Annotated in this window: 79 protein-coding genes and 3 pseudogenes (1 of these 82 running past the window's edge); 37 read left to right on the top strand and 45 right to left on the bottom strand. The window is 67.5% G+C overall.

The genetic code is table 11. The features are described from left to right. Positions 1-60: 60 nt before the first annotated feature. Together AC3IFE_RS07455 and AC3IFE_RS07450 are read right to left on the bottom strand one after the other, a co-directional pair. On the bottom strand, positions 61-264 hold the full coding sequence (locus AC3IFE_RS07455) for a cold-shock protein (protein WP_006483056.1): 204 nt from the start codon (positions 262-264) through the stop codon (positions 61-63). Between the two features lie 296 nt (positions 265-560). After that, positions 561-879 (bottom strand): annotated as a pseudogene (locus AC3IFE_RS07450) (PIN domain-containing protein); the annotation flags it as partial. 185 nt (positions 880-1,064) lie between these two features. On the opposite strand from AC3IFE_RS07450, the gene AC3IFE_RS07445 reads away from it, so the two are divergent. After that, a complete protein-coding gene (locus tag AC3IFE_RS07445) occupies positions 1,065-2,105 on the top strand; it encodes an acyltransferase family protein (protein WP_489190076.1) in 1,041 nt (346 codons plus the stop codon). A gap of 288 nt (positions 2,106-2,393) precedes the next feature. Here AC3IFE_RS07445 and AC3IFE_RS07440 read toward each other — a convergent pair whose 3' ends face one another. Further along, on the bottom strand, positions 2,394-2,810 hold the full coding sequence (locus AC3IFE_RS07440) for a type II toxin-antitoxin system VapC family toxin (RefSeq protein ID WP_179233516.1): 417 nt from the start codon (positions 2,808-2,810) through the stop codon (positions 2,394-2,396). After that, complete coding sequence (locus AC3IFE_RS07435) at positions 2,797-3,033, bottom strand: FitA-like ribbon-helix-helix domain-containing protein (protein WP_069618041.1); 237 nt, start codon at positions 3,031-3,033, stop codon at positions 2,797-2,799. Before AC3IFE_RS07435 ends, AC3IFE_RS07440 begins: the two co-directional genes overlap by 14 nt. Before the next feature lie 510 nt (positions 3,034-3,543). Here AC3IFE_RS07435 and AC3IFE_RS07430 point away from each other — a divergent pair. Next, positions 3,544-4,821 (top strand): acyltransferase family protein, encoded by a 1,278-nt coding sequence (locus AC3IFE_RS07430; protein ID WP_489190075.1) that lies wholly within the window; start codon positions 3,544-3,546, stop codon positions 4,819-4,821. Positions 4,822-4,912: 91 nt separating this feature from the next. Beyond that, positions 4,913-6,301 (top strand): DHA2 family efflux MFS transporter permease subunit, encoded by a 1,389-nt coding sequence (locus AC3IFE_RS07425; RefSeq protein WP_489190074.1) that lies wholly within the window; start codon positions 4,913-4,915, stop codon positions 6,299-6,301. A 9-nt stretch (positions 6,302-6,310) separates the two neighbouring features. Here AC3IFE_RS07425 and AC3IFE_RS07420 read toward each other — a convergent pair whose 3' ends face one another. Next, positions 6,311-6,691, bottom strand: a complete 381-nt coding sequence (locus AC3IFE_RS07420; RefSeq protein ID WP_489190073.1) for a DUF4377 domain-containing protein — start codon at positions 6,689-6,691, stop codon at positions 6,311-6,313. A gap of 295 nt (positions 6,692-6,986) precedes the next feature. Between AC3IFE_RS07420 and AC3IFE_RS07415 the strand changes: the two genes are divergently transcribed. Then, complete coding sequence (locus tag AC3IFE_RS07415; protein WP_489190072.1) at positions 6,987-8,180, top strand: tyrosine-type recombinase/integrase; 1,194 nt, start codon at positions 6,987-6,989, stop codon at positions 8,178-8,180. Between the two features lie 195 nt (positions 8,181-8,375). Here AC3IFE_RS07415 and AC3IFE_RS07410 read toward each other — a convergent pair whose 3' ends face one another. The 7 genes from AC3IFE_RS07410 to AC3IFE_RS07380 all read right to left on the bottom strand — a co-directional run bounded on the left by AC3IFE_RS07410 (position 8,376) and on the right by AC3IFE_RS07380 (position 13,670). Then, on the bottom strand, positions 8,376-8,594 hold the full coding sequence (locus tag AC3IFE_RS07410) for a YXWGXW repeat-containing protein (RefSeq protein WP_089469901.1): 219 nt from the start codon (positions 8,592-8,594) through the stop codon (positions 8,376-8,378). A 56-nt stretch (positions 8,595-8,650) separates the two neighbouring features. Continuing rightward, a complete protein-coding gene (locus AC3IFE_RS07405; RefSeq protein ID WP_489190070.1) occupies positions 8,651-9,808 on the bottom strand; it encodes a DUF1501 domain-containing protein in 1,158 nt (385 codons plus the stop codon). Positions 9,809-9,810: 2 nt separating this feature from the next. After that, on the bottom strand, positions 9,811-11,205 hold the full coding sequence (locus tag AC3IFE_RS07400; protein ID WP_489190069.1) for a DUF1800 domain-containing protein: 1,395 nt from the start codon (positions 11,203-11,205) through the stop codon (positions 9,811-9,813). Between the two features lie 231 nt (positions 11,206-11,436). Next, on the bottom strand, positions 11,437-11,940 hold the full coding sequence (locus AC3IFE_RS07395) for a periplasmic heavy metal sensor (protein ID WP_489190068.1): 504 nt from the start codon (positions 11,938-11,940) through the stop codon (positions 11,437-11,439). Then, on the bottom strand, positions 11,937-12,356 hold the full coding sequence (locus tag AC3IFE_RS07390; RefSeq protein ID WP_489190067.1) for a hypothetical protein: 420 nt from the start codon (positions 12,354-12,356) through the stop codon (positions 11,937-11,939). Before AC3IFE_RS07390 ends, AC3IFE_RS07395 begins: the two co-directional genes overlap by 4 nt. Further along, positions 12,353-13,147 carry an RNA polymerase sigma factor gene (locus tag AC3IFE_RS07385; RefSeq protein WP_489190066.1) on the bottom strand — a complete coding sequence of 265 codons (795 nt, stop codon included), beginning with the start codon at positions 13,145-13,147 and terminating at the stop codon, positions 12,353-12,355. The genes AC3IFE_RS07390 and AC3IFE_RS07385 overlap by 4 nt, the downstream gene beginning before the upstream one ends. A 223-nt stretch (positions 13,148-13,370) precedes the next feature. After that, positions 13,371-13,670, bottom strand: a complete 300-nt coding sequence (locus AC3IFE_RS07380; RefSeq protein ID WP_089469907.1) for a YXWGXW repeat-containing protein — start codon at positions 13,668-13,670, stop codon at positions 13,371-13,373. Between the two features lie 316 nt (positions 13,671-13,986). Here AC3IFE_RS07380 and AC3IFE_RS07375 point away from each other — a divergent pair, with 316 nt between their 5' ends. The 3 genes from AC3IFE_RS07375 to yddG all read left to right on the top strand — a co-directional run bounded on the left by AC3IFE_RS07375 (position 13,987) and on the right by yddG (position 17,189). Continuing rightward, positions 13,987-15,672 carry a purple acid phosphatase family protein gene (locus tag AC3IFE_RS07375; protein WP_489190065.1) on the top strand — a complete coding sequence of 562 codons (1,686 nt, stop codon included), beginning with the start codon at positions 13,987-13,989 and terminating at the stop codon, positions 15,670-15,672. Between the two features lie 106 nt (positions 15,673-15,778). Continuing rightward, complete coding sequence (locus tag AC3IFE_RS07370) at positions 15,779-16,060, top strand: hypothetical protein (protein ID WP_489190064.1); 282 nt, start codon at positions 15,779-15,781, stop codon at positions 16,058-16,060. A 184-nt stretch (positions 16,061-16,244) separates the two neighbouring features. Further along, complete coding sequence (gene yddG / locus AC3IFE_RS07365) at positions 16,245-17,189, top strand: aromatic amino acid DMT transporter YddG (RefSeq protein ID WP_489190063.1); 945 nt, start codon at positions 16,245-16,247, stop codon at positions 17,187-17,189. A gap of 70 nt (positions 17,190-17,259) precedes the next feature. On the opposite strand, the gene AC3IFE_RS07360 is transcribed toward yddG, so the two are convergent. Next, complete coding sequence (locus AC3IFE_RS07360) at positions 17,260-17,892, bottom strand: LysE family translocator (protein WP_489190062.1); 633 nt, start codon at positions 17,890-17,892, stop codon at positions 17,260-17,262. A gap of 118 nt (positions 17,893-18,010) precedes the next feature. Beyond that, the gene (locus tag AC3IFE_RS07355; RefSeq protein ID WP_489190061.1) at positions 18,011-18,907 is read right to left on the bottom strand and encodes a LysR family transcriptional regulator; all 897 of its coding nucleotides are present in this window, start codon (positions 18,905-18,907) and stop codon (positions 18,011-18,013) included. Between the two features lie 466 nt (positions 18,908-19,373). On the opposite strand from AC3IFE_RS07355, the gene AC3IFE_RS07350 reads away from it, so the two are divergent. Together AC3IFE_RS07350 and AC3IFE_RS07345 are read left to right on the top strand one after the other, a co-directional pair. Next, on the top strand, positions 19,374-19,631 hold the full coding sequence (locus AC3IFE_RS07350; protein WP_006478949.1) for a hypothetical protein: 258 nt from the start codon (positions 19,374-19,376) through the stop codon (positions 19,629-19,631). Positions 19,632-19,923: 292 nt separating this feature from the next. After that, complete coding sequence (locus AC3IFE_RS07345; RefSeq protein WP_489190060.1) at positions 19,924-20,226, top strand: DUF4148 domain-containing protein; 303 nt, start codon at positions 19,924-19,926, stop codon at positions 20,224-20,226. Between the two features lie 84 nt (positions 20,227-20,310). On the opposite strand, the gene AC3IFE_RS07340 is transcribed toward AC3IFE_RS07345, so the two are convergent. Both AC3IFE_RS07340 and AC3IFE_RS07335 read right to left on the bottom strand, forming a co-directional pair. Beyond that, a complete protein-coding gene (locus tag AC3IFE_RS07340) occupies positions 20,311-22,083 on the bottom strand; it encodes a diguanylate cyclase domain-containing protein (protein WP_489190059.1) in 1,773 nt (590 codons plus the stop codon). Further along, complete coding sequence (locus AC3IFE_RS07335; protein ID WP_489190058.1) at positions 22,080-23,210, bottom strand: ABC transporter substrate-binding protein; 1,131 nt, start codon at positions 23,208-23,210, stop codon at positions 22,080-22,082. Before AC3IFE_RS07335 ends, AC3IFE_RS07340 begins: the two co-directional genes overlap by 4 nt. Before the next feature lie 148 nt (positions 23,211-23,358). Between AC3IFE_RS07335 and AC3IFE_RS07330 the strand changes: the two are divergent. The 5 genes and pseudogenes from AC3IFE_RS07330 to AC3IFE_RS07310 all read left to right on the top strand — a co-directional run. Continuing rightward, positions 23,359-23,653, top strand: a pseudogene (locus AC3IFE_RS07330) (hypothetical protein); the annotation flags it as partial. A gap of 63 nt (positions 23,654-23,716) precedes the next feature. Next, on the top strand, positions 23,717-25,150 hold the full coding sequence (locus AC3IFE_RS07325) for an aminotransferase-like domain-containing protein (RefSeq protein WP_489190057.1): 1,434 nt from the start codon (positions 23,717-23,719) through the stop codon (positions 25,148-25,150). A gap of 94 nt (positions 25,151-25,244) precedes the next feature. Then, positions 25,245-25,634, top strand: coding sequence for a hypothetical protein (locus AC3IFE_RS07320; protein WP_489190056.1), 390 nt, complete (start codon positions 25,245-25,247; stop codon positions 25,632-25,634). Between the two features lie 195 nt (positions 25,635-25,829). Then, positions 25,830-27,614, top strand: coding sequence for a nitrite/sulfite reductase (locus tag AC3IFE_RS07315; protein WP_489190055.1), 1,785 nt, complete (start codon positions 25,830-25,832; stop codon positions 27,612-27,614). Further along, positions 27,611-28,048 carry a DUF934 domain-containing protein gene (locus AC3IFE_RS07310; RefSeq protein ID WP_089469919.1) on the top strand — a complete coding sequence of 146 codons (438 nt, stop codon included), beginning with the start codon at positions 27,611-27,613 and terminating at the stop codon, positions 28,046-28,048. The genes AC3IFE_RS07315 and AC3IFE_RS07310 overlap by 4 nt, the downstream gene beginning before the upstream one ends. An 82-nt stretch (positions 28,049-28,130) precedes the next feature. Here the strand turns inward: AC3IFE_RS07310 and AC3IFE_RS07305 are convergent, their stop codons facing one another. From AC3IFE_RS07305 to AC3IFE_RS07270, 8 genes are all read right to left on the bottom strand, one after another. Further along, positions 28,131-29,411 (bottom strand): virulence factor family protein, encoded by a 1,281-nt coding sequence (locus tag AC3IFE_RS07305; RefSeq protein WP_489190054.1) that lies wholly within the window; start codon positions 29,409-29,411, stop codon positions 28,131-28,133. Beyond that, positions 29,408-32,002: a bifunctional lysylphosphatidylglycerol flippase/synthetase MprF gene (gene mprF, locus AC3IFE_RS07300; protein ID WP_489190053.1), complete on the bottom strand. Its 2,595-nt coding sequence runs from the start codon at positions 32,000-32,002 to the stop codon at positions 29,408-29,410. Before mprF ends, AC3IFE_RS07305 begins: the two co-directional genes overlap by 4 nt. 450 nt (positions 32,003-32,452) lie before the next feature. Then, positions 32,453-32,887 (bottom strand): hypothetical protein, encoded by a 435-nt coding sequence (locus AC3IFE_RS07295; RefSeq protein ID WP_489190052.1) that lies wholly within the window; start codon positions 32,885-32,887, stop codon positions 32,453-32,455. A gap of 209 nt (positions 32,888-33,096) precedes the next feature. Continuing rightward, positions 33,097-37,284 carry a bifunctional nitrate reductase/sulfite reductase flavoprotein subunit alpha gene (locus AC3IFE_RS07290; RefSeq protein ID WP_489190051.1) on the bottom strand — a complete coding sequence of 1,396 codons (4,188 nt, stop codon included), beginning with the start codon at positions 37,282-37,284 and terminating at the stop codon, positions 33,097-33,099. A 16-nt stretch (positions 37,285-37,300) separates the two neighbouring features. Then, positions 37,301-37,645 carry a nitrite reductase small subunit NirD gene (gene nirD, locus AC3IFE_RS07285; protein ID WP_047903106.1) on the bottom strand — a complete coding sequence of 115 codons (345 nt, stop codon included), beginning with the start codon at positions 37,643-37,645 and terminating at the stop codon, positions 37,301-37,303. Positions 37,646-37,682: 37 nt separating this feature from the next. Then, a complete protein-coding gene (nirB, locus tag AC3IFE_RS07280) occupies positions 37,683-40,256 on the bottom strand; it encodes a nitrite reductase large subunit NirB (protein WP_489190050.1) in 2,574 nt (857 codons plus the stop codon). A gap of 21 nt (positions 40,257-40,277) precedes the next feature. Next, positions 40,278-41,603 carry an MFS transporter gene (locus AC3IFE_RS07275; protein WP_089469926.1) on the bottom strand — a complete coding sequence of 442 codons (1,326 nt, stop codon included), beginning with the start codon at positions 41,601-41,603 and terminating at the stop codon, positions 40,278-40,280. 146 nt (positions 41,604-41,749) lie between these two features. Continuing rightward, a complete protein-coding gene (locus tag AC3IFE_RS07270; protein WP_489190049.1) occupies positions 41,750-42,067 on the bottom strand; it encodes a hypothetical protein in 318 nt (105 codons plus the stop codon). Between the two features lie 195 nt (positions 42,068-42,262). Here AC3IFE_RS07270 and cobA point away from each other — a divergent pair, with 195 nt between their 5' ends. The 8 genes from cobA (at position 42,263) to AC3IFE_RS07230 (ending at position 48,258) form a co-directional block, all read left to right on the top strand. Then, on the top strand, positions 42,263-43,024 hold the full coding sequence (gene cobA, locus AC3IFE_RS07265; protein ID WP_089470581.1) for a uroporphyrinogen-III C-methyltransferase: 762 nt from the start codon (positions 42,263-42,265) through the stop codon (positions 43,022-43,024). A 120-nt stretch (positions 43,025-43,144) separates the two neighbouring features. After that, positions 43,145-43,738 carry an ANTAR domain-containing response regulator gene (locus tag AC3IFE_RS07260; protein WP_089469928.1) on the top strand — a complete coding sequence of 198 codons (594 nt, stop codon included), beginning with the start codon at positions 43,145-43,147 and terminating at the stop codon, positions 43,736-43,738. 5 nt (positions 43,739-43,743) lie between these two features. Then, the gene (locus AC3IFE_RS07255; protein ID WP_089469929.1) at positions 43,744-44,796 is read left to right on the top strand and encodes a CmpA/NrtA family ABC transporter substrate-binding protein; all 1,053 of its coding nucleotides are present in this window, start codon (positions 43,744-43,746) and stop codon (positions 44,794-44,796) included. 141 nt (positions 44,797-44,937) lie between these two features. Then, the gene (locus AC3IFE_RS07250; RefSeq protein WP_089469930.1) at positions 44,938-45,537 is read left to right on the top strand and encodes a uracil-DNA glycosylase family protein; all 600 of its coding nucleotides are present in this window, start codon (positions 44,938-44,940) and stop codon (positions 45,535-45,537) included. A gap of 111 nt (positions 45,538-45,648) precedes the next feature. Beyond that, entirely contained in the window at positions 45,649-45,870 is a 222-nt protein-coding gene (locus AC3IFE_RS07245; RefSeq protein WP_489190048.1) for a hypothetical protein, read from the top strand. Continuing rightward, complete coding sequence (locus AC3IFE_RS07240; protein ID WP_489190047.1) at positions 45,785-46,336, top strand: YkgJ family cysteine cluster protein; 552 nt, start codon at positions 45,785-45,787, stop codon at positions 46,334-46,336. Before AC3IFE_RS07245 ends, AC3IFE_RS07240 begins: the two co-directional genes overlap by 86 nt. Positions 46,337-46,501: 165 nt before the next feature. Next, the gene (locus tag AC3IFE_RS07235; RefSeq protein ID WP_489190046.1) at positions 46,502-47,443 is read left to right on the top strand and encodes a helix-turn-helix transcriptional regulator; all 942 of its coding nucleotides are present in this window, start codon (positions 46,502-46,504) and stop codon (positions 47,441-47,443) included. A 116-nt stretch (positions 47,444-47,559) separates the two neighbouring features. Then, complete coding sequence (locus AC3IFE_RS07230) at positions 47,560-48,258, top strand: fumarylacetoacetate hydrolase family protein (RefSeq protein ID WP_489190045.1); 699 nt, start codon at positions 47,560-47,562, stop codon at positions 48,256-48,258. A gap of 61 nt (positions 48,259-48,319) precedes the next feature. Here AC3IFE_RS07230 and AC3IFE_RS07225 read toward each other — a convergent pair whose 3' ends face one another. The 4 genes from AC3IFE_RS07225 to pdxR form a co-directional block, all read right to left on the bottom strand. Next, positions 48,320-48,859: a DUF4303 domain-containing protein gene (locus AC3IFE_RS07225; protein WP_489190044.1), complete on the bottom strand. Its 540-nt coding sequence runs from the start codon at positions 48,857-48,859 to the stop codon at positions 48,320-48,322. A gap of 126 nt (positions 48,860-48,985) precedes the next feature. Beyond that, on the bottom strand, positions 48,986-50,197 hold the full coding sequence (locus AC3IFE_RS07220; RefSeq protein ID WP_489190043.1) for an MFS transporter: 1,212 nt from the start codon (positions 50,195-50,197) through the stop codon (positions 48,986-48,988). A gap of 228 nt (positions 50,198-50,425) precedes the next feature. Then, entirely contained in the window at positions 50,426-52,015 is a 1,590-nt protein-coding gene (locus tag AC3IFE_RS07215; RefSeq protein ID WP_489190041.1) for a trypsin-like peptidase domain-containing protein, read from the bottom strand. Positions 52,016-52,531: 516 nt separating this feature from the next. Beyond that, positions 52,532-54,010: a MocR-like pyridoxine biosynthesis transcription factor PdxR gene (pdxR, locus tag AC3IFE_RS07210; RefSeq protein WP_489190040.1), complete on the bottom strand. Its 1,479-nt coding sequence runs from the start codon at positions 54,008-54,010 to the stop codon at positions 52,532-52,534. 203 nt (positions 54,011-54,213) lie between these two features. Between pdxR and AC3IFE_RS07205 the strand changes: the two genes are divergently transcribed. Further along, the gene (locus tag AC3IFE_RS07205) at positions 54,214-55,416 is read left to right on the top strand and encodes a GNAT family N-acetyltransferase (protein ID WP_089469935.1); all 1,203 of its coding nucleotides are present in this window, start codon (positions 54,214-54,216) and stop codon (positions 55,414-55,416) included. 24 nt (positions 55,417-55,440) lie between these two features. Here the strand turns inward: AC3IFE_RS07205 and AC3IFE_RS07200 are convergent, their stop codons facing one another. After that, positions 55,441-55,935 (bottom strand): DUF3331 domain-containing protein, encoded by a 495-nt coding sequence (locus AC3IFE_RS07200; RefSeq protein WP_489190039.1) that lies wholly within the window; start codon positions 55,933-55,935, stop codon positions 55,441-55,443. A gap of 379 nt (positions 55,936-56,314) precedes the next feature. Between AC3IFE_RS07200 and AC3IFE_RS07195 the strand changes: the two genes are divergently transcribed. From AC3IFE_RS07195 to AC3IFE_RS07180, 4 genes are all read left to right on the top strand, one after another. Then, the gene (locus AC3IFE_RS07195; RefSeq protein ID WP_489190038.1) at positions 56,315-56,449 is read left to right on the top strand and encodes a hypothetical protein; all 135 of its coding nucleotides are present in this window, start codon (positions 56,315-56,317) and stop codon (positions 56,447-56,449) included. Between the two features lie 347 nt (positions 56,450-56,796). Next, positions 56,797-57,861: a 2,3-butanediol dehydrogenase gene (locus AC3IFE_RS07190; RefSeq protein ID WP_089469938.1), complete on the top strand. Its 1,065-nt coding sequence runs from the start codon at positions 56,797-56,799 to the stop codon at positions 57,859-57,861. Between the two features lie 315 nt (positions 57,862-58,176). After that, on the top strand, positions 58,177-58,833 hold the full coding sequence (locus AC3IFE_RS07185; RefSeq protein WP_489190037.1) for a VC0807 family protein: 657 nt from the start codon (positions 58,177-58,179) through the stop codon (positions 58,831-58,833). An 85-nt stretch (positions 58,834-58,918) separates the two neighbouring features. Next, positions 58,919-59,785 (top strand): CPBP family intramembrane glutamic endopeptidase, encoded by an 867-nt coding sequence (locus AC3IFE_RS07180; protein WP_489190036.1) that lies wholly within the window; start codon positions 58,919-58,921, stop codon positions 59,783-59,785. 36 nt (positions 59,786-59,821) lie between these two features. Here AC3IFE_RS07180 and AC3IFE_RS07175 read toward each other — a convergent pair whose 3' ends face one another. From AC3IFE_RS07175 to AC3IFE_RS07155, 5 genes are all read right to left on the bottom strand, one after another. Continuing rightward, positions 59,822-60,802, bottom strand: coding sequence for an aldo/keto reductase (locus AC3IFE_RS07175; RefSeq protein ID WP_489190035.1), 981 nt, complete (start codon positions 60,800-60,802; stop codon positions 59,822-59,824). A 160-nt stretch (positions 60,803-60,962) separates the two neighbouring features. Next, on the bottom strand, positions 60,963-61,634 hold the full coding sequence (locus AC3IFE_RS07170) for a MarC family protein (protein ID WP_209929300.1): 672 nt from the start codon (positions 61,632-61,634) through the stop codon (positions 60,963-60,965). A gap of 137 nt (positions 61,635-61,771) precedes the next feature. Continuing rightward, entirely contained in the window at positions 61,772-62,572 is an 801-nt protein-coding gene (locus AC3IFE_RS07165) for an enoyl-CoA hydratase-related protein (RefSeq protein WP_489190034.1), read from the bottom strand. 38 nt (positions 62,573-62,610) lie between these two features. Beyond that, positions 62,611-63,933, bottom strand: coding sequence for a phenylacetate--CoA ligase PaaK (gene paaK, locus AC3IFE_RS07160; protein ID WP_489190033.1), 1,323 nt, complete (start codon positions 63,931-63,933; stop codon positions 62,611-62,613). A 59-nt stretch (positions 63,934-63,992) separates the two neighbouring features. Then, on the bottom strand, positions 63,993-65,549 hold the full coding sequence (locus AC3IFE_RS07155) for a 3-hydroxyacyl-CoA dehydrogenase (RefSeq protein ID WP_489190032.1): 1,557 nt from the start codon (positions 65,547-65,549) through the stop codon (positions 63,993-63,995). Between the two features lie 541 nt (positions 65,550-66,090). Here AC3IFE_RS07155 and AC3IFE_RS07150 point away from each other — a divergent pair. Continuing rightward, on the top strand, positions 66,091-67,179 hold the full coding sequence (locus AC3IFE_RS07150) for a calcium:cation antiporter (protein WP_089469943.1): 1,089 nt from the start codon (positions 66,091-66,093) through the stop codon (positions 67,177-67,179). Between the two features lie 93 nt (positions 67,180-67,272). On the opposite strand, the gene AC3IFE_RS07145 is transcribed toward AC3IFE_RS07150, so the two are convergent. Together AC3IFE_RS07145 and AC3IFE_RS07140 are read right to left on the bottom strand one after the other, a co-directional pair. Then, entirely contained in the window at positions 67,273-67,455 is a 183-nt protein-coding gene (locus tag AC3IFE_RS07145) for a LysM peptidoglycan-binding domain-containing protein (RefSeq protein ID WP_489190031.1), read from the bottom strand. 531 nt (positions 67,456-67,986) lie between these two features. After that, complete coding sequence (locus tag AC3IFE_RS07140; RefSeq protein WP_089469944.1) at positions 67,987-68,895, bottom strand: LysR family transcriptional regulator; 909 nt, start codon at positions 68,893-68,895, stop codon at positions 67,987-67,989. 113 nt (positions 68,896-69,008) lie between these two features. Here AC3IFE_RS07140 and AC3IFE_RS07135 point away from each other — a divergent pair, with 113 nt between their 5' ends. Together AC3IFE_RS07135 and AC3IFE_RS07130 are read left to right on the top strand one after the other, a co-directional pair. Continuing rightward, positions 69,009-69,947, top strand: coding sequence for a 2-hydroxyacid dehydrogenase (locus tag AC3IFE_RS07135; protein WP_489190030.1), 939 nt, complete (start codon positions 69,009-69,011; stop codon positions 69,945-69,947). 64 nt (positions 69,948-70,011) lie between these two features. Continuing rightward, entirely contained in the window at positions 70,012-71,376 is a 1,365-nt protein-coding gene (locus AC3IFE_RS07130) for an MFS transporter (RefSeq protein ID WP_489190029.1), read from the top strand. A 27-nt stretch (positions 71,377-71,403) separates the two neighbouring features. Here the strand turns inward: AC3IFE_RS07130 and AC3IFE_RS07125 are convergent, their stop codons facing one another. Continuing rightward, on the bottom strand, positions 71,404-72,372 hold the full coding sequence (locus tag AC3IFE_RS07125; RefSeq protein WP_089469946.1) for a LysR family transcriptional regulator: 969 nt from the start codon (positions 72,370-72,372) through the stop codon (positions 71,404-71,406). Between the two features lie 360 nt (positions 72,373-72,732). Between AC3IFE_RS07125 and AC3IFE_RS07120 the strand changes: the two genes are divergently transcribed. The 4 genes from AC3IFE_RS07120 (at position 72,733) to AC3IFE_RS07105 (ending at position 77,013) form a co-directional block, all read left to right on the top strand. Continuing rightward, positions 72,733-73,905, top strand: coding sequence for an HPP family protein (locus tag AC3IFE_RS07120; RefSeq protein WP_489190028.1), 1,173 nt, complete (start codon positions 72,733-72,735; stop codon positions 73,903-73,905). Positions 73,906-74,028: 123 nt separating this feature from the next. Continuing rightward, positions 74,029-74,442, top strand: a complete 414-nt coding sequence (locus AC3IFE_RS07115; protein WP_089469948.1) for a MarR family winged helix-turn-helix transcriptional regulator — start codon at positions 74,029-74,031, stop codon at positions 74,440-74,442. Positions 74,443-74,456: 14 nt separating this feature from the next. Continuing rightward, positions 74,457-76,244 carry a chloride channel protein gene (locus tag AC3IFE_RS07110; RefSeq protein WP_489190027.1) on the top strand — a complete coding sequence of 596 codons (1,788 nt, stop codon included), beginning with the start codon at positions 74,457-74,459 and terminating at the stop codon, positions 76,242-76,244. Between the two features lie 436 nt (positions 76,245-76,680). Beyond that, entirely contained in the window at positions 76,681-77,013 is a 333-nt protein-coding gene (locus AC3IFE_RS07105; protein ID WP_489190026.1) for a hypothetical protein, read from the top strand. Positions 77,014-77,111: 98 nt separating this feature from the next. On the opposite strand, the gene ppnP is transcribed toward AC3IFE_RS07105, so the two are convergent. Both ppnP and AC3IFE_RS07095 read right to left on the bottom strand, forming a co-directional pair. Then, the gene (gene ppnP, locus AC3IFE_RS07100; protein WP_006478890.1) at positions 77,112-77,432 is read right to left on the bottom strand and encodes a pyrimidine/purine nucleoside phosphorylase; all 321 of its coding nucleotides are present in this window, start codon (positions 77,430-77,432) and stop codon (positions 77,112-77,114) included. A 173-nt stretch (positions 77,433-77,605) separates the two neighbouring features. Continuing rightward, positions 77,606-78,508 (bottom strand): LysR substrate-binding domain-containing protein, encoded by a 903-nt coding sequence (locus tag AC3IFE_RS07095; protein ID WP_489190024.1) that lies wholly within the window; start codon positions 78,506-78,508, stop codon positions 77,606-77,608. 181 nt (positions 78,509-78,689) lie between these two features. Here AC3IFE_RS07095 and AC3IFE_RS07090 point away from each other — a divergent pair, with 181 nt between their 5' ends. Then, positions 78,690-79,874, top strand: a complete 1,185-nt coding sequence (locus AC3IFE_RS07090; protein ID WP_489190023.1) for a M20 aminoacylase family protein — start codon at positions 78,690-78,692, stop codon at positions 79,872-79,874. A gap of 43 nt (positions 79,875-79,917) precedes the next feature. Further along, positions 79,918-81,243, top strand: a complete 1,326-nt coding sequence (locus AC3IFE_RS07085) for an MFS transporter (RefSeq protein ID WP_489190022.1) — start codon at positions 79,918-79,920, stop codon at positions 81,241-81,243. Positions 81,244-81,597: 354 nt separating this feature from the next. On the opposite strand, the gene AC3IFE_RS07080 is transcribed toward AC3IFE_RS07085, so the two are convergent. Next, positions 81,598-82,398, bottom strand: a complete 801-nt coding sequence (locus AC3IFE_RS07080; RefSeq protein WP_489190021.1) for a lysozyme inhibitor LprI family protein — start codon at positions 82,396-82,398, stop codon at positions 81,598-81,600. Positions 82,399-83,225: 827 nt separating this feature from the next. Beyond that, positions 83,226-83,535 (bottom strand): annotated as a pseudogene (locus AC3IFE_RS07075) (porin); the annotation flags it as partial. Between the two features lie 552 nt (positions 83,536-84,087). Here AC3IFE_RS07075 and tssF point away from each other — a divergent pair. Continuing rightward, positions 84,088-85,884: a type VI secretion system baseplate subunit TssF gene (gene tssF, locus AC3IFE_RS07070; protein ID WP_489190020.1), complete on the top strand. Its 1,797-nt coding sequence runs from the start codon at positions 84,088-84,090 to the stop codon at positions 85,882-85,884. 2 nt (positions 85,885-85,886) lie between these two features. On the opposite strand, the gene AC3IFE_RS07065 is transcribed toward tssF, so the two are convergent. The 4 genes from AC3IFE_RS07065 to AC3IFE_RS07050 all read right to left on the bottom strand — a co-directional run. Further along, a complete protein-coding gene (locus AC3IFE_RS07065; RefSeq protein WP_089469956.1) occupies positions 85,887-86,138 on the bottom strand; it encodes a PAAR domain-containing protein in 252 nt (83 codons plus the stop codon). A gap of 174 nt (positions 86,139-86,312) precedes the next feature. Continuing rightward, entirely contained in the window at positions 86,313-87,050 is a 738-nt protein-coding gene (locus AC3IFE_RS07060; RefSeq protein ID WP_489190019.1) for a hypothetical protein, read from the bottom strand. Between the two features lie 194 nt (positions 87,051-87,244). Beyond that, positions 87,245-88,027: a hypothetical protein gene (locus tag AC3IFE_RS07055; protein ID WP_489190018.1), complete on the bottom strand. Its 783-nt coding sequence runs from the start codon at positions 88,025-88,027 to the stop codon at positions 87,245-87,247. Next, on the bottom strand, positions 88,024-88,425 hold the 3' portion of the coding sequence (locus AC3IFE_RS07050) for a glycoside hydrolase family 19 protein (protein ID WP_489190017.1). The gene runs 2,538 nt beyond the window's last position; only the last 402 of its 2,940 coding nucleotides appear in the window; the start codon falls outside the window, past its right edge — the gene reads right to left on this strand; the stop codon is at positions 88,024-88,026. The genes AC3IFE_RS07055 and AC3IFE_RS07050 overlap by 4 nt, the downstream gene beginning before the upstream one ends.

Below are 88,425 nucleotides of genomic sequence, written 5' to 3'. Positions count from 1 at the left end.
CCCCCCGCCCGATACTCCATCCGGCATCGGCCGCCGCTTGGCGGCCGATGCCGATGCGACTTACTGCGGCGTGATGTTCGACGCTTGCAGACCCTTCGGGCCACGCTTCACTTCGAAGCTGACCTTCTGGCCTTCGGCCAGGGTCTTGAAGCCCGTGCCGCGAATTTCCGAGAAATGGGCGAACAGATCGTCGCCGCCGTTGTCCGGGGAAATGAAACCAAAGCCCTTGGTTTCGTTGAACCACTTGACGGTACCGGTATCCACAAATACTTCCTTAATACAAATAATTGAACATGCGCCCGCGACGGGCACAGAAAGAATCAAAGAGGGAGAGACCAACGACTGCCGCACGGTGTACGGCCAATGATGAGCAATCGGACTTCTTGATGACTTCGGTCTCGGACACTACGCGGTAGTGACCGTTTCGTCAAGTTATTTTGATGCAACGCACAAGCGCGGGCCGTCGGGCGCTGGCCAGGATGCCGGCCGATCATGGGGCTACATCGCCTGTCGGGACGAGAAGATGAGCGGTGGAAATAGGGGGCTGATCGTTGATCAGGGGTGGCCGCGATCAGCTTGTGAGTTCGTGCGTCGGATCGGGCACGCTCAAATGTCCGAACATCTGGCTGGGCCCGATATCGACCGGCAGGATGTTCTCCGCATAGCCGGACAGGATCATCGCCATCCAGGCCTCGAATGCCGATGCCTGGCCGTGATCGTCGCGATGACGAATCAGATCGACACCGCGCCGCAGCTCGGCCACCGCGACCACGGACGGATAAAGCGGGCTCGCTTCGGCTTCGGCCTGAAGAATGTCCTCCGCACGCCGAGGTTGGTTCGCTTGCCCTTCCTGATTTCGCTGATGACGCGCGTATCTATCGGATAGGCGGGATGACCCGCCCTACTTTCTTTTATTTCAATTGGTTAGATGCGGTTTTTTTGTAGAAGAATACCCTTGCAAACTGCGTAGCTACATGCCGGTAAATCAAGCGCCCGCCGTATGGCGCTGACGAGAGATGTCCCGTACTTCTGCCAACACCGCGCCGGAGAAATAGGAGTCTTACATGGCACCCAATAACCAGAACGCATTCACCGCTCTGCGCTTGCTCTCAGCCTACGCGGTCATCATCACTCACAGCTACGTCGTGCTTGGCCTTCCCCATGACTGGCTTGAAGCCCACGGCTTCCCGCAGTTCAGCGAGTTCGGAGTAAGCTCGTTCTTCGCGGTCAGCGGGTACCTCGTCTGCAAATCGTTGCAGCGCAATTCGAACCCGTTCGTCTACTTGCGCAACCGAGCTCTGCGAATATTCCCAGGGTTGTTTGTGCTCGTACTGCTTACGATCTTCGTCGTCGGCCCGATCATGACGCATGGGTGGTCTGCCGGCTGGCTAAAATACCTGACGAACCTTTCTCTATATCGACTCGTCCCGACGCTTCATCAATTCTTCGTGACGAATCCGGTTGCTGTCATCAATGGATCTCTCTGGACGTTATCGCTCGAGGTAACGTGTTATCTGATGCTACTTGGCATATCGTGGGTGGGGGCGTTGAATTGGAAGGGGCTATTGTTGATGCTGATCGGCTGTTACGTGGCGCTGATGGGTGATTTGCTCTGGCAAGGGAACTACCTGATCGGCATGAACACCTTCCAGCTTTCTCGCCTTGGCGTGTTTTTCTGGGGAGGAGCGTTTCTCGCGACTGTAACTTTGCCGCGTAGCTGGATCCTATGGGCGGCTTCGGTCTTGCTGGTCCTGCTACCCTTCTATCTGTTCGCGGCCAGTCCAAACTGGAAGATCAGGGCGTATGCCTTCAATCTGCTGCTGCCGTTCGTTGTTATTTTCGCGGCGGAACGCCTGCCTAGGCTAGCCTTCCTGAACCGCTTCGACATTTCGTACGGCGTTTATATCTACGCGTTCCTAGTGCAGCAGATTCTGGTGTGGCACTTCGGAATCGGCATCAGCCCGACCAAGCTATCTCTTTTCACCGCCGCCATCGTAACCCCACTCGCCGCAGCTTCATGGTTCCTCGTAGAAAAGCCGGCACTCGCTCTGAAAAGCGGATTCGCCGGCTTTCGGAGAAAAGGTGTGCAAACGTCTTCCGCATAGCGCGCCACGCATCGACGCGCGTCGCGTCGACGACGACATAACCCCACGCACGGACATCAATCATACCGGCGTGCTCCTGATTCAGTATCCGCTGTTCGTGCAGGATTCTGGCCAGGCCGGGGTGACGGCCTTACATCGTCCGTCGGGACGAGAAGACGAGCTCTGAAAGGCTCTGAGTGTGAAATGTCGCCGCCGGGTTAGGCCGGTCGCGGGAACCAGCGTCGAGGCGCTGGCCTGCGTGCCGACCTTCGCCCGCCCTGGCTTCGCACGACGACTGCCACCACGACGCTAATCGAACGGATTCAGTAACCGCACGCCGGTGCGAGCGAAATCGTCGACGTTGCGCGTGACGACCGTCAGATCGTTGATCAGCGCAGTGGCCGCGATCAGCTTGTCGAGTTCGTGCGTCGGATCGGGCACGCGCAAATGCCCCCACATCTGGCTGGTCTCGATATCGACCGGCAGGATGTTCGACGCATAGCCGGACAGGATCATCGCCATCCAGGCCTCGAGCGCCGACGCCTGGCTGTGATCGCCGCGATGGCGGATCAGGTCGACACCGCGCCGCAACTCGGCCACCGTCACGACGGACAGATAAAGCGGACTCGCTTCGGCTTCGGCCTGCCTGAAGAACGCCCGCACGCCGCGGTTGGTTCGCTTGCCCTTCCTGATTTCGCTGATGACGTTCGTATCAATCAAAAACACGCCTGACCTCGCCTGAATCCTGAACACGTTGGAAATCCGCGTCTTCGCCCACCTCGGGCATGCTCATCAGCACTTGCGCAAACGTCCGCCGCTTCGGCCGGCCGAGCGCTTCGGCCAGAATGGCTCGATGTTCGGCCTCGGCGCTCCTGCCATTGGCCGCCGCCTGCTCGCGCAGGCTTTGAACGATAGTGTCATCCACGTTACGCACCAGAAGATTTGCCATGAGTACCTCCATCCAGATTTGCTATCAATGATAGCGCCATGAAGGTAAATTGCAAGCATTGCTATCACTTTCATGACCGGACGGACCTCGGGGTCGGCGTGCACCAGCAACAGCGGACGGCACGAATCTGCCCTCTTCCGCCGCTGGCCCGACGCGTCGAACTGCTGTGGCCCAAGGTAAGCCGGAGCGGCCCGATGGGGAAGCCGGCCGAATGGCCAATCGCGCGCCAATGACGACGGCGGAGGTCCGGCCCACGAGGAACGAAATTTGCGAGGCGAGCCCAGCGAGTGACAAGCACCATGAATACGGGCGCCGCCTCGATTCGCCCTGAAACATCGTGTTGCACAACGGGCCGCCACATCGCCCGCGCCGCACGTGATCGTTTGATACCATCGGATCACAAGACCGGCGATCGAAAGCCGTGCGAAGCGCGCAGAAGACCTTGCATCGACGCGGACCATCCGACCATCCGTGCCTGACATCCCGATCCAAGACACGAGACGCTCTTCAGTGGACTTTGTTACGCCCTCTCTGAAAACCCTGTTCTCCCCGACACCCGACCAACTCTACTTCCCGGCATGCGTTGCGGCCGTGGCGATCATCGCGTGGCTCGTCGCGCGGCACGTACCGTTCTACCGGTCTGCCGTCGACAAGTCGCTGTCGATGCGCTATCGCAATCTCGACGGTTTCCGCGGCCTGCTGGCCGTCTCCGTGGTCTTCCATCACTTCGCGTGCAATCAGGCGTTGCTGTCGACCGGTGTCTGGGGCGCCGGCACCGATTTCCTGCGCAATCTCGGGACGATTCCCGTCGCGATGTTCTTCATGGTCACCGGCCTGCTGTTCTGGGAACGCGCGTGCCGAGGCGCGCTCGACGTGCGGACCTTCTTCGTCGGACGCGTGCGACGCCTCGCGCCGCTCTATCTGTTTTACGCGGCCGTCATCGTCATCTGCACGCTTTACTGGTTTCCCCGCAACGCCGTCGGCGCACCGGCGCAGTTGCTGGCCGACCTGCTCAAGACCGTTTCGCTCGGCTGGTTCGGCGCGTTCCCGATCAACGGAGCGGAACGGACGCCGTATCTGAGCGGCGTCTGGTGGACCCTCGCCTACGAATGGCGGTTCTACGTCGCCGTCCCGTTTCTCGCATGGTTCGTCGCCACACGTGCGTGGCGCAAGCTGCTCGCGCTCGCGATCGTCGCGGCCTGCGCGGCGTTGTTCGGGCCGCCCGGCGGCATGGCGCTGCTGTTCGCGCTTGGCGCGGTGGCCTACGAGATGTCGCGGCACCCCGCGATCCGCGCGCGGCTCGCCACGAAACAGGCGGCGACCGTCGCGCTGCTGATCCTCGCGATGTCGCCGTCCCCCGCCGAACGCTATTCGATCGAAGGCGCGTTGCCGCTGCTTCCGGTGTTTCTCTGCATCGCCAGCGGAAACACGTTCTACGGGCTGCTCGAAACCCGGCCGCTCGCGCTGCTCGGCACCGCCAGTTTCAGCATCTACATGATCCACATGGTGATCGTGTACATGATCGTTCATGCGTTCAACAAGTTTGTTTTCCCGATCGATTCGGCCGGCGATTCCGGCATCTGGGCGCTCGCGCTCGCATGCGCGCTGGTTGCCGTCTTGTGTTCGCTGCTGACTTACCGCTACGTCGAGCATCCGTTCATCGCCAAGCGCCACGATGCGCGCCCGGCACGCGGCTCTGACGGGCGAACGCGCGCGTGCCGCGTCGAGCAGCGTCCCCTCGGCGATGAACATGCCCTCGATGCGGTCGGCGATACCGCTTCCCGATGACCGGCGGAATCGGTACCATCGAGCGCTTGAAGTCCGGCGGGCGCCGCGCGACCGTGCACCGGCGCCCGCCTCTCGTACCATCGATTTCGCCATGTCCCGGGAACCCACACATTCCGTGCTGCTCTGGATCGTCGCCGCTGCGTTCTTCATGCAGTCGCTCGATACGACGATCGTCAACACCGCGCTGCCGTCCATCGCACAAAGCCTGCATGCGTCGCCGCTCGCGATGCAGCCCGTCGTGGTCGTCTACACGCTGACGATGGCGATGCTCACGCCAGCCTCCGGCTGGCTCGCCGACCGGTTCGGCACGCGCCGCGTATTCTCGGTCGCGATCCTCGTGTTCGTGCTCGCGTCGATCGGCTGCGCGGCGTCGCACACGCTCGGCCAGCTCGTCGTCGCGCGCGCCGTGCAGGGCATCGGCGGCTCGATGCTGCTGCCGATCGGGCGGCTCGCCGTGCTGCGCCGCGTGCCGGGCGAGCAGTACGTCGCGGCGATCGCGTTCGTGTCGATCGCCGGCCAGCTCGGCCCGATCGTCGGGCCGACGCTCGGCGGCTGGCTCACGCAGGCGATTTCGTGGCACTGGGTGTTCATCGTCAACGTGCCGGTCGGCGTGATCGGCTTCATCGCGGTGCAACGCTACCTGCCGCACGACCAAGCGACGCAGCCGCCGCCGTTCGACTTCGTCGGGTGTGCGCTGCTGTCGGCCGCGATGATCGCGCTGTCGCTCGCGATCGATCCGCCGATGTCCGCGCACCGCGCCGCGTGGGCGGCGGGGCTCGCGGGGCTCGGGCTGGCGAGCGCGCTCGCGTACCTGCCCCACGCGCGGCGCCGCACGCAGCCGCTGTTCCGGCTCGGGCTGTTTCGCGAGCCGAACTTGGGCTCGGGGCTGCTCGGCAACCTGCTGTGCCGGATCGGCACGAGTTCGGTGCCGTTCCTGCTGCCGCTGCTGATGCAGGTGCAGCTCGGCTATACGCCGCTGCAATCGGGGCTGATGATGCTGCCGGCCGCGATCGCGGGCGTCGTCGCGAAACGCTGGATCGCGGCGCTCGTGAAGCGCTTCGGCTATGCGGCGTTTCTGGTCGTGAATACGGGGATCGTCGGCTGCGCGATCGCGGGGTTCGCGCTGGTGTCGGCGCGGCCCGCGCCGGTGCTGGAAGGTGTGCTGCTGATCGTGTTCGGCGCGGCGAATTCGATGCAGTTCGCCGCGATGAACGGCGTGACGCTCAAGGGGTTGTCGCATGCCGATGCCGGCAGCGGCAACAGCCTGTTCACGATGATGCAGATGCTGGCGATGGGGCTGGGCGTGTCGATCGGCGGCGGGCTCGTCAACCTGTTCGCCGCCTATCGCGGCTCGATGGCGCACGGGTTCATGCTGTCGTTCGCGTGCATGGGCGCGGTGACGCTGCTGTCGTCGGTCGTGTTCCGGCGGATCGATACGGCCGCGCCGCCGGCCGGTGCGGCGGCGCGCCCGTCCACGTGATCGTGGCCGTCAGTTCACCTGGCGGCGCTCGACGACGCGCTTGAGCACCCGGCGGATCGACGAACCGTCGGCCGGCGGGCGCGCGGCGCGGTATTCGTCGACTTCGAGCGTGTACAGGTAGCCGGGCTGGTAGGCGAACCCTTCGATTCCCGCGTACCACAGGCTCCACGGCTCGCCCGCGCTGCCACGAACCTGCAGGCACTCCATCGGCGCGACGCCCGTGCAGCGCGCGGACCGCGGCGCGACATAGACGGTCTTCGTCACGGGCCTCCCGTCGGCCGGGCGCGCGGCACTCGGCGCGGGTGCCGCGGCGTCGGTCCGGCATCCGGCGACGAGCGTGCTGCCGGCAATGACGGCCGCGCCGAGCCGCGTTCGAATCGTGTGAATCATCGGGTATGCGTCTGCGAGCGTGGAAGGGCCAATTAGACGAACCGCCCGGCGAGAAGGTTCACAAACACCTTACGGACCGCGCTCGACGACCGGCGTTGATCGGATGTCGCGTGCAAGCCGATACGTCACCGTGTTCCGGTTCCGTCGCGCGCTTCGTCACCGGCCAGGCGATCGCCGTCTACGACGGCTTCATCGTATGGCGATCGTGTACCATCGGCGCTTCCGATACGCCTTCGCGTGCTGCGTTCGTCCGCCCGGCCACGCCCGCGCGATGCGCGCAGCGCGTTTCCTTCGCATGACCTCATCCGCTTCGCCCGACACGGCACTCCGGCCGCTGCCGATCGATACGCTGACCGTGCCGGCCGCGCTCGACGGACGCACAGGCACCAATCGCTCGGGCAGCGCGCATCAGCAGATCGCCGCGACCAACGATCTCGACGCCGTGCGCGCGTGGCTCGCGCGCTTTGTCGATACCCCGACCACGTTCCAGAACTACCGCAAGGAAGCCGAGCGCCTGCTGCTGTGGGCGGTGATCGCGTGCGGCAAGCCGCTGTCGTCGCTCACGCACGAGGATCTCGTCGTCTACCGGCAATTCCTGCTCGCCCCCGCGCCGGCCGAGCTATGGTGCGCGAACGGCGGCCGCAAGCATCCGCGCGACGATCCGCGCTGGCGGCCGTTCTACGGGCCGCTGTCGGCAGCCAGCCAGCGGCAGGCGCTGGTGATCCTGAACGTGATGTTCTCGTGGCTCGTGCAGGCCGGCTATCTGGCCGGCAACCCGCTCGCGTTGTCGCGACAGCGGCAACGCCGGCCCGCGCCGCGCGTCACGCGCCATCTCGGGCAGCCGCTGTGGCAATCGGTGAAGGATGCGATCGCCGCGATGCCGCGCGACGATGCCCGCGCATGCTTCCATGCGGATCGCGCGCGGTGGCTCTTCACGCTGCTGTATCTCGGCGGGCTGCGCATCACCGAAGCGGCCGATACGACGATGGGGCAATTCTTCTGCCGGCGCGACGCGACCGGGCGCGAGCGCTGGTGGCTCGACGTGACGGGCAAAGGCGGCCGGCAGCGGCTCGTGCCGGCCACCGACGAAATGATGGCCGAGCTGTCGCGCTACCGGCGTGCGCACGGCCTGCCCGCGCTACCGCGCGACGGCGAAACCACGCCGCTCGTGCTGTCGGTCGGCCAGGCACGCAAGCCGCTCACGCGCGCGGCGCTGCACCGGATCGTGAAGCAGGTGTTCCGGCGCGCGGCCGACCGGCTGCGCGCGAACGGCGAGGCCGGCGAGCAGGCGGCGCGCGTGCTCGAACAGGCGTCCGCGCACTGGCTGCGTCACAGCGCGGGCTCGCACATGGCCGACGGCCGCGTCGACCTGCGGCTCGTGCGCGACAACCTCGGTCATGTGTCGCTCACGACGACGAGCCAGTATCTTCACGCGGACGACGACTGGCGCCATCGCGAGACGGAAGAAAAGCACCGGATCGGATGGTAGGTGCGCCTCGCGGCGGCGCTCATCGAACGAGATCGAGCCCGCCGAGGCCGCCGTTGCCGCGGCACTTCGCACGATCGCTTGTCGCCGGATGCCCGTCGCCGGATGCCCGTCGCCGGGATCCGCAAGCTTAGGCCAACGCGCGTCGCCGTTCAATACGCTTCCCGGCATCCGCACCGCGCGGCACGTCGCGCACGATCAGTACACCGCCACCCAATGCCCCGGCACCCACGCCCAGTGATTGCCGGCCCACCGGTAATGCCCCTTCGCCCAGCGATAGCCGGGCGCGGGCGGCGGCGGCGCCACCTCGACGACGGGCGCGGGCTGCGGCGGCCGCACGGGCTCGACCACGCAAGCGGACATCAGCACGGCACTCGCACTCACCAGCACGGCCAGCGAAACGGATTGGATCTTCATTGTGATTCTCCCTGTTGTGTCATGGGCCGATCGGGCCGAGCGCGGCATGCGCCGCGTCACGCGACCCCGCGAATCAGGCCGTTCATCGGCCGTGTCGCGCCGCTTTCCGCAAACAACGCGGACGCGGTACGGCGCGGATCGAGCCGCAGGCTATCGGCGGCCGCGCCCCCGATCAGCGCGTCGAGCGACGCGGTCGGCTTCAGGTCGCGCCCTTCGTACAGGTCGCCCGGTCGCAGCCCCGGCCAGTCGGCGATCACGCGCCCGCCGGCAACCGCGCCGCCCGCCAGCATCGCGACCGACGCCTGCCCGTGATCGGTGCCGCCCGTGCCGTTCACCGCGGCCGTGCGGCCGAACTCGGTCGCGACCAGCACCGTGGTCTGCTGCCACGCAGGTCCAAGGCCGTCGCGCAGCGCGGCGAGCATCGTGTCGAGCGCCTTCAACTGATTCGCGAGCCGCGCGTTCTGCGCGCTATGGGTGTCCCAGCCGCCCGTCTCGATCATCGCGATCCGCGGGCCGTCGTCGCGCGCGAGAAACGTCGCGGCGAGCTTGCCGACGCCCGCCGGGTCCTGCCGTGCATGCGCGTCGCCGGCGAGGCCGCGCGCTTCCATCGCGGATCGCCATAACGGGCCGAATTGCGCGTCGGCTTCGTAGAGCGACGACACGCGCGTGAGCAGATCGTCCGGCGCGGCCGGCAAGCCGGACGGCGCATACGACGCCGCCTGCACCGTGCCGCGCAGCGCGAGCGGCACGGTCGGCGCGAATGCGATCGCGTTGTCGCGCGTCGCCGGCAGCAGCGCGGCCAGCCGGTTCAGCCAGCCGTCCTTCACCTGGTACGGCGCGCGGCCACCCGTTTCGAGCACGTTCTGGCCGTCGAAATGCGAGCGGTCGCGATACGGCGACGCAATCGCATGGACGAACAGCGCCTGACCGTCGCGGTACAACTGCGCGGTCCGCGCGAGCGATGGATGCAGCGCGAACGTGCCGTCGAGTCGCGTCGCGGCCGCCGTGTCGATCGCGAGCGGGCCGCGCAGCGACACATACGCGGGCTCCGCATACGGAACGACGATGTTCAGGCCATCGGCCGCGCCGCGCTGGATCACGAACACGAAGCGCCGGTCGGTCTCGACGTTCGCGAATACGATCCGCGGCGCGACGAGGATCGCGCCCGCGCCAGCGGCGGCCACGCTGAGGAATTGTCGGCGGGACAGTGCCATGGTCATCTCCGTTGGAAATCGGGCGACACGAGCAGCAGCGCGAGCGACGTCGTCGCGCTTTCGGCGCGCGCAAGCGCGGTCGCGGTCGGCGCGCTCATCGAACCGGCGAGCAGCGTGTTGCCGAGCGTGCGCGGGTCGAGCCGGTCGCCCGTCCGCGCGGCGAGGCGCTGCGCGATCTCGACGCGGCGCACGAGCGCGTCGGGCGCCGCCCAGCTCGCGGCGACGTCGTCGTAGCCGGCCGGCGAGCCCGGCCGCCACACCGGCTGGCCGAGCTGCGCGAGCAGCGGCGCGGCCTTGAGATCACCGGTGTCGCGCCAGCCGAGCCCGCGCAGCGACGATACGGCCCACTCCCACGGTGTTTTGAACTTGCGGTTGACCGGCGACCACGCGTCGGGCGCGTCGACCAGCGCGCGATAGACGGTCGGCAGGTCGCCGCCGCTCGCATCGAATGCGCGGGCGAGCCGGTCGGTCAGCGCGGGCGGCGGCGTATCGGCGACGAAATGACGGGCGAGCTGGAACGCGATGTGTCGGCCCGTCGCCTCCGACCGCGCGAGGTCGTGCAGGACCGCGCGCGCCTGCGCTTCGCCCGGTTGATCGTAGGTGCGGCCGATCACCGTACGCACGCCCGGTTCGTGCAGATTCGGGCGAAACACGAATGCGCCGGGCGCCGCATCGCCCGGTTGCGGCCCGCGGCCGCCGGCGATGCTCCAGCCGGTCAGCGCACGCGCGAATTCCGTCACGTCGGCTTGCGTGTAACCGGTGCGCACGCCGAGCGTATGCAGTTCCATGATTTCGCGGGCGAGATTCTCGTTGAGGCCGCGCCTTGCCGACGGATTGCGTGCCTGCGCGCGCAGCGCGGCCGGACTGTCGGGGCCGACCGAGCGCGCCTGATCGAGGAACAGCTGCATCGCGGGATGCTGCTCGACGGCGACGAGCATGTCCTCGAAACGGCCGAGGACGTGCGGGCGGATCGCATCGCGCTCGAACGCGCCCGCATACGCGGCCACCTGCCCCTTGTCGACCGACACCGCGAAATGGTTTGCCCAGAAATGCACGAGACGCTCGACGAACGGCGCGGGCGTGTTCAGCGCGCTGTTCATGCGCGCGGCGACGGCACTGCGATACGCGTCGTAGCCGTCGCGGCGAATCGACTGCTCGGTCGCGCGCTTCGCGGCCGGGTCGTCGCTCGTCATCGCGTTGCGGGTGCTCGCGAAGCGCGTGGCGAGCGTGATCGCGTCCGGCTCGCTGGCCCAGGCCGCGGGCCGCGCGTCGTAGCGGTCGAACTGGGCGAGCAAGCCGGCCTTCAGGTCGGCTTCGGGTGCTTCGTCGGCCCGCGCGCCGAGACCGAAGCGGTTCAGCGCGATCGCGGCCGGCGTGGCGTCGTTCGGGTGGTCCATGACGGGCTCTCTTGCGGTGCGTACCCACGTTCAACGCAAGCACACCGGGAAATCCGTCGCAGGCAGGGAAATATTTTTTGTGTTTGTGATCGGGGAAACGCCGGGCGAAAGTCTCGCAGCGCGGCGGCGTGCATCGTCAATGGATAACGACCGCGCGATTCATCGGAACCGGCGCACGCATGACGCACGAGCAACACGCGGATCGCGCGCCGCTCGCGCGGTTTACTCGATTTACTGGCTCGCCGATGCGTCCGGCTTCTTCTGCAGCCTCGGCGGCAAACGCCAGTTCCCGCTGTGCTGCAACCCGTCGACGAACTTCATGCGCTCGTCGGGCGTCAGCGTCGCCGCGAAATCGACAATGCTGCGCTCGACCTGCGCCCGCATCGCGGTGTCGGCCGCGCGCGTGCGGTCGAGCGCCGCATCGATCGCCGCGCGATCGAGTTGCGGCGCGGCGAGCAGATCGAGCACGGTAATCCGGCCGTCGCGCCCTTCCCGCGCGAAATCGCGGCCGCTCTTGCGCGCCGCCTTCAACGCGGCGGCGAACTCGCGCTGCCGCGCATCGGGCAATTCGTCCGCGGCGAAACGCAGCGCGGTGCGCGATGCGGGCGCGCCGGCCGCATGCAGGTCGCGATGGGTCGAGAACCATTGATACGCGCCGCCGCCGATCGCGCCGAGCATGAACACGTTCAGCACGACCGAGCCGACGAGGGTGAATTTCCAGCCACGTTCGGTCATTCGTCGGCTCCGTCGATGCTCGGGCCGCCGAACGTGGTCGTCAGGTAGCCCGGTTCGTGTTGCGCGATCGGCGCGCTGCCGAGCATCAGCATCGACACGACCACCGCACCGGCGAGCGCGCCGGCCAGCCCGACGCCGGCGAACGCGGCGCCCGACCACCACACGCGGCCGCGGCGTCGCGCGCGTTGCGGCGGCGGCGCCGTCGCGACGATACGTTCGATCAGCGCCGGCGCGGGCGGCGCGACCGTGTCCTGCATCAGCCATGCATCGAGCTCGGCGGCCTCGTCGAGCGCTTCCAGCGCGTCGCGCGGATGCGCGTGCGCCCAAGCTTCGGCCGCCGCGCGTTCGGCTTGCGGCCAGCGCCGCGCATCCGAGCCGTACGCGGCGACGATGGTACGAAATCGTTCGGGTGTCATCGCTTGTCCTCGCTAGGTGGGTCGCCGGCCAGTTGCGCGCGCAGGTTGCGCCGCGCACGGGCGAGCAGGCTTTCCAGCGCATCGACGGTGATGCCCATCAGGTTGGCCGCTTCCACGTTCGACATTTCCTGATAGTACTGGAGCACCAGCGCTTCCCGCTGCCTCGGCGGCAACGCGGCCAGCGCCTGCCGCACGCGCGCGTCGCGCGAACGCAGTTCCGCATGCATGGCCGGCTCCGGCTGCGTGTCGGGCACGTCGGGCAGCGTATCGACGGGCTCCTCGCGGCGGCCGCGCAACCGGTCGTAGCACAGGTTCAGCACGACGCGATGCAGCCACGTGTCGAAGCGGGCCTCGCCTTCGCGCCAGCGCGGCGCCTGGTTCCAGATTCGCAAGAACGTCTCCTGCGCGACGTCCTCGGCTTCGTTCCGGTCGCCGAGCATGCGCGTCGCCAATGCGAGCAGCCGCGGCAGCTTGCGCGCGACGAGCAAGCGTACCGCCGATGCATCGCGCGCGCCGACGCGCGCGACGAGTTCCGCGTCCGGATCGCGGTCGCCGCGATCGTTCAACGCCGCCTGCTCCGTCGCACGGCGCGCGGGCGCCGCCCTGTCGCGGCAGAGGGACCCGCCGCCCGGCTGAAGCTCATCGTCGTGCTCTCCTTGCATGCGTCGGGCCGTCGCCGGACGGCGCCATGCCGACGGTTCCGATGGTCCGGCATCGCCGCGCGCGTCACGCCCGGCGTCGCACACGGTATCGGCCGTGCCGGTTTCATCGATATCCGGTTTGCGCCGCATGTCGATCCTGTCTGCCGGCCGCGCGGCCGTCCGGCGCGCTCAATATACGACGACCGGCGCGGGCCGGTAATACACCGGACGGGCCGGCACCACGACGCAGCCGGCCAGCACGATGGCTGCGGCCGCCAGTATCACGATGGTTCGAACGGGCATCGCTTCGGCTCATGATGTTGCATGAAGAATCCACTGCGCGGCATCGCTTCGACGCGCGGCGGCGTGCACGTCACGCCCAGTGGCCCGGCACCCAGCGCCAGGCAGGCCCGCGCGCGGACCAGTGTCCGGGCACCCAGTGGTAACCGACCCGCACGACACGCCAGTGGCCCGGAATCCACACGTATCGGCCGTGCCGCCAATGCCAGTGGCCCTGATCCCAGACGTAGCCCGCACGGGGCGCCGGCATCACTTCGACGCGCGGCGGCGGCGGTGCGTAAGGCGCGACGATGACGGCCTGCGCGAATGCGGCGGAGGTCGCGAGCGCCGCCAGGCAACCGGCAGCCCATCGCAATGGAATAGAAAGTTTCATGAAAGACTCCGAAATAACGGCATCGACCGGAAGCGATCGTTCATGCGTTAAACGGCGCGGGCCGGAGAAATCCGTCGCGACATCGGCGAATAATTTTTCGGGAGGCCGGCGCCGATGCCGACCGGAGGTGCGCGACGCGCGATCGTACGTATCGGCCGCCGCGCTCGCACGGTTGCGGAACTGTCACAACGCGGCAAAACTGCCCTTCGACAATGCATGCGACCGGGATCCCGCTCGTTTCCGGCCCACGCCCCGGCCGTGCCCGCGCATGGCCGCACGGTTCCCCTCTCGCGCCCCATCAACGAACACACCGATCATGTCGAACCAGGACACTTCCCCCGATCAGCCGAACGAGCCGGCCGCCTCCGTGTCGCGTCGCGGCTTCCTGAAACTCGCGGGCGTCTCCGGCCTCGCGACCGCCGCCGGCGGGCTCGCGGCCGCCCGCGCCGCCGCGTCGAATGCGGACGGCACGCCCGAACAGGTTCACCTGACGTGGGGCAACGACCCGACGTCCGAAGTCGTGATCTCGTGGGCATCGCTCGCCCCGGCCGTCAATCCGCGCGCGCGCATCGTCGCCGACGGCGAGCCCGCGCGCACCGTGCACGGCGTCCAGCGCGTGTACACCGACGGCCTGAACGGCGAGACCGTGTTCACGTATCACGCCCGCGTGCACGGGCTGAAGCCCGATACGCGCTACCGCTACGAGATCACGGCCGACAACGACAGCAACGCCGCACAGCCGTTCTCGGCGAATTTTTCGACCGCGCCGCGCGGCCGGGCGCCGTTCCGTTTCACGAGCTACGGCGATCTCGCGACGCCGAACGGCGCGTGGGTGCTGTCGTCGCCGCAGAGCCGCTTCGCGGTGCAGGCCGTCGAGCAGTTCCAGCCGCTGTTTCACCTGCTGAACGGCGACCTCTGCTACGCGAACCTGAACCCCCCGCACCAGCCCGAGGTGTGGCGCGATTTCGGCAACAACAACCAGACGTCGGCCGCGAATCGTCCGTGGATGCCCTGCCCCGGCAATCACGAGATCGAATTCAACAACGGCCCGCAAGGGCTCGACTCGTACCTCGCACGCTATACGCTGCCGGAAAACGGCACGCGCTTCCCGGGCCGCTGGTACAGCTTCCGCGTGAGCTCCGTGCTGTTCGTGTCGCTCGACGCCGACGACGTCGTCTACCAGGATGCCGCCGCGTTCGTCGGCGGCCCGGCGCCGCTCGTGCCGGCCGCGAGCACCGGCCGCCCGCCGATCGAGCCCGGCACGTCGTTCTATGTGCGCGGCTACAGCAACGGCGAGCAGACGCGCTGGCTCGAACGCACGCTGCGTCATGCCGCGCATGACGACGACATCGACTGGATCGTCGTGCAGATGCACCAGGACGCGCTCAGTTCGTCGAAGACGGGCAATGGGTCGGACAAGGGCATTCGCGAAGCGTGGCTGCCGCTGTTCGACCGTTACGGCGTCGACCTCGTGCTGTGCGGCCACGATCACGACTACGAGCGCAGCTACCCGGTGCGCGGTTGCAATCACCGCGCGGGCGTCGATGCGAAAACCGGCGAGGTGGTCGAAACGCTGCAGCCGCGCCCGGTCGGCTCGAACGACCCGGACCGCACGACGTTCGACACGAGCCACGGCACGATCCACCTGATCCTCGGCGGCGGCGGCACCAGCGCGCCGCTCGACGTGTACGGCGAAAACCCGTCGACCGGCTTTGCGCAGGCGAAGGTGTTCACCAAGCCGAACCGGCCGGTGCCGGGCACCGCGCCGAACACGTTCGTGCGTCAGCCGGCCGATGCGCTCGAGGATGCGATCTGGTCCGCGCGCCGCGATACGGGCACCGGCTACGGGATCGCGGTGTTCGATCACGATCCGGGCAAGCCGGGCGGTCATACGACGATCACGATGCGCTACTACCACGCGCCGGGCGCCGACCAGCACCCGACCGCGCAATACGAGCTGTTCGAGACGATCGAGCTCAGCAAGAAGCGGCGCGAGCGGTGATCGACGCATCGGGCGCCCGTTGCGGCGGGCGTCCGATGCGCGGCCGTCGACGGACGGAAGGGGCGGCGCGGGTTAGGCTGGCCGCGTCGCACTCCGGCCCATGCAGATGAGTTTCGAATACCGCATTCACACGCCCCCCACGGCCGACGCATTCGACGCCATCGCGAATATGCTGCGGCAAGCGCATGGCGACATCGACGTCGATCCACGCGAACGACGACTTGAAATTCGCGATGCAGCCGGCGGCTGGCCGCTGATCGATCTGTCGATCGAGGCAGCCGGTTTTCTCCTTGTCACGACACTGGGCCCGACGCGAAACGCGATGCTCGACGCGATCGGACGCGGGCTGCCGGAAATCCGCGCACCGTGGCGTATCGACGGCGCGTGATCGGCTCGCGCGACCGAATCGATCGGACACGCCGGTCCGGCTGAATCGCCTCGACGGCTGCGCCCCCGTAAAATGCGCGCTTCCGGCGAAATCTCCGCCTTGTATCGCCGCTCGCGATGACGGCACGCGCGAGCCGCTCCGAATCATTCGAAATCGAATCAGCATGTTGAAACAGGCAGCAAGCATGAAACGCAAGAACAACGCAACGCTCGTCGGACTCTGCGCGGTGCTGTTGTGGGCGTCGGTGGTCACGCTCGTGCGCGGAGTCAGCGAAAGCCTCGGCGCGACCGGCGGCGCGGCGCTGATCTATACGGTGGCGTCCGTGCTTCTGCTGTTTTCGATCGGCTTCCCCGACCTGAGCCGATTCCCGAAAAACTACCTGCTGTGGGGCGGGCTGCTGTTCGTGTCGTACGAGCTGTGCCTGGCGTTGTCGATCGGCTATGCGAGCGACGCTCGACAAGCGATCGAAGTCGCGATGGTCAACTATCTGTGGCCGAGCCTGACGCTCGTCGCGGCCATCGTGTTCAACAAGCAGCGCGCGAACCTGCTGGTCGTGCCCGGCGTGCTGCTGTCGATGCTCGGCATCTGTCGGGTGCTCGGCGGCGACCGGGGGCTCGACCCGGCCGGCATGCTGCGCAACGTCGCGGACAATCCGCTGAGCTACGGCCTAGCGTTCTTCGGCGCGCTGATCTGGGCCGGCTACTGCACGGTGACCGCGCGCATCGCCGACGGCAAGAATGGCGTGACGCCGTTCTTCATGCTGGTTGCCGTGGTGCTCTGGATCAAGTTCGCGATCGAAGGCGGCGGCGGCATGACGTTCAGTTGGCGCGCGCTCGCGTATCTCGTGCTGGCGGCGTCGGCACTCGGCTTCGGCTATGCGGCCTGGAACACCGGCATCATGCACGGCAACGTGACGGTCATCGTCGGCGCATCGTACTTCACGCCGGTGCTCGCCGCCGCACTCGCCGCCACGCTGCTGCGCGCGCCGCTGTCGGCGGCATTCTGGCAAGGCGCGTCGATGGTATGCGGCGGCTCGATCCTGTGCTGGCTCGCGACGCGCGGACGGCATCGTGACAAGACCGAGCCCGTGCCGATCGTCAAGGAAGCGAAGGGCAATTGCCACGGATGACGATGCCAGATGCCGTCGGCACAAGGCCGGATCGCTGCCGACGCTTCTCGGAACCGTCGACCGACGCGCGCTAGCTGCGCGATTCCAGCGCGATCCGCACGGCCAGCCCGGCCAGCACCGTCCCCATCAACCCGCGCTGAACCGCCGCCCAGAGCGGCCGCCCCGCGAGAAAACCCGCGATCGAACCGGCCGCGCATGCGATCAGCGCGTTGACGCCGACGCTCACCGCGATCTGCACGCAGCCGAGCGCCAGCGATTGCACGAGCACGCTGCCGTGCCCCGGCACGATGAACTGCGGCAGCAACGACAGATACATCACCGCGATCTTCGGGTTCGCGAGGTTCGTGACGAAGCCCATCGCGAACAATCTGACGCGGCTGTCGTGCGGCAACTGCCGGACCTGGAACGCGGAGCGCCCGCCCGGCTTCAGCGCCTGCCACGCGAGGTACGCCAGATACACCGCGCCGGCCACGCGCAGCGCATCGTACGCATACGGCACGGTCAGCAGCAGCGCGGTGATGCCCACTGCCGCGCACACCATGTAGAACACGAATCCCAGCGCGACACCGCCGAGCGACACAAGGCCCGCGCGGCGGCCCTGGCAGATCGAGCGCGAAACCAGATAGATCATGTTCGGTCCGGGCGTCAGCGCCATGCCGAGCGACACGAGTCCGAACGCAAACAGGGTAGCCAAGGCCGGCATGGCACGCTCCTTCAGGGCAATGACAACGAGGTCCGAACAATGTATTGCATCCCGGCCATCGTCGGCATGAATAAGTTGCAAGTGGCTAATGAGCGCGGTGCATCGTGTCTGCCGGTCGCTATTTGCCCTTTTTCGCGGGCGTCCGGGCCGTCTTTTCCGCCTTCGCGCGTCGCGCGTCGACGAGCCGCACGAACTCATCGGCAACCGCATTGCCGGCGGTATTCCACGCCAATCGCACGGAGCGATGCAGCCGTGGCGACAGCGCCAGCACGCGCCCGCCGAACGGCGTGTACGTCAGCGTGATGCGCGGCACGATCGACACGCCCATGCCGGCCTCCGCCATCGACAGGATCGTGCGCATCTCGACGACGTTGAACGCGGCGCGAAGCGGCACGCCGCCGCGTGCGAAGTAATCCGCAATCACGGGCCCGCACCCCGCCTTCGAGAAAATGAACGGCGCCGCGGCCAGTTGCCTGGCCGACACGCTCTTGCGGCCCGCGAACAGGTCGTCCGCCACGACCGCGACGAAATCCTCGTCGAGCAGCGGCAGGTTGTGCGCGAATGTCTTGGTGCCGGCCACCACGCCGACGTCGGCCGTCCCGTCGTCGATCCACGCTTCGACTTCACCGTCCGTGCCTTCGAGCAGCACCGCCGAGACGCCCGGGTGCATCTCCTTCAACGCCTCGAGCGCGGGAACGACGAACGCCAGCGACACGCTCGGCAGCGATGCGACCACCAGCCTCCCCTCGAGCTTGCCGCGCGACAGGCTGAACTGCTGGCGCAGCAGTTGCGCTTCGCGCACCACGCTCTGGACATACGGCCACAGGCGTTCGCCGGCCGCCGTCAGGACGACCGGCTGCCGGTCGCGCCAGAGCAGCTTGACCTGCGTGATGTCCTCCAGCTCCGTCAGCGCGTGACTGATCGCGGATTGGCTGCGGCTGAGCCGGTCTGCCGCGGCGGTCAGCGAGCCGAGTTCGACCACGGCGGCCAGGGCCTGCAACTGGGCAAGCGTCATCGGATTTCCTCGTTCGGAGATATGTACGCCACGCATGAGGCGGTCAATTCCCTTGAATTATATTGAACCGGTTCGACGGTCATGCATCGGGCGCGAGCGGGATTGCGCATGGGTTCTGAAAGCTGCGACGCGTAGTATTCGCAGACCGGCGTAGCGCTACGGCGGACAATGTCTTTAGAGGCTCGAAATGGAAACCTATGTGGTGCTGGGCTGTGGATTGGGCCTCGGCCTGTTGATCGCGATCTGGGGTATCTGGTCGCTCCGATGACGCGCGGCGGCCCCGTCCGCGCGCAAGGAATCCGTATGGAGAAGGACGGGAAACCGTGGTGCCGGCGAACGGTTCCGGTTCGCTCGATTCGCAGTCCGATTCAGTCCGCCATCGCCCATACCTGGCGCCGTCGGCCGGCGCGTCGCCCGTCCGGCGCCATGCCCTGCTCCATTCCAGAAGACGCGTTAGACTATTCGGATGGAACAATGCCGTTACTGTCAGAGAATCCGCGATGAATGGGATTGCCACGGCGACGAATGCCGCCGCGCAATCGCCAAGGCCCTGCGCCGGCAGCGCGCAGGCCTGCCGATGGTGCCCGACCGCATCCGCAACGAACTGCCGTCCGGCGCGCCGACCCAGCAGGTGATCGCCGTCCTGTCGCGCCAGCGCCTGCGCGCGCGGCGCGGCAACGAGGAACGCCGCGAGCGCAAGGAAATCGACGACGACGGGGTTTGATTCACCAGCGTTGTAGCCCTGTAATCCCTGCGCGGGGTATTCGCCCCGTCGTCGTTCGCCGGCGGGGCTTGCCGTCGCCCGCGCGCGATGCCCCCATACTCTCCCGCCATTGCCCGCCATCCCGGCAATACAGCATGGGGACGGATCGTATTTGCCTCCGCATTATTACCCGTAACGCAACGATCTTTCGCTCAAACTCACGTTTACCCTAGGTGAGCCGACGCCTACGATGTATTCAACCGCTGACGACATGGTGTCGAACGCGGAAAGCCAATAAACATCGGAGGTCATCATGAAATCGCTCGTTTCCGCAGTCGTTGCAGCCGTCGCCCTGTCCGCGTCGTTCGGCGCATTCGCGCAAAGCACCGTGACCCGCGCCCAAGTGCGCAACGAACTGGTCCAGCTCGAACAGGCCGGCTACAAGCCCAGCCAGGCGAGCCCGCACTACCCGGCCGACATCGAGGCCGCGCAAGCCCGCGTGCACGGCATCGACAACAGCGGCTTCGGTGCGCAACCGGCCGCGACCGTCGAGGGCGGCGCACCGGTCGGCCGGGCAGCACACAGCCTGCGCGACTCGGTCTACTTCGGCCACTAAGCGTGCCGCTGCGCGCCTCGCGCGTGCAGCCCGCATGCAAGACGAGCCCGTCCCGCGACGGGCTCGTCGCGTTTCGCCGCGCCGTCAGCGGTTGCCGCCAGACGCGGGGCGGCCGGTCTCGTCCGGCGCGCCGCCGCGGACCAGGTCCTGATAGCGTACGCACACGTACTGCGCGGATGCCTTCGCCGCGTACATCGCCGCGTCGGCCTTGACGAGCAGCTCCTCGGCCGATGCGCCATCCGCGGGAAATTCGCTGACGCCGATGCTCGCGCCGACAGCCATGCGCCCTTCGTCGAACTCCAGCTCCTCGGCCATCACGATCTGGATGCGCGTCGCGACATCACCGATCACGGCCGGCGAACCCACGTCGGAAATCAGCACGACGAATTCGTCGCCGCCGAGCCGTGCAGCCATGTCGTCGCCGCGCAGCACCTGGCTCAGCCGCTTCGCGACCGCGACGAGCGTGCGGTCGCCGGCCGAGTGCCCGTGCTGGTCGTTGATCTGCTTGAAGCGGTCGAGATCGACGAACATCACCGCCAGCCCCTCGTGCACCGCGGCCGCATGCCGGATCGCCGCATCGAGATGCTCCATGAACAGCAGGCGGTTCGGCAGGCCGGTCAGCGGGTCGTGACCGGCGAGATGCGTGAGCTCCTGCTGCTTCGCGCGCAGCATCGCCATCTGCGAGCGGATCTCGACGCGCATGCTGTCGAAACAACGCGCGAGCACGCCGATCTCGTCGGCCCGCGCGACCGGCAGCCGTTCGGCGGCCGAATCGTCGAACACGTGCGTCGCCGCGCGCGCGAGCGCCTGCAACGGCCGCGTGATCGCACGCGCGAACAGGATCGCGAGAATCACCGCCAGCACGCTCGACACGAGCACCATCCTGACGATCCGTTCTCCCAGCATCCCGTCCGGCGCGAGCACGTCGGCCAGCGGGCGGGCCATTCCGAGCACGACGAAGCGACTGCCCTCGTCGTGCCCGAACGGCGTACGCACGAACGCGAACATCTGGCCCGGCGCCTGATCGGGCTGCGCGAGCCCATTGAACGTCACGTTCGTACGCCCGCTGTCGAACAGCGCGCGCGTGACGGCAAAACGATCCTGCATCAGCACGCGCCGGCCGCGATCGAAACCGAACGTCTGTTCCGGATCGGGATGCACGAGGAAATCGCCCCACTGGTTCGCGAGATAGACCGCATAGTCGTCCGGCAGATCGCGCTCGATCCGGGCGAACACCCGAGAGAGTTCGACGTCGACGACGAGCGCGCCAACCGTCTGGCCCGACGCGTCGACCACCGGCGTCCCGACGCGCAGGATCGGCAGCCCTTCCGCCGCATGCGATCCCGTCCCGTGATTGATCACGATCGGTGACAGGTAGATATGACCGGGCGCCGTCGCGAGCGTGTCGAATACGTAGGAAAACTGCCCTTTCTCCTGAAACGCGCTTTCGGGCAGCACGACGATGCCGCGCGCATCGCGATCGACGCGAATGCGTTCGATCCCGAAGTGCCCGCTCGCGATCAGGCGGATCTGCAAGTATTCCGCATGATTTCTCATGAAGCTGTAATACACCTGCTCGAGCCGCATGCGTCGCGTGTTGTCCGGATTGTCGCCGCCCGCGACGGCCGCGGACGACGGCAACTGCGCGAGCACGAGCGCGTCGTCGGCAACGTCGGCGAGCGCGTTGGTGAAGCGCTGCCCGAGCAGTTGCGTCGACATCAGCAGACTGTGCTGCGCCTCCTGCGCCAGCATCGCGCGGTTGGCCCGATACGCGTAGTAGCCGGTCGTGCCGGACGCGATCACGCCGATGCACGCGAACAGCACCGACAGCTTCGACGTGAGCCCGAGCCGGATCATTTGGCGAACCGCTCCGGCCGATCGCCCGACACGATGCGGCTCCACAGCGACTCGCGGCGCGCGATGTCCTCCACCGGCTGAAGCCACACGAGATGCCGGCGCCCGGTATCCAGGCCGCGCGACGGCTCAAGGGTGTTCGCCAGCCCCTGACGCTCGGTCAGCAGCGTGCCGATCGCCGGTTCGAGCATGTAGTTGATCCACGCGAATGCAAGCTCGGGGCGTCGCGCGCCGCGCGTGACGGCCCAGCAATCGAGCCAGGCGAGCGCGCCTTCGTCCGGGATCACGTAGCCGACGTCGGCGCCGGCGCGACGCAATTGCTCGACCTGCTGCGTGCCGTAGTTGCCGAACATCAGCGCCGCCCGATGCTGGACGAACAGCGCGGTCGCTTCCTCGGGCAGCGTGTAGTACGTCAGCAGGTTGCGGCGCAGGTCGATCAGCTTGCGGGCCACGGCAAGCGTTTGCGCGGGCGACAGGCGGAACGGATCGGGATAGCCGAGCGCCAGCGCCGTGAACGAGAAATTGTGCTGCGCGCTGTTGAAGTCAAGCACCTTGCCGCGATAGCGCGGATTCCACAATTCGCGCATCGAGCGCGGCGCGGCCGGCACCTGCTTGCGGTCGTAGATCAGCCCCATCGACGAATACGTGAACGGAATCGCATAGAACGCGCCGTCCTGCACGAGGCCGCCGATCGTCGCGAGTTGCTGGAAATTCGGCAATTGCCGCCGCCGGTTCGGGATGCGCGACAGGTCGATGGGGGCGAGCAGGCGTTCATGCGCATAGCGCTGGATCTCGGCCGTGTTCGCGGCCAGCACGTCGTACGGCGGCGGCGACGCGCTGTGCATCCGCGTCCACAGCGCTTCGTCGGAATCGACCAGCGTCACTTCGACGCGCACATGAAACTGCGTCTCGAATGCGCTGACGATGTCGCTATCCGCGTAGCCGGGCCAGGCCAGCACGCGCAGCACGTTGTCGTTGACGGTTTCGGGAGAGGCGGCGAAGGCCGGCAAAACGGAGGCGAGCCCGCCCAGCATCGATATGACGAGCAGCATGCGCACGGCGCCGCGGGCGCGCGCACCTGCGCCGATTCCCCTGATCAATCGGACCCCGCGTGACTCGCCCGCCTGCATCCGACTGTCCTTTTTTGACTCGATGCGATATCCCGCAACGAGACCATAAAACGCAGGGGCACGCAATCGGAACAAGCCGCACATCGCGCATATTCGCGGGCCTCGCGGCCGAACGCACCCCAATTACCGGGCCCGCGTCGGGGGCACGCCGATGCACGCGCACGTCGCATCGCGCGGCGGGATCCAGAACTTCGCGGGCCATCTCGCGGACATCTTCTTCACGACCTTCACCGGCGTGATGCCGTCGATCACGACAGGCTCGTTCGTGGCGCCGCTCGCCGCGGGCCGGCCTGCTGTGCGTGCGCGTGGTCGGCAAGGTGCGCCGTGCCGTAGCCGCACGGCGGCAGCGGGCCGATCGTCGAGCCGAACGCGGCCTGACGCAGCGGGACGGCGCGGCCGCAACACCCGCGCCTTTCCTTTTCGGGCCGCGCATCGGACAATGAGCGCCGCCCGCCGGCGCGGCGCCGCTTCGCCCGCGCCGGCGACGACGCGCTCCGCCCACGCCGATGAAACGCTACGAAACCCTCGCCCATACGGTCGCCGACGACATCCGCAACGGCAACCTCGCCGTCGGCACCCGCCTGCCGTCGCTGCGGCAGATCATCGCGCAACATGGCGTGAGCCAGTCGACGGTGTTTCGCGCGTACTACCTGCTCGAACAGTGGGGGCTGATCCGTGCGCGCGAACGCTCGGGCTACTACGTCGCACCGGGCGCCCAGCCGGCCGCGAGCCCGGCGACGCAACGCCGCGCGAGCCGCGCCGGCGCCACGCGCAAGGTCGACATCAGCAGCCTCGTGTTCTCCGTGCTCGATGCGGCCACGCAACCCGGCATCGTGCCGCTCGGCTCCGCGTTCCCGGCGCCGCAGCTGTTTCCGCTGCCGCGCCTGGCGAAGTCGCTCGCGCAGGCCACGCGGCTCGTGAGCCCGTGGAGCACGGTCGTCGACCTGCCGCCCGGCAACGAGGCGCTGCGCCAGCAGATCGCGCGGCGCTATCTCGCGACCGGCATCTCGCAGCCGATCGACAAAATCGTCGTCACGAACGGTGCACTCGAGGCACTGAACCTGTGCCTGATGGCGGTGACGCGGCCCGGCGACGTCGTCGCCGTCGAAGCACCGGGCTTCTATGCCGCGCTGCAGGCAATCGAGCGGCTCGATTTGCGCGCGGTCGAGATTCCCGTCGATCCGCGCACGGGCCTCGATCTCGATGCGCTCGCGAACGCGCTCGACCGGCACGACATTCGCGCATGCTGGTTCATGACCAATTTCCAGAATCCGACCGGCGTGACGCTGACCGCCGAAAAAAAGCGCGCGCTCGTCGAATTGCTCGCGGCGCGCAACGTGCCGCTGATCGAGGACGACGTGTACGGCGAACTGCATTTCGGCCCCGACTATCCGCTGCCCGCGCGCGCGTTCGATCGCCACGGCCTCGTGATGCACTGCAGTTCGTTCTCGAAAACGCTCGCGCCCGGCTACCGGATCGGCTGGGCCGCCGCGGGCCGGTTCGCGGAGAAGGTGCAGCGGCTCAAGCTGATGACGACGCTGTCGGCCAGCATTCCCGCGCAGGCCGGCATCGCGAACTATCTCGAACACGGCGGCTACGACCGGCACCTGCGCAAGCTGCGCGGCGCGCTGCACACGCAGCTCGACCGAATGGACGACGCGCTGCGGCGCTGGCTGCCGGCCGGCGTCGAATGGGTGCGGCCCGACGGCGGCTATTTCCTGTGGCTCGCGTTTCCCGATGCGATCGACGCGATGGCGCTGCATCGCGAGGCGATCGCACGCGGCATCAGCTTCGCGCCGGGCCCGCTGTTTTCGGCCGCACACGGCTTCGAGCGCTGCGTGCGCGTGAACTTCGGCCATCCGTGGAGCCGCGACATCGAGCGCGCGATCCGCGTGCTCGGCGAACTGATCGCGCAGCCGGCGGTCCGCAAGGCAGGCTGATCGCGCAAGGCGCGCGCGCCGGCCGCGTCACGGCCATGCAGCCGCCCCGTACGCGGGTTACATTGCAGGTCCCGCCGCCCTTTCCCGATTGCCCATGAACCCATTGCCCCACCTCGATCACGACGCGCTGCTGGCACTGACGGCCGAAGCGGCGCACGTCACGCAGCCGTGCACCTGCACGAAGACCTCGCTCGCCGGCTGGACGACCCTGCCGCTGTCGCTGCCGGACACCCAACTGATCGAAGTGGCCACGCTCATCCCGCCGGGCGAACCCGAGCCGACCTACTCGGAATATCATCCGGCCGGCACGCGCTACGCGTCGGACGACGCGCCGATCGCGCCGCGCCATTTCCCGTACAACCGCTGCACCGTCAGTTGCTGTCGCGCGTGCGGCCGCCTGTTCCTGCGCTACCAGGAAGGCGGCGGCTACTTCATCGACCAGCGCATCCGCGCGCTCGATCCGACGCTCGTCGTCGACGCGTGACCGCGCGCACGGGCATGCGCGCATGCCCGGCCCGCACCGGCACCCCGCCGGTCATCTGCTACGCCTTTTTCGTTCCGATCTGCTGCTTGTCCCGCCGCATCGCGTTCCCTACGCTGTCTCCCGTTGCCTGACATCCGTCGCAACGTCCTTCCGCGCCGCGCGCCGTTCGCCGTGGCGCCTCTCGCGTATCACGTCATGTATCGATATACCGATTTCGACCGGGCGCTCGTGCACAGCCGCGCCGCCCAGTTCCGCGACCAGCTGGAACGCTGGCAGCAAGGCACCCTCGGCGAGGACGCGTTCCGGCCGCTGCGCCTGCAGAACGGCTGGTACGTGCAGCGCCACGCGCCGATGCTGCGCGTCGCGGTGCCGTACGGCGAGCTGTCGAGCGCGCAGCTTCGCATGCTCGCGCGGATCGCGCGCGACTACGACGTCCCCGACGACCCCACCTATCGCGCCGCGTGCGACGCGCAGGCGTTGCTCGGCACGTTGCGCCTGCCGACCCGCACCGCGCACTTCACGACGCGCACCAATGTCCAATTCAACTGGATTCCGCTTGCGAAGGCCGCCGACGTGATGGACCTGCTCGCGACCGTGGACATGCACGGCATCCAGACGAGCGGCAACTGCATCCGCAACATTTCGTGCGACGAACGCGCGGGCGTCGCGCCGGACGAGATCGCCGATCCGCGCCCGTTCGCCGAAGTGATGCGCCAGTGGACGACGCTGCACCCCGAATTCGCGTTCCTGCCGCGCAAGTTCAAGATCGCGATCACGGGCGCGACCGAAGACCGCGCGGCGACCGACTGGCACGACGTCGGGCTGAAGCTCGTGCGCGACGACGCTGGCGCACTCGGCTTTCGCGTGAGCGTGGGCGGCGGGATGGGCCGCACGCCGACGATCGCGACGCTGCTGCGCGCATTCCTGCCGTGGCAGCACGTGATGAACTACATCGAGGCGATCGTCCGCGTGTACAACCGCTACGGGCGGCGCGACAACAAGTACAAGGCGCGGATCAAGATCCTCGTGAAGACCGAAGGGCAGCGCTACATCGACGACGTCGAGGAGGAGTTCCGCCAGATCGTCGTCCACGACGGCGGCCCGCACACGATCCCGCAGGCCGAATTCGATCGCGTCGCCGCGTCGTTCGTCCCGCCGCGATTGAAACCGCGCACGCTCGACCTCGCGGACGCGAACGCACGCTTGTCCGCGCAGGCGAGCCGTCATCCGGCGTTCGCCCGCTGGCTCGCCCGCAATGTCGCCGATCATCGCGACCCGGCGCTGCGCATCGTCACGCTGTCGTTCAAGCGCCGCCTGCAGGCGCCCGGCGACGCATCGCCGGACCAGCTCGATGCGCTCGCCGATCTCGCCGACCGCTTCTCGGCCGGCGAGGCGCGCGTCACGCACACGCAGGACGTCGTGCTGCCGTGGGTACACGTCGACGACCTGTTCCTGCTGTGGGAAAACGCGCGCGCGATCGGCCTCGCGAGCGCGAACGTCGGGCTGCTGACCGACATGATCGCGTGCCCGGGCGGCGATTTCTGCGCGCTCGCGAACGCCCGCTCGATTCCGGTCGCCGACGCGATCGCCGAGCGCTTCGACGATCTCGACCCGCTGCACGACATCGGCGACCTCGACCTGCACATCAGCGGCTGCATCAACTCGTGCGGCCATCATCACAGCGGCCACCTCGGCATCCTCGGCGTCGACAAGGACGGCGCGGAGTGGTACCAGGTCACGCTCGGCGGGTCGGACGGCTCGATCGCGAGCGGCCCCGCGCGGCCGGGCAAGGTGATCGGCCCGTCGTTTTCGGCGGACGAAATCGTCGATGTCGTCGACGCGCTCGTCCATGCGTATCTCGACGCGCGCATCGACGCGAACGGCCGCTGCGAACGATTCATCGACACGGTGCGCCGCATCGGCACGGAGCCGTTCAAGGCCGCCGCGAACGCCGCGCGTCATCAGGAAGAACCCGCATGAACCACGAGACCGCGAACGCAAACGAACGCATCCGGCTGCTGACGCCGGCCGAACATGCCGACGACACCGAGCGGCACGGCACGACGACGCTGACGATCGGCAACGACGAGGAACTGCCACCGCTCGCCGCGCGCATCGCGCAGGCCGAGCGCATCGACCTGCAGTTTCCGTCGTTCACCGACGGCCGCGCCTACAGCCAGGCCTACCTGCTGCGCAAGCGCTACGGCTTCGCCGGCGACCTGCGCGCAACCGGTGACGTCCTGGTCGACCAGCTGCTGTTGATGGAACGCACGGGATTTTCGAGCGCGGTGCTCGGCGACGACACCGATCTCGCGGCCGCACGGCGGCAGCTCGACCGGTTTCCTGGCTTTTATCAGCGCGATGCGAGAACGACCATGCCGCCGCAGGACGCGGCAGCGCAGCCCGGAAAATGAAACGGGCGGCTCGCTGGCCGCCCGTACGATGAACCGGAAGCAAACCGGCCGGCGCCCGCCGTCACGCGGGCGCCACCGGCGTTCAGCGCGCCGCCGCCGGCTTGCCGAACCCGCCGAGGATCTTCTTCTCCAGCGCGATGTAATCGCGGCCGAAGTGGTGATCGCCCTGCGTCCTGATCACGTCGGCGCCCGTGTTCGCGAGCGCCGGGCACATCGTTTCCTTCTCTTCCGCGCCATAGAAGCACTGCACGAGCGACGGCGGCACCTTCGCGATTTCCGGCGCGACCTTCAGCGCACTGTCGCTCGCGGGCATGCCGAGCCAGCCCGTCACGCGGATCTGGAAATCGGCCGACGGCGCGAAGCCGAGCAGCGACATCACCGCGACCTTGTCGCGCAGGTCGGCCGGCAGCCGGTTGTACGCGAACGGCATCACGTCGGCGCCGAACGAGTAGCCGACCAGCGCCACGCGGCTCGCATGCCAGCGCGCCATGTAGGTGCGCATCACGCGGGCCAGATCGCGGCTCACCTGCGCGGGCGGCTTCTCGCTCCAGAAGTAACGCAGCGCGTCGATGCCGACCACCGATACGCCGTCGCGCTGCAGCGCCTCGGCGATCGTCTTGTCGAGATCGCGCCAGCCGCCGTCGCCCGAGATCACGATCGCAAGCCGGTCGCTGCCGCCCTTGGCCGGCAGCTCGACGAGCGGCAGGTCCGACACGTCGAGCTCGTCGCTGCTGCTGGTGTCGCGCAGATGCGACGTGACGAGCGAGACGAGCTTCTCGGTGTCGCCCGCGGCAGCCGTTTCGACGAAACCCGGCATCGCGCGGCGCACGATCGTCGGATCGGGCGGGCACGGCTTGAAGCGCGGATCGAGCTTCGTGGCCGGGCCGACCGCGACGACGCCGGCGATCGTGTTCTCCGGCGCCATCGACAGGATCTGTTTCGCGATCGCGCCGCCCTGGCCCACACCCGCGACGATCGGCGTGAAATAGCGCGACGACTGCGCAAGACGTTCGAGCTGATGGCTGACCGCCTCGGCGTCGCCGTCGAGGTGGTGGCAGGCCTCCTGCTTCGCGGCGAGATTCGCCGCGTAACGCCCGGAATCGACGCCGACCGTCATCGCGCCGGCTTTCGCGAGCGCGTCGGCCGCCTGCTGATCGGCGGCATGCCAGCCGGCCTCGCGCGAGAACAGCACGACGAAACCGCGCAGCGGCCCGCTCGGCCTGGTCACGGTCACGGGCCCATAGCGGCCGCCCGATACGGTTTCGGCTTTCACCGTGGCCGGCTGCGCTGCGCACGCGGCGCCGGCCAGCATCATTCCCGCGCAGGCGGCTGCCGCCCGCGCGATTCCCTTCTTCGACATCATGAACGCCGACCTCCAGCCAGCAATGACAGATCCGCGAGCGTGACGAACACGCCGACCGAGCCCGAGGCCGCGAGATAACGCGGCTCCCAGTGCGGTTCGAACTTGCTCTTGAAAGCGCGCAAGCCGCGGAAGTTGTAGAAGCGGCCGCCGAAGCGCCAGACCATCAGGCCGAGCCGGTGGAACGGCGACGGCATCTTCGCCGCGCCCATCCCCGAGAACGGCGCGATGCCCAGGCTCAGCTTGCGGAACCCCGCTTCCTTCAGATGCAGCGCGAGCTGCGTAAACAGATACTCCATCGCGTACGGCGACGCGTCCGGCAGATGGCGCATCACACCGACCGTCGCCTCGGTGTTGAGGTCGGTCGTCATGAACGTGACGAACGCGATCGGCTTGCCGGCCTGCCGCACCAGCATCACCGACTGCGTCGACAGATAGCCGTCGTGGAACGCGGCCACCGAGAAACTCTTCTCGCGCGCATCGCGGCTGTCGAGCCAGCCGTCGGAGATGTCGCGCAACGCCGGCAGCGCGGCCTGCACGTCGCCCGGCGCGATGACCTCGACCGTCAGCGCATCCTTGTCGCCGCGGCGCAGCGCGTAGCGCAGGTGCGAACGGTTCGATCCCTTCAGGTCGAACTGGTCGAGGGCGATGTGCGCTTCCTCGCCCAGCTTCATCAGCGTGAGCCCCGCGTCGAGATACAGCGGCAACGCATTCGCGCGCACCTGGTAGAACGCGGCGCGGCCGCTGTGCGCGTGCGCGAGCGCGATGAACTTGCTGATCAGCGCCGGCCACTCTTCACGCGGGCCGACCGGGTCGTGCAGCGCGGCCCACGTGCGGCCGTTCTTCGCGTACATCAGGAACGCGCGGCGCGATTCGGAAAACAGGAACGACTTGTCGCCCATCAGCGCGAGGCCCGCGTCGCTGCATTCCTGCGCGCGGATGATCTGCTCCGCGTCGATCAGGTCCTGCTCGGCGGGCTTCACGAAACGCCCGGGCGCCGGGCGCAGCAATTGCCACAGCGCGAACAGCGCGACGAACACGCCGGCGGCGAGTGTCGCGCGCAGCGCACGCGGCGCGCGCGCATCGAACGAGAAATGCGACCACAGATCGCGCGTGTAAGGCACGTCGCGGAACGCGAAGAACAGCACCCACACGGCCAGCATCAGCACCATCGCCACCGACACGAACCAGCTGACGGTGAAGCGCTCGGCGAGCAGCGACGAATGACGGTTGAACCGGCGGCGGCTGACGAGCAGCAGCACGAGCAGCGTGCCGAGCACGCCTGCCTCGACGAACGCGAGGCCCTTGGCCAGCGACAGCGCGAGGCTCGCGAGCGTCAAGGCGAACGTCATCCACCACGCGCCGTCGAGCCGGCGCAGCAGCCCGCGCGCGACAAACAGCAACGCGACGCCGAGCACGCTGCAGATCACCTGCGAGCCTTCGAGCACCCACAGCGGCACGATGTGGCGCAGGATCGCGATGCGATGCCAGAACGCGGGCGTCGCGCTCGAGATCACCAGCATCCCGCCGACCGCGAACGTCACGAGGCTCAGGAACACCGGCGCCAGTTGCGATACGCGCACGGCCTGCCGCGTCACGAGCCGGCGCCGCAGCGCGCGGCCCTCGAAGCCGGCCAGCAGGCCGGCCGACAGCACGAGCGGCACGCCGAAGTAGATCGCGCGATACGCGATCAGCGCGGCGACCATCGCGTGCGCGGGCACTTCGCGACCGAGCGTGAAGACCATCGCCGCTTCGAACACGCCGATCCCGCCCGGCGTATGGCCGATCATCCCGAGCAGCAAGGCGGCCGCGTAAACGGTGATGAAGGTCGGGAAGCCGACCGGCGCCGCCGGCAGCAATACCCACAGCGTCAGGCCCGCGGCGACGACGTCGAGCACCGCATAGAAGACCTGCGCGACGAGATCGCGCCGCGCCGGCACGTCGAACGATAGCCATTTGAAACGCGTGACGACCGGGCGCGCGGTATTGCCGCACAGCACGACCAGCGCGGCGAGCGCGACGAGCAGTGCAGCGCCCGTCCACGTGAGCACGCCGGGCGCGACGTGCAACATCGCGGCGAGCGCCTCCGGCACGCAGACCATGCCGACCGCGGTCATCAACACCATCGCGAGCGCCAGCGTGCCGCTCGTGAACACCGTCATCCGGCCGATCTGGGCGGGCGTGACGCCCGACACGCCGTACACGCGAGCGCGCACCGCCCCGCCCGTCAACGCGCCGAAGCCGGTCGCGTTGCCGAGCGCGGAACCGGCAATCGCGCCGATCCACAGCGCGACGCGCGGCACCTTGGCCGCGACATAGCGCAGGCCGACCGCATCGCGGGCGACGAGCGCGAGATAGCTGAGGGCCGTCGCGGCCAGCGACGCGCCCCATTCGCCGACGGACATGTAACGCAATTGGCGGATCACCGACCGGTAGTCGACGGATTCCGACAGATGCTGGAAAACCACGATCAGCAGCAGGCCGATGCCGAGCGCGAGCAGCGGCGACAGCACGCGCTCATGGCGGATCAGCGCCCGGGCACGGGCGATCACCGCCTCGGCACGGCCGGGCGAACCAGGGTGGCGGGAAGACATAACGTGTTCAGTGGTGGTGCATAGCGTGTCGCGGCGCGGATGGGCCGGGCGGCGACAAAAATCTCGTTGTTCTCCTCGGGCGGCCGGCCATCGGGAAGGCTGGGGCGCCGGGATCAGAACTTACGAGTATAAGGAACTTATATTACAAAATCTTTCACACGGGCATTGTGCGGTTTTGTGGCACGTTTGCCGCGCGTCCGTGGCCGGTCGCGTGCCCACCTCGCATCAAAATGCGTGCGGCGGACACGCGCAAGGTGCGCATCATACCGGGAACCGCGGTGGTTTTTTCATCAGATGAATGACTTGCGATGCATTTGGGAGGAATCTGCCGCGCCGAGCCCGGCCGGCGAGGACGGAAACGCGACGGCCCGGCACGTTTCGGAATGGCGGCGGGTCGATTCGGTGCGCCTCTCCCGGCGCACCACGCGTATGGAAATTCGCTGCCGCGCGTCACTTCGCGCGCTCATGCTCCCCCAACCCGATCGCCTTGTAGTCATAGGTCGGGTAGAACTCCGTCCGGTACGCGCCCCAGGCCGTATCCTCGAGCACGCGGTTGACCTCGCGCAACCGCGACGCCGGCAGCCGCAGCACGACGATCTGCCCGATTCCCATCGTCACGGTCCAGCTCACCACCTCGACGCCCGGCGGCGGAAACGCCTTGTAGAACCCCTGCTTCGCGAGTTGCGCATTCAGCTCGGCAAGCGGGCGCGACTGGTCGTGCTTCAGGAATACGGTCAGCAGCACCGCGTTGTCGGGTGTCGCAGTGGCCGAACCTGCCGGCACCGTCGACGTCTGGCCGATCGCCGGTGCGCTGGAAACCGCGGCGACCGCCAACACGGCGGCAATCGCGAACGTTCGAATCGGAAAATGCGGGAAGACGGTCATCACGCGACTCCATGGCTTCGTTGGGGGGAGCCGACATCATGCGCCGCCGGACCCATTGCTGCAGCGAGCGGCCGATGCGATTCCGACGCGCCCGAGCGGCTGGCGTTTCCGCTCGAAGCGTTCATGCGCGCCCAGCAGGCGCACGCACGGGAGCGCCTGCAGTCGACCTGCCAGCGAAACTGGCGGACAACCGCCCGCCGCTCGCACGCTCAATACACGTCGCGCATGTACCGCCGCGCCTTCGAAAGCCGCGCGACGTAGTCGTTCGCGGCTTCGTCCGACATGCCGCCGTGCTCGGCGACGACCGCCTTCAGCGCCGTATCAACGTCCTTCGCCATGCGCGCGGCGTCGCCGCACACGTAGAAGTGCGCGCCTTCCTCCAGCCATGCGAACAGCTCGGCGCCCTGCTCGCGCATCCGGTCCTGCACGTAGACCTTGTCGGCCTGATCGCGCGAGAACGCGAGATCGAGCCGCGTAAGGAACCCGCTGTCGCGCATCGCGCTCAGCTCGTCGCCGTAGTAGAAGTCGGTCTGCGCGTGCTGCTCGCCGAAGAACAGCCAGTTGCGCCCGCGCGCGCCGCGCGCCTGCCGCTCGTGCAGGAAGCCGCGGAACGGCGCGACGCCGGTGCCCGGGCCGACCATCACGATCGGCACGTCGCCGTTCACAGGCGGCCTGAAATGCGCGGACTTCTGCACGAACACGGGCACGCGGCCGTCGTCCGCGCGATCGGCGAGGAACGTCGACGCGACGCCTTTGCGCGCGCGCCGCCCGTTGTGATAACGCACGGCCGACACGGTCAGGTGAATCTCGCCCGCGTGCGCGCTCGGGCTCGACGCGATCGAATAGAGGCGCGGCTGCATGCGCTTGAGCATGCCGACCAGCTCCGCGCCCGACAGCTCGACCGGGTATTCGTGCAGCACGTCCGCCAGTTGTTGCCCCCACAACCATTGCTTGAGGTCGGCCTTGCGATCGTCGCCGAGCAGCGACTTCAGCGCGCCGTTCGCGCTGCGCGACGCGATGAAGGCCAGCGTGTCCGGATGCGGGCGCGTGATGTCGAAGTGGCGCGCGAGCGCGTCGCCGAGCCGGATATCGCCGACGCCCGGCACCGACACGGGCGCATCGGCCTTCAGCGCGGTGACGGACAGCAGCTCGTCGACCAGCTCCGGACAGTTGGTCGGCCACACGCCGAGCGCGTCGCCGGTTTCGTATTCGAGGTTCGCGCCCTGGGTCGACAGCGACACGTAGCGCGTGTCCTTCGCGGCGCCCGGCCGGTTCAGCCGCAGGTTCGCGACGAGCTTCGACGGCGCCGGATGCGCTTTCGTCGGCAGCAGCCCCGACGGGCTCATCCCGCCGGACGGCACCGCGTGCAGCGCGGCATCGGCCTCCTTGATCCGCGCGACGACGCGCTCGAGCCACTGATCGGCATCGTGCTGGAATTCGACGTCGCAATCGACACGCGCACAGAGGCGCGCCGCGCCGAGTTCCGCGAGCCGCGCGTCGAGCCGGCGGCCGTGGCCGCAGAACTGGTCGTAGTTGCGGTCGCCGAACGCGAGCACCGCGAAATGCACGCCGTCGAGGCGCGCGGCGCTGCCGGCCTGCAACGCGTCCCAGAACTCGCTGCCGTTGTCGGGTGCATCGCCGTCGCCGAACGTGCTCGTCATCAGCAGCACGTATTGCGCACCGGCCAGCGAGGCAACCGGATAGTCGGACATGCACGCGGTGCGGATCTCGAAGCCCGCGTTCATCAGCTTCGTCGCGTAATCCTCGGTCAACGATTCGATGTTGCCGGTCTGCGATGCCCACAACAACGTGACCTTCGGGCGCGGGCGCACGATGCGCACGCCGCCGGCCGCGGCGGCGTCGGCCGGCAGCGCCGGCGCGGCACGCTCGGCGGCGTGCACGGGCAGCGAGCGGCTGAACAGCCCCGCGAGCATGCCGTCGAGCCAGAACCGCACGGGCGGCGTCAACGGCGCGCCGGCCGGCAGCACGGGCACGCCGCCGTCGCGACGGCCGGCGCTCGCCTTCAGACCGCTGACGAGGCCGGCCACGTACAGCCGCTCGGTGTCGGTCAGCGGCGGCGGCGCGAAATCGGCGACGCCCAGCGCGGCCGCGAAAGTGTCGATGTCTGCCATGTCGGGTTCCTGTGAAGCAGTGGCCTGCACCGTCGCAGGCGCGGGCCGCGCATCGTCGGCACCTGCATCGGGTTGCGCGGTGTCGTCGTCGGCGTGCGCGAACGCATCGGCTTCGACGCGCGTGAGCGCGACCGCGCAGTATTTCAGTTCGGGTTGCTGCGATTCCGCGTCGATCGCGTCGTTCGTCACCGCGTTGATGCACAGGTCGTCGCCGTACACGTCGTTCCAGTGCATCGGCGCGAAGCAGTTGCCGCGCCGCACGCGGTCCGTCACGACGGCCGGCAACACCGCGCGGCCGCGCGCCGAACGAATCTCGACGCTGTCCTTCGCGGCGATGCCGAGCGCGCTCGCATCGTCCGGGTGCAGCTCGACGAACGGGCGCGGGTTGAGCTTGTTCAGCATCGCGACCTTGCCCGTCTTCGTCATCGTGTGCCACTGATGCTGCAACCGCCCGGTGTTCAGCACGATCGGGAACGTGTCGTCGGGCAGCTCGGCCGGATCGACGTGCGGCCGCGCGAAAAAGCGCGCCTTGCCCGACGGCGTCGGGAACGCGATGCGCGGCGCGTCGCCGCCGTCGGCTGCCGTGCGCGGCGGCTGGCTCACGCCGTCGTTCAGGTAGCGGATCGGGTGCCGCTCGCGCGCGGCGCCCGGCGCGACCGGCCATTGCACGGGCCCGTCGCGCAGCGCCGCGTGGCTCGCGCCGCGCAGATCGTAGCCGGTCGCCGGATTCGAGAAGCGCACGATCTCGTCGAACACGTCGGCCGCCGACGCATAGTCGAACGCATCGCCGAAACCCATCGCGCGCGCGACTTCCGCGATGATGCGCCAGTCGGGCAGCGCATCGCCGGGCGGCGCGACCGCCGCGCGCATCAGCGTCATGTTGCGCTCGGAATTGATCATCACGCCGTCGCCCTCGGCCCACAGCGCGCCGGGCAGCAGGATGTCCGCGTAGCGGTTGGTCTCGGTGTCGAGGAACGCGTCCTGCGCGATCACGAGTTCTGCGGCTTGCAGCCCGGCGATCACGTTGCGCCGGTTCGGCACGGTCGCGACCGGATTCGTGCAGACGATCCAGCACGCCTTGATGTCCCCGGCCGCCATCCGCTCGAACAGGTCGACCGTGCCGTTGCCGGTGTCCTTGCGCAGCGTGCCGGCCGGCACGCGCCACAGGTTCTCGACGAAGCGGCGATCGTCGTCGGACGCCACCGAGCGCTGGCCCGGCAACCCCGGCCCCATGTAGCCCATCTCGCGTCCGCCCATCGCGTTCGGCTGGCCGGTCAGCGAGAACGGCCCGCTGCCCGGGCGGCAGATCGCGCCGGTCGCGAGATGCAGATTGCAGATCGCGTTGGTGTTCCACACGCCGTGCGTGCTCTGGTTGAGCCCCATCGTCCAGCAGCTCATCCATTCCTGTGCGTCGCCGATCCATTGCGCGGCCGTGCGGAGGTCGGCTTCGGCCAGCCCCGTGATCTCCGCGACGCGCTCGGGCGTGTAGTCGGCAAGGAACGCGGGAATCGCGTCCCAGCCTTCGGTGTACGTATCGATGAACGCGGCATCGGTGCGCCCGTTCGCGTGCAGCAGGTGCAGCAGCCCGTTGGTCAGCGCGAGATCGGTGCCCGGCCGAATCTGCAGGAACAGGTCGGCCTTGTCGGCGGTGCCGGTGCGGCGCGGATCGACGACGATCAGCTTCGCGCCGGCCTTCACGCGATCCATCATCCGCAGGAACAGGATCGGATGACAGTCGGCCATGTTCGCGCCGATCACGAAGAACAGGTTCGCGCGATCGAAATCCTGGTACGACCCGGGCGGCCCGTCCGCGCCGAGCGACTGCTTGTAGCCGGTGCTCGCGCTCGCCATGCACAGGCGCGAGTTCGACTCGATGTTGTTGGTGCCGACGAAGCCCTTCGCGAGCTTGTTGACGAGGTATTGCGCCTCGATCGACATCTGCCCCGACACGTAGAACGACAGCGCATCGGGCCCGTGCGTATCGAGCACCGCGCGCAGCCGCCGCGCGGTCTCGGCGATCGCGTCGCGCGCCGGCAGCGGCACGAGGTCGTCCTCGCGGGCGCGCCGCACGAACGCACGGTCGAGCCGCCCCGAGCGGCGCAGCGCGACGTGCGCGGACGAACCCTTCGTGCACAGCCGCCCGAAGTTGGTCGGATGGTCGGCGTCGCCGGACACCTTGACGACTTCGCCGTCCTCGACGTGCAGCACCATCCCGCAGCCGACGCCGCAGTACGGGCACACGCTCTTGACGGGGGTGGCGGTCATGCGTGCTCCGGGACGTTCAGGCTGCGATCCATACGAAGCCGTCCTCGACCCGCGACGGATACGCGCTCACCGACTGCTCGGGCGCTTCCAGGCATTCGCCGGTGCGCAGGTCGAAGTGCTGCTTGTACAACGGCGATGCAACGACGACGCGCTCGCCGAGGCTGCCGATCAGCCCGCGCGACATCACGGCGGCCTGCGACACGGGATCGACGTTGTCGATCGCGAACACGCCGCCGTCGGCGTGCGCGACGTGAAACACCGCGACCTGCTCGCCGTTGACGAGCGCGCACACGCCGGTGTTCGGCACGATGTCGTCGAGCGGGCACACGCGGGTCCAGGACAGCGGAAGACGATCGTTCATGATGGGCTCCTTTATAAGATGCGGGTGTCGGTCGGGGTCAAACGGTCGCGGGTTCGGCGACGACCGGAATCGCCACGGGCTTGCCGGCCGTGCGCTCGCCGGGCGTCGCGGGCCGGATCTGGCCGCGCGTCTCGACGAATTCGATGGTCGTGTCCGGCGCGTCGCTGTTCACGAAGTGGCGGAAGCGCTTGCGCGTGTCGGGATCGGTGACGGCGCGCTTCCATTCGCACTCGTAGGTGTCGACCACGTGCTGCATGTCGGCCTCGAGCTCGGCCGCGATCGCGAGCTTGTCGTGCACGACGACGTCGACCAGGTAGTCGAGGCCGCCTTCGAGGTTGTCGCGCCACACGCTGGTGCGCTGCAGCCGGTCGGCCGTGCGCACGTAGAACATCAGGAAGCGGTCGATATAGCGGATCAGCGTGTCGCGATCGAGATCGGACGCGAGCAGTTCCGCGTGGCGCGGCTTCATCCCGCCGTTGCCGCACACGTACAGGTTCCAGCCCTTCTCGGTCGCGATGATGCCGACGTCCTTGCCCTGCGCTTCCGCGCACTCGCGTGTGCAGCCGGACACGCCGAACTTGATCTTGTGCGGCGCGCGCAGCCCCTTGTAGCGATTCTCCAGGTCGATCGCGAGGCCGACCGAATCGTCGACGCCGTAGCGGCACCACGTCGAGCCGACGCACGACTTCACGGTGCGCAGCGCCTTGCCGTACGCGTGCCCCGATTCGAAGCCGGCGGCGATCAGCTCCTCCCAGATCGACGGCAGCTGCTCGACGCGCGCGCCGAACAGGTCGACACGCTGGCCGCCGGTGATCTTCGTGTACAGGCCGTATTTCTTCGCGACCTGGCCGACCGCGATCAGCCCTTCCGGCGTGACTTCGCCGCCCGGCATGCGCGGCACCACCGAATACGTGCCGTCGCGCTGGATGTTCGCGAGGTAGTAGTCGTTCGAATCCTGCAGGCCCGCGTGCTCCTTCTTCAGCACGAACTCGTTGAAGCACGACGCGAGGATGCCCGCGACGGCCGGCTTGCACACGTCGCAACCGAGCCCGCGGCCGTGCTTGTGCAGCAATGCGTCGAACGTCGTGATGCGCTCGACGCGGATCAGGTGGAACAGCTCCTGGCGCGAATACGGGAAGTGCTCGCACAGATGGTTGTTGACCGCGAGACCCTGCTTCTTCATCTCGGCCTTCATGATCTGCGTGACGAGCGGCACGCAGCCGCCGCACGACGTGCCGGCGCCCGTGCAGGTCTTCAGCGCGCCGAGGCTCGTCGCGCCGTCGGCCACCGCCGCGCAGATCTGCGACTTCGACACGTTGTTGCACGAGCAGATCTGCGCGCCTTCCGGCAGCGCATCGACGCCGATCGCCGGTTTCGCCGCGCCGTCCGACGACGGCAGGATCAGGAATTCCGGCGACTCGGGCAGCTCGATCCGGTTCAGCATCATCTGCAGCAGCGTGCCGTATTCGGCCGCATCGCCGACCATCACCGCGCCGTGCAGGAACTTGCCGCAGTCGGACACCACGAGCTTCTTGTAGACCTGGCGGCGCTCGTCCGCGTACTGGTAGGTGCGGCTGCCGGCCGTCGTGCCGTGCGCGTCGCCGATGCTCGCGACGTCGACGCCCATCAGCTTCAGCTTGGTGCTCATGTCGGCGCCGGCGAACGCGGCGTCCGCCGCTTCGTCGGCGTCGCCCGCGAGTTGTTTCGCGACCACGCGCGCCATGTCGTAGCCGGGCGCGACGAGGCCGTACACCATGCCGTTCCAGGCCGCGCATTCGCCGATCGCGTAGATGTCGGCGTCGCTCGTGCGGCACGCGTCGTCGATCGCGACGCCGCCGCGCGGGCCGATCTCGAGCCCGCACGCGCGGGCCAGTTCGTCCCGCGGCCGGATGCCGGCCGAGAACACGATCATGTCGGTGTCGAGATGCGAGCCGTCGGCGAACGCCATCCGGTGCGCGCCTTCGTCGCCGTCGACGATCTCGAGCGTGTTCTTGCCGGTATGCACGGTCACGCCGAGCGCCTCGATCTTCGCGCGCAGCATCCGGCCGCCGCCGTCGTCGACCTGCACGGCCATCAGGCGCGGCGCGAATTCGACCACGTGCGTGTCGAGCCCCATGTCGCGCAACGCCTTCGCGCATTCGAGGCCGAGCAGCCCGCCGCCGATCACGACGCCGCGCTTCGCGTGCGCGCCGCACGCCTGCATCGCTTCGAGATCCTCGATCGTCCGGTACACGAAGCAGCCCGCGCGATCGCGGCCCGGCACCGGCGGCACGAACGGACGCGAGCCGGTGGCGAGCACCAGCTTGTCGTATGCGAGCGTTTCGCCCGACGCGAGCGTGACCGTGTGCGCGGCGCGGTCGATCGATGCGACCGGCGCGTTCAGCCGCAGGTCGAATTGCGGATGACGCTCGAAGAAGCCGGGTTCGACGAGCGACAGGTCGTCCGCCGACTTGCCCGCGAAAAATTCCGACAGATGCACGCGATCGTAGGCCGGGCGCGGCTCCTCGCCGAGCACCGTGACCTGCGGCGCGCCGGCCGCGCCGGCTTGCGCCGCGACGCATTCGAGAAGCTTGTGGCCGACCATGCCGTGGCCGATGACGATGAATTTCATGGTGACGGTTCCTTCGGTCGATCAGTTCGCGGCGCCGGCGGCGGCCAGTGCGCGATCGCGCAGCTCCGCTTCGCGCGCCTTGTGTTCTTCGCTGAAGCGCACGGCCATCGCGCACAACGCGGTTGCGGTCACGACAAGGCCGAGCAGGCTCAGCGTGTGCTGCACGTCGCCGACACCCTTCAGCAGGAAAGCCGCGGCGACCGCGCCGACGTTGCCGCCCGCGCCGACGATCCCCGCGACGCCGCCGAGCGCCTTGCGGTCGATGAACGGCACGAGCGCATACGTCGCGCCGCACGCCATGTGCGTGAAGAGGCCGAAGGTCAGCATCGCGACGAGCGCGACGCCGATGCCTTGCGCATGCGAGAACCAGATCAGCCCGAGCCCTTCGCCGATGATCAGCGCGCACAGCAGCGCCGCGCGCACGTCGAGGCTGCGCCGCGCGGCGATCTTGTCGGACAGCCAGCCGCCGAGCGCGCGGGCGAACAGCGCGAGCAGCCCGAACATCCCGACCGCGAAGCCGGCGTCCTTCAGCGACAGCTTGAAGTGATCGACGTAGTACAGCGCGGCGATGTTGTGGATGAACACCTCGACGCCGAAGCATGCGCCGTACGTGACGAACAGCATCCACACGCGGTAGTTGCCGCAGGCCGCGAAGAAGCTCGCCCAGCCGCCCTTCTTGCCGCTGTCGACCGTCACGCCCTGCTGGCGCAGCGCGACGAAATCGCCTTGCGGGCAGTCCTGCGTGAAGCGCCAGTACGCCCACGCCATCACGAGCATCGCCACGCCCGGCACGACCAGCGCGATGCGCCAGGAGGAATCCTCGCCGAAGCCGAGCATCAGGCCGGCGGCGACGAGCAGCGGCATCAGCGCCTGCGTCGCGCCCGCGCCGGCATTGCCCCAGCCGGCCGTCGTCGCATTCGCGGTGCCGACCACGTTCGGCGCGAACATCACCGACGTGTGGTACTGCGTGATCACGAAGCCCGCGCCGATCGCGCCGATGCCGAGCCGGCAGATCAGGAACCACAGGTAGTCGTGCGTAAACGACACGGCGAACACGGGGATCGCGCCGAGCAGCAGCAGCCCGGCATACACGCGGCGCGGGCCGAAGCGGTCGCACAGCGGACCGACCAGCAGCCGCACGGCGATCGTCGCGGCCACCGCGGCGATGTTGATGTTCGCGACTTGCGCCGCCGTCAGATGGAATTCGCGCGCGATCAGCGGCATCAGCGGCGCGCACGCGAACCACGCGAAGAAGCATACGAAGAACGCCATCCACGTCAGATGGAACGCGCGCATCGGCGCGGTGCGGAGGCTGAAGAGATCGATACGGGTAGCTTTGTCGGTCATGTCGTCCGCCCAAACGAAAAACGGCGTCCTGCGCACCCGGTCTCGTCGAGACCCGATGCGTAGGACGCCGTTGCCCATGAAGCCCGTTGCCGGGCACTTCGGTATTCGGTACTGCGGACGGATCGCCATTGATCCGCCCGAACGAGCTAATGCAAGCGACGTGCCATGTGGGCGTCAATCGCGCCGCGAGCCCCACCGTACAAGGCGCGCCGGGCATCGGGCACGTCGCCGCGGTGCGCTGCGCGCTCTCCGTCGCGATGCACCGAGGCACAGATGTGGTGCGCTGCAGCACTGTCGCCGTGCGACATCGCGGTGCGCGCGGGCGGCGCACGATGCACGCCGATGCGGCATGGCGACTGCTCGCGCATGGCGAGCACAGGCACGCTCGCGGCCATCGCGCGGTGCGTCGCGGCACACGACGGCCGCGCGTCGCGCCGGTTGGCCCGGATATTGCTGAACACCATGCATCACCGGCAACGGCGCCGGTGGGCAGTCCCCGCAAAACCCTGCCCGCCCTTCAAGGCGGGCCCGACAGGACAACGGCGTCCCCCCGTGCACGGCACGGCCGGATGCCGGTGCGTTTCGACCGCCCGCCGCCGCCGAGCAACAACGCGACATCAGACCGCCGCAGCGATGCGATGCGGCACAGGATTACGACAATGACCACAGGCAAAGTCACGCTGCTGGGCGCCGGCCCCGGCGACCCCGATCTCCTCACGCTGAAGGCGGTGAAGGCGCTGGCCGCCGCCGACGTGCTGCTGCTCGACGATCTCGTCGCGCCCGGCATCGTCGAACTCGCGCCGCAGGCGCGCGTGATCCGCGTCGGCAAGCGCGGCGGCTGCCGCTCCACGCCGCAGGCGTTCATCGAGAAGCTGATGCGCCGCTACGCGCTACGCGGCGCACACGTGGTGCGCGTGAAAGGCGGCGACGCGCTGCTGTTCGGGCGCGCCGGCGAAGAACTCGCGACGCTGCGCGCGGCCGCGATTCCGGTCGAGATCGTCAACGGCATCTCGTCGGGATTCGCCGCCGCCGCGAGCCTCGGCATCTCGCTCACGCACCGCGAGCACTGCCAGGGCGTCACGTTCGTCACCGCGCACCGCCAGGACCATGGCGAACCCGACTGGGCACGGCTCGCGGCGACCGGCACCACGCTCGCGATCTACATGGGGATGAGCCGCGTCGACCGCATCGCCGCGGGCCTGCTCGCCGCGCTTCCCGCTTCGACGCCGGCAGCAGCCGTGCAATGGGCCGGCACGCCCGACGAGCGCCGCTGGACCGGCACGCTCGGCACGCTCGCGCGCGGCATCGACGCCGCGCGGCTCGGCAGCCCGGCCGTGATCCTCGTCGGCGGCGCGATCGGCGAAGCGGCCGCGCAGGACGCGGACGCGGCAACCGACGCGACGCTCGCGCGGGCCGCCTGACATGCGCTGCATCGTGCGGCGCCAGCCGCTCCCCGTTTCCTTCCGCCCCGGCCGTGCGTGCGGCCCGCATGCATCGTTCGCCGGTTGTACCGACGCGTCACCGCCCCTGTTGCCCGCCTCATGAGTGCGTCCGCCCCCACCCGCCTGCGCGTGCTGCTCGTCACCGATACCGACAAGCCGATCGGCGAGCTCGGCGACGCGCTCGCGCGCCTCGGCTACGAGATGCTGAACGACGTCGCGACGCCCGCGCGCCTGCCGGCGGCCGTCGAGGAGCAACGCCCGGACGTCGTGATCATCGACACCGATTCGCCGTCGCGCGACACGCTCGAGCAGCTCGCGGTCATGCATGCGACCGCGCCGCGCCCCGTGCTGATGTTCAGCCACGACGCCGATCAGGAACTGATCCGTGCGGCGGTCGGCGCGGGCGTCAGTGCGTATCTCGTCGAAGGGTTGTCGGCCGAGCGCCTCGCGCCGATTCTCGAAGTCGCGCTCGCGCGCTTCTCGCACGACGATGCGCTGCGCCGCCGGCTGGCCGACGTCGAGCGCGAACTCGAGGAACGCAAGCTGATCGACCGCGCGAAACGCGTGCTGATGGACCAGCGCAAGCTGTCCGAACACGACGCCTATGCGGCGCTGCGCAAGCGTGCGATGGATCACGGCCTGCGCATCGTCGACGTCGCGCGACAATTGCTCGACGCGCCACCCCAGTCATGAGTGCCATGCATACCTCTCTCCCCGCCGCGCCGGAACGCGCGCATCTTCGCCTCGGGTTCGTCGCGCTCAGCGACGCGGCCCCGCTGATCGTCGCGCAGCGCCTGAACCTCGGCGCGCGTCATGGCCTCACGCTCGAATTGAGCCGCCAGCCGTCGTGGGCGGCCGTGCGCGACAAGCTGCTGACCGGCGAACTCGACGCCGCGCATGCGCTGTACGGGCTCGTCTGCGGGCTGCAGCTCGGCATCGGCGGCCCGCAGGCCGACATGGCCGCGCTGATGGTGCTGAACCGCAACGGCCAGGCGATCACGTTGTCGCGCGGCCTCGCCGACGCTTACCGCGAAACCGGCAGCGTGCGCACCGCGTTCGCGACGCTCGGCCGCAAGCCGCTGCTCGCGCAGACCTTTCCGACCGGCACGCATGCGATGTGGCTGAACGCGTGGCTCGCGTCGCACGGCGTCGATCCGCTGCGCGACGTGCGCAGCGTCGTGATTCCGCCGCCCGAGATGGTCGCGGCGCTCGCGGGCGGCGAGCTCGACGGCTTCTGCGCGGGCGAGCCGTGGCACGCGGTGGCCGAAGCGTGCGGCGCGGGCCGCACCGTGGCGGTCACGAGCGAGGTCTGGCCCGATCATCCGGAGAAGGTGCTCGCGACCCGGCGCGATTTCGTCGCGCTGTATCCGGCCACCGCACGTGCGCTGATCCGCACGCTCGTCGACGCATGCGCGTGGCTCGACAGCGCCGCGCACCGCCGCGAGGCGGCCGACTGGCTCGCGTCGCCCGACGCGCTCGGCGTGCCGGCCCGGCTGATCGCACCGCGCCTGCTCGGCGACTACGGCGCGGGTCCGTTCGCGACGCCGCCGCTGCCGATCCGCTTTCACGACGGCGGCGCGGTGAACCGGCCCGACCCGCGCGAGGGCCAGTGGTTCCTGTCGCAATACCGGCGCTGGGGCATGCTCGGCGGCTCGCACGACGACGCGGGCATCGCCGCGGCGATCGCGCAGACCGCGTTGTATGATGCTGCGGTCGCCGAAGGCGGCGCGGCGGGTCTGTCGCTGGCGTAGCGCGCAGGCGTAGGGCGCGCCGCGCAGTGCAGCCGGTGCGCGCCGGCGCCACGCCGAGCCGGCGGCCCTTCCGCTGCCCGCGCTTGCCGCTCGTGCCGCTCGTGCGACAGCACCTTGCCACTCCATCCCCGCTCCGAATCGATGCCGAAACGAACGCGCGCGCCGCTCGACGTGCTGCTCACCGAAATCCGCGCGTGCCGCGCTTGCGAAGCCGACCTGCCGCTCGGCCCGCGCCCGGTCGTGCGTGCGCATCGCGCCGCACGCATCCTGATCGTCGGCCAGGCGCCGGGCGCGCGCGTCCACGCGAGCGGCATCCCGTGGGACGACGCGAGCGGCAAGCGGCTGCGCGACTGGCTCGGCGTCGACGCCGAAAGCTTCTACGACGAGACGCGCTTCGCGATCGTGCCGATGGGCTTCTGCTACCCGGGCCGCGGCGCGAGCGGCGACAACCCGCCGCGCCCCGAATGCGCGCCGCTGTGGCTCGACCGGCTGCTGGCCGAACTGCCGTCGATCCGGCTCACGCTGCTGATCGGCCAGTACGCGCAGCGGCATTTCCTGCGCGACACGCGCAAGGCGACGCTGACCGACACCGTGCAGGCCTGGCGCGACTACGGCCCGGCGATCCTGCCGCTGCCGCATCCGTCGCCGCGCAACCAGGCATGGTTCAAGCACCATCCGTGGTTCGACGCCGACGTCGTGCCCGAGCTGCGGCGCCGGATCGCGCCGCTGGTCGCCCGGTAAACGCCACCACGGCCATGCCGCGACGCTTCGCAACATCCCTGTTATCGGTATCGAATCGAGCATGAACGACACCCCAACCGATATCGACTTTGCCTGCAACGGCTGCGGCGGATGCTGCCGCGACTGCGCATTCCGCTGACGATCGACGAAGCCATTGCGTGGCTGCAGCGCGGCGGCCACGTGGAGCTGCTGTGCGACGCGATGCCGTGGCTCGTCGAGCCCGAACCCGACAACGCGTTCGCCGCGCGTGCGCTCGACCGCCGCGGCGAGCGGCTCGCTGCCCGTCCGCATCACGATCATGCTCACCGCGACCCATGCTGGACCGTGCCCTAACCTGCTCGACGACCTGCGTTGCGTGATCTACGACGAGCGCCCGCTCGTGTGCCGGATCTATCCGGCCGAAGTCAATCCGTTCGTGCCGCTGGTGCCGGGCGGCAAGCAATGCACGCCCGACGCGTGGCAGCAGACACCGTTCGTCCGCGGCGACACGATCGTCGACGCGAATACCCGCGAGAACATCGCGCGTTCGCGTGCAGCGAGCGAAGCCGAGACGCCGCTGCGGGCACGGCTTTGCGCGGCCTTGGGGATCGATACGGCGGCAGTTGCCAACGAAGGGTTCGCGATCCATGCGCCGCCGGCCGCCACGCTGCTCGCTGCTCGCGGCGCTGACGGCGCTGCGCGCGGCGGAGCCGGCACCGTCCGGCGCCGACGACGCCATCGCGTGGACGCTGGTGTCGAACCGTACGTCGACGGTGGATGCGCTCGTGTCGGTCGGCGCGACCAGTCAGCGTGCAGGTAGCCGCAGCCCGCACGCCCGTTATCTCGGCTTCCACCCGGACGAATGATCGCCGCGCGCCGCGCCGCGGGCGGCAGCGGGCGAAGCCGTGCGGCCGCACGGATCGCCGTCGCGCCCGGTTCGCTGTACCATCGCGGCTCAACCGCGTCACGAACAGCACAATCCTTCATGCCCTCCACCGCCCCGCCGCGCCTGTACGGGATGCCCGAACGCAGCGACCGGCTCGATTTCTACATCCGCGACCAGGCGTCGCGCCAGGCGATCACCGAGCCGCACCGGCACGCGTATTTCCAGATCCAGTTCAACCTCGGCGGCGACACCGAGCAGCGCATCGGCGGCGTCACGCGGCCGTTTCCGCGCGGCGCGCTCGCGTTCGTGCTGCCGCACCGCGAGCACCTGATTCCACACCCGGAAGGCGCGCATTTCATCGTGATCAACTTCAGCCAGGCGTTCCTGCGCGCCGATCTCGACGTCGATCCGCTCGATCTCGAGGACGTGCCCGCGCACCGCTTCCCCGAGCTGACGCCGTTCCGCTTCCAGGAGCATCTCGATTTCATCCTGACCGGCGATACGTACGACGAAGCGCGCCGCCTCGCGCTGTGCATGATCGACGCCGATCGCGTGCGCACGTTCGGCTCGACCACGCTGCTGCGCGGCTACCTGCTGCAACTGATCGGGCTCGTCTGCACGCAGTACGCGGGCGCGCTCGACAAGCTCGCGCAGCGCGGCGCCCAGCGCGCCGGCCGGCGCGACGCGCTGGCCCGCGTGCTGCGCCACGTGCGCGCGAACCTGACCCGCGAGGACCTGACGCTCGCCGCCACCGCCGAAGCCGCGTTTCTGTCGCCGAACTACCTCGCGCACCTGGTGCGCAAGGAAACCGGCAGCACCTTCACCGATCTCGTGACCGAGCGCCGGATCGCGCTCGCGCAGTCGCTGCTGGCCCATACCAGCCGGCGCATCGCGGACATCGCCCGCTCGGTCGGCTTCCGCGACGAAGGCTATTTCGCACGGCGCTTCCGTGCGCGGGTCGGCGTGTCGCCGAAGGCGTACCGCGACGCGAACGCCGCGCTGCCCGCCGCCGACGACGCGCAGCCGGCCGCCGACGCGTAGTTTTGTCCCGGTAAAACGCAATTGCGTCGCATCCGCGCGCACGCGCGTCGGGTATCGTTGCACGCATGCCGGCCGCCGCGCCGGCCATCCGTCTTCCTACCGAACGAGGCCCTCCGATGTCCGCCTATGTCATCGACGCCGCCGAGCGTCCCTCCGTCGAAGTCGAACAGTCGTCCGCGCGCTTTCCGGTGCGCCGCGTCTTCTGCGTCGGCCGCAACTACGCCGACCATGCCCGCGAAATGGGCGCCGACCCCGACCGCGAACCGCCGTTCTTCTTCGCGAAGCCGGCCGACGCGATCGTTCCGGCCAGCGGCACGGTCGCCTATCCGCCGCTGACGAACGATCTCCATCATGAAATCGAGCTGGTCGTCGCGATCGGCAAGGACGGCCGGTCGATCGACCCGGCCGACGCGCTGTCGCACGTGTGGGGCTACGGCGTCGGCGTCGACCTCACGCGCCGCGACCTGCAGGCCGAAGCGAAGAAGCTGAGCCGGCCGTGGGACTGGGCGAAGGGCTTCGACGCGTCGGGCCCCGTGACCGCGCTGCGTCCCGTGACGGCCACCGGCCACCCGACGACCGGCCGCATCTGGCTCGCGGTCAACGGCGACACGCGCCAGCAAGGCGACCTCGCCGACATGATCTGGCCCGTGCCCGACGTCATCGCGTACGTGTCGCGGTCGGTCGAGCTGAAGGCCGGCGACCTGATCTTCACCGGCACGCCGGCCGGCGTCGGCGCGCTGCAGCCGGGCGATCGCGTGACGGGTGGCGTCGACGGCGTCGCGACGTTCGAATTCGTGGTCGGCGCGAAGCCGTAACGCGGCATGTGGGGCGGCCGCCTGCCAGGGGCCGCCGCGCGGGATGGGATCCCGATGACGGTCAGTCGTAGCGGCGCAGGAACGCGTCGGCGACGGCCGGCGGATTCAGCGCTTTCGCCGACGCGTTTTCCAGCGCCTCGGCCGAATCGTCGTCGCTGATCGACACGAACAGCGTGATGGCCGCCCGGTCGTCGCCCGTACCGAACACGCCGTCGCGATCGAGCAGCCGCAATGCCTCGATCATGTCGGTGTGCAGTTGCCGGGAAAATTCCGCGAATCGCGACCGGACGAACTGCGGGCTCAGCACTTCGTCGGCGAGCCTGCCGCAGATCGCGTTGAACGGGGACGCCTCGGCCGCCTCGTAGGCCCATTCGGACACGCCCCACACGAACCACGGATCGTCGTCCGCAACCGCCTGTTGCGCGCGGATCCGGCCCAGCCCTTCGACCGAATTGGCGGCCGGCACCACCGTCATCGCGCCGCTGTCGGTGTACAACGCAAACGCGTAGAAATGCTCGTCCGGGTGCAACGCCCGCAACGCCCTGAAGGTCGCCTTCGCGGCATCGGCAATGTCCCGCTGGAAATCAGAAAAGTCGCTCATCGCATCCTCGTCCAGTCGCCCTTCGCGCTCGTCGGGACGCGCGGCGCGCGGATCGTGCGTCGTCTCCCGGCATGCGGCGGATTGTCCGTCATTCGGCCGCGCGCCGGTACCGGGGCGCACCCGCGCTCACCGCCCGGCGTCCTGCCCGTCGAACGCCCGCACGCACACGGCGGCCGCCAGCGCGATCGCCGCCGACAGCAGCATCATCGCGAGCGGCAGGCAGCCGGCGTTGCGCGGGGTCAGCAGCGCGCCCGTCAACGACGACAGCGCGGCGCCGCCGCCGATCGTCATCGCGCCGGCCAGCCCCGACGCGCTGCCCGCCAGCTCCGGGCGCACCGACACCGCGCCCGCATGGGCGCCGGGATTGCTCAGTCCGTTGCCGATGCCGACCAGCACGCACGGCCCGAACCACGCAAGCGCGTGCGTCGCGCCGCCGAACATCAGCGCAAGCCCAATCAGCGGGCCCGCACACGCCACGACTCGCCCGCCCAGGATCGTCGTGGCCGGCGCATGGCGGCGTGCGACCCGCGCGGCCAGAAAGCTGCCGCCCACGAAACCGGCCGTGATCGTCCCCATATAGAAGCCGATCTCGGCCGGCGCGATGCCGAACCGCGTTTTCGCGGCGAGCGGTGCGCCGGCCAGGAACGCATAGAACGCGCCCGTCGAAAACGCCATGCACAGCGCATAGGCCCAGAAACGGCGCGCACGCAGCAACGCCGGATACGCACGAAGCTGCTGCGCGAAGCTCGACGGCCGGCGCGTATGGGTTTCGACGAGATCGAGCGCGCACCACGCGAACAGCGCGATGCCGAACGCGCCCAGCAACCAGAAGTTCGCGCGCCAGCCGGCCGTCTGGTCGAGCACGCCGCCGAGCGTTGGGCCGAGCATCGGCGCGAACGCGGCGGCCATCGCCGCATAGCCGATCCGGCTCGCCGCACGCGCGCCGCCGCCGGTGTCGCGGATCGCCGCCATCGACACCGGATACACCGACGTGATCGCCGCCTGCATCAGCCGGCAGCCGAGAAACACGCGGATATCGGTCGCCATCGCGCAACCCAGCGAACCGAGCGCGAATATCGCGACGCTCGTCAGCACGATAGGCCGCCGCCCAAAGCGGTCGGACAGCGGCCCCGTCACGCATTCGAGCGACGCGGCCACCGCCGCATATCCGCCGAGCGACAGCGCGACGAGCGCATAGTCGGTGTGCAGGTCGTGCACGATCGACGGCAGCGACGGCAGGAACAGGCTCAGCGGCAGTACCGACAACGCGCACAGCAGGATCAACGTGGCGTGTCGCGGCGACGCCGGGTCGGAAGCGGTCGACAGATTCGATGTCAAGCGGATGCCCTCCCGCGCACGGGCCGCACGGCCGTGCGCAACACAAAAAAAAGCCCCCGAACGAGTCGGGGGCGCATGGGTGCCGGCGCGATCCTGCTACCGGACCCTGCGCCTGTGGGCTACTACGATGAAGCAAGCCGTTTTCATGCCGAATGGCTCCTGAATGGGTGGCGAACCGTCAGCGATAGCGGACGATGTTAGGCGGACGACGCCAGCCGCGTCAACGCCCTAACGCACGCGCACCGAGACGAACTTCCGCGCGTTGTTGCGCTGGATCAGCACGGCGATCACGCTGCCGCCGTTCGCTTCGAGCGACGGCACGTCGTCCGGCGTCTCGAGCAGCGTGTCGTTGAGCGACAGCACGACGTCGCCCGGCTGGATGCCCGCGCGCGCGGCCGGGCCGTGCACCGCGTCCACCATCATTCCGACCGCGAGCCCCGTCGAACGACGCTCGTCGTCGCTCAGCGCGTGCATCGTCAGCCCGAGGCGATCGCCGCGGTCACCGCCGCCACCTGCGTTGCCGGCGGACGGGCCCGACCCAGGCCGTCCAGCGGCCTTCGGCGCGGCCATGCCGACCGTGGCGGCCGCGCTCCCACCCGCGTCGTCGGCGCCGACGATCGTCAGCTTCACCGGCGCACGGTTGCGGATCACGCGCAGCGGCGCCTTCGCGCCGGGCGGCAGCGCGGCGGCCAGGTCGTCCAGTTCGGCCGAGCGACCAATGGCCTTGTCGCCCATCTTCACGATCACGTCGCCCGGCTTCAGGCCGGCCGCGGCGGCCGGCGAGCCGGGCGCGACGCCGTTGACGAGCGCGCCTGCCGGACGCGGCAGCCCGAACGCCGCGGCCAGACCGACGCCGACGTCCTGCACGTCCGCGCCGAACGCATTGCCCGACGGCGCACCCGGCGCGGGCGCCTGAGCCTGCTGTTGCGTCTGCATCTGCGCCTGCTGTTGCGCGCGCAACTGGGCGCGCATCCTTGACGCGAACGCGATCGGGATGGCGAACGTCGTGCTGGCGTAGCGATCCGTGCCCGTATAGACCTGCACCGCGATGCCGACCACGTCACCCGCGCGATTGAACACGGGGCCGCCCGAGTTGTCCGGGTTCGGCGCGATGTCGGTCTCGAAGAACGGAAATGCGCTGCCGTCCGGCAAGCGGCGCGACGTCGCGCTGACGATGCCGGCCGTGACCGTGTTGCCCGACCCGTCCGGCGCGCCGATCGTCATCACCGGTTCGCCCGCGCGAACCTTCGACGAATCGCCGACGCGCACGAACGGCAGCTTCGTCGCGTCGACGCGCAGCACGGCAACGTCGCTTTGCGGATCGACGGCCAGCACCGTCCCCTTGAATTCGCGGCGGTCGATGAGCCGCACGGTCACGTCGGTCGCCTCGTCGACCACATGGGCGGACGTGACGATCAGGCCGTCGGCGCTGACGATGAAGCCCGAGCCGCTGCCGGACACCGCACGCGGCGGCGTATCGGGCGCCTGCGCCCCCTGCGCGGGCGGCGCCGCGCCGTGCCGGAAGAACGCGGCGAGCGGATCGTCGGGATCGAGGGCTGCAAAGGCCGGCCCGCCGGTTTGCGGATCGGGTGTGGCGGCCAGGATGGTCACGACCGCCGGGCCGTAGCGCTCGACGATCGCGGGGAAGTCGACCGGCATCGCGTAAGACGCGGCGGGAAGCCGCGCCTTCATCGCCGGCGATGCGGCGTGCGGCGCGAGGGTGCCGGCGACGGCGGCGGGCGGCGGCAAACATCCGGCAAACACGCCCCCGATCAACGCGGTGCGAAGCACGGCGCGAGCAAGCGTCTGGCAAACCACGGTGCCACCTCCCCCGGCAGCCGCGACGCCACCCTGCGCGAGACGCGCAGGCGCCCGACAAGCACCGGTACACCCAACCATTTATAGCTCACGCGCCGGTTGGAACACACGAATCGAAACCCGTATGCCGGGAGACGCCGTGGCGGTGAAGCCGCGACGGCATTCGTTTCGAACAAAGCGCGCGGTTCGTCAATCCGAATATCCACCACGCATCGGTGCGCGTGCCGGCGTCATCGTGGCGGTCCGCGGTCGATCGTCAGGCTGTCGCACGTCACCGACAGACGGCGCGCGAACCGCGGATGGTCCGTCATCGGCCTGCATCCGCCGACGAGCCGGCACCCGCTCCGTTCAGTGGCACGACAACACCGCGCCCCCGCCCACTCCTTGGGTATTCGGCAACGCAGTCGTGTAACCGACGGCCACCCGCGACATGCATGCAACGACAACGAACCGGAACGACGGGCGCAGCATCATCACGATCGGGCAGAGGGACGTTGAAATCGCGACACCCCACCATCACGCGCCACCCGCGCCGACCCGCTCCGCGAGCGTCGACACCATCCGCAACATCGGCTCGAACGCGTCGGCCGACGTATTGCCGAAACCGAGCACGAGCCCGTTGCCGGCCCGCGCCGCATCGATCGCGAAACCCGACAGCGGAAACGGCCCGATGCCATGCGCGCGCGCCGCATCGACGATCGCGCGATCGCGATAACGCGCCGGCAGCCGTAGCGCGAGATGCAGCCCGCACGGGCCACCCTCGACCTGGTGCGGCACGCTCAGGCTGCTATCGAGCGCGGCGAGCAGCAAACGCCGCCGGTCGCGATACAGCCGGCGCATCCGTCCGAGATGCCGGCCGTACTCGCCCGTCTCGATGAAATCGGCCAGCGCGAGCTGCACGTGGCGCGTCCCGCCGCGCAGCATCTCCGGCAGCGCCGGCCGCACGGCGGCCAGCAACGCGTCGGGCAGCACGAGAAAGCCGATGCGCAGCGCCGGAAACATCGTCTTGCTGAACGAGCCGAGATAGACGACCGGCGAATCGGGCGCGAGCCCCTGCATCGCGCCGATCGGCTCGCCGGTGTGACGGAATTCGCTGTCGTAGTCGTCCTCGATGATCCACGCGCGATGGCGGCGCGCCGCATCGATCAGCGCGAGCCGGCGCGAGATCGACAGCACGGCGCCGGTCGGGAACTGGTTCGACGGCGTCGTGTAGACGAGGCGCGGCGGTCGCTCGCGCCAGTCGTCCGGTTCCGCGCGCAGCCCTTCCGCGTCGACCGGCATCGGCACGACGTCGAGGTCGGCCGCCTGCATCGCGGTGCGCGCGCCGCGATAGCCGGGCTCCTCGACCCACACCGTATCGCCCGGATTCGTCAGCAACTGCGCGCACAGCGCGATCGCACCCTGTGCGCCTTCGGTGATCACGATCTGCTCCGGGTCGCAGCGCACGGCGCGCGAGACGGCCAGATGGCGCGCGATCGATTCGCGCAACGCGGGTTCGCCGAGCGGATCGCCGTACGCCAGCAGGTCGCGGCCCGCGCGGCGCAACGCGCGGTCGATCGCATGCCGCCACGCATCCACCGGGAAATGCGACAGCGCCGGCACGCCCGGCCGGAAGCCCTCCGATTCGCCGGTGCCGACGAGGCTCGGGCGAATCCGCTCGAGCCGCTGCGCGACGGCCGGCGGCGCGGCACGCCGGCGGGGCGGCGCCGGCCGCGACAGCCCGACGACCCGCGTGCCGCGACGATCCGACTGCAGGAAGCCTTCGGCGACGAGCTGCTCGTACACGGCGGCCGTCGTATTGCGCGACACGCCGAGCGTTTCGGCCAGCGCGCGCGTGCCGGGCAGCCGCGTGCCGGCCGGCATCGCGCCGCCGAGAATCGCGTCGCGCACGCGGCGCAGCAACTGGCGCTGCAGCGAAGGCGCGCCGGGCGTGCGCGCCAGCGGTGCATCGAGCGGCAACGACGGCGCGTCGCCGGAAGGAAAGGCAATCGTCATCGGAACATCGCAGCGTGAAAGACGGGAACGGGACGTACGGCCAGCGGCGCACGGTAAGCGCGGCAAGCGTGCACACGGCTGACGGCCACCGCCCGTGGCACCATAAATTTGCCGTTCTCTGGCGCTTCTCATGGTACCTCGCCGCGACTACGATCGTCTGCATGCCGGCATGTCGCCGGCCGCCAACCGAAGCGAGATCGACCTTGCCCACGCTCACCAACGCTTTCCAGCAGCCCATCGGCCACCCCGTTCCCGACTGGTCCGCGCGTCCGCGCCCGGAGCGCATCGCGCTCGAAGGCCGTTACTGCAGGCTCGAACCGCTCGACGCCGAGCGCCACGCGGCCGATCTGTACGCCGCCTACGCGCAAGCGCCCGACGGCAGCGACTGGACCTATCTCGCGCACGGCCCGTACACCGACGCGTCCAGCTACCGCGACTACGCGCGCGGCGCACAGGCGAGCACCGATCCGCTCCACTACACGGTGATCGACCGGGCCACCGGCCGCGCGGTCGGCACGCTCGCGCTGATGCGCATCGATCCGGCCAATGGCGTGATCGAGGTCGGCTCCGTCACGTTCTCGCCGCTGCTCAAACGCACGCCGGTGTCGACGGAAGCGCAGTTCCTGCTGATGAAGTATGCGTTCGACACGCTCGGCTACCGGCGCTACGAATGGAAGTGCGACGACCTGAACGCGCCGTCGCGCAAGGCGGCGGCGCGCCTCGGCTTCCGCTACGAAGGCACGTTCCGGCAGGCAATCGTCTACCGCGCCCGCAATCGCGACACCGCGTGGTTCTCGATCATCGACGGCGAATGGCCGGACGTCCGCGCCGCGTTCGACGCGTGGCTCGCACCGGAGAACTTCGACGCCGAAGGCAACCAGCGCCAGTCGCTCACCGCGATCCGCCACGCGCAGGCCGCCGCGCGCGACGCCGCCAGCCGCGCGAACGACGCGACGCGCGTGACGGTGCGCCCGCTCGTCGCCGCCGACGAAGCCGCGTGGCGCCCGCTGTGGCAGGGTTACCAGACGTTCTACGACACCGCGCTGAGCGACGCGGTGTTCGCGACGACCTGGGCGCGCCTGATGGACCCGGCCGAGCCGATGTTCGTGCTTGGCGCGTTCGACGCGTCGGGTGCGATGGTCGGGATCGTGCATGCGATCTACCATCGCTCGTGCTGGACCGAAGGGCCGTACTGCTACCTGCAGGACCTGTACACGGCGCCCGACGCGCGCGGGCAAGGCGCGGGCGGCGCGCTGATCGAGGCCGTGTACGAACGGGCCCGCGAAGCCGGCGCGAGCCGTGTGTACTGGCTCACGCACGAGACCAACACGACCGCACGCGCGCTGTACGACAAGCTCGCGAACAACGCCGGGTTCATCCAGTACCGGCACGACCTGAAGAAATAACGTCGTCCTCCGGACGGCCGAGGTTCAGTCGTGAACATCGGCCGGATGGCGTGCGTCGCCGTCCTCCGGCGTCGCGTCGCAGGCCGCACCGTCCCTACCCGGCACCGATGCCGGGTGGATCATCTCGTCGCCATTGGCCGGCACGGGCCGCCGCACCGGCCGGAACACCGGCTCGCCCGGCTCGATCGTCTGCCCCGAGAGCGCGCAGCGACCGGGCTGCAGCGCGACGCGCAGGCGCCAGCGTTGCTCGCCGTAATGACAGCGGCCGCTCTCGACCCATCGCACCAGCAGTGCGTCGTCGCCAGCCTCCAGCACCGTGACGAACAGTTGCGGGCGCAACGGCGACACCGCGGCCGTCGCGTGCGCCGGAACCGGCGCACGGCCGATCGGCGCGAGCGGATGCGCGACCACGCCGTCGCGCGACGGCAGCGCACCGTCTTCGTCGAGCGCGGACGGGGTCGCGGACACGTCGCACGACCGGTCTTCTTCGCAGATCAGGCTTTCCATGGTGTCGAGCATGCTTGACGGATTTCCGTGCAGGTTGACCGACGCAGGCACTCCACTCGGCGCCGGCCCATCGGTTCGCGCGGCAAGAACCGACCGATCGCCGCGCTAGCGACGGCGCACCGGTGGCCACGCGACGGCAGCATGGCGGCAGCGGCCGCGACAGGCGCTTCGGTCGTCTTCACCGCCATCGAAGCGGCAGCGTGCAACGGGATGTCGCACGCGAGCGCAATCGGATTGGCGCACATGATACAAATTGAAGTTAACTTCAAGTAAAGGGGCAGCGTGCGCAACGGTCCGTTTCGGCGATGACGGCAATGGCCGGCGCGACGCGCGACGGAGGCGTCCTGGTCTAAGCCGTTGGCTTCGCTCCGACAACGCTGAACATCTACGCATGCCGACCGCCTCCCTCGCACCGGCCACGCTGTTCCCGCTCGACGAGGCCGGGTCCGAAGCCGGCCAGCCGCTGTACCGTGTCGGGGGATTCACGCCGCTCGCTACGGCTGCCGTGGACGAAGTGCTCGCCTGAACGCGGGTCGAACCGCGTTTCCCGTCACCGTTCGTCTCGCGATTCGTCTCATTGCGCTGAGACGAACGTCCCGACGTCTCATTCGACTCACCGTTTCGCTATCGCAGCAAATCCGACACGCCATTTCTTCCGAGCCTTTACCGGACGGCGCAACCGGCCATGATGCAGCGCGCTCGCGCCCCCCTTCCGACCGCCACGCACCGCCCCGATTCGCGCTGGCCCCGTTCCTGCATACCGGTCGATCGCGCAATCGCGCGACGGGCGCACCGGCGGCATCGCCGCACGCCCGACGACAACCTGATGGAGACAGCAACGTGAGCACACCGGCATCGATCGCCCCGCCCAGCATGAAAGCCGCCGTCTGGCATGGCCGCCACGACATCCGCGTCGAACAGGTTCCCGTTCCGGAGCGCCCGCCCGCCGGGTGGGTCACGATCCGCGTGCACTGGTGCGGCATCTGCGGCTCCGACCTGCACGAATACGTCGCCGGGCCGGTGTTCATCCCGGTCGACGCACCGCATCCGCTCACCGGCCTGAAAGGCCAGTGCATCCTCGGCCACGAGTTCAGCGGCGAGATCGCCGAACTCGGCGCGGGCGTGTCGGGCTTCGCGGTCGGCGACCGCGTGACGGCCGACGCGTGCCAGCATTGCGGCACCTGCTGGTACTGCCGGCACGGGCTGTACAACATCTGCGAGAACCTCGCGTTCACCGGGCTGATGAACAACGGTGCGTTCGCCGAATACGTGAACGTGCCGGCCGAACTGCTGTACAAGCTGCCCGACGATTTCCCGACCGAGGCCGGCGCGTTGATCGAACCGCTCGCGGTCGGGCTGCATGCGGTGAAAAAGGCCGGCAACATCGTCGGGCAGACCGTCGTCGTGGTCGGCGCGGGCACCATCGGCCTGTGCACGATCATGTGCGCGAAGGCCGCGGGCGCCGGACGCGTGATCGCGCTGGAGATGTCGGCCGCGCGCAAGCAGAAGGCGCTGGAGGTCGGCGCGAGCGTCGTGATCGATCCGAAGGCCTCTGATGCGATCGCGGAAGTCAAGGCACTGACGGGCGGCTACGGCGCCGACGTGTCGTTCGAGTGCATCGGCCACACGGCTACCGCGAAGCTCGCGATCGACGTGATCCGCAAGGCCGGCAAGTCGGTGATGGTCGGCATCTTCGAGGAGCCGACGCCGTTCAACTTCTTCGACATCGTGTCGACCGAGAAGGAAGTGATCGGTTCGCTCGCGTACAACGGCGAATTCGCGGACGTGATCCGCTTCATCGCGGATGGCCGCATCGACGTGCAGCCGCTCATCACCGGGCGCATCGCGCTCGGCGACATCGTCGCGCACGGCTTCGAGGAACTGGTCAATCACAAGGACCGCAACGTGAAGATCATCGTCCAGCCGGCCCTCGCCTGACCGCCCGCGCGCGGCCGCGGCATCGATTCATGCCGCGCCGCGCCGGCTCGCGCACGGCCAACGCGTCCCGATCGACGACGGGCCGCGACACGACGCCACGCGACGGCGCGATCGTGCAGGACGTCCCCGCCCCGCCGCCGCGTGCGCCGATCGATCCGGCGGCCGCTGCACGCCGGTCCAGTGGCTCGCCGTCCCGGCAAGCGACACCGCAACCCCGCCCGATTCTTCGATATACTGGACCGAACCCTTTTCGGGGCAACCGGGGGCAACCACGCCTTTCGCGCGTCCGCCCCAACCTGCGTGGAATGGCGCACCGTGAAACCGCGAGCCGGACTGATTCTCGAACTCTTCGTCAACCTCGTGCTGCCCTGGGTGGCCTATCGGGTCGCGCATCCGCATTTCGGCGAAACCGGCGCGCTGTACGCATCGGCGGTTCCGCCGATCGTCTGGTCGATCGTCGAATTCATCCGCTCGCGCCGCATCGACGCGGTGGCGGCCGTCGTGCTGCTCGGCATCACGCTGTCGATCGTCGGGATGGCGTTCGGCGGCAGCCCGCGCACGCTGCTGATGCGCGAATCGATCGGGTCGGGCACGATCGGCATCGTGTTCCTGCTGTCGCTGTTCCGCGAACGCCCGCTGATCTACTATCTGGCCCGCGCCACCGTGGCCCGCGAGATGGACGGCGGCGCCGCGCACTTCGAAGCCGTCTGGGACGCGCAGCCGGGCCTGCGGCAGATGCTGCGGCTGATGACGTTCGTGTGGGGCGCCATCATGACAATCGAAATGCTGCTGCGCTGGTGGATGGTCGCCAACTGGCCGGTCGAGCGCGTGCTGGTCGTGTCGCCGGTCATGGGCTATACGGTGTTTGCGTGCCTGCTGCTGTGGACGTTCTGGTATCGGCGGCGGATGCGCGCGCGCAACAGCGTCGACATCCCGGGCCGCAGCGGCGTGACCGAGACCGCCGGCCGCTGACGCGCGGCTGGCCCGCTGCCCGGCGGCGTGTCACGGCGCCTGCTGTATGATGCGCGGCGTCTCGTCCGCCGATCCGTTTCCCGTCATGTCCCTTACGCTCCTTCCGTGCGCCACGATCTGGGTCGCCCTGTTCGCGGCCGCCGCATTCGCGTGGCATCGCCCGCTGCACGGCCTGAGCATCGGCCTCGCCGCGCTCGGCTATGCGGGCGCGCTGGCGTTCGGCCAGCTTGCGCCGATCGCGCTCGCGCCGATCGCGCTGCTGATCGCGGCCGGCTGGGGCGTGCTGCCCGCGCGCCCGCTCGCGGTACGCATCGCCGCGCACCTCGTCTTTGCCGCACTCGCGATCGCGCTGAGCCTGCACCTGATTCCCGGCTTCCACAATCCGCGCGTGATCGGGCCGATCCGCTTCACGCCGGACGCCGTGCCGTTCACGATGTACCTGAATTTCGACAAGCCGCTCGTCGGCCTGTGGCTGCTGTGGGTGCTGCCGTGGGTCGCGCCGGACGTCGCGCTGTCGCGCGCGCTGCGCACCGGCGTGGTGGCGGCCGTCGCGACGGCGGCCGCGTGCCTGGCCGGCGCGCTCGCGTTCGGGATGGTCGGCTGGGCGCCCAAATGGCCGCCGTCCGGCTGGCTGTGGCTCGTGAATAACGTGTTGCTGGTGACGCTCGCCGAGGAAGCGCTGTTCCGCGGCTACGTGCAAGGCGGGCTGGCCCGTGTGCTCCGCGCGTGGTCATGCGGCCAGTGGGTCGCGCTCGCGGCCGGCGCGGTGCTGTTCGGCGCCGCGCACGCGGCCGGCGGCTGGCCGTGGATCGTGCTCGGCACGGTGGCCGGCATCGGCTACGGGCTCGCGTGGCGACGCGGCGGCCTGCTCGCCGCCGCGCTCGCGCATGCGGGGCTGAACGTCGTCCACTTCGGCCTGTTCACTTACCCGATGCTCGCCACCGCGCGCTGATCGCGACGCCGGCACCGGCGCCGCCCGCGCTGCCGCTCAGTTGAACCCGGCCACCGCGTGCGGCACGTACGGGCGTTCGAGCGTGGCGATCTCGTCGTCGGTCAGCTTCAGCGCGAGCGCGCCGAGCGCATCGTCCAGTTGCCGCGGCTTCGAAATGCCGACGATCGGCGCGGTCACGCCGCGCTTTTGCGCGACCCACGCCAGCGCGACCTGCGCCCGCGGCACGTTGCGCGCGGCGGCGATCGCCGCGACGGCGTCGACGACCGCCTTGTCGGCGTCGGCCGTCGCGTCGTACAGCCGCTGGCCGACGTCGTCCTTCTGCTGCCGTTCCGACGATTCGTCCCAGTTGCGCGTCAGGCGCCCGCGTGCGAGCGGGCTCCACGGGATCACCGCGATGCGTTCGTCCTCGCACAGCGGCAGCATCTCGCGCTCCTCTTCGCGATACAGCAGGTTCAGGTGGTTCTGCATGCTGACGAAGCGGGTCCAGCCGTTCTGCTTCGACGTGTGCAGCGCCTTCGCGAACTGCCACGCGAACATCGACGACGCGCCGATATAGCGCGCCTTGCCGGCCTTGACGACGTCGTGCAGCGCCTCGAGGGTCTCCTCGATCGGCGTGCCGTAATCCCAGCGGTGAATCTGGTAGAGATCGACGTAATCGGTGCCGAGCCGCTTCAGGCTCTGGTCGATGTCGGTCATGATCGCCTTGCGCGACAGGCCGGCACCGTTCGGCCCCGGCCGCATCCGGTAGAACACCTTCGTCGCGATCACGACGTCGTCGCGCTTCGCGAAATCGCGCAGCGCGCGGCCGACGATCTCCTCCGACGTGCCGTCCGAATACATGTTCGCGGTGTCGAAGAAGTTGATGCCGGCCTCGACCGCCCGCTGGATGATCGGGCGGCTTTCCGCTTCCGGCAGCGTCCACGGGTGCGTGCCGCGCGACGGCTCGCCGAACGTCATGCAGCCCAACACCAGCTTCGACACGTCCAGCCCGGTCGATCCGAATTTCACGTATTCCATTGCGCGCCTCGCCACTCAAGTTGGGGATTGCGGCCGGATGCGCGCCGCGCATCCGCCAGACGTCACATGGTATCCCGCATGCCGCGAACGCGTATGACCGCGCCCCGTGTGCAGGCTGCGTGAAAGGTTGAACCTCACAGGGCGAACCGGAACGCTCCGGTTACTTGGCCTGGTCGGCGATCGGCTGCAGGAACGCGGAGAAGCCGGTCAGCATGATCTGCACGCCGATGCACAGTAGCAGGAACGCCGACACGCGCTTCGCGACCTTGGTCCCCTCGCTGCCGAGGTAGCGCGCGAGCAGCGCGGAGCGGCTGTAGACCTGCCAGATCACGAGCGCGACGAGCACGGACACGGCGATCGACACGATGCTCGACAGCATGAATTCCGACAGCTTGTGCGTGCGGTTCGCGTTCAGCGCGATCGCGGTCGCGATCGAGCCGGGGCCGACCGTCAGCGGCACCGTCAACGGGAAGAACGCGCGCGTCATGATCGCGTTCGCGTCGATCGGCTTGACGGGCGTGTCGCCGCCGCCCGGCCCGTCCGGTTCGTTCAGCATCTGCCAGCCGGCCACGGCAACCGCGAAGCCGCCGCCGATCCGCAGCGCTTCCATCGAGATCCCGAAGAAATGCAGCACCGGCGTGCCGGCGAAGAACGCGACCATCAGCACGACGAACGCATTGAACGCGACCTTCCGCGCGAGCAGATCCCGTTCGTGTACGGTGAGCGCCTCGGTTCGTTCGAGAAACAGGAACGCGATACCGATCGGATTGATGATGCCGATCAGGCCGGTAAAGCCGAACAGGATCTCGGAGACAAGGCGATTGACGATCATCGTGCGAAGCATCGGTCGGGACGGGGCCGGCAGCGCGCCGGAGGTCACGCATTGTAGTGCAAGCGCCCCGGCCCGAGACGCAAAATGCGGCGGGCCCGGTTGCGCCGCCGATCGTCGCGGACGCTCGTCGCGCGGCCTTATTCGGCGCCCGTCTCCCACGCCGGCGGCCGCTTCGCGAAGAAGGCCGCGAAGCCTTCCTTCGCTTCCGGCGTCGCCCGCACGCGGGAGATCGTCTGCGCGGTGAACGCCGCGCGTTCGTCCGACGGCGGGTACTCGCCGATCGCATCGAAGAAGCGCTTGATCTCCATCAGCGCATGCGGGCCGTTGCGGCCCAGTTCGGCGAGCGTCCGCTCGAGCGCGTCGTCGAGCGCATCGAGCGGCACGGCCTGATGGATCAGGCCGATCGCGACGGCCTCGGCGGCCGCGAGCTGCGTCGCGGTCAGCGCGAGCCGGCGCGCCTGACGCTGGCCGACCGCCTCGACCAGATACGGGCCGATCACGGCCGGCAGGATCCCGAAGCGCGCCTCGCTCACCGAGAAGCGCGCGTGGTCGCTCGCAATCACGATGTCGCACGCGGCGCACAGGCCCACGCCGCCGCCGAACGCGTGGCCCTGCACGCGTGCGACCGTCGGTTTCGGGCATTGCCGGATCGCGCGCATCATCGCGGCGAACCGCTCGGCGTCACGCAGGTTCGCGCCCGCGTCGTTCGCGCTCGCGCGCTGCATCCACTGCAGGTCGGCGCCCGCGCAGAACGCGCGGCCGTCCGAGCGCAGCACGATCGCGCGCACGTCGTCGCGCCGGCCGAGCGTGGTGAATGCGTCGGTCAATTCCGCGATCATCGTCTCGTCGAACGCGTTCAGCACGTCGCCGCGCTGCAGCGCGACGGTCGCGATGCCGCGCGCATCGACCGTGACGGCCAGGGTCTTCAATTCATCCATCGAACAGGTTTCCTCGGGTAGAACGGCACACATCGACATCACGCGGCCTGGCGGCGATCGATCACGCGGCGCGCCTTGCCGGTCGCGGTCGCGGGGATACCGCCGGCCGCCAGCACCGTCACGCCGGACGACACGCCGACCATCGTCTTGATCCGGTGCTGCAGCTCGCGCGCGAGTGCCGCGCGATCGCCGTCGGTGACCGACGACGCCGCCTCGGAGCGCAACTCGACCGCGAGGTCGAGCCGGTCCATGTGACCGTCGCGCGACAGCGTGATCTGGAACTGGCCCGACAACTGCGGCAGCGCGACGACGATTTCCTCGATCTGGCTCGGGAACACGTTCACGCCGCGCACGATCAGCATGTCGTCGGAGCGGCCCGTGATCTTCGCGAGCCGGCGCATCGCGCGCGCGGTCGGCGGCAGCAGCGCGGTGAGATCGCGCGTGCGGTAGCGGATCACCGGCATCGCCTCCTTCGTCAGCGACGTGAACACGAGCTCGCCCTGGCTGCCGTCGGGCAGCACTTCGCCGGTGACGGGATCGATGATCTCCGGGTAGAAATGGTCTTCCCAGATCACCGGGCCGTCCTTCGTCTCGACGCATTCGCACGCGACGCCCGGGCCCATCACTTCCGACAGCCCGTAGATATCGAGCGCGTCGATACCCACGCGCGTCTCCACTTCATTGCGCAGCGCCTGCGTCCATGGCTCCGCGCCGAAGATGCCGATCTTCAGCGACGATTCGGCCGGGTCCATCCCCTGCCGCACCATCTCGTCGATCAGGTTCAGCATGTACGACGGCGTGACGAGAATGATCTTCGGCTCGAAATCGCGAATCAGCTGCACCTGCTTCTCGGTCTGGCCGCCCGACATCGGCACGACCATGCAGCCGAGCCGCTCCGCACCGTAGTGAATTCCGAGGCCGCCGGTGAAGAGGCCGTAGCCGAACGCGTTGTGCAGCGTGTCGCCCGGGCGGCCGCCGGCCGCACGGATCGAGCGCGCGGTCACGTTCGCCCACGTGTCGATGTCGCGCGCCGTGTAGCCGACCACGGTCGGCTTGCCGGTCGTGCCGCTCGATGCGTGCACACGCACGACCTGCTCGCGCGGCACCGCGAAGAGGCCGAACGGATAGTTGTCGCGCAGGTCGCTCTTGGTCGAGAACGGGAATTTCGCGAGATCGGCGAGCGACTTCAGGTCGTCCGGATGCACGCCCGCCGCATCGAACGTGCGCCGATAGTGCGGGACGTTGTCGTACGCGTGGCGCAGCGACCACTTGAGGCGGTCGAGCTGCAGCGCCTGCAGTTCGTCGCGGCTGGCGGTCTCGATCGGCTCGAGGTCGGCGGCGGGATGCGTCGGGTGAGTCATCGGGGTGCTCCTCCAATGGAGTGATGTCGTTGTCGTGTTCGAGGTGACGAGGCGCCCGGCTACGACCTGAACGTGCGGCCGGCCGCGTGCAGCGCGGCAAGATGCGGCGACACGCGATAACGGTCCTCGCCGTAGCTCGCCGCCAGGTTCGACAGCACGCGATGCACGCGGCCGATGCCGATCGCATCGGCCCACGCGAGCGGGCCGCACGGGTAGTTCACGCCCTTCTCCATCGCGAGATCGAGATCGGCCGGCGAGCACACGCCCTGGTTCACCGTGTCGGCCGCTTCGTTCGCGAGCATCGCGACGGTGCGCATCGCGACCATCCCCGGCACGTCCGCGACGCCGACGACGCGAAAGCCCGCCTGCTGGAACAGGCCGACCGCGTCCGCATACGCGGCGTCGCTGCACTGGAGCGCGCGCGTCAGCGCGACCAGCCCGGCCTGCGCGTAATCGCGCGCCAGATCGACGAGCACGAGATCCGCCACGCCCGTCTGGGCGGCGCGCGCGGTCGCGGTGCGGCCGTCGGTCAGCGCGATCGACGCGCGGCCGGCCACGGCGAGCCATTCGTCCGGATGCGCGTCGTTGCGTCGCGCGCCAGCGATACGTTCGGCCAAGCGCACATGCAGCGCGGCGGCCGGGCCGTCCAGCGCGAACAGCACGACGTTGGCCGGCGCGTCGCGCGGCGGTTCGAGATCGGGAGCAGGCGGCGTCGCACCATCCGCATACGGATAGAAACCGCGCCCCGACTTGCGCCCGAGAAAGCCCGCGTTCACGAGCTCCTGCTGGATCAGCGACGGGGTGTAGCGCGGGTCGTTGAAGTACGCGCGGAACACCGATTCGGTCACCGCGAAGTTCACGTCGTGGCCGATCAGGTCCATCAGCTCGAACGGCCCCATCCGGAAGCCGCCGGCTTCGCGCATCACCGCGTCGATCGTGGCGGGCGCGCCGCCCTGCTCGTTCAGCACGCGCAGCGCCTCCGCGTAATACGGCCGCGCGACGCGATTCACGATGAAGCCCGGCGTCGATTTCGCCATCACCGGTTGCTTGCCCCAGGCGGCGGCTGTCGCATGCAGCATCCGGGCGACCTCGGGGGCAGTCGCGAGCCCGCTGACCACCTCGACGAGCGCCATCAGCGGCGCCGGGTTGAAGAAATGCAGGCCGGCGACGCGCTGCGGCACGCGCAGCCCGGCCGCGATCGACGTGATCGAGATCGAAGACGTGTTGGTCGCCAGCACGCATGCGTCGTCGACATGACGTTCGAGCGTCGCGAAGATCTCGCGCTTCACGTCGAGCCGTTCGGCCGCCGCCTCGACGATCAGTGCGGCGCCCGCTAAATCGGCCAACGCGCGCACCGCGCGAATCCGGTTGCCGGCCGCGTCGGCCTGTGCCGGTTCGAGCCGGCCCTTCTCGGCGAGCCGCGCGAACTGCGCGCGGATGCCGGCCAGCGCCTTGTCGCAGGCCGCTTCGTTCAGGTCGTACAGCCGCACCGGATGGCCGGCCGCCGCCGCGACCTGCGCAATGCCCGCGCCCATCGCGCCGGCGCCGATCACGCCGACGACGGCCGACTGCGCCAGCGCGCTGGAGTTCACCGAATGTGCAGAGGAAACAGCCATCGCTTGCGATCCGTCATGAAGTGGAGGTGCGAGCGATTATAAACCGACCGGTCGGTAGATTTATGTCAGGGCGCGCTCGAATGTGTCGTGCAAGACACCGTTACGAAAGCTGCAATGGCGAAAAAATCGAAAGTTCGCGGCACTTTTTATAAACCGAAAGGTCAACGTAAGGGTTCGAATATGAGATAGTGATCCCCCAACGCCTGATAAAATTCGACAAATTGCCGGATTCCAGGGGGAAACGCGTGTCGCGCCGTCACCGCCGTCCATCGCTCCCTTCCGGGGTCAAATCAAGCTTCCGGCCGCACGTCGCCACGTGACCTTGTCTCGCCGTCTGCGGGCAACCGCATCGAATCGTTTCATCCCGCGACGGGCTTCGGCCCGCCCGCGCCTGCGCCGCCTCGCGGCAGCGAACCCAGGGCAGCACCGCTGCGTGCCGCCACCCATCGGTTTCATCGTCCTCGTTCGGCGGATAGTACGGCCGGGCTTCGTCAACCCGTGACGGCGCGTCGCGCGCCGCCACTCGCATAAGGAAACCCTCATGCCGCTCTCGTCCAACCAGCTCCCGCGCTGGACCCTCTGGGCCCCGCTTGCCGCGTGGCTGGTACTCGCGCTGTCGCGCGTGGTGCCGGCCGAAGGCCTCGCCATCGCGGTGTTCGCCGCCGCGCTCGCCGGCGCCGTGTTCGCCGCCGTCCATCACGCGGAAGTCGTCGCGCACCGGGTCGGCGAACCGTTCGGCACGCTGGTGCTCGCGGTCGCCGTGACCGTCATCGAAGTCGCGCTGATCGTCTCGGTGATGCTGGGCGCGGGCCCGGAAAAATCGGGCCTCGCCCGCGACACCGTGTACGCCGCCGTGATGATCATCTGCAACGGCATCGTCGGCATCTGCCTGCTGGTCGGCGCATGGAAGCACGGTGAACAGGACTTCCAGGGGCGCGGCGCGAGCAAGGCGCTCGCGGTGCTCGCGTCGCTGTCGGTGCTGTCGCTCGTGATGCCGAACTACCTGAGCGCCGCGCCGGGCCCGTTCTTCTCGAAATCGCAGCTCGCGTTCGCCGGCGTGGCGTCGCTCGTGCTGTACGGCGCGTTCGTGTTCGTGCAGACCGTGCGCCACCGCGACTACTTCCTCGCCGAGCACGACAGCGCGAACGAAGCGGTGCACGCGGCCGCACCGGGCAACCGCACCGCCGTCATCAGCATGGTGCTGCTGTTCGCAAGCCTCGTCGCGGTCGTGCTGCTCGCGAAGCTGCTGTCGCCGGCCGTCGAGCACGCGGTGCTGAAGCTCGGCGCCCCCGAAGCCGCGGTCGGTATCGTGATCGCCGCGCTCGTGCTGCTGCCGGAAGGGCTCGCGGCCGTCACCGCCGCGCGTGCGAACCGGCTGCAGACCAGCATGAACCTCGCGCTCGGTTCGGCGCTTGCGAGCATCGGGCTCACGATCCCGACCGTCGCCGCCGTGTTCATCTGGGTCGGCCAGCCGCTCACGCTCGGGATCGGCGCGATGGAAACGGTGCTGCTGGCGCTCACGCTGCTGGTCAGCACGCTCACGCTGAGCCAAGGGCGCACGACGGTGCTGCACGGCGTCGTGCACGTCGCGCTGTTCGCCGCGTACCTGTTCCTGTCGTTCACGCACTGATGCGAAACGGCGCGGGGCCCGGCGGGTATTCTCCGTCGGGCCTCGCGTATCGCTTCACCTTCCTCCCTTCACCTCTCCCGCCTCACGCCGCGGCTAGCGAACCGGAATCACCAGATGCTGGCCGGCCGGGATCAGGTTCGGGTTCGCGAGGTTGTTGCGGCGCTGGATCTCGCGATAGCGCTGGCCGCTGCCCAGCTCGCTCGCCGCGATCAGGTTCAGCGTATCGCCCGCCTTCACCACGTACGTATGCTCGCCGGATGCGGCCGAGGTCGTCATCGTCTGGTCGCCGACGAAGTACTTGCGCAGCAGGTCGAGATACTACGGCGACTGCCTGAGCTTCGCGATCGCGGCGTTCAGGTAGATCAACAGGTCCTGGTCGTCGGCGCGCACGTCGATCTTGTACGCGATGTTCGAGCCGTCGAGCTTGGTCACCGCGAACTTCAGATCCGTGCCCTTGATCGAGCCGACCGCGAACGCACGGCCGGTTTTCCGGTACGAAGGCGTAAAGGCTCATCGTTGTTCTTTTGCGTGTCGCGGGTGCGGGAACCGCGCGGCCGGCGCGTCCCGCTCCAAATGCACGGACGTATCCTGCGCTGAGCGGCATTCAGCGCCAAGCAGTCCACGTGAAACCCTTCGTCGGGCTGGCGATGCCGCTGTCGCCGCTCCATCCGACAGCGCCTTGCACGACGTCAGCTTTCCAAATTGAAAGGATTCCTGCCTTCGATGCTCGCTCGGGATCGCTTGCCATCGCGGCAGCGCACGCCGCCCGATCGAAGGCTTGTGACGTCGCGCGCCCCTGTCATGCCGCTACGCCGACGCGCCGCCCTGCTCCTGCGCAAGAAACCGCTCGACCATCGCGTTGAACACCGGCAGCGCCGGATTGTCGTTGTCCGCGCGCCATGCGAGATACAACTCGGCCGCCACGTTGACGCCCGCCAGCGGCCGGAACACCACGCCGTCCACGTGTAGCTCGCGCGCCGACGCCGGCACCAGCGCCGCGCCGAGCCCCGCGCGCACGAGGCCGAGGATCGTATGCGTCTGGCCGACGTAGTGCAGGTAGTTCGGCAGCCGCCCGGCGCTCGCGAACATCCCCGAAATCATGTCGTGGAAATACTTGCCCTCGTTCGGCGAATACGCGATGAACGGCTGCCGGTCGAGTTCGTCGGGGCCGATCTGCTCATAGGCGGCGAGCGGCGCGCCCTGCGCGACCGCGACGAGCATCGGTTCGCGCTGTACGAGACGGTATTCGAGCGGCTGGCGCGCGGCGCGCTGGCGCACGAAACCGGCGTCGAGCATCCGCGACGCGAGCGCGTCGATCTGCACGGTCGACACCATCTCGCGCAATTCGACGTCGACGTCCGGCAACGCATGCGCGGCATGCGCGAGCAGCACCGGAATCATCCGGTACGCACTGACGGCCGTGAACCCGAGCGTGATGCGCCCGGCGCCGCCGTGCGCGACGCGCTGCGCGGCCTGCTCGGCCCGCGCGGAGAATTCGAGGATGTGCCGCGCGTCGCGCAGGAAGCGTTCGCCGGCTGCGGTGAGGCTGACCTGCCGGCTGCTGCGCTCGAGCAGCGCGATGCCGAGCGCGTGCTCGAGCAACTGGATTTGCCGGCTGAGCGGCGGCTGGGTCATGAACAGCCGCTTGGCCGCACGGCCGAAATGCAGCTCTTCGGCCACCGCGACGAAGCAGCGAAGTTGGTGCAGTTCAATCATTCAAATGTTGAATCAATCGATAGTCTTTTGATGTTAGACCGATATCGATGCGATTTCTATACTCGGTTCCACCTGATGCGCGGCCCGCGCCGCGCACGACGACCGAGACCTTCATGACCATCGACATCCTGCTGACGCAGCCGCTCCCCGACACCATCGACGCCGAACTGTCCGCCCGTTACACCGTGCATCGACTGTATGCGGCCGAGCAACCGGACGCACTGCTCGATCGCGTGGCGCCGCGCATTCGCGGCGTCGTGACCGGCGGCGCGAACGGCCTGTCCGCCGCGCTGATGGACCGGCTCGCCGCGCTCGAGATCATCGCGATCAGCGGCATCGGCACCGACGCGGTCGATCTCGACCGCGCGCGGGCGCGCGGCATCCACGTGACGACGACGCCCGACGTGCTGACCGACGACGTCGCCGACATGGCGCTCGGGCTGATCCTGATGACGCTGCGCGACCTCGGGGCCGGCGAGCGGATCGTGCGCGCCGGCCGCTGGGGCAAGACGGCCCAGCCGCTCGCGACACAGGTCACGGGCAAGCGGCTCGGTATCGTCGGGCTCGGCCGTGTCGGGCGCGCGATCGCGCAGCGTGCGCAAGCGTTCCGGATGCCCGTCAGTTACTTCGGCCCGCGCGAGCATCGCGACAGCGGCTATCGCTTCGTGCCCGACCTCACCGCGCTCGCACGCGACAGCGACGTGCTCGTGATCGCGGCGTCGGCCGATCACGGCAGCGTGCTGGTGACGGCGGACGTGCTCGCCGCGCTCGGCCCCACAGGATTCCTGATCAATGTCGCACGCGGCAAGCTGGTCGACGAAGCCGCGCTCGTGCGCGCGCTGGCCGACGGCACGATCGCCGGCGCCGGGCTCGACGTGTTCGCGAACGAACCGCACGTGCCGGCCGCGCTGCTCGAACTCGATCGCGTGGTCGTGCAGCCGCACCGCGCGAGCGCCACGCACGAGACGCGCGAGCAAATGGGCCGCATCGTGCTCGCGAACCTCGCCGCGTGCTTCGCGGGCCAGCGCCCGCCGACCAGTGTCACGCGCTGAGCGTGGCGCCGGCCTTCCGTTACGACACCAGATGCCTTCGCACGACGGAGGCCAGGAGACATGCATGTCCAATCGATCCAGCGGCGCTGCGCTCGCCGCATCGCCCGCCGCGTCTCGCACGATCGGCCGCGTCCGTTATGCGGTTCTCGCGCTGATTTTCGCGGTCACCGTCATCAATTATGCGGACCGCGCGACGATGTCGATCGCGGGCACCGGCGTCGCGCACGACCTGGGGCTCACGCCCGTGCAATTGGGAATCGTCTTTTCGGCGTTCGCGTGGGCCTATGCGATCGGCCAGATTCCGGGCGGCTGGCTGCTCGATCGCTTCGGCGCGCGGCGCGTGTACGGGCTGAGCCTGTTGCTGTGGTCGATATTCACGATGTTGCAGGGCACGGTCGGCGCGTTCGCCGTGCAGGGCGCGGCCGCGACGCTCGCGCTGTTCGTGATGCGCTTCATGCTCGGCCTCGTCGAATCGCCTGCGTTCCCGGCCAATTCGCGGATCGTCGCCTGCTGGTTCCCGACGGCCGAACGCGGCACCGCATCCGCGCTGTTCAATTCCGCGCAATACATGGCCGTCGTGCTGTTCACGCCGGCGATGGCGTGGCTCACGCATGCGCTCGGCTGGGAGCATGTATTCCTGTGGATGGGGCTGCTCGGCATCGCGCTCGCCGCGCTGTGGTTCGCGTGGTATCGCGAACCGCACGGCCACCCGCGCATGACCGACGCGGAGCGCGACTACCTGCGCGCCCACGGCGCGCTCGTCGATCTCGAGGCGAACCGCGTGCGCGAACGGCCGCGCGCGTCGTGGCGCGACGTGTCGCAACTGTTCCGCCACCGGAACCTGTGGGCGATCTACGTCGGCCAGTACTGCATCACGGCGCTCACCTACTTCTTCATCACGTGGTTTCCGATCTACCTGATCAAGGGGCGCGGGATGACGATCATGGAAGCCGGCTGGGTCGCCGCGCTCCCGGCCATCTGCGGGTTCACGGGCGGCGTGCTCGGCGGCCTGCTGTCGGACTGGCTGATCCGGCGCGGCATGCATCCGTCGCGGGCGCGCAAGACGCCGTTCGTCGCGGGGATGGCGATGGCGACGCTGCTCGTGCTCGCGAACGGCGCAACGTCGAACACGGTCGTGATCGCGCTGATGACGATCGCGTTCTTCGGCAAGGGGCTCGCGGCGGTCGGCTGGGCCGTGCTCGCCGACACGGCGCCGGAAGGCATGGTCGGGCTGAGCGGCGGCGTCTTCAACGGTCTCGGCAACATCGCCGGGATCGTCACGCCGCTCGTGATCGGCTACTTCGTCGCCAGCACGGGTTCGTTCGCCGGCGCGCTGTGGTTCGTCGCCGCGCACGGGCTGATCGGCATTGTCGCGTACACGTGGCTCGCGGGCCGCTTCGAGCGGATCCGCATCGCGCCGGCCGCATGAACGCCGCGGCCACGCGCCGGCGCACCGTTATGCGCGCTGGCGGCCTGCCGGCGCGTGCTCGGTCGTCAGCCGGTCGAGTTCGCGCAGATCGTTCTCCAGCGCCGGCGTGAGCGTCGTGCGCAGGTGATCGAGGAACGTGCGGATCTTCGCATCGAGATAACGGCGCGTCGCGTAGACCGCATAGACGCTCACCGTCTGCAGCCGGTAGTCGGGCAGCACGCGGATCAAGCGCCCTTCACGGAGATCGTCGAGCACCGTATACAGCGCCACGCACGCGATCCCGCGTCCGGCACGCACCGCGACGCACAGCGCATCCGGCACGTTGACCTGGAACGGCGCCGGCTGCAGCGCGTAGACGGCTTCCTCGCCGTCGCTGCGTTCGAGCCGCCATTCGCCGGCCGGCGACGCGGGCGTGTCGAGGCGCAGGCACACGTGGTTCGGCAGCTCGTCCGGCGTCTGCGGCGTGCCGTGCCGCGCCAGGTATTCGCGCGATGCAACGAGCACGCTGCAGCTCGTACCGCAGGTCTGCGCGACATAGCCGGAGTCGGGCAATTGCGATGCTGTGACGATCGACACGTCATAGCCCTCCTCGACCAGATTCGGCATCCGCTGCGCGAGCGTCAGCTCGACCGACACGTCGGGATTGTCCTCCTGGTAGCGCACGATCGACGACACGACGTGACTCTGCCCGAGCCCCGTCATCGCATGGATACGCATCTTGCCGCTCGGCCGCAGCAGCGCATTGCGCGCCTCCGCGTTCGCGTAGTCGAGTTCCGCGAGGATCGATTTCGCGCGCTCGAAATAGCGTTCGCCGCTTTCGGTCAGGCCGAGGTGGCGGGTCGTGCGATGCAGCAGACGCGTCTGTACGTGGGCTTCGAGGTTCGAGACCGCGCGCGACACCTGCGCGGTGGTCGCGTCGATTTCCTTCGCGACCGCGGTAAAACTGCCGGCTTCGACGACGCGCACGAACAGGCGCATGTTTTCGAGCATGTCCATTGAATTGGCTTGGGGAGAGTCGGTGGGGAGACGTCGGCGGCGCTCGCGTCAGAGGGGCAACGGAACGCAGCCGCGAACCGCGTCGAATCGATCACCGTGCCGGGGAGAAGGCGGGAGAGCGGGCATCGAGGACGGGGTTCTGGCATGACGGGGGAATTGACTGCGCCGAATTGTACGCCGCTGCAGACAAATTTGCGCGCTCATGCGTGCCCAAGCTCTCGCCGGATGAAAGGATTTTGCAAGACTTGCGCGTCGCGCGCGTGCAACGCCATGACGCGGCGCGGCAATTTGTATCACAACACGATATAATTCGGCGCTTGTCACCGCGCCGCGGCACCGTCCTTTTACCGCTTATCCTCCATGTCGTCAGGCTCCTCCCCGTCGCGCCGCACGTTGCGGCAATGGCTGCACAGCTTCATTCCGCATCCGATGACCCTCGGCTGGCGCGAGCGCCTGCGCGCGTGCACCGGCGCGCTCGTGGGCATTGCCACGGTCGGCGTCACGATGCGGCTGCTGCCCGGCGTGCCGGGCCTCGTGCCGCTGCTCGTCGCGCCGATGGGTGCGTCGGCCGTGCTGCTGTTCGCGGTGCCGGCGAGCCCGCTCGCGCAGCCCTGGTCGATCGTCGGCGGCAATCTCGTCGCGGCGACCGTCGGCGTCGCGTGCGCGCAATGGATCGCCGATCCGATCACGGCCGCCGCCGTCGCAATCGCCTGCGCGATCGGCGGCATGTTCGCGCTGCGCTGCGTGCACCCGCCGTCGGGGGCCGTCGCGCTCACGGCCGTGGTCGGCGGCCCGGCGATCCATGCGCTCGGCTTCGGCTTCGTGCTGCAGCCGATCGCGCTGCAATCGGCGATCCTGCTGTCGGCCGCGCTCATCTATCACGCGCTGACCGGGCACCGCTACCCGCACGGCGGCATGCGTCCCGAAACGAAACCGCAGGCCGGCGCCGCACCCGCGCGCGGCGGCTTCACGCGCGGCGACCTCGACGCGGTGCTGAAGCGCCGCGGCGAATGGCTCGACGTCGATCCGGACGATCTCGAAACGCTGCTGCGCGAAACCGAAATGCAGGCTTATACGCGCACGTTCGGCCAGTTGAAGTGCGCGGACCTGATGACGAAGCATGCGATCGAGGTCGCGCCGTCCACATCCGTCACCGCCGCGCTCACGCTGCTCGACCGCCATCGCGTGAAGGCGCTGCCCGTGGTGGACGGCGAAGGCCGCCTGACCGGCATCGTCACGCGCGCCGACCTCACGCGACAGTTGCGCCGTCCAATCCCGCTGTGGCAGCGCCTGTCCGCACGGCTGCCGCAAGCGTTCGGCGGCCAGCCTGCGAGCGTCGCGTCCGTGATGACGCGCGACGTCGCGTCGGTGCCGGAAACGATGCCGATCACGGCGCTCGTGCCGCTGTTCACGCATTCGGGCCACCACCATATTCCCGTGGTCGATGCATCGCGCCGGCTCGTCGGCATCATCACGCAGACGGATCTCGTCACCGGCCTTTATCAGCAGACCCAAATGCTCGAAGCCGCGTAGCGCGCATCACGCCATGTAGCCACCTTCGGAAAGAGAAATACAACATTTTAGTCATATTTCGGCCATTTATATCACATCGTGATATATTTATACGCACCGTAACCGACTGCCCGAACGACCTCGATGACCGATACCCGACGCGCCCTGACGAAAAGCGATTTCCAGCAACTGTCCGAGTTCCGCTACCAGATGCGCCGCTTCGAGCGCTTCTCCGAACGCGCCGCGCAAAGCGAAGGCGTGACGCCGCTGCAATACCTGCTGCTGCTGCACATCAAGGGTTATCCGCATCGCGAATGGGCGACCATCGGCGAGCTCGCGGAACGCCTGCAGGCGCAGCACCACGGCGTCGTGGCGCTGGTGACGCGCTGCGAAACGCTCGGACTCGTGAAGCGCAAGCCGAGCGAAGCCGACCGCCGCCAGGTCGAAGTCCACCTCGAGCCGGCCGGCGAAACGCTGCTTGCCCGTCTCGCAGCCATGCATCGTGCCGAGCTGAAGTCGCTCAAGGGCACGTTCCTGGTTCCCCAGATCGATTATTGACCCTTGCCTCGCCGATGAACGCACCCCACAAACGCGATTTCTCGACCAACGAACGCCTGCCCAGGATCGCGTTGCTTACCGCCGGGATCGGCCTGCTCAGCACGCTCGCCGCGTTCGTGCTGTTGAGCCTGATCCGCCTGTTCACGAACCTGTTCTTCTTCCAGCAACTGTCGTTCGCCGACCACTCGCCCGCGAACAACACGCTCGGCGCCTGGGTGATCGCGGTCCCGGTGGTCGGCGGGCTGATCGTCGGCCTGATGGCGCGTTTCGGTTCGGAGAAGATCCGCGGCCACGGCATTCCCGAGGCGATCGAGGCGATCCTGTTCGGCAAGAGCCGCATGTCGCCGAAGGTCGCGATCCTCAAGCCGCTGTCGTCCGGCGTCGTGATCGGCAGCGGCGGCCCGTTCGGCGCCGAAGGCCCGATCATCATGACGGGCGGCGCGCTCGGCTCGCTGATCGCGCAATGCGTGCATGTGACCGCCGCCGAGCGCAAGACGCTGCTCGTCGCCGGTGCGGCCGCCGGCATGACGGCCGTGTTCGGCACGCCGGTGGCCGCCGTGCTACTCGCGGTCGAACTGCTGCTGTTCGAATGGCGTCCGCGCAGTTTCCTGCCGGTCGCGCTCGCGTGCGCGGTGGCGGGCTTCGCACGCGCGGTGTTCTTCGGCGTCGGTCCGCTGTTTCCGCTGACGACGGCCGCGCCGACGTCCGTCGCGCTGCTGTCGTGCCTCGTCGCGGGCCTGCTGTCGGGCATGCTCGCGTGCGGCCTGTCGGCGGCGCTCTACCGCGTCGAGGACGCGTTCGCGAAGCTGCCCGTGCACTGGATGTGGTGGCCGGCGCTCGGCGCGATCGTGATCGGCGTCGGCGGCTGGCTCGAGCCGCGCGCACTCGGCGTCGGCTACGACGTGATCGGCGACTTGCTGCACCAGCACATCGCGCTGAAGATCGCGCTCGCGCTGCTGATCGTGAAGGCCGTGATGTGGGTGATCGCGCTCGGCTCGGGCACCTCGGGCGGTGTACTCGCCCCGCTGCTGATGCTCGGCGCCGGCCTCGGCACCGTGCTGTCGCCGGTGTTGCCGGGCGGCGACCCGGCGCTGTGGCCGCTCGTATGCATGGCCGCGACGCTCGGTGCGACGCTCGGCGCCCCGCTCACCGCGATCGTGTTCGCGTTCGGCCTCACGCACGACGCCAACGCGCTGCTGCCGCTGCTCGCGGCGACGCTCGTCGCGCACGGCTTCGCGACCATCGTGATGAAACGCTCGATCATGACGGAAAAAATCGCACGTCGCGGCTATCACATCTATCGCGAATACGGCGTCGATCCGCTCGAACGGCATGACATCGGCGGAGTGATGACGTCGGCCGATCGGCTCGTCACGATCGACGGCGCAGCGACGCTCGATACCGTCGAAGCGCAATACTTCGGCGCGAAGCAAACGCACCGCGCATATCCGGTCGTGCAGCACGGCCGCCTGCTCGGCCTCGTCGATCGCGCGACGCTCGATGCGCAGCGCGCGCAGGCCGGCGCCGATACGCCGATCTCGGACGCGTTCGCCAACCGCGCACCGGCCGTCGCGCTGGCGCACGAAACGTGCCGCGTCGTCGCGTCGCGCCGCGCGATGCTCGGCCTCGAACGCCTGCCGGTGGTTGCCGACGAGCAATCGCTGCGCATCATGGGCATCGTGTCTCGCAGCGACCTGATCAAGCCGGCGCTCCAGCACTTCGACGACGAACAGAAGCGCGAGCGTTTCCGTCCGCTCGTCCCGGTCAACCTGCGCGACGTCGGCTCGCGCAAGGCCGGCTGATACGGCCCGCATGCGCGGCGTTCGCCCGGCCGCGCATCGTGTCCCCGTCGTCTTCCGCCGTTTAAAGTTGGTTAACAATGCGGCAGACGAAAGTTTGTCATCATGGTACTCATGCGACGGGGCCATCCATCAGCCATTCCACTTCGTCATCAGATAAAGAGTCGCGGCGCGGGATGCATCGACATCCCGCATGCCGCGGCCGTCACTTCACCACACCACGATCGGGCAGCGCGCGGGACCCGGCCATGCATGACGTCGAGCCGTACACGACGCATGCCGCGCCGCAGCAACGGGCGCAGCATCCGAGCCGCCATTTGGCAAGCGCGTTAACAACTTGTTTCGGAATGGTCGGAACCGTGCTTGCAGGATGGAATCTCACTTGCACGCAGCATTGCTGCGCATCCCACTCAATCAATCACGACTCGAGGGAGATAACGTGAACGTGAAATACTTACCGCTCATCGCATTGACCGTGGCAATTTCTGCTCATGCCGCCGCACCTGCCGTGCAGAACGTGGGACAAAGCCAGAAAGACGCCCCGGAAGTCTCCGCGTGCATCGCCAAGACCTGGGCCGACAAGTCGCAACAACAGGTGATCTCGCAGAACGTGCTGGCCAATGGCCTCGCGACCGACGTGTACGCACCGGGCCAGCAGCCGCCGAACGGCGCCGCCGCGATGGTTCGCCCTTCGTGGAAGCCGGGTGCGAAAACGTGGGTCGGCATGCGCGGCGATGCAGCGTCCGCCGGCGACATCAACGCCTGCCTGTAACGATGTAACGAGAACAGGCGCTTCGGATGGCCTTGCGCCGTCCGCTTGCGACCAGCCCCGCTTCGGCGGGGCTTTTTCTTTGCAGCGCGCGAAGCGCGTTACAGGTAGCTGCAAACGTAATCGAGCGTCTCGAGCACTTCGATGTCGAAGCGGCTCTTGCCCGGCACCGAGAACGATTCGCCGGCGCCGTAGGTCTGCCATTCGCTGCTGCCGTCGAGCTTCACGCGGCACTTGCCGGCCTGCACTTCCATCAATTCGGGCGCATCCGTGCCGAAGTTGAGCGCGCACGGCAGAATCACGCCGAGCGTCTTGCGCGTGCCGTCCGGGAAGAGCACGGTATGCGACACGCACTTGCCGTCGAAATAGACGTTCGCGCGCTTGACGACCGATACGTTGTCGAATTGGGTTGCACTGGTCATGGGATGCCTCTGATTGCTGGATGCCGGATGGCGGTGTGGTTGGAGGCCGGCCGGAGCGGCGGGCCGGCCGCTATGATACCGGCTCGCGCAAGGCGCGCCCGAATGGCCCGCGGCCGGCCCATGCCAGCCTCGTGGTCGTCAGGATCACTACGTGATCCACGCGGGGCGCATGCTCACCTTAATCCCTTGCGTCGCGCGGAATCGCGCAGGCAATCGAGCAGCATCGCCGCGGCCGGCGTCAGCGGGCTGTCGCGGCGCGTGACGACTTGCACCGATACGCCCGGCAAGCGCTCGCGGATCGGCAACACCGCGAGCTGATCGCGCGCCCACTCGCCTTGCAGCAGTTGCTCGGGCATCGACGCGATCAGGTCGCACCCGGTCATCAGGCTGTGCGCGAGACCGAAGCTCGGGCATTCGACGACACGCGCCGGCACCGGCAGCCCATACGCGACGAACGAGTTGAACAGCACCTGCGTGGAGCTTTCCGGCGACGGATTCATCAGCCAGTCGGCCTCGACGAGATCGGCGAGCGAGGTGGCCGACGCGAGCGGATGCCCTTTGCGGGCGACGATCAGCGAGCGGCTCGCGTAAAGCTCCGCATGATCGAACTCGGCCGCCAGCAGCTCCGGCACGACGACGGCCACCGCGAAATCGAGCGAACCGTCGTGCAGGCGCGGCAGCGCGACGCCCGGAAATCCTTCGATCAGATTGACGCGCGCGACCGGAAAGCGACGCCGGAACGCACGAAACGCGTCGGGCAGGATCGTCACCGCCGCCGCCGGCGTGATCGCCGCCGCGACGGAGCCCGTCATCGCGCCCTGCGCCTGCTCGATGTCGTCGCGGGCGCGCTGCATTTCGGCGACGATCAGCCGCGCGCGCACCTGCAGTTGCTGGCCGAACGCGGTGAGTTGCACGCCGCGCGCGGTGCGTACGACGAGCGATACGCCGAGCGCGATCTCCAGCTCCTTGACCGCCTTCGTCAGCGCGGCCGGCGATACGTTCAGGCGCCGCGCGGCCGCGCGAATGCTCCCTTCCTCCGCGGCGGTGACGAACGCTTTCAGCTGATGGTATTTCATGGGGCAATGCGTGATCCGTGGAAACTCTCTGCGCCGCGCCGTGCAGTGGTTCAGGGTATTCCCGAGCGGCAACCGACGGTGTGCACCAAAGCAATTTAGCAGCTTCTGGTACGCAAAAGAAATTTATATGCTTGGTCGTCACATGCGCGTCAAACGCCCCACCAGCCCCACTGGAGAGACCATGCTGCAAGCCGTGAACCCCGTCATCCCCCGCATCGCCGCGATCGCCCCCGAGCTCGTCGAGGTGCGCCGCCGCATCCACGCCCACCCCGAGCTTGCATTCGAAGAGACGCTCACGAGCGACCTCGTCGCCGAACTGCTGGCCGGCTGGGGCTACGACGTGCATCGTGGCATCGGCAAGACGGGGGTGGTGGGCGTGCTGCGCGAAGGGCAAGGCGCGCGCACCGTCGGCCTGCGCGCCGACATGGACGCGCTGCCGCTCGCGGAAACCACCGGCCTGCCGTACGCAAGCCGCCATGCGAACAGGATGCATGCATGCGGCCACGACGGCCACACCGCGATGCTGCTGTGCGCGGCGCGCCACCTCGCGGCCACGCGCCGGTTCTCCGGCACGCTGAACCTGATCTTCCAGCCGGCCGAGGAAAACTTCGGCGGCGCGAAGGCGATGATGGACGACGGCCTGTTCGACCGTTTCCCGTGCGACGCGATCTTCGCGATCCACAACATGCCGGGCCGCGCGGCAGGCGACATGGCGTTCCGCACCGGCGCCGCGATGGCGTCGGCCGACCGCGTGACGATCACGCTGCGCGGCGTCGGCGGCCACGGCGCGATGCCGCATTTCGCGCGCGATCCGATGTCGGCCGCGGGCAGCATCATGGTCGCACTGCAGACGATCGTCGCGCGCGAGGTCGATGCGCAGCATGCGGCCGTGATCACCGTCGGCAGCGTGCAGGCCGGCGAGACGTTCAACATCATTCCCGAAACCGTCGTGATGAAACTGTCGGTGCGCGCGCTGAACGCCGACGTGCGCGCGCTGCTCGCGCGCCGCATCGAAGCGCTCGCGAAGGGCCAGGCGGAGAGCTTCGGCGTCACCGCCGAGGTCGATTACGACTACGGCTATCCGGTGCTCGTCAATCACGCGGAACCGACCGCGTTCGCGGCCGACATCGCGCGCCAGATGCTCGGCGCGGAACGCGTCGAAACCGAAGCCGCGCCGCTGATGGGCAGCGAGGATTTCGCGTTCATGCTCGAGGCGCGCCCCGGCTGCTACGCGTTCATCGGCAACGGGATCGGCAGCAAGGGCGGCTGCATGGTGCACAACCCCGGCTACGACTTCAACGACGACATCCTCGCGATCGGCGCGAGCTACTGGGTCCGCGTCGCCGAAGCCTGGCTCGCGGCCTGACGGCCCTTCACCACGCAGTTTCGTGCTTACCCGGGGGAACCCCATGGAAACGTCCGCCCTTCCGTTCGCCGGCACGCCGGTCGATGCCCGCGCCGCCGCGAAGAAACGCCGGCTGATCGCGGCCGCCGCCGTCGGCAACGCGCTCGAGTTCTACGACTTCACGGTCTACAGCTTCTTCGCGATCCTCATCGGCAAGCTGTTCTTTCCCGTGCATTCGTCGTTCGGGCAACTGATGCTCGCGGTTGCGAGCTTCGGTGTCGGCTTCGTCACGCGTCCGCTCGGCGGGCTCGTGATCGGCATGTATGCGGACCGCGCCGGCCGCAAGAAGGCGATGATCGTCACGCTGCTGCTGATGGCGCTCGGCACCGCGACGATCGCGGTCGCGCCGACCTTCGCGCAGATCGGCATCGCCGCGCCGCTGCTGCTCGTGCTCGCGCGGCTGCTGCAAGGGTTTGCGTCGGGCGGCGAAGTCGGCGCATCGACGACGTTGCTGCTCGAACAGGCGCCGCAGCATCGGCGCGGTTTCTATGCGTCGTTCCAGTTCTCGAGCCAGGGGCTCGCCGCGCTCGCGGGCGCGCTCACCGGCGTCGCGCTGACGTCGACGCTGAGCGCTGCGCAACTCGAAAGCTGGGGCTGGCGTGTGCCGTTCATCATCGGCACGCTGTTCGTGCCGCTCGGCTACTGGCTGCGCCGCACCGTCGAGGAAGTCCCGGCGGCGGCGCCCTCGCCCGCCGCCGCGCACGACGAACCGGTTGCGTCGCTGCCGCTCGCCGACGTGCTGCGCCATCACGGCAAGGCCGTGTTCGCGGGCCTCGGCGTGACGATCGGCGGCACGTCGATCCACTACATCATCGTGTTCTACATGGCGATCTACGGCGTGCAGGTGCTGCACCTGCCGACGTGGCTGTCGATGACGGCCGGCTGCGTCGCCGGCGCGATCCTGATGCTTGTGACGCCGATCGGCGGCCACCTGTCCGACGTGTACGGGCGCAACCGGATCGTCTGGTGGACGCGCATCGTGTTGATGGCCTCGATCTACCCGGCGTTCATCGCGCTGAACCGCTGGCCGGGCGCCGTGTCGCTGCTGTCGATCATCGCCGCGCTGTCGATCGTGCATGCGATCAACATCGGTGCGACGGGGGCCATGCTCGGCGAGTTGTTTCCGCGGGCGGTGCGTGCGACGGGCGGTGCGCTGGTGTACAGCGTTGGCGTCGCGATCTTCGGCGGCTTCGCGCAGTTCTTCGTCACGTGGCTGATCGCGGCGACCGGGAATCCGAATGCACCGGCTTGGTATGCGATCGGGTGTGGCGTGTTCACGCTGCTCGCGATTCGTTGCATGGACGAGAAGGCCGGGAAGGCGCTGGATTGAGCGGCGGAGGATGCCGGGTGCGCAGCGCGCGCTTGACGCTGCGCGCACCCGCGTGGACACGCCCGCCGCCGGCCGAACGCATCTCGGCGCGTCATAATGTAACGCTTGGCAGGCCGTCTGTGATGCTAACGACGATCGAGGGTGTGCTGCTCTCGAGTCAGGCTGAAAACCACGCGTGCGTATCTTGTCGATAGCATCATCGCGCATCGCTCCGATGCACGATGATGCGTTGCGAACTGACACGACCTTCGTCGAGAGCGCCGTTCGGTCCGTGCCTGCCACAGCCTTGGCGGCGCGCCATACGTGATATGACCCAATAGCGGTTGCGCCACGTTCGACGTCCTGTTCAGACGGTTATTCAAATACGAATCCCCTCTTCGGAGCATGTTCCTCGTCGATATACGTGCCTTGAAAATCGACGTCGCTGCCGTGGCCGAGCACTTTCCCGCATTGACCGCGCTGCTCGACCTCCAGCCGTGCGCCATGAATGGCGAAATCGAGCTGGCAGCCGTCGGAGCCAACGTGGAATGCCTTGCCGTCGGCCCGTACGACAGCATCGGCCGTGTATTCCCTTCCGCTGTTTTCGCCATTCCATGATAAGGCGTTGAACGTCAACTGTGCCGCATTGGCATACGGGTTACCAGATATCTTGATCATTCCACCAAGGTTGTGCGGGAGCGGTTTGGACGCAATCTCAATAAGAGTCCAGGTTTGTGACCAATGGAAGTCGTTGATGTCGAGCACGGTATCGGGTGCGGGCTGAGAAAGCTGCTGCAATCGCCGCAGATAACTGGTTCTCAGGCAGCCGACGTCTTTTCCGCAGGCATCTCGTTGCAATCGCCAGCCACGCTGATACTCCTTCAAAAAGTTGAGACCGGAGTTGCCATTCGCCAAGCGTCCAGGTGCGAGCGACCACGCAATCGCTAGCTGGTCGTCGAGTTTCGACAACTCGGGAACCGCACATATCGTTTGCTCCGCCGGTTGTTTAGCCAAGTTGCAATTAAATGAAGCGGCGTGTGCCGCACTGGCAATCCAAAAAGAAGCCGGTAGAAGTGCGGTACGGACCAGCATTCTGAGGATAAGCATTGTCTTCATGTCAAATTCAATGATGGAGAACGGCGTGCATAGTTCTTGGGGAGTATCGATATATTCCACCAAGTATTATGATACCAGGCTAATACAAGGAAATATTCGAGGAACGACTCACGAGTGTGCAGCCACATGTCACGGCGGCCTTCAAATGAAAGCAAAAAAAACCTTGAGAGCAACTTCCCCACCCTTCCAGGCATTACGACTTTTCGCCATACATCAGTTTTAATTCTCAAATTCGTTGCAAATCTCTTTGCAGTTAGCCGCCCAGTAAGATACGTTTCTGCGGTTTCCTAAAAAAGATGGAGAATTTCTATCAGCGCGTCGAAATCGGATAGATAGCAGCGCGTGACTTCGCCATTGTTGGTCGTTTGTGTCACAAGGCGAGGAACCTCCACGTTGTCCATGCGATAAACGGCGAACGGATCGAGCGGCACCGAGTCCATAAGATCGTGCAAGCAGATTGATCAAGATGGCCGATCATACGTTGCACCGCTCGTGCCGCGATAGACGCTGTCGAATTCATGCACAACGATCATCGTTTTCCCGCTCTCGACGGGGCCACGATACATCCCTCAAATTCCCTCCACGGTGCATGCACTTCAGCCAGATGACGACGAATCACTTAACCGATCTTTACCGCAGAGTGTTCAGCCCATAAATGTCAAAGAGTGTGAATCCATCACGCGCATACTTTCGGCAACGCAACACCCACCACCAACTAAGCGCCGGTGGTGAGACGACAAAGGACACACAGCAGTCATATAACGGCCGCTGGCGCGACGCATACGGAACACCGACATCAATATGTGCCCGCAATGAACGTCGTAAGCCCGGTAAACGCAACGAGGCATAGGCCACCCTCCCCCGTGCCTTGCACGCGCAACCTCCGCTCAGAATGTATGCATCATCCCCACATACGCACCCATCTGCGGCTCGCCCGTCATCGGGCTCGTGCTCGACGTTGCGTCGCACGGCGTCACGAGCAGCGAGAAGTTCGAGTCGCCGTCGTTGCGCACGTACGCAACCGTACCGTGCAGGAACGTGCGCTTCGACAGGTCGTACGTGGTGCCGAGCACGTACATCATCGCGTGGCCCGACGGATCGTGCGACGCGTCGCCGCCGCCATCGCCCACCTTCACGTAGTCCGCCGCCCGTCACAGCCCACTACAGCGTGGCCGCGTAGGTCGCGCCGGCAAAGTACTCGCGCGACGCGGTGATACGAAGGGAAGCGCACTTGTCGGCATCAACCCGCTGATCTTTACCAGTGCGGGGGCTCCGCCCTGACTTCATCCCGATGAGCCGTATCCTGTCGAATTTCACATTTCGAAACATATTCACGTCGAGATCGCACAGCCCAATTCCGAAAAGTAATCAATTAATATGGAACGCTTATTATTTATCTATGGTCAATAGCCGAGGTCAGAAAAACTCGTGAACGTTTTGCAGCCTGCTCCTGGCTTTCCGGCTCTACCTCCTCCCATCGACAGGCGCCGACGCGAACACTGACGGCGCTGCCAGCAGGCCAGCAATAGAGATCGAGGCACTTCGTGAGTTATCTGGTTGCGTACGGTCACCGTATGCGAACGTAAGCAACTCTTCCTGCCGCGCCACAGTTTCCGTAATCTCATCAGACGCCACATTTTGGCGTTGGACCATTGGGCCGTGGAGAACTCGGCAGATGAAGATTCGGCCACGATGACCACCAGATAATACGACGCACGTCGTGAACCGCAGAGACCTTACGCGTTGGATATGCACGACAAGCTGCGCAGCTACTATGAACAGGAACTGGCGAAGCTGGAGGATCAGCTCGCAACCTTCTCCAACGAGTATCCGCGAACTGCCGCCCGCCTGGGCATTACAGGCGGACAGACGGACGACCCACACGTCCAGCGGATGATGCAGGCGTTCGCGTTGATTGCAGCCGAAATCCGGGCCAACCTGGACGACGGCGCACCGAAGTTCACCGAAGCGCTGCTTCATGTCTTGCACCCGCACTATTTGCGACCGTTCCCTGCATGTTCGATCGCTTGCTTCGATCCGATCAAGGAATTACCGGGCAAGCCGGTCGTCTTGCCGCGTGGCATGGAACTCACGTCGCGCGGTGGAGAAGTTCGCTTTCGAACCGCTTATGACGTAACGCTTGCGCCGCTCCACATCGCAAACGCTCGATTCTCGCGCAGCACCGTCGCACCGGCACAAGTCGCATTGCCGCCGAACACAACGAGCTTCATTTCCATCACGATTGAGTCGACGGACGCCACCGCGCCGCTCGGAGCGGTTTCGCCCGACGCGCTGCGCGTCCACTTCTCCGGAGAACGCCAGACAGTCGTGGCGCTGCTGGATACGATCCTGCTGCGCGTCCGTGGCGCATATGTCGAAGCGGACGACAGCGGACGATGGATGCCAATTGCGGGGATACCGGTCACTCCAGTCGGGCTTGGCCCGGACGATATGTTGCTGCCACCGCCCCGAACCTCACCGCTCATTCAACCGCTGCTCGAATACGTCGGATTTCCGGACAAGTTCGATTTTGTCGACATTCATTTACGCCGATGCCTTGAACCCGTCCAAATGAACCGCGCGCGCCGCGTAACACTGCACTTGGCGATTGGCGGCGTGCACGCCGATTCGCGCATCGCGCAAGCGCTCACCCCGCTATCGGCGGACAACATCGGATTGTTCTGTACGCCAATCGTGAACCTGTTCAAGCATATGGGCGTCAAGTCGTCGCGCGGCGAAATCGTTGCCGATTATCCCGTCGTGCCGAAGCCGAGCCGACCAGACATACGCGGTATTTATTCGGTTGATGCGGTTCGCGATCCGTCAGACGGGAGCGCTATTCCGCCGCTGAATGCGTGGGGCGTCGGGGCCGGCGAACGGTTCTGGATCACGCGCCACGATCCCTACGCGGCAGTCCATCATCCCGGACGTGAAACGTCGCTCGTACTGCTACGCGCGGACGGGACAGCGGTGGCGAAAACGCCGCTGCAATTGAGTGCCGACCTCACCTGCACGAATCGCGATTGGCCTTCGCGGATGCGGATCGGCTCCCTAACGGGTGATCTGAAAAACGAAAACGATCAGGTTCCTTGCAGGATTACGCTGCTGAAACAGCCGACCCTGACTTATAGCGCGTCCCGTGAGTCGGAAGCGCAGTGGCGCGTGCTCGCGCTGACGACGGCCAACGTGACGCAGTTGACACGTGAGGGGTGGCCTGATTTCGTGAAGCTCATGCGCCAGCTTGCGCCAAGCGACCGACGAGCCGAACACGTCGGGGCGATTTCGTTCGTCAAGAGAAACGTTGCTGAGCGACTACTGGCGGTCAAGCCACATTCGGCCCTTGTGAGAGGCTTCGAGATCGTGATGGCCGCGGATGAGAGCGCGTTCATTGAAAACAGCATCGGCGCGTTGATCCTTCAACTCGACCTTTACCTGTCACGGTATGCGCCCGCCAACAGCTTTACGCAGCTTGTCGTGCTGTCGAAGAACGACGGCTCCCTGATCGTTCGTTGCCCGATGCGGCCGGGCCTCGCGCCGCTGTTGTAGCGTTACACAAGACTCGAAATCAGGTGACAACCGCATGTAGCGCGATGGCCGTGTCGCGCTATCGGAATACCGTCGTCCTTCATCGATTCGTCGCCTTCCTCGATGATGTTCGGCGATACGTCGGGATGCTGTGGACACGACACCCGGTCGCCTTTGCGCGCAACGTAGCGGCCATCGAATTTCATGGTCGATGAGCCCGTTTCGACTTTGCCGCCGTGGTCGGTAGCATCGCCAATTCTAATCAAATTAATCACTCGAATTCCCCCAACTGGCTGCCACCCACATCACCCACTCAATTAAAGCATCTAAGTTACTTGCATATAGCCAAGCGCGCATCATCTAGATATTCAACCATGACACCCGCTAGCGATCAGACAAATATATCTTTCTGACTTACTCTGGCATCGATATAATCAATGAGCTTTCATTTATAATGGATAGTTCGATTGGATATTTCCCAATGCCTCCGCGCGCTGCGCCGAAAAACTTGCCCGACTTGTCGGGCAAGATTCGAAGCAAGCAAGGCTCTCAGGAGTTACATCAAGTTGAGTAGGGTAGATATAAGTACGGCGCCCAATTATTTTACCATTGATGTCATGAACAGATGATTCAACCGATCGGAAATCATCTTGGATTATGATCTTTCGAGAAGACGCCTCTCTCGGTTCAAAATTATTCCGCCACTGCGATGCCAAGTCCCATGAGAATTTCGACAATCCCTGTGGGACCTTCAGTGCAAGCTCGTCGCCCGACCAAACATTGTATCCCCTCCGCGAGGATGCTTGCATCGCAATCGAAAAATAAATCACCCGATCAAATAAAACTCGATCACCTGATTTTAGAATGTTGACGACCATGAATGATTTATCGTTAGTCCCGCTTTCTTTTACGAGGTAGTATTGGCTACCTCGCAACATAACATACACACCCCGCATGGATGGACCATTAATTCTCCTTCCATTCTGACTGACATTTCCGTCAGACCGATGCATTAAATCCCATTTCCCGTTGACGTAAAATTCACATGGAGCAGACTTTGAACATTCTTTTGCAAACGAGAACGTCGAAGCAAAAATCAGTGACAAAGACAACAAAATATTCGTATACAAATTCACACCTTTCCCCGGGGTATATACTCCATCCCCAAGCAATGCATTCTTTGCCAATTTCGACTCATACCATCAGCAGCTTCATTGCCTCGAGAGCACAGGCGGCATTTTTGCCGCATAAAGCCATCTTCTTAAATTAAGTTGTTCAAATGCTCGCTTAACAAGCATCCTTCCCCGATCCAATCAGATTAATCACCCATACCCCCCTTTTACTACCATCTATATCACCCCATCCATTTTAGATTCCTGACCTACTTGCATATAGCCAAGTCTTCGCACTTGATCCATTTGAGGATAGTGCCATGCCGCTTCGTAAAATATTTAACGAGATACCAAAGGCCGTCTTCACTATTAAAATCTGCCAACTGAACCTTATCACCCTTCAGCAAATACATTTTTGCCGAAGAAGAATCTGAATGATCATCGTATAATCTTGCCTTATCCGCTACAACCAGCGTAGTTATCGGCGTGCGCCTCGCATAGTCCCGTTGATTTGTAACGATTATTTTTTCAGAAATTTTCCCATCTGCGTACACCGAACGGGAAACTTCATCGCATCCAATACATGCATCAGTTATTGCGATTTGATACCTTCCATTTTTAAGCTTATAGATATCCTCATATTGCTTCGCATCAAGCCGATACGAACTAATCAAGCTATCGCCCTCGACTCGGAAATTACATATATCTCGATCCGAAAACCTCAAAGCGGAAAATCTGTGTGACGCACGGTCATATGAGAAAAATTTCGAACAACCATCGCTCCCACCACTCGTAGCAGCAATCTCCTTATTTCCGTCCTTATAAATATCAACAACAGCTAAATTCTCGTAACCCTCATCAATAGCCTTTTTTAGATCGCCAGTCGGCTCAATGCCTTTGCATGCTGACAAACCGCTGCAATCATGGATTTCCCCTGCTTTATTTATTGAGAGCCCATTGGCAATCTCAGCAGAAGCAACTGATAATGCGGTCATTGCAATCGCGGAAATCAAGCCAAATTTGAGCAACGCATCTCTTTTCCAAATTATCAAGTCAACCTCCACTCTTTCTTGATTCGATCAAAAAGTTCCTGACGTTCAGGCAATCCATTATGCCCACCATTGACGGCCAACGTAATTAATCTAACATTATTTTTCTCATGATCTACGATAATATTTATATCACCCTTGGCCTCATACTTTTCCGAAAGCGTTCCTTTGTGCCGCCAATACCAGCAAGATGCATCGATGGCGTTTTCCATATCGGTAGCAATAAGCTCAGGATTGGCCACAAAATCGATTCCCCTGTGTGCGGAGTATGCTGCATAGTTATTTTTCCACGTCAGCTGAAGTATTCCCTTTCCCTTATATTTCGGCCCATCTCCGAGAGTAGTATTTCCATTCTTAATAGCATCCGGATGCACTCCAGGGTTATATCCCTCACCGGAGGC

The sequence above is a fragment of the Burkholderia sp. APQ4-4ca genome, from assembly GCF_057837105.1.
This window is presented reverse-complemented; position numbering and strand designations above follow the sequence as displayed.

What these genes read in the sequence shown, in the direction of transcription:
- AC3IFE_RS07445 (WP_489190076.1), top strand. Translation starts at nt 1,065, where the DNA reads ATGGCACCCAATAACCAGAACGCATTCACCGCTCTGCGCTTGCTCTCA.
- AC3IFE_RS07435 (WP_069618041.1), bottom strand. Translation starts at nt 3,033, where the DNA reads ATGGCAAATCTTCTGGTGCGTAACGTGGATGACACTATCGTTCAAAGC.
- AC3IFE_RS07425 (WP_489190074.1), top strand. Translation starts at nt 4,913, where the DNA reads ATGTCCCGGGAACCCACACATTCCGTGCTGCTCTGGATCGTCGCCGCT.
- AC3IFE_RS07420 (WP_489190073.1), bottom strand. Translation starts at nt 6,691, where the DNA reads ATGATTCACACGATTCGAACGCGGCTCGGCGCGGCCGTCATTGCCGGC.
- AC3IFE_RS07415 (WP_489190072.1), top strand. Translation starts at nt 6,987, where the DNA reads ATGACCTCATCCGCTTCGCCCGACACGGCACTCCGGCCGCTGCCGATC.
- AC3IFE_RS07410 (WP_089469901.1), bottom strand. Translation starts at nt 8,594, where the DNA reads ATGAAGATCCAATCCGTTTCGCTGGCCGTGCTGGTGAGTGCGAGTGCC.
- AC3IFE_RS07405 (WP_489190070.1), bottom strand. Translation starts at nt 9,808, where the DNA reads ATGGCACTGTCCCGCCGACAATTCCTCAGCGTGGCCGCCGCTGGCGCG.
- AC3IFE_RS07400 (WP_489190069.1), bottom strand. Translation starts at nt 11,205, where the DNA reads ATGGACCACCCGAACGACGCCACGCCGGCCGCGATCGCGCTGAACCGC.
- AC3IFE_RS07395 (WP_489190068.1), bottom strand. Translation starts at nt 11,940, where the DNA reads ATGACCGAACGTGGCTGGAAATTCACCCTCGTCGGCTCGGTCGTGCTG.
- AC3IFE_RS07390 (WP_489190067.1), bottom strand. Translation starts at nt 12,356, where the DNA reads ATGACACCCGAACGATTTCGTACCATCGTCGCCGCGTACGGCTCGGAT.
- AC3IFE_RS07385 (WP_489190066.1), bottom strand. Translation starts at nt 13,147, where the DNA reads ATGCGGCGCAAACCGGATATCGATGAAACCGGCACGGCCGATACCGTG.
- AC3IFE_RS07380 (WP_089469907.1), bottom strand. Translation starts at nt 13,670, where the DNA reads ATGAAACTTTCTATTCCATTGCGATGGGCTGCCGGTTGCCTGGCGGCG.
- AC3IFE_RS07375 (WP_489190065.1), top strand. Translation starts at nt 13,987, where the DNA reads ATGTCGAACCAGGACACTTCCCCCGATCAGCCGAACGAGCCGGCCGCC.
- AC3IFE_RS07370 (WP_489190064.1), top strand. Translation starts at nt 15,779, where the DNA reads ATGAGTTTCGAATACCGCATTCACACGCCCCCCACGGCCGACGCATTC.
- yddG (WP_489190063.1), top strand. Translation starts at nt 16,245, where the DNA reads ATGAAACGCAAGAACAACGCAACGCTCGTCGGACTCTGCGCGGTGCTG.
- AC3IFE_RS07360 (WP_489190062.1), bottom strand. Translation starts at nt 17,892, where the DNA reads ATGCCGGCCTTGGCTACCCTGTTTGCGTTCGGACTCGTGTCGCTCGGC.
- AC3IFE_RS07355 (WP_489190061.1), bottom strand. Translation starts at nt 18,907, where the DNA reads ATGACGCTTGCCCAGTTGCAGGCCCTGGCCGCCGTGGTCGAACTCGGC.
- AC3IFE_RS07350 (WP_006478949.1), top strand. Translation starts at nt 19,374, where the DNA reads ATGGAACAATGCCGTTACTGTCAGAGAATCCGCGATGAATGGGATTGC.
- AC3IFE_RS07345 (WP_489190060.1), top strand. Translation starts at nt 19,924, where the DNA reads ATGAAATCGCTCGTTTCCGCAGTCGTTGCAGCCGTCGCCCTGTCCGCG.
- AC3IFE_RS07340 (WP_489190059.1), bottom strand. Translation starts at nt 22,083, where the DNA reads ATGATCCGGCTCGGGCTCACGTCGAAGCTGTCGGTGCTGTTCGCGTGC.
- AC3IFE_RS07335 (WP_489190058.1), bottom strand. Translation starts at nt 23,210, where the DNA reads ATGCAGGCGGGCGAGTCACGCGGGGTCCGATTGATCAGGGGAATCGGC.
- AC3IFE_RS07325 (WP_489190057.1), top strand. Translation starts at nt 23,717, where the DNA reads ATGAAACGCTACGAAACCCTCGCCCATACGGTCGCCGACGACATCCGC.
- AC3IFE_RS07320 (WP_489190056.1), top strand. Translation starts at nt 25,245, where the DNA reads ATGAACCCATTGCCCCACCTCGATCACGACGCGCTGCTGGCACTGACG.
- AC3IFE_RS07315 (WP_489190055.1), top strand. Translation starts at nt 25,830, where the DNA reads ATGTATCGATATACCGATTTCGACCGGGCGCTCGTGCACAGCCGCGCC.
- AC3IFE_RS07310 (WP_089469919.1), top strand. Translation starts at nt 27,611, where the DNA reads ATGAACCACGAGACCGCGAACGCAAACGAACGCATCCGGCTGCTGACG.
- AC3IFE_RS07305 (WP_489190054.1), bottom strand. Translation starts at nt 29,411, where the DNA reads ATGATGTCGAAGAAGGGAATCGCGCGGGCGGCAGCCGCCTGCGCGGGA.
- mprF (WP_489190053.1), bottom strand. Translation starts at nt 32,002, where the DNA reads ATGTCTTCCCGCCACCCTGGTTCGCCCGGCCGTGCCGAGGCGGTGATC.
- AC3IFE_RS07295 (WP_489190052.1), bottom strand. Translation starts at nt 32,887, where the DNA reads ATGACCGTCTTCCCGCATTTTCCGATTCGAACGTTCGCGATTGCCGCC.
- AC3IFE_RS07290 (WP_489190051.1), bottom strand. Translation starts at nt 37,284, where the DNA reads ATGACCGCCACCCCCGTCAAGAGCGTGTGCCCGTACTGCGGCGTCGGC.
- nirD (WP_047903106.1), bottom strand. Translation starts at nt 37,645, where the DNA reads ATGAACGATCGTCTTCCGCTGTCCTGGACCCGCGTGTGCCCGCTCGAC.
- nirB (WP_489190050.1), bottom strand. Translation starts at nt 40,256, where the DNA reads ATGAAATTCATCGTCATCGGCCACGGCATGGTCGGCCACAAGCTTCTC.
- AC3IFE_RS07275 (WP_089469926.1), bottom strand. Translation starts at nt 41,603, where the DNA reads ATGACCGACAAAGCTACCCGTATCGATCTCTTCAGCCTCCGCACCGCG.
- AC3IFE_RS07270 (WP_489190049.1), bottom strand. Translation starts at nt 42,067, where the DNA reads ATGGTGTTCAGCAATATCCGGGCCAACCGGCGCGACGCGCGGCCGTCG.
- cobA (WP_089470581.1), top strand. Translation starts at nt 42,263, where the DNA reads ATGACCACAGGCAAAGTCACGCTGCTGGGCGCCGGCCCCGGCGACCCC.
- AC3IFE_RS07260 (WP_089469928.1), top strand. Translation starts at nt 43,145, where the DNA reads ATGAGTGCGTCCGCCCCCACCCGCCTGCGCGTGCTGCTCGTCACCGAT.
- AC3IFE_RS07255 (WP_089469929.1), top strand. Translation starts at nt 43,744, where the DNA reads ATGCATACCTCTCTCCCCGCCGCGCCGGAACGCGCGCATCTTCGCCTC.
- AC3IFE_RS07250 (WP_089469930.1), top strand. Translation starts at nt 44,938, where the DNA reads ATGCCGAAACGAACGCGCGCGCCGCTCGACGTGCTGCTCACCGAAATC.
- AC3IFE_RS07245 (WP_489190048.1), top strand. Translation starts at nt 45,649, where the DNA reads ATGCTGCCGCGACTGCGCATTCCGCTGACGATCGACGAAGCCATTGCG.
- AC3IFE_RS07235 (WP_489190046.1), top strand. Translation starts at nt 46,502, where the DNA reads ATGCCCTCCACCGCCCCGCCGCGCCTGTACGGGATGCCCGAACGCAGC.
- AC3IFE_RS07230 (WP_489190045.1), top strand. Translation starts at nt 47,560, where the DNA reads ATGTCCGCCTATGTCATCGACGCCGCCGAGCGTCCCTCCGTCGAAGTC.
- AC3IFE_RS07225 (WP_489190044.1), bottom strand. Translation starts at nt 48,859, where the DNA reads ATGAGCGACTTTTCTGATTTCCAGCGGGACATTGCCGATGCCGCGAAG.
- pdxR (WP_489190040.1), bottom strand. Translation starts at nt 54,010, where the DNA reads ATGACGATTGCCTTTCCTTCCGGCGACGCGCCGTCGTTGCCGCTCGAT.
- AC3IFE_RS07200 (WP_489190039.1), bottom strand. Translation starts at nt 55,935, where the DNA reads ATGCTCGACACCATGGAAAGCCTGATCTGCGAAGAAGACCGGTCGTGC.
- AC3IFE_RS07195 (WP_489190038.1), top strand. Translation starts at nt 56,315, where the DNA reads ATGCCGACCGCCTCCCTCGCACCGGCCACGCTGTTCCCGCTCGACGAG.
- AC3IFE_RS07190 (WP_089469938.1), top strand. Translation starts at nt 56,797, where the DNA reads ATGAAAGCCGCCGTCTGGCATGGCCGCCACGACATCCGCGTCGAACAG.
- AC3IFE_RS07180 (WP_489190036.1), top strand. Translation starts at nt 58,919, where the DNA reads ATGTCCCTTACGCTCCTTCCGTGCGCCACGATCTGGGTCGCCCTGTTC.
- AC3IFE_RS07175 (WP_489190035.1), bottom strand. Translation starts at nt 60,802, where the DNA reads ATGGAATACGTGAAATTCGGATCGACCGGGCTGGACGTGTCGAAGCTG.
- AC3IFE_RS07170 (WP_209929300.1), bottom strand. Translation starts at nt 61,634, where the DNA reads ATGATCGTCAATCGCCTTGTCTCCGAGATCCTGTTCGGCTTTACCGGC.
- AC3IFE_RS07165 (WP_489190034.1), bottom strand. Translation starts at nt 62,572, where the DNA reads ATGGATGAATTGAAGACCCTGGCCGTCACGGTCGATGCGCGCGGCATC.
- paaK (WP_489190033.1), bottom strand. Translation starts at nt 63,933, where the DNA reads ATGACTCACCCGACGCATCCCGCCGCCGACCTCGAGCCGATCGAGACC.
- AC3IFE_RS07155 (WP_489190032.1), bottom strand. Translation starts at nt 65,549, where the DNA reads ATGGCTGTTTCCTCTGCACATTCGGTGAACTCCAGCGCGCTGGCGCAG.
- AC3IFE_RS07150 (WP_089469943.1), top strand. Translation starts at nt 66,091, where the DNA reads ATGCCGCTCTCGTCCAACCAGCTCCCGCGCTGGACCCTCTGGGCCCCG.
- AC3IFE_RS07145 (WP_489190031.1), bottom strand. Translation starts at nt 67,455, where the DNA reads ATGACGACCTCGGCCGCATCCGGCGAGCATACGTACGTGGTGAAGGCG.
- AC3IFE_RS07140 (WP_089469944.1), bottom strand. Translation starts at nt 68,895, where the DNA reads ATGATTGAACTGCACCAACTTCGCTGCTTCGTCGCGGTGGCCGAAGAG.
- AC3IFE_RS07135 (WP_489190030.1), top strand. Translation starts at nt 69,009, where the DNA reads ATGACCATCGACATCCTGCTGACGCAGCCGCTCCCCGACACCATCGAC.
- AC3IFE_RS07130 (WP_489190029.1), top strand. Translation starts at nt 70,012, where the DNA reads ATGTCCAATCGATCCAGCGGCGCTGCGCTCGCCGCATCGCCCGCCGCG.
- AC3IFE_RS07125 (WP_089469946.1), bottom strand. Translation starts at nt 72,372, where the DNA reads ATGGACATGCTCGAAAACATGCGCCTGTTCGTGCGCGTCGTCGAAGCC.
- AC3IFE_RS07120 (WP_489190028.1), top strand. Translation starts at nt 72,733, where the DNA reads ATGTCGTCAGGCTCCTCCCCGTCGCGCCGCACGTTGCGGCAATGGCTG.
- AC3IFE_RS07115 (WP_089469948.1), top strand. Translation starts at nt 74,029, where the DNA reads ATGACCGATACCCGACGCGCCCTGACGAAAAGCGATTTCCAGCAACTG.
- AC3IFE_RS07110 (WP_489190027.1), top strand. Translation starts at nt 74,457, where the DNA reads ATGAACGCACCCCACAAACGCGATTTCTCGACCAACGAACGCCTGCCC.
- ppnP (WP_006478890.1), bottom strand. Translation starts at nt 77,432, where the DNA reads ATGACCAGTGCAACCCAATTCGACAACGTATCGGTCGTCAAGCGCGCG.
- AC3IFE_RS07095 (WP_489190024.1), bottom strand. Translation starts at nt 78,508, where the DNA reads ATGAAATACCATCAGCTGAAAGCGTTCGTCACCGCCGCGGAGGAAGGG.
- AC3IFE_RS07090 (WP_489190023.1), top strand. Translation starts at nt 78,690, where the DNA reads ATGCTGCAAGCCGTGAACCCCGTCATCCCCCGCATCGCCGCGATCGCC.
- AC3IFE_RS07085 (WP_489190022.1), top strand. Translation starts at nt 79,918, where the DNA reads ATGGAAACGTCCGCCCTTCCGTTCGCCGGCACGCCGGTCGATGCCCGC.
- tssF (WP_489190020.1), top strand. Translation starts at nt 84,088, where the DNA reads ATGCACGACAAGCTGCGCAGCTACTATGAACAGGAACTGGCGAAGCTG.